Origin of the sequence: Rothia sp. HMSC065C12 (genome assembly GCF_001812085.1) — a bacterium.
Classification (GTDB): Bacteria; Actinomycetota; Actinomycetes; order Actinomycetales; family Micrococcaceae; genus Rothia; species Rothia mucilaginosa.
In genome coordinates this window covers 1-115,343 of the sequence record NZ_KV807671.1, presented here as the reverse complement: position 1 = coordinate 115,343, position 115,343 = coordinate 1, and the positions used below count along the sequence as shown (strand labels likewise).

Annotated in this window: 84 protein-coding genes, 5 tRNA genes and 1 other RNA gene (1 of these 90 running past the window's edge); 52 read left to right on the top strand and 38 right to left on the bottom strand. The window is 59.2% G+C overall.

Annotated features, from left to right (window positions below):
• Nucleotides 1–80, bottom strand: the start of a protein-coding gene (locus HMPREF2836_RS01840) for an NCS2 family permease (RefSeq protein WP_005507245.1). Its footprint begins 1,369 nt before the window's first position; 80 of the gene's 1,449 nt are visible here — the first part of the coding sequence; it begins with the start codon at nt 78–80; its stop codon lies beyond the left edge, outside the window.
• 321 nt (nt 81–401) lie between these two features.
• Nucleotides 402–1,868, bottom strand: a complete 1,467-nt coding sequence (locus HMPREF2836_RS01835; protein ID WP_070629238.1) for an NCS2 family permease — start codon at nt 1,866–1,868, stop codon at nt 402–404.
• Between the two features lie 360 nt (nt 1,869–2,228).
• Between HMPREF2836_RS01835 and HMPREF2836_RS01830 the strand changes: the two genes are divergently transcribed.
• Nucleotides 2,229–2,594, top strand: a complete 366-nt coding sequence (locus HMPREF2836_RS01830) for a DUF2218 domain-containing protein (RefSeq protein WP_012904240.1) — start codon at nt 2,229–2,231, stop codon at nt 2,592–2,594.
• 314 nt (nt 2,595–2,908) lie between these two features.
• A complete protein-coding gene (locus HMPREF2836_RS01825) occupies nt 2,909–4,312 on the top strand; it encodes an FAD-dependent oxidoreductase (protein ID WP_044150832.1) in 1,404 nt (467 codons plus the stop codon).
• A 362-nt stretch (nt 4,313–4,674) separates the two neighbouring features.
• On the opposite strand, the gene HMPREF2836_RS01820 is transcribed toward HMPREF2836_RS01825, so the two are convergent.
• Nucleotides 4,675–5,256 carry a hypothetical protein gene (locus tag HMPREF2836_RS01820; protein WP_005507238.1) on the bottom strand — a complete coding sequence of 194 codons (582 nt, stop codon included), beginning with the start codon at nt 5,254–5,256 and terminating at the stop codon, nt 4,675–4,677.
• 949 nt (nt 5,257–6,205) lie between these two features.
• On the opposite strand from HMPREF2836_RS01820, the gene HMPREF2836_RS01815 reads away from it, so the two are divergent.
• From HMPREF2836_RS01815 to HMPREF2836_RS01785, 7 genes are all read left to right on the top strand, one after another.
• A tRNA-Glu gene (locus HMPREF2836_RS01815) sits at nt 6,206–6,278 on the top strand.
• A gap of 68 nt (nt 6,279–6,346) precedes the next feature.
• Nucleotides 6,347–6,420 (top strand) — tRNA-Asp (locus tag HMPREF2836_RS01810).
• A gap of 73 nt (nt 6,421–6,493) precedes the next feature.
• A tRNA-Phe gene (locus HMPREF2836_RS01805) sits at nt 6,494–6,566 on the top strand.
• Nucleotides 6,567–6,755: 189 nt separating this feature from the next.
• The gene (locus tag HMPREF2836_RS01800; RefSeq protein ID WP_070629237.1) at nt 6,756–7,703 is read left to right on the top strand and encodes an ABC transporter ATP-binding protein; all 948 of its coding nucleotides are present in this window, start codon (nt 6,756–6,758) and stop codon (nt 7,701–7,703) included.
• Entirely contained in the window at nt 7,700–8,449 is a 750-nt protein-coding gene (locus HMPREF2836_RS01795) for an ABC transporter permease (RefSeq protein ID WP_070629236.1), read from the top strand. Before HMPREF2836_RS01800 ends, HMPREF2836_RS01795 begins: the two co-directional genes overlap by 4 nt.
• Nucleotides 8,450–8,452: 3 nt before the next feature.
• The gene (locus HMPREF2836_RS01790; RefSeq protein WP_070615523.1) at nt 8,453–9,151 is read left to right on the top strand and encodes an ABC transporter permease; all 699 of its coding nucleotides are present in this window, start codon (nt 8,453–8,455) and stop codon (nt 9,149–9,151) included.
• 5 nt (nt 9,152–9,156) lie between these two features.
• Nucleotides 9,157–10,122 carry an ABC transporter substrate-binding protein gene (locus HMPREF2836_RS01785; protein ID WP_070615678.1) on the top strand — a complete coding sequence of 322 codons (966 nt, stop codon included), beginning with the start codon at nt 9,157–9,159 and terminating at the stop codon, nt 10,120–10,122.
• Nucleotides 10,123–10,266: 144 nt separating this feature from the next.
• Here HMPREF2836_RS01785 and HMPREF2836_RS01780 read toward each other — a convergent pair whose 3' ends face one another.
• Nucleotides 10,267–12,084, bottom strand: coding sequence for an alpha,alpha-phosphotrehalase (locus HMPREF2836_RS01780; RefSeq protein WP_070629235.1), 1,818 nt, complete (start codon nt 12,082–12,084; stop codon nt 10,267–10,269).
• Nucleotides 12,085–12,487: 403 nt separating this feature from the next.
• On the opposite strand from HMPREF2836_RS01780, the gene ilvD reads away from it, so the two are divergent.
• Together ilvD and HMPREF2836_RS01770 are read left to right on the top strand one after the other, a co-directional pair.
• On the top strand, nt 12,488–14,332 hold the full coding sequence (gene ilvD, locus HMPREF2836_RS01775; protein ID WP_049340243.1) for a dihydroxy-acid dehydratase: 1,845 nt from the start codon (nt 12,488–12,490) through the stop codon (nt 14,330–14,332).
• A 240-nt stretch (nt 14,333–14,572) separates the two neighbouring features.
• The gene (locus tag HMPREF2836_RS01770) at nt 14,573–15,607 is read left to right on the top strand and encodes a 2-oxoglutarate dehydrogenase (protein ID WP_070629233.1); all 1,035 of its coding nucleotides are present in this window, start codon (nt 14,573–14,575) and stop codon (nt 15,605–15,607) included.
• 123 nt (nt 15,608–15,730) lie between these two features.
• Here HMPREF2836_RS01770 and HMPREF2836_RS01765 read toward each other — a convergent pair whose 3' ends face one another.
• Nucleotides 15,731–16,009: a putative quinol monooxygenase gene (locus HMPREF2836_RS01765; protein ID WP_044150828.1), complete on the bottom strand. Its 279-nt coding sequence runs from the start codon at nt 16,007–16,009 to the stop codon at nt 15,731–15,733.
• 293 nt (nt 16,010–16,302) lie between these two features.
• Here HMPREF2836_RS01765 and HMPREF2836_RS01760 point away from each other — a divergent pair, with 293 nt between their 5' ends.
• Both HMPREF2836_RS01760 and HMPREF2836_RS01755 read left to right on the top strand, forming a co-directional pair.
• A complete protein-coding gene (locus HMPREF2836_RS01760; protein ID WP_005509232.1) occupies nt 16,303–17,499 on the top strand; it encodes an RNase H family protein in 1,197 nt (398 codons plus the stop codon).
• Between the two features lie 220 nt (nt 17,500–17,719).
• Nucleotides 17,720–18,820: a YdcF family protein gene (locus HMPREF2836_RS01755; RefSeq protein ID WP_246822799.1), complete on the top strand. Its 1,101-nt coding sequence runs from the start codon at nt 17,720–17,722 to the stop codon at nt 18,818–18,820.
• Nucleotides 18,821–18,935: 115 nt separating this feature from the next.
• Here the strand turns inward: HMPREF2836_RS01755 and cls are convergent, their stop codons facing one another.
• Nucleotides 18,936–20,414 carry a cardiolipin synthase gene (gene cls, locus HMPREF2836_RS01750; protein ID WP_049354455.1) on the bottom strand — a complete coding sequence of 493 codons (1,479 nt, stop codon included), beginning with the start codon at nt 20,412–20,414 and terminating at the stop codon, nt 18,936–18,938.
• Nucleotides 20,415–20,602: 188 nt separating this feature from the next.
• Here cls and HMPREF2836_RS01745 point away from each other — a divergent pair, with 188 nt between their 5' ends.
• The 11 genes from HMPREF2836_RS01745 (at nt 20,603) to HMPREF2836_RS01695 (ending at nt 40,240) form a co-directional block, all read left to right on the top strand.
• On the top strand, nt 20,603–21,274 hold the full coding sequence (locus HMPREF2836_RS01745; protein ID WP_239662189.1) for a TetR/AcrR family transcriptional regulator: 672 nt from the start codon (nt 20,603–20,605) through the stop codon (nt 21,272–21,274).
• Between the two features lie 131 nt (nt 21,275–21,405).
• Nucleotides 21,406–23,142, top strand: a complete 1,737-nt coding sequence (locus HMPREF2836_RS01740; protein WP_070615535.1) for an MDR family MFS transporter — start codon at nt 21,406–21,408, stop codon at nt 23,140–23,142.
• Between the two features lie 516 nt (nt 23,143–23,658).
• Nucleotides 23,659–24,654 carry an ABC transporter permease gene (locus HMPREF2836_RS01735; RefSeq protein WP_070629231.1) on the top strand — a complete coding sequence of 332 codons (996 nt, stop codon included), beginning with the start codon at nt 23,659–23,661 and terminating at the stop codon, nt 24,652–24,654.
• The gene (locus HMPREF2836_RS01730) at nt 24,651–25,652 is read left to right on the top strand and encodes an ABC transporter permease (protein ID WP_005509239.1); all 1,002 of its coding nucleotides are present in this window, start codon (nt 24,651–24,653) and stop codon (nt 25,650–25,652) included. The genes HMPREF2836_RS01735 and HMPREF2836_RS01730 overlap by 4 nt, the downstream gene beginning before the upstream one ends.
• On the top strand, nt 25,652–27,745 hold the full coding sequence (locus HMPREF2836_RS01725; protein ID WP_070629229.1) for an ABC transporter ATP-binding protein: 2,094 nt from the start codon (nt 25,652–25,654) through the stop codon (nt 27,743–27,745). The genes HMPREF2836_RS01730 and HMPREF2836_RS01725 overlap by 1 nt, the downstream gene beginning before the upstream one ends.
• Before the next feature lie 430 nt (nt 27,746–28,175).
• Nucleotides 28,176–29,876 (top strand): ABC transporter family substrate-binding protein, encoded by a 1,701-nt coding sequence (locus HMPREF2836_RS01720; RefSeq protein ID WP_070629227.1) that lies wholly within the window; start codon nt 28,176–28,178, stop codon nt 29,874–29,876.
• A 368-nt stretch (nt 29,877–30,244) separates the two neighbouring features.
• Nucleotides 30,245–31,975 carry an ABC transporter family substrate-binding protein gene (locus HMPREF2836_RS01715; RefSeq protein ID WP_070629224.1) on the top strand — a complete coding sequence of 577 codons (1,731 nt, stop codon included), beginning with the start codon at nt 30,245–30,247 and terminating at the stop codon, nt 31,973–31,975.
• Nucleotides 31,976–32,389: 414 nt separating this feature from the next.
• Nucleotides 32,390–34,090: an ABC transporter family substrate-binding protein gene (locus HMPREF2836_RS01710; RefSeq protein ID WP_070629222.1), complete on the top strand. Its 1,701-nt coding sequence runs from the start codon at nt 32,390–32,392 to the stop codon at nt 34,088–34,090.
• Between the two features lie 443 nt (nt 34,091–34,533).
• Nucleotides 34,534–36,243, top strand: coding sequence for an ABC transporter family substrate-binding protein (locus HMPREF2836_RS01705; protein ID WP_070629220.1), 1,710 nt, complete (start codon nt 34,534–34,536; stop codon nt 36,241–36,243).
• A gap of 332 nt (nt 36,244–36,575) precedes the next feature.
• Complete coding sequence (locus HMPREF2836_RS01700) at nt 36,576–38,276, top strand: ABC transporter family substrate-binding protein (protein WP_070629218.1); 1,701 nt, start codon at nt 36,576–36,578, stop codon at nt 38,274–38,276.
• 257 nt (nt 38,277–38,533) lie between these two features.
• A complete protein-coding gene (locus HMPREF2836_RS01695) occupies nt 38,534–40,240 on the top strand; it encodes an ABC transporter family substrate-binding protein (protein ID WP_049338240.1) in 1,707 nt (568 codons plus the stop codon).
• A 175-nt stretch (nt 40,241–40,415) separates the two neighbouring features.
• Here HMPREF2836_RS01695 and HMPREF2836_RS01690 read toward each other — a convergent pair whose 3' ends face one another.
• The 7 genes from HMPREF2836_RS01690 to HMPREF2836_RS01660 all read right to left on the bottom strand — a co-directional run bounded on the left by HMPREF2836_RS01690 (nt 40,416) and on the right by HMPREF2836_RS01660 (nt 52,715).
• Nucleotides 40,416–41,354, bottom strand: a complete 939-nt coding sequence (locus HMPREF2836_RS01690) for a dihydrodipicolinate synthase (RefSeq protein ID WP_246822798.1) — start codon at nt 41,352–41,354, stop codon at nt 40,416–40,418.
• 299 nt (nt 41,355–41,653) lie between these two features.
• Nucleotides 41,654–43,726, bottom strand: coding sequence for a glucose PTS transporter subunit IIA (locus HMPREF2836_RS01685; protein ID WP_070629216.1), 2,073 nt, complete (start codon nt 43,724–43,726; stop codon nt 41,654–41,656).
• Between the two features lie 606 nt (nt 43,727–44,332).
• On the bottom strand, nt 44,333–46,891 hold the full coding sequence (locus tag HMPREF2836_RS01680) for an HAD-IC family P-type ATPase (protein ID WP_070629214.1): 2,559 nt from the start codon (nt 46,889–46,891) through the stop codon (nt 44,333–44,335).
• 258 nt (nt 46,892–47,149) lie between these two features.
• The gene (locus HMPREF2836_RS01675; RefSeq protein ID WP_012904204.1) at nt 47,150–47,920 is read right to left on the bottom strand and encodes a heme ABC transporter ATP-binding protein; all 771 of its coding nucleotides are present in this window, start codon (nt 47,918–47,920) and stop codon (nt 47,150–47,152) included.
• Nucleotides 47,917–48,996, bottom strand: coding sequence for a FecCD family ABC transporter permease (locus HMPREF2836_RS01670; RefSeq protein WP_005507200.1), 1,080 nt, complete (start codon nt 48,994–48,996; stop codon nt 47,917–47,919). Before HMPREF2836_RS01670 ends, HMPREF2836_RS01675 begins: the two co-directional genes overlap by 4 nt.
• Complete coding sequence (locus tag HMPREF2836_RS01665; protein ID WP_070615583.1) at nt 48,996–50,159, bottom strand: heme/hemin ABC transporter substrate-binding protein; 1,164 nt, start codon at nt 50,157–50,159, stop codon at nt 48,996–48,998. Before HMPREF2836_RS01665 ends, HMPREF2836_RS01670 begins: the two co-directional genes overlap by 1 nt.
• A gap of 183 nt (nt 50,160–50,342) precedes the next feature.
• The gene (locus tag HMPREF2836_RS01660; protein ID WP_070629212.1) at nt 50,343–52,715 is read right to left on the bottom strand and encodes an HtaA domain-containing protein; all 2,373 of its coding nucleotides are present in this window, start codon (nt 52,713–52,715) and stop codon (nt 50,343–50,345) included.
• Between the two features lie 237 nt (nt 52,716–52,952).
• Here HMPREF2836_RS01660 and HMPREF2836_RS01655 point away from each other — a divergent pair, with 237 nt between their 5' ends.
• Nucleotides 52,953–53,615 carry a biliverdin-producing heme oxygenase gene (locus HMPREF2836_RS01655; protein WP_070629211.1) on the top strand — a complete coding sequence of 221 codons (663 nt, stop codon included), beginning with the start codon at nt 52,953–52,955 and terminating at the stop codon, nt 53,613–53,615.
• Nucleotides 53,616–53,754: 139 nt separating this feature from the next.
• Here the strand turns inward: HMPREF2836_RS01655 and purL are convergent, their stop codons facing one another.
• The 9 genes from purL to HMPREF2836_RS01610 form a co-directional block, all read right to left on the bottom strand.
• Nucleotides 53,755–56,073, bottom strand: a complete 2,319-nt coding sequence (purL, locus tag HMPREF2836_RS01650; protein WP_070629210.1) for a phosphoribosylformylglycinamidine synthase subunit PurL — start codon at nt 56,071–56,073, stop codon at nt 53,755–53,757.
• Nucleotides 56,074–56,098: 25 nt separating this feature from the next.
• Complete coding sequence (gene purQ / locus HMPREF2836_RS01645; protein WP_070629206.1) at nt 56,099–56,911, bottom strand: phosphoribosylformylglycinamidine synthase subunit PurQ; 813 nt, start codon at nt 56,909–56,911, stop codon at nt 56,099–56,101.
• A 5-nt stretch (nt 56,912–56,916) separates the two neighbouring features.
• A complete protein-coding gene (purS, locus tag HMPREF2836_RS01640; RefSeq protein WP_005507194.1) occupies nt 56,917–57,168 on the bottom strand; it encodes a phosphoribosylformylglycinamidine synthase subunit PurS in 252 nt (83 codons plus the stop codon).
• A 239-nt stretch (nt 57,169–57,407) separates the two neighbouring features.
• On the bottom strand, nt 57,408–58,361 hold the full coding sequence (locus tag HMPREF2836_RS01635) for a 3-methyladenine DNA glycosylase (protein ID WP_070629204.1): 954 nt from the start codon (nt 58,359–58,361) through the stop codon (nt 57,408–57,410).
• A gap of 52 nt (nt 58,362–58,413) precedes the next feature.
• Complete coding sequence (locus HMPREF2836_RS01630) at nt 58,414–59,058, bottom strand: PIN domain-containing protein (protein ID WP_070629202.1); 645 nt, start codon at nt 59,056–59,058, stop codon at nt 58,414–58,416.
• Nucleotides 59,052–59,522, bottom strand: coding sequence for an excisionase family DNA-binding protein (locus HMPREF2836_RS01625; protein WP_070629199.1), 471 nt, complete (start codon nt 59,520–59,522; stop codon nt 59,052–59,054). The genes HMPREF2836_RS01630 and HMPREF2836_RS01625 overlap by 7 nt, the downstream gene beginning before the upstream one ends.
• Nucleotides 59,523–59,755: 233 nt before the next feature.
• Nucleotides 59,756–61,051, bottom strand: coding sequence for an aspartate kinase (locus HMPREF2836_RS01620; RefSeq protein WP_005509257.1), 1,296 nt, complete (start codon nt 61,049–61,051; stop codon nt 59,756–59,758).
• Between the two features lie 201 nt (nt 61,052–61,252).
• The gene (gene recR / locus HMPREF2836_RS01615; RefSeq protein ID WP_070629197.1) at nt 61,253–62,437 is read right to left on the bottom strand and encodes a recombination mediator RecR; all 1,185 of its coding nucleotides are present in this window, start codon (nt 62,435–62,437) and stop codon (nt 61,253–61,255) included.
• Nucleotides 62,438–62,615: 178 nt separating this feature from the next.
• On the bottom strand, nt 62,616–65,417 hold the full coding sequence (locus HMPREF2836_RS01610) for a DNA polymerase III subunit gamma and tau (RefSeq protein ID WP_070629195.1): 2,802 nt from the start codon (nt 65,415–65,417) through the stop codon (nt 62,616–62,618).
• A gap of 215 nt (nt 65,418–65,632) precedes the next feature.
• Here HMPREF2836_RS01610 and ffs point away from each other — a divergent pair.
• The 3 genes from ffs (at nt 65,633) to HMPREF2836_RS01595 (ending at nt 66,594) form a co-directional block, all read left to right on the top strand.
• Nucleotides 65,633–65,729, top strand: an RNA gene (gene ffs, locus HMPREF2836_RS01605) — signal recognition particle sRNA small type.
• Between the two features lie 333 nt (nt 65,730–66,062).
• A tRNA-Ser gene (locus HMPREF2836_RS01600) sits at nt 66,063–66,151 on the top strand.
• Nucleotides 66,152–66,270: 119 nt separating this feature from the next.
• Nucleotides 66,271–66,594, top strand: a complete 324-nt coding sequence (locus HMPREF2836_RS01595; RefSeq protein ID WP_005507186.1) for a type II toxin-antitoxin system VapB family antitoxin — start codon at nt 66,271–66,273, stop codon at nt 66,592–66,594.
• Between the two features lie 102 nt (nt 66,595–66,696).
• Here the strand turns inward: HMPREF2836_RS01595 and HMPREF2836_RS01590 are convergent, their stop codons facing one another.
• Both HMPREF2836_RS01590 and HMPREF2836_RS01585 read right to left on the bottom strand, forming a co-directional pair.
• On the bottom strand, nt 66,697–67,392 hold the full coding sequence (locus HMPREF2836_RS01590; protein WP_070629194.1) for a TetR/AcrR family transcriptional regulator: 696 nt from the start codon (nt 67,390–67,392) through the stop codon (nt 66,697–66,699).
• A 123-nt stretch (nt 67,393–67,515) separates the two neighbouring features.
• On the bottom strand, nt 67,516–68,604 hold the full coding sequence (locus HMPREF2836_RS01585; RefSeq protein ID WP_070629191.1) for a hypothetical protein: 1,089 nt from the start codon (nt 68,602–68,604) through the stop codon (nt 67,516–67,518).
• A 276-nt stretch (nt 68,605–68,880) separates the two neighbouring features.
• Here HMPREF2836_RS01585 and HMPREF2836_RS01580 point away from each other — a divergent pair, with 276 nt between their 5' ends.
• The 6 genes from HMPREF2836_RS01580 to HMPREF2836_RS01555 all read left to right on the top strand — a co-directional run bounded on the left by HMPREF2836_RS01580 (nt 68,881) and on the right by HMPREF2836_RS01555 (nt 75,971).
• Nucleotides 68,881–69,609 carry a queuosine precursor transporter gene (locus HMPREF2836_RS01580; RefSeq protein ID WP_070629189.1) on the top strand — a complete coding sequence of 243 codons (729 nt, stop codon included), beginning with the start codon at nt 68,881–68,883 and terminating at the stop codon, nt 69,607–69,609.
• Nucleotides 69,610–69,716: 107 nt separating this feature from the next.
• Nucleotides 69,717–71,171: an amino acid permease gene (locus HMPREF2836_RS01575; protein ID WP_049327350.1), complete on the top strand. Its 1,455-nt coding sequence runs from the start codon at nt 69,717–69,719 to the stop codon at nt 71,169–71,171.
• Between the two features lie 232 nt (nt 71,172–71,403).
• Nucleotides 71,404–72,909 (top strand): amino acid permease, encoded by a 1,506-nt coding sequence (locus HMPREF2836_RS01570; RefSeq protein WP_070629187.1) that lies wholly within the window; start codon nt 71,404–71,406, stop codon nt 72,907–72,909.
• 346 nt (nt 72,910–73,255) lie between these two features.
• On the top strand, nt 73,256–73,768 hold the full coding sequence (locus tag HMPREF2836_RS01565) for an acyl-CoA thioesterase (RefSeq protein WP_070629185.1): 513 nt from the start codon (nt 73,256–73,258) through the stop codon (nt 73,766–73,768).
• A gap of 100 nt (nt 73,769–73,868) precedes the next feature.
• Entirely contained in the window at nt 73,869–74,990 is a 1,122-nt protein-coding gene (locus HMPREF2836_RS01560) for an RAD23 family protein (RefSeq protein ID WP_070629183.1), read from the top strand.
• A 267-nt stretch (nt 74,991–75,257) separates the two neighbouring features.
• Nucleotides 75,258–75,971 carry a hypothetical protein gene (locus HMPREF2836_RS01555; RefSeq protein WP_070629179.1) on the top strand — a complete coding sequence of 238 codons (714 nt, stop codon included), beginning with the start codon at nt 75,258–75,260 and terminating at the stop codon, nt 75,969–75,971.
• A gap of 148 nt (nt 75,972–76,119) precedes the next feature.
• On the opposite strand, the gene HMPREF2836_RS01550 is transcribed toward HMPREF2836_RS01555, so the two are convergent.
• From HMPREF2836_RS01550 to HMPREF2836_RS01530, 5 genes are all read right to left on the bottom strand, one after another.
• Nucleotides 76,120–76,629 (bottom strand): SRPBCC family protein, encoded by a 510-nt coding sequence (locus HMPREF2836_RS01550; protein ID WP_070629177.1) that lies wholly within the window; start codon nt 76,627–76,629, stop codon nt 76,120–76,122.
• Between the two features lie 32 nt (nt 76,630–76,661).
• The gene (tgt, locus tag HMPREF2836_RS01545; RefSeq protein WP_070629176.1) at nt 76,662–77,972 is read right to left on the bottom strand and encodes a tRNA guanosine(34) transglycosylase Tgt; all 1,311 of its coding nucleotides are present in this window, start codon (nt 77,970–77,972) and stop codon (nt 76,662–76,664) included.
• Between the two features lie 124 nt (nt 77,973–78,096).
• Nucleotides 78,097–79,035: a Dyp-type peroxidase gene (locus HMPREF2836_RS01540; protein WP_070629174.1), complete on the bottom strand. Its 939-nt coding sequence runs from the start codon at nt 79,033–79,035 to the stop codon at nt 78,097–78,099.
• Nucleotides 79,036–79,169: 134 nt separating this feature from the next.
• Nucleotides 79,170–80,432, bottom strand: coding sequence for a glycoside hydrolase family 76 protein (locus HMPREF2836_RS01535; RefSeq protein WP_049346667.1), 1,263 nt, complete (start codon nt 80,430–80,432; stop codon nt 79,170–79,172).
• Between the two features lie 162 nt (nt 80,433–80,594).
• Nucleotides 80,595–81,701: a pseudouridine synthase gene (locus HMPREF2836_RS01530; RefSeq protein ID WP_070629172.1), complete on the bottom strand. Its 1,107-nt coding sequence runs from the start codon at nt 81,699–81,701 to the stop codon at nt 80,595–80,597.
• Between HMPREF2836_RS01530 and HMPREF2836_RS09345 the strand changes: the two genes are divergently transcribed.
• Entirely contained in the window at nt 81,700–81,909 is a 210-nt protein-coding gene (locus HMPREF2836_RS09345) for a hypothetical protein (RefSeq protein ID WP_141752089.1), read from the top strand. The genes HMPREF2836_RS01530 and HMPREF2836_RS09345 overlap by 2 nt on opposite strands.
• Before the next feature lie 351 nt (nt 81,910–82,260).
• Entirely contained in the window at nt 82,261–82,845 is a 585-nt protein-coding gene (locus tag HMPREF2836_RS01525; RefSeq protein WP_005507171.1) for a TetR/AcrR family transcriptional regulator, read from the top strand.
• A 296-nt stretch (nt 82,846–83,141) separates the two neighbouring features.
• Here HMPREF2836_RS01525 and HMPREF2836_RS01520 read toward each other — a convergent pair whose 3' ends face one another.
• Entirely contained in the window at nt 83,142–88,721 is a 5,580-nt protein-coding gene (locus HMPREF2836_RS01520; protein ID WP_070629170.1) for a DEAD/DEAH box helicase, read from the bottom strand.
• A 148-nt stretch (nt 88,722–88,869) separates the two neighbouring features.
• On the opposite strand from HMPREF2836_RS01520, the gene HMPREF2836_RS01515 reads away from it, so the two are divergent.
• Entirely contained in the window at nt 88,870–89,457 is a 588-nt protein-coding gene (locus tag HMPREF2836_RS01515; RefSeq protein ID WP_070615643.1) for a malonic semialdehyde reductase, read from the top strand.
• A gap of 142 nt (nt 89,458–89,599) precedes the next feature.
• Here HMPREF2836_RS01515 and HMPREF2836_RS01510 read toward each other — a convergent pair whose 3' ends face one another.
• The 5 genes from HMPREF2836_RS01510 to HMPREF2836_RS01490 all read right to left on the bottom strand — a co-directional run bounded on the left by HMPREF2836_RS01510 (nt 89,600) and on the right by HMPREF2836_RS01490 (nt 94,473).
• Nucleotides 89,600–90,553 carry a DUF4232 domain-containing protein gene (locus HMPREF2836_RS01510; protein WP_070615646.1) on the bottom strand — a complete coding sequence of 318 codons (954 nt, stop codon included), beginning with the start codon at nt 90,551–90,553 and terminating at the stop codon, nt 89,600–89,602.
• A gap of 2 nt (nt 90,554–90,555) precedes the next feature.
• A complete protein-coding gene (locus tag HMPREF2836_RS01505) occupies nt 90,556–90,876 on the bottom strand; it encodes a 2Fe-2S iron-sulfur cluster-binding protein (RefSeq protein ID WP_005509285.1) in 321 nt (106 codons plus the stop codon).
• A 279-nt stretch (nt 90,877–91,155) separates the two neighbouring features.
• Nucleotides 91,156–92,409, bottom strand: a complete 1,254-nt coding sequence (locus HMPREF2836_RS01500; protein WP_070615651.1) for a cell wall biosynthesis glycosyltransferase — start codon at nt 92,407–92,409, stop codon at nt 91,156–91,158.
• Nucleotides 92,409–94,055: a DNA repair protein gene (locus HMPREF2836_RS01495; protein WP_070629169.1), complete on the bottom strand. Its 1,647-nt coding sequence runs from the start codon at nt 94,053–94,055 to the stop codon at nt 92,409–92,411. Before HMPREF2836_RS01495 ends, HMPREF2836_RS01500 begins: the two co-directional genes overlap by 1 nt.
• A 342-nt stretch (nt 94,056–94,397) precedes the next feature.
• A tRNA-Arg gene (locus HMPREF2836_RS01490) sits at nt 94,398–94,473 on the bottom strand.
• 499 nt (nt 94,474–94,972) lie between these two features.
• Between HMPREF2836_RS01490 and HMPREF2836_RS01485 the strand changes: the two genes are divergently transcribed.
• From HMPREF2836_RS01485 to HMPREF2836_RS01475, 3 genes are all read left to right on the top strand, one after another.
• Entirely contained in the window at nt 94,973–96,823 is a 1,851-nt protein-coding gene (locus tag HMPREF2836_RS01485) for a phosphoenolpyruvate carboxykinase (GTP) (RefSeq protein WP_070615657.1), read from the top strand.
• Nucleotides 96,824–97,198: 375 nt separating this feature from the next.
• Nucleotides 97,199–97,669, top strand: a complete 471-nt coding sequence (locus tag HMPREF2836_RS01480) for an RrF2 family transcriptional regulator (RefSeq protein ID WP_005509289.1) — start codon at nt 97,199–97,201, stop codon at nt 97,667–97,669.
• 600 nt (nt 97,670–98,269) lie between these two features.
• The gene (locus HMPREF2836_RS01475) at nt 98,270–99,451 is read left to right on the top strand and encodes an FAD-binding oxidoreductase (RefSeq protein ID WP_070615660.1); all 1,182 of its coding nucleotides are present in this window, start codon (nt 98,270–98,272) and stop codon (nt 99,449–99,451) included.
• Nucleotides 99,452–99,607: 156 nt separating this feature from the next.
• Here HMPREF2836_RS01475 and HMPREF2836_RS01470 read toward each other — a convergent pair whose 3' ends face one another.
• A complete protein-coding gene (locus HMPREF2836_RS01470) occupies nt 99,608–101,014 on the bottom strand; it encodes a phosphomannomutase/phosphoglucomutase (RefSeq protein ID WP_049357755.1) in 1,407 nt (468 codons plus the stop codon).
• 137 nt (nt 101,015–101,151) lie between these two features.
• On the opposite strand from HMPREF2836_RS01470, the gene manA reads away from it, so the two are divergent.
• The 3 genes from manA to HMPREF2836_RS01455 all read left to right on the top strand — a co-directional run bounded on the left by manA (nt 101,152) and on the right by HMPREF2836_RS01455 (nt 104,273).
• The gene (gene manA / locus HMPREF2836_RS01465; protein WP_070629167.1) at nt 101,152–102,339 is read left to right on the top strand and encodes a mannose-6-phosphate isomerase, class I; all 1,188 of its coding nucleotides are present in this window, start codon (nt 101,152–101,154) and stop codon (nt 102,337–102,339) included.
• A 299-nt stretch (nt 102,340–102,638) separates the two neighbouring features.
• Nucleotides 102,639–102,908: an ACT domain-containing protein gene (locus HMPREF2836_RS01460; RefSeq protein ID WP_049357750.1), complete on the top strand. Its 270-nt coding sequence runs from the start codon at nt 102,639–102,641 to the stop codon at nt 102,906–102,908.
• Between the two features lie 9 nt (nt 102,909–102,917).
• Nucleotides 102,918–104,273: a PFL family protein gene (locus tag HMPREF2836_RS01455; protein ID WP_049357748.1), complete on the top strand. Its 1,356-nt coding sequence runs from the start codon at nt 102,918–102,920 to the stop codon at nt 104,271–104,273.
• A 112-nt stretch (nt 104,274–104,385) separates the two neighbouring features.
• Here HMPREF2836_RS01455 and HMPREF2836_RS01450 read toward each other — a convergent pair whose 3' ends face one another.
• Nucleotides 104,386–105,525, bottom strand: a complete 1,140-nt coding sequence (locus HMPREF2836_RS01450; RefSeq protein ID WP_070615667.1) for a DNA polymerase III subunit delta' — start codon at nt 105,523–105,525, stop codon at nt 104,386–104,388.
• The gene (gene tmk / locus HMPREF2836_RS01445; RefSeq protein WP_083309141.1) at nt 105,522–106,238 is read right to left on the bottom strand and encodes a dTMP kinase; all 717 of its coding nucleotides are present in this window, start codon (nt 106,236–106,238) and stop codon (nt 105,522–105,524) included. The genes HMPREF2836_RS01450 and tmk overlap by 4 nt, the downstream gene beginning before the upstream one ends.
• Nucleotides 106,239–106,397: 159 nt before the next feature.
• Here tmk and HMPREF2836_RS01440 point away from each other — a divergent pair, with 159 nt between their 5' ends.
• The 9 genes from HMPREF2836_RS01440 to rlmB all read left to right on the top strand — a co-directional run bounded on the left by HMPREF2836_RS01440 (nt 106,398) and on the right by rlmB (nt 114,858).
• Nucleotides 106,398–107,600, top strand: coding sequence for a trans-sulfuration enzyme family protein (locus tag HMPREF2836_RS01440; RefSeq protein WP_070615670.1), 1,203 nt, complete (start codon nt 106,398–106,400; stop codon nt 107,598–107,600).
• Nucleotides 107,601–107,648: 48 nt separating this feature from the next.
• The gene (locus tag HMPREF2836_RS01435; RefSeq protein ID WP_005509299.1) at nt 107,649–107,966 is read left to right on the top strand and encodes a DUF2516 family protein; all 318 of its coding nucleotides are present in this window, start codon (nt 107,649–107,651) and stop codon (nt 107,964–107,966) included.
• A gap of 221 nt (nt 107,967–108,187) precedes the next feature.
• Nucleotides 108,188–108,925 carry a phosphoglyceromutase gene (locus HMPREF2836_RS01430; protein ID WP_005507152.1) on the top strand — a complete coding sequence of 246 codons (738 nt, stop codon included), beginning with the start codon at nt 108,188–108,190 and terminating at the stop codon, nt 108,923–108,925.
• Between the two features lie 167 nt (nt 108,926–109,092).
• The gene (locus HMPREF2836_RS01425; RefSeq protein ID WP_246822796.1) at nt 109,093–110,235 is read left to right on the top strand and encodes a sensor histidine kinase; all 1,143 of its coding nucleotides are present in this window, start codon (nt 109,093–109,095) and stop codon (nt 110,233–110,235) included.
• A 41-nt stretch (nt 110,236–110,276) separates the two neighbouring features.
• Nucleotides 110,277–110,960 carry a response regulator transcription factor gene (locus HMPREF2836_RS01420; protein WP_005507150.1) on the top strand — a complete coding sequence of 228 codons (684 nt, stop codon included), beginning with the start codon at nt 110,277–110,279 and terminating at the stop codon, nt 110,958–110,960.
• A 15-nt stretch (nt 110,961–110,975) separates the two neighbouring features.
• Entirely contained in the window at nt 110,976–111,719 is a 744-nt protein-coding gene (gene ispD, locus HMPREF2836_RS01415) for a 2-C-methyl-D-erythritol 4-phosphate cytidylyltransferase (RefSeq protein WP_049358236.1), read from the top strand.
• A gap of 73 nt (nt 111,720–111,792) precedes the next feature.
• The gene (gene ispF / locus HMPREF2836_RS01410; protein ID WP_070629163.1) at nt 111,793–112,275 is read left to right on the top strand and encodes a 2-C-methyl-D-erythritol 2,4-cyclodiphosphate synthase; all 483 of its coding nucleotides are present in this window, start codon (nt 111,793–111,795) and stop codon (nt 112,273–112,275) included.
• An 82-nt stretch (nt 112,276–112,357) separates the two neighbouring features.
• The gene (cysS, locus tag HMPREF2836_RS01405; protein ID WP_070629161.1) at nt 112,358–113,776 is read left to right on the top strand and encodes a cysteine--tRNA ligase; all 1,419 of its coding nucleotides are present in this window, start codon (nt 112,358–112,360) and stop codon (nt 113,774–113,776) included.
• Nucleotides 113,777–113,871: 95 nt separating this feature from the next.
• Nucleotides 113,872–114,858 carry a 23S rRNA (guanosine(2251)-2'-O)-methyltransferase RlmB gene (rlmB, locus tag HMPREF2836_RS01400; protein ID WP_005507146.1) on the top strand — a complete coding sequence of 329 codons (987 nt, stop codon included), beginning with the start codon at nt 113,872–113,874 and terminating at the stop codon, nt 114,856–114,858.
• Nucleotides 114,859–115,343: the final 485 nt, after the last annotated feature.

Below are 115,343 nucleotides of genomic sequence, written 5' to 3'. Positions count from 1 at the left end.
ATGGAGGAGCCGCGTTCGGAAATCTTGAAGTAGCGGTCGAGTGCGCTGGTGGGCGCTGCCGCCTTCTGGGGTTCAGACATGTGAGGATCCGTTGATGTTGTTCGGTGTGTACTGTGTTGCGCCGCCGGTTTCACGGGTGAAGCTCGCGGGTAAGTCCCGGGTTGGGCGCCACGATGGTTCAACCATTGTAGGCGCCGCCTCCTAGCTTGTGCCGTTGAAACGCGTTGTGTGCGGCGGTTCAGTCGGTGATGTGGTGTTTCCCCGACCCCTGCAACCAGAATTGGGTAGTTGGGGTAGAGGGAAGAATAGCGCAGGGCGGGGTACCGGCAACCTGAAGGTGCCGATACCCCGCCCTGATGGTGCCCGCGCCTCCACGTGGGAGGGTGAAGCACCCGATGTATTTAGTGCATCCAGCCGGTAATCAGGCCGTTAGCGAAGAAGATGAGGAACACTGCGGAAACCACGTACATGAGCCAGTGAACTTCCTTGCCGCGACCCTGCACCAGGCGGATGAAGACGTAGGACAGGAAGCCTGCACCGATACCGTCCGCGATGGAGTATGCCAGCGGCATGAAGATGATGGTCATGAACGCGGGGATACCCAGACCCCAGTCGTTCCAGTCGATGTTCACTGCCTGGCGGATCATCAGGAAGCCAACGAACACCATTGCGGGTGCAACAGCTTCGAAGGGCACGATGGTGACCAGCGGGGACAGGAAGATCGCGACGAGGAACAGTGCGCCGGTGACGACGTTCGCGAAGCCGGTGCGTGCGCCCGCGCCGATACCGGTTGCGGACTCCACGAAGATCTGGCTTGCGGAGGAGGAGGTGCCACCGCCGGCTACGGAGCCGAGGGCGTCCACGAGCAGGACCTTGTCGACGTTCTCGATCTGGCCGTCCTTGATGGTGCCTGCTTCGGTTGCGAGACCGACGGAGGTACCCATTGCGTCGAAGAACGCGGAGATGAGGATGGTGAAGATCAGCAGAACAGCAGCCATGCCACCGAGGGTGCCGAAGGCAGCGAACAGGTCAGCGGAGCCGAACAGGGAGAAGTTGGGCAGCTTGCTGGTGTTGGAGTCCCAGACGGGGACGTTCAGGGACCAGCCGGTGGGGGACTTAACCGAGCTGCCGGAGGGCACGACCTTCTCCAGGATGATGGAGAGGGCGGTGGAGGCGAGCACGCCGTAGAGGATTGCACCCTTCACGTTGCGGATGAACAGCGCAATGGTGAGGAACAGGCCGAAGAGGAAGACGAGGGTGGGCCAGCCGAGCAGGTGACCGCTGACGCCGAAGGAGACGGGCACGGTGGTGCCTGCTGCGTCGGGCATGCGGCGGATGATACCTGCGTTGACGAGGCCGATGAAGGCAATGAAGAAGCCGATACCGACGACGATTGCGACCTTGAGCGATTCGGGGACCGCGTTGAACACTGCGGTGCGGAAGCCGGTCAGCACGAGGATGGTCATCAGCACACCAGCCCATACGACGAGGCCCATGATGGCGGGCCAGGTCAGTCCGGGGGTGGAGGCGATGGTGGTTGCCAGCAGTGCGTTCACGCCGAGGCCTGCTGCCATGGCGAAGGGCTGCTTGGCGATGACGCCCATGAGGATGGTCATAACGCCTGCGACCAGTGCGGTCATTGCTGCGACCTGCGGTACACCGAGGGCGTTGCCGGATGCGTCCTTGCCGAGGCCGATGATGAGGGGGTTCAGCACGACGATGTAGCTCATCGCGAAGAAGGTGGCGAGGCCGCCGCGGAATTCTGCGGCGATGGTGGAGCCTCGCTCAGTGATCTTGAAGTAACGGTCCAGTGCGCCCTTGGCTTCTGCCTTGGGGCTCTGGGGAGCCGCGGTGTTCTCAGAAGACATTCGTGAAAATCCGTAGATACTCATAGTCGGGGCGGGCACCGGGGTTCCGAGCCCGCATAAAAAAGTGCCACTTCCCGGTGTGTTGGGGAGGTGACACTGTTGTTACCGAAATATTCTACGGTTAAAGTTTCTCTAAGCGTTAATCCAGGAAATTCCCAGCTTTCGTTCAGAGATTTTTTGGGGGCGTAATAGCGGTAACTATCTCTCGCCTCTGCGCGAACAATGATAGTTTGTTAGGTTAGTAGACCCTAAGTTTCTGCTATATTCGAGGTGAAACATGCGTCGCCGGATGCCAGGTTCCGTGTGGTGAGCCTTTTTCGGCATAGATGAGAATTCGGCATAGATAAGAAGGAGCCCACCGTGACTGAAACCCCGCAGGAAAACACCGCTGAGAACTACCCCGCCGCGGAATCCCTGCCGGTACGCCAGCGCGCCGTCGTAGCAACCGACCGCCCCGCCCGATACATCAAGCAGCTCGGCTCGCACATGGGCCGCAAGCTTGGCACCGCAGAACTGCCCGACGGTCTGCGCCTCACCTTCAACCGCGACGGTATTTTCCGCGGCTACGGTGACCTACGCGAAATCGACGGTGCCCTCGTCATGGAGGTACGCGCCGAAAGCGACGAGTTGGCTGCTGGTCTGGCGGATGTGTTGGACCGCCATCTGGTTCGCTTCGGTGAGCGTGACGAACTGGTCGTCACCTTCGAGGCGGTACCCGCCTCCTAGTCCCTGCTTTCTAGTCTTCGTTACCCTGCCCCGCCCTCCTGCACCTCGGAGGGCGGGGCAGTTTTTATGCCCGCTGCGTGCGGAGGCTCCCGGTGCTGGATGCGCCGCGCTGCCCGGATTAGGCGACCCCTCCTGAATTAGGTGACCCCGCCCGGATTAGGTGACAGAAAATTGTCCTATTTAGTGGGCGAAGACATATAAGCCACCGAACACCCGTCAATCCCCGGTAAAATAGGCAAGAAGTGAACACTAAGCTCACCGCCTGTTCGCGCCGCACCGGGCGCCGGACGGTGAACTTCGAAAGGAAGATTTTCGTGTCTGAAGCAGCACGCCCCCTGCGCGTCGCCGTTATTGGTGCAGGTCCCGCCGGTATTTACACCGCCGACATCCTCACCAAGTCTGAAGAGGTCCGCACCGGCGCCGTCGAGGTCGCCATCGACATCTTCGACCGCTACCCCGCCCCCTTCGGCCTGATCCGCTACGGTGTGGCACCGGATCACCCCCGCATCAAGGGCATCATCACCGCGCTGCACAAGGTCCTGGACCGCGGCGACATCCGTTTCTTCGGCAACGTTGAATACGGCAAGGACCTGACCCTCGCCGACCTGCGCGAACACTACGACGCCATCATCTTCGCAACCGGCGCGATTTTTGATGCACCCCTGAACATTAAGGGCATCGACCTGGACGGCTCCTACGGCGCAGCAGACTTCGTCTCCTGGTACGACGGCCACCCCGACTACCCCCGCACCTGGCCGCTCGAAGCTGAGCAGGTTGCAGTGCTCGGTAACGGCAACGTCGCTCTGGACGTCTCCCGCATCCTCTCCAAGCACGCTGACGACCTGCTCGTCACCGAAATCCCCGACAACGTCTACGAGGGTCTGAAGGCTTCCCCCGTGACCGACGTGCACGTCTTCGGTCGCCGCGGCCCCGCACAGATGAAGTTCACCCCGCTCGAGCTGCGCGAACTCGCACACTCCCGCGACGTGGACATCGTCCTGTACGAAGAGGACTTCCAGTTCGACGCTGCTTCCGAAGAAGCAATGGAGAAGAACGCACAGACCAAGGTCATGATGAAGACCCTGCGCGGCTGGCTGGAAGACCAGAAGACCAACGAGCAGACCGCATCCCGCCGCCTGCACCTACACTTCCTGCAGTCCCCGCACGAGATTCTCGGCGAAGACGGCAAGGTCGTGGGCCTGCGCATGGAACGCAACAAGCTCGACGGCAACGGCGGCATCATCGGCACCGGCGAGTACGTGGACTACCCCGTACAGGCTGTCTACCGCGCAATCGGCTACTTCGGTTCCGAACTGCCCGAAATCGGTTACGACGACAAGCGTGGCGTCATCACCAACGTTGAGGGTCGCGTCGTGGACGAGAACGGCGAGGTCGTTCCCGGCCTGTACGCATCCGGTTGGATCAAGCGCGGCCCCGTCGGCCTGATCGGCTCCACCAAGTCTGACGCGCTCGAAACCATCACCCACCTGCTCGAGGACCGCGAGAACCTCTACACCGCACCCGAGCCGGAGGCAGAGGCATTCAGCGCCTACCTGGACTCCAAGGGCATCAAGTACACCACCTGGGAAGGCTGGCACCGCCTGGACGACCACGAGAAGGCACTGGGCGCCGCATCCAAGGATGCAGCCGGTGAGCCTCGCGCCCGCGTGAAGGTTGTGGACCGCGACGAGATGGTCAACATCTCCCGCGGCGAGTAATCCTTACCTCTAGCACGTAGAGCATAGAAATCGACCCCGTACCGTGAACCGGTGCGGGGTCGATTTTTGTCTATATATAATCTATATATAAGGAAGCGGGGGAGTAGGGGGCTCTCGGAAAGTGCTCGCCCGGAAGAGCTATCGAAAGAGCGGTTAAAGAAACCCACCCCGCACCATGAGGTCATGCGGGGTGGGTTGGGTAGGTGCCGAAGACACTCGAGGACATACCCTCCGGCTACCCGGACGCGCAACGAGCCCATGCAGTGACTCCACGTGCGGCGCATCCCTTAACGGGGTCTAGAAAGCTAAAGAAACACCAAGATTAGCTCTCTAAACAAGCGCATAGCCGTACGGCGTGTAGACTATGCACACTTTTTGAGGACGTCTTCAATGCCCAAAATGGCCTTGAGTACGGTTTCAGTTTCAGTACCCAGCTTCTTGCGGGCTTCACCAGAAATAACGGCCTTCACGATGTTCTTGAAGGTCTTCCACTGCTTGAAGGCGTTAACGAGTGCCTTAATAAGCTTGTAAATGGCGATGCCCAGCTGAATGACAAACTTTGCAATACTGACAACGCAGGCAATAACACCAACGGGGGAGAGCGCTGCGTGGGCGCGTCCATCAGACTTACGAACAGCGGCCTTAGCGCTTGCAATCTGACGGCCTGCGTCAGTGCCCTGGACGGTGGTCAGGTTGCCCAGTGCGCTCTCAATGCCGCTATTAACGCGGTTGGAGGATCCAGGCTTCGCATACTTCAAACGGGCAGGTACCTGCTCTAGGCGGCGCAGAATCAGCTTGAGCTGCTGGTCGGCAGTCATTGCCTTCTGCGGGTGCGCCATCTGCTGTGCCTGCGCTGCAGGTGCAGCTGCACAGCCGAGAGCGATGGTTGCGGTGCCTACGCCGAGTGCACGGAATGCCGTGCGGCGATTCATCGTTGCGGACACTGGATCCCCCTTTGGATCTCTATGCGGTTTATCGGTGCTGTAATGTGCGGTGACTTTACGTCTGGGGCTCCGGAAGTGGCCCCGTGCAAGGTCCGGAAGTGACCTCACGCCCTCTATAGTACGGTGCTCAAAGAGGGGGCTTCAAGCTATTTCAGGGGGTATTTTCAGCCGGCTTTCATCTCTCCTTGTCAATCGCTAGAGGTTTATCAAATCTTTATATTTCTGAGTCGTCATAATTGCGTAGATATCTGCACTGAGAGAAAAATAAGCGTCTGACAAGCCGGTTTATTGTATTCCCAAGAGTGAATATTTGCATCTACGTGCATTCTGGCCTGTAGTTGCTTTGCGCGGCACATTTTTGAGGGCTCCGGGGAGGCTGGGGTGAACCCTCTAGAGAGGTGTTGCTGTGCACTCTCTTGCAGATATTTGCACCCAGGGTAGCGTCTTGCCTGCATGTCCTATATAAGCGCGTAGAAAGTTGTCGAAAAATTTTTGGAGATATTGTGGAGTTTTTTGGCCGCTGCGATGCGCATAAGAGGGGTGTATAAGAGATGTGAAGGTGGGTTTTCGGAATTCTTGCGGGATTGATTCCGACATCTTCGAAACAAAATTTCGGAGGAGTTTCGGAGGAGTTTGTAGAAAATCTGTAGAAATCAGAGCGGGAAATAGGGCTTCTTCGAGGCCTCTGCAGGCACCCAAAAGTCGCTAAAACCCCTCCAAAAGCTCCTGATATGGGGTGTTGTGAAGAAATTTTAAAATTTTTTGAAGTTTTTCTGAATCGTCATTGACAAGCTTAAACACATATGTGCCAGGCTATAAATGGTCGAAAATGGGGGTCAAAATCGGGTAAAATCGAACAAAACGGTTTGCACGCCTCCGCAAATCTGTCATAGACTAGTGGAGGTTCGAACGACGGGATGAAGAAAACGGAACCTGTTCGATCGACTAGGCCCCCATCGTCTAGCGGCCTAGGACGCCGCCCTTTCACGGCGGTAGCACGGGTTCAAATCCCGTTGGGGGTACTTGCAAATCTCACGATTTGCAAAGCCAAGTTAGATGATATAGAGTTTACTTCTGTTGATTCCAACAAGGCCCCGTAGCGCAGTTGGTTAGCGCGCCGCCCTGTCACGGCGGAGGTCGCGGGTTCAAGTCCCGTCGGGGTCGCTCTGGCCGCGTAAGTTCAGATGATTATTCATCCGAAGACGCGGTCATTGCGTATCTAAAAGTAAATACGCAAGGCTCTGTAGCTCAGTTGGTAGAGCGTACGACTGAAAATCGTAAGGTCACCGGATCGACGCCGGTCGGAGCCACGAAATCCGCCTCCAGGCTTCTACAGTGGGGCGGGTTTTGTTTTTAAAAAACTTTGCGGTTGCAGATACTGCAAAGCCGTCGAAAAGGCGGCATCTTGGGAATAAAACCCTCAGATGCCGCCTTTTTGTATATAGATTGTATACAGAGGCACCTGCCCTATAGCCACTGCAGAAAGCACCAACGCACCCATGACTGCCCAAAATTCAGCCGCCCAAAATTCAACCCACCAACACCTAGAGGACTCACCCCAAATTCCGTGGGCAAAAAATGCTGCTGTCGATAGTGCTCAGGTGGGCGGAATCCGCTTCGAGAACATCACCAAAAGCTACCCGAGCCGAACCGGTGAACCCACCACGGTGCTACAGAACCTGAACCTGCATATTCCCGCCGGTCAGATTACCGTGTTTGTCGGCCCCTCCGGATGCGGTAAAACCACTAGTCTACGCATGATTAACCGCATGGTTGAGCCCAATAGCGGCACCATCACCATTGACGGCGTGAACGTGCACGAGAAGAACCCCTACGAGCTGCGCCGCGGCATTGGCTATGTGATGCAGCAGGGCGGGCTCATGCCGCACCGCACCGTCGCGCAGAATATCGCCACCGTGCCGCGCCTGCTTGGTGCCTCCCGCAAGGAGGCGCAGGCTCGCGCCCTCGAACTGCTCGACGTGGTTGGTCTGGATTCTTCGTACGCCAAGCGCTACCCCTCCCAGCTTTCGGGCGGTCAGGTGCAGCGCGTTGGTGTGGCGCGTGCCCTCGCCGCCGATGCGCCCGTCCTGCTGATGGATGAGCCGTTCTCCGCGGTGGATCCGGTGGTGCGTACCGACCTGCAGAAAGAGCTGTTGCGCCTGCAGAGCCGACTTGCCAAGACAATCGTGTTCGTCACCCATGACATTGATGAGGCGCTCCTGCTTGGCGATACAATCACCGTCTTCGCGGAGGGTGGTCGCCTCGCGCAGTTCGGTACTCCCGAAGAGATTCTCTACAGCCCCGCCGATGATTTTGTGCGCTCCTTCGTCAGCCGCTCCGTTGCCGGTCTGCTGGATGAGCAGACGGTGCGCCAGGCGCGCGCACGCCGACTTGCCGCCTCCAGAGAAGCGCAGAATGGTGCGGTAGAAGGCGAGAAAAGCGAATGAGTCTTCTAGAAAATATTGTGCTCGCGGCACCACCTCTCGCCGTAAGCGATATGCACTGGGAGTGGGTCGCCACCAATAGCCAGCGCATCCTCGAGCTGACCCTCAGCCACCTCTACCAGGGCGTCGTGCCCGTCGCGATTGGTGCTCTCGTCGCGCTGCCGGTCGCCTACTACGCGAGCCGTCGCCGTGACCGCGGTTCCGAACGCCGCATCGGTGCGCGAACCCTCATGCACCTCTCCTCGCTGCTGTACACCATCCCCTCGATCGCACTGTTCGTGCTGATGCCGCTCATTCTGGGAACCTCCATTATTTCCCCGCTGAACGTGCTCGTCGCCCTGAGCCTCTACTCCTTCTCGCTCATGGTGCGCTCCGGTGTGGATGCCTTCGACTCCGTACCCGATAGCGTGCACGAATCTGCACGCGCCCTCGGATACACGCCCCGACAGGCGCTGATGGAGCTCTACCTGCCCCTCGCTACGCCCGTCATTATGGCGGGAATCCGCGTGGCAACCGTGGCAAATATTGCGATGGTGTCCGTGGGTGCCCTCATCGGTGTGCCCTCGCTCGGCACGCTCTTCACCGACGGCCTCGCGCGCAATATCCCTTCGGAGATCCTGGCTGGCGTGATCCTTAGCCTGCTGCTGGCACTGGTCCTCGACCTGCTCCTTATCCTTCTGACAAGGGCACTTACGCCCTGGCAGGCGGCTACGGTTGCGAACCGCCGCAGCCCCGAAAGGAAGGCATAACCCGTGAACATCATAGAACGAACCTTCGCCTACCTCATGGACGGCGCCAACTGGCAGGGAAACGGCGGAATCCTCGTGCGCCTGCTCGAACACCTGAGCGTCACCGCCCTCGCCACTGCCTGCGCGGCACTCATCGTCGTGCCCCTCGGCCTCTGGGCTGGCCACCACCGACCCTCCGACGGCGCTAATCGCCGCCACAGCAACCTGCTCATGAGCGCTGTAGCCGCCACCCGCGCGCTACCCGCGCTCGGTCTGCTCACCATCCTGGCGCTCTGGCTGGGCGTCTCAACCCTGCCCGCCCTCATCGTGCTCATTATTATTGCGGCGGCACCCCTGCTCGCCGGAGTTCTTGAAGGCCTCGCCGCCGTGCCGGAAGACCTCGTGGACGCAGCCCGCGCCCAAGGCCTGACCGAATGGCAGATTCTGACCCGCCTCGAAATCCCGCTCGCCGCCAACATGATGCTCGGCGGGCTCCGCTCCGCACTCGTGCAGGTCATCGCAACCGCGACCATCGTCGCCTACCTGAGCGGCGGAACCCTCGGCAGGTATCTTTTCGACGGGCTCGCCGTGCGCGATTACCCGCGTATGCTCGTCGCAACCCTGCTCGTGGCGCTTCTCGCCTTCGCGGTGGATGCGCTCATGGGCCTTGTGCAGCGTGCGCTCACCCCCGCGGGGCTCACCATCAACCGGAAGAAGGCATGAACCCGATGAATCAGACGCCTCAAACCTTCGCACGCCGTACCGTATCTCGTCGCACTGCCCTCACCGCCGCCGGAGCGTTCGGCATGGCGGGTATTCTCAGCGCCTGCGGGCTCAGCGGCGACAAAGTCTTCAGCGGCGAACACGAAGGAATCATCGTCGGCTCAGCAGCCTTCGCCGAATCCCAAATCCTCGCCGAAATCTACGCCGGAGCCCTCGCCCGGGCGGGATTCAATGCCCGCACCCAGCTGAGCATCGGCGCCCGCGAGGCGTACCTGGGGGCACTCGCCTCCGGTGCGGTGGACGTTATCCCGGACTACTCCGGAAACCTACTGCTCTACCTGGACCCGAAGGCTACAGCTAACACTGCGCAGGAGATTCTGCAGGCGCTACCCGCCGCCCTCGGCACCCTCACCACGGGTGGCTCCGGGGCTGAAATCCGCGCCCTGAACGCCTCCGAGGCGGAGGATAAGGACTCGCTCGTCGTTACCGCCCAGACCGCCCAGAAGTACGGCCTGCGAAGCCTTGAAGACCTCGCCTCCCGCTGTACGAACCTGAAGCTCGGTGCCGCCCCGGAGTTCGCCGAGCGTGCCTACGGCATCCCGGGTCTGAAAGAGAAGTACGGATGCGTCCCCGCCGAGTTTGTGCCCCTCTCGGATGGTGGTGGCGCGCTGACCGTCAAGGCCCTGCTGGATGACACCGTGCAGGTGGTTGACCTCTACTCGACCACCCCTGCAATTGAGCAGAATCAGCTGGTGGTGCTGGAGGATCCAAAGAACATGATTCTGGCTCAGCAGGTGCTGCCCATTATCAATACGTCGCGAGTTCCCGACTCTGCGGCGGAGGTTCTGAACCGTGTCTCGGCGAAGCTCACTACCGCTGATTTGCGCACTCTCAATGACCGTGTTTCGGGTACCTCTAAGCAGGAGCCCGCGCAGGTGGCTGCTACCTGGCTGAACGAGCACGGCTTCTAAGAATCCGCCTGCAATTCCGTATAAATTCCTCTACAGGAATGGGTATAAACAAGACCGACCTGGGAATATTCTAGAAATAGAATATTGCCAGGTCGGTTTATATCATCCTGCCCCACAGGCTAGGGGAGAGGCGCGGAACCGCTTTTAGCCCTCAATCAGCAGCGCCAGAGCCTCGTAGGGACGCAGACTCAGCGTCACCGTCTCAGCCGAATCAGATACAGCAGAATCGACCGCAGAATTCTTGTAATTACACACCAGCACGCGACCGGAACGAACAAACTCAGCCGGAACCTCAACCTCGGTCGGCTCACCGTAGAAGTTCGTCAGCACCAGCAGGCGCTGCGCCGGGCTACCGTTCTCAGCACTAGTCTCAGCGGGCAGCTCACGCAGGTACGCAAACACCCGCTCGTGATCCAGCGCGTAGGGCGCATACGAACCCACAGAAATGACCGGGTACTGCTTACGCAGGGCAATCAGGTTGCGGTAGTAGGGCAGAATCACGCCGTCGCGTTCCTCATCCTCCACCGAAATACCGGCACCGGTCGCCGCATCACGCACCGGGGCGGGAGCCAGCCACAGCGACTCCGAACCGAAACCGGCAGTCGCCGGATCCGCGGTCCACTGCATCGGCACACGCGAATTATCGCGAGCCTTCGACGCCACAATCTCCAGCGCCTGCTGCTCGCTCAGACCGCGCTCACGCAGCATCGCGTAGGCGTTGTGCGCCTCCACATCCGCGTACTGCTCGATCGAGGAGTAGACCGGGTCAACCATGCCGATTTCCTCGCCCTGGTACACGTACGGGGTGCCGCGCAGCAGGTGAATCACGGTCGCCAGCATGGTCGCCGACTCGGCACGGTAACGCTCAACGTCACCAAAACGGTTCAGCGCGCGCGGCTGGTCGTGGTTATTCCAGAACAGCGCGTTCCAGCCGCCGCCGGCCTGCATACCCAGTGCCCAATCGTTCAGAATCTGCTTCAACTCGGCAAAACGGAAAGGCACCTTCGACCACTTCTCGCCGTTCTCGTAGTCCACCTTCAGATGGTGGAAGCTGAACACCATGTCTAGCTCGTGGTTTGCCGGGTTGGAGTAGCCCACGCAGTTTTCGATGCTGGTCGAGGACATTTCGCCCACGGTCACGGTGCCATCATACTGACCGAACGAGGCGCGGTTCAGCTGCTGAATGCGGGTGTGCACAATCGGGGTGTCGGTGTATTGTGCCTTGTCCACGGTGCCTTCGGGGGCGTCGAGCAGCTCTTCGTCCTTACCGATGACGTTAATGACGTCAAAACGGAAACCGCGCACACCCTTCTCGTACCAGAAATTCACGACCTTAAACAGTTCGTCGCGCACAGTCGGGTTGTACCAGTTCACGTCCGCCTGGGTGCGGTCGTACAGGTGCATATAGAACAGGGGAGTGCCGTGCTCATCCGTGTACTCGCCAAAGCGGGACCAGCAGGAGCCGCCGAACTTCGACTCCCAGTTGGTCGGTTCGCGCAGCTGACCGTCCTCGGTGTATTTGCCGGGGCGAATATAGAAATAATCCCAGTACTCGCGCTCACCGGCGAGCGCACGCTGGAACCACTCGTGCTCGGTCGAAACATGGTTGAGCACCATGTCGAACATGACGCCCACACCGTGCTCGGCGAGGGCGGCAATCATCTCTTCGACGTCCTTCATGGTGCCCAGGTCGGGGTTGATGGCGTAGTAGTCGGAGATGTCGTAGCCGTTGTCGTTCTGCGGGGAGGCGAAGAACGGGTTGAACCACACCATGTCCACGCCCAGGGAAGCAATGTAGGGCACCTTCTCGATGACGCCGCGCAGGTCGCCGTAGGCGCCACCCGCCGAGGAGTAGAAGGACTTGGGGTACACCTGGTAGATGACGGAGGACGCGAAATCCTTGCCGCCTGCCGGGGTGGTTGCCGGCGTGAGGGTGAGCGATGCGGTGGGTGCCTGTGTCATGGAAACCTTCTGAAACGTAAGCAGGGTTCAGCGTATATAAATCAGTGCGTTGGAAACGAACCGCACCGGTGCTACGTGTGGTGCTACGTATGCGCAGCGAGGCCCGTACGCGGCAGGCACGGCAGCCCGCCGCCTCCCGGTGCGTTCGCCGACTGAATATCGACGCCCGCAACCTGGGCTCATTCCAGATTAGGGGGCATAATGGGGTGATGTCCCCCATCTACCCCAAAGGGGGCAATTCTGCCGCAGATCCGGCACAACCCCCGTGGCCTCAACCCTCCCACCGATAGGCGGTTGCAGGCTCGTGCGCGTTTCGATGCATGAAACCAAAGTGACCCTGAGCTGAAGAGCGTTGGACGCCGCGCGTAAAATCAGTACTTGCATCACTACGGAAGGTAAAACAATGCCAGAACTGCGTTCACGTACTTCAACTCACGGCCGTAACATGGCTGGTGCCCGCGCCCTGTGGCGTGCCACCGGCATGGGCGATGACGACTTCGGCAAGCCCATTATTGCTATCGCGAACTCCTTCACCCAGTTCGTGCCCGGCCACGTGCATCTGAAGGACATGGGTGAGCTGGTCGCCGGCGCGATTCGTGAGGCTGGCGGCGTCGCCAAGGAATTTAACACTATCGCTGTTGATGACGGTATTGCGATGGGCCACGACGGTATGCTCTACTCGCTGCCTTCCCGCGATCTGATCGCTGACTCGGTCGAGTACATGGTCAACGCGCACCGTGCCGACGCGCTGGTCTGCATCTCTAACTGTGACAAGATCACCCCCGGTATGCTTCTGGCGGCTATGCGCCTGAACATCCCCACCATCTTTGTCTCTGGCGGCCCCATGGAGTCCGGCGAGGGCATTGAGGGCATTGTTGAGCACCGCCTCGACCTGATTGATGCCATGGTGATGGCTGTTGACGATAGCGTCAGTGACGCTGCGCTCGCTCAGGTTGAGAAGAATGCGTGCCCGACCTGCGGTTCGTGTGCGGGTATGTTCACCGCGAACTCCATGAACTGCCTGAATGAGGCGATTGGTCTGGCGCTGCCCGGTAACGGCACCACCCTGGCTACTCAGGTTGCTCGTAAGGAGCTGTTCCTGGATGCTGGCCGCCGCATCGTTGAGCTGGCTAAGCGCTACTACGAGCAGGATGACGAGTCGGTTCTGCCCCGCTCCATTGCGACCAAGGAGGCGTTCGAGAACGCTATGGCGCTGGATGTGGCGATGGGCGGTTCGACCAACACCGTGCTGCACACCCTGGCGATTGCGCACGAGGCGGGCGCTGACTTCACCCTGAAGGATATTGACCGCATTTCGCGTCAGGTTCCCTGCCTGGCGAAGGTTGCCCCGAACTCCACCAAGTACCACATTGAGCACGTGCACCGTGCCGGTGGTATTCCCGCACTGCTGGGTGAGCTGAACCGTGCCGGCCTGCTGCACAAGAACGTTCATTCTGTTCACGCTGATTCGCTGGACGAATGGCTGGACGAGTGGGATATCCGCGGCGGCAAGGCGAGCGAGAAGGCGAAGGATCTGTTCCTCGCAGCTCCCGGCGGCGTGCGCACCACCCACGCGTTCTCCACCGCGAACAAGTACGAGTCCCACGAGACTGACGCTGAGAACGGCTGCATCCGCGCCGTGGAGCACGCGTACACCAAGGACGGCGGCCTGGCGGTCCTGTACGGCAACATCGCCCAGGACGGCGCAATCATCAAGTCCGCTGGTATTGATGAGGAGCTGTTCCACTTCAAGGGTCGCGCTTTCGTGGTTGAGTCGCAGGACGAGGCTGTGTACGAGATCCTGTCGAAGAACGTGAAGGAAGGCGACGTTGTCGTCATCCAGTACGAGGGCCCGAAGGGCGGCCCGGGTATGCAGGAGATGCTGTACCCGACCTCTTACCTGAAGGGCCTGGGCCTGGGCAAGAAGTGCGCACTGATTACTGACGGTCGTTTCTCGGGTGGTACCTCTGGTATTTCGATTGGTCACGTCTCCCCGGAGGCGGCTGCTGGCGGCGCTATCGGCCTGGTGCAGACCGGCGACGAGATTGAGATTGACGTGAACAACCGCATCCTGCGTGTGAACGTTTCGGATGAGGAGCTGGCTGCTCGCCGCGAGGCGAAGGGCGCCGCACCGTGGCGTCCGACCAAGCCGCGTGAGCGTCACGTATCGAACGCCTTGAAGGTGTACGGCATGTTGGCTGCTTCGGCTGATAAGGGTGGCGTGCGCATCCTGCCTGAGGACGCATAAACCCCTCACGTATCGTGTGAGAATTTAATATTCTTGCCCCTAAGGGTCGGTGCTCTGTTCTGCAGTTTTTCTGCGGGGCGGGGTGCCGACCTTTTTAACGTTTTTGAGAGTCCGGTGCGGCGTATTGCCTTGTCAAGGCTATTGCAGTAGGGTGTAGGAGGGTACTTAGGTACCCGATTCACCGACTCAGCACAACCACTCAAACACAACGCAATTCGCAACCCTCACGAGGACGTATTCATGGTTACCCTGCCCGCACGCGCACAGCGTGCCTTTACTTGCCGTACCCTGGCGGCTCTTGCCTGCATCGGTGCGCTCGCTTTGAGCTCTTGCTCTGCCCAGCCGCAGGCTGATGAGTCTGAAACCGCCCCGATGAAGGTGGCGACTTCTTCCGCGCCCGTGGACGCTAAGACCCTGTTCACCGCGGCGGATGGCTCCTGGAAACCGAATACCGTGCAGATTGCTGCCGGCTTGGATTCCCCTGCAACCTACGATTCGGTGGCAACCCCCACGAATGAGCCGAGCACTGACGCCGAGTACGAGGCGGCATACGCCACGGCGAGCGGCTCCGTGAGCACTATCGATCCTGGTACTCGCTGTGGCGTGACGAGTCTGCTGGGTGGTTCCGCCGGTATTTACGTGTATGACGGTTCGGATTGCGCGAAGGCTCAGGAGGCGGTGCGCCTCTTCAACAGCCGCAAGAACCAGGACGGTTCGGCGAGCGTTGAGTGGTACCAGTGCGCTACGAAGGTGCAGGGCCGCGACTACATTACGGGTGCCTGCTTCACGCAGGGTGGTAGCGTTGAGAAGCCGCGCCTGGCGCTGATTCCGGCACAGACCCGCATGCTGTCGGGTACGCTGACTTTCGCTGAAGCGTACGGTGGCGGCACTTTCGGTCAGGGTGATTCTGCGAAGACTGTTGAGGCGCTGCGTTTCACCAGCCCGGACTCTAAGGTCGCGTGTTCGGTGACCCCGTCAGGTGTGGACTGCCAGGCGCTGGTGGGCGTGACCCTGGAGGGCTGGGATGCCGCATCCGGTAAGGCACAGCAGCGCGTGCACATGGTGCAGGGCCAGGCGCCCGAGGTGAGCCTGGTCGGTCAGACCGCCACCCCGGAGCCGGTGAATACTGAGGGTATTGTTGCCCTGTCTACCGGTCAGGTGGTGACTGCGTACGGTTACACCTGTAAGTCGGTGAATACCGGTAAGGTGCATTGCGTGAGCGCGACGAATGGTTTCACACTTGATTCGATGGAGGTCGGCCTAGAGCGCCGATAAGCCGAGAGCGCCGCTAGTAGCCGCGCTCGCCTCCAAGGCTGGTATGCCTCCATGGCTGACATACGAAGGTGCCCGGCACCCCTCACTTAGGGGGTGCCGGGCACCTTCGGTATTTAACGTTGCTTAGCGGAAGTTGACGATGCGAACGTCCAGCTCGGAGGAGAGCAGCGGCTCCCATGCGGCGACAGCCTTCTGGAAGTGTTCGGTGCCCATGTGCTTTTCGAGCAGTTCCTGGGATTCCCAACGCTCGATGAATGCGAAGTCGGTGTCGGAGACGGCACCGAAGTCGTAGCTGACGTTGCCTTCGTCCTGGCGGCTTGCGGTCACGAGCGGTTCGATGGTCTTGAGGAATTCTTCGACGTGCTCGGGCTTGACGGATACTCCGGCGTAAACACCAATCATGGGGCTCTCCTTATCGGGTGGTGCGGCGGTTGCCGCGTCGTATATGACTCTTTTACCGTACACCTTTCCCCACGCCTCGGTGAGGTATGCGCGGGGGTTTCTCGCGCTGTGTTCTGTGCTGGGTTTTGTGTTGTGCCGGTGCGTGAGAGGAGTTGCGGTTATTCCATTCGCTAACTGTAAAAAAGGTGTTTTATATTTGCGTGCCCCTTTCTTTTCGACCTATAAAAGAATGAGGACGATATACCGTATGAATGGAAGGAGACGCGGTATGGCACACATGGGGGGTGACACTCATGGGATTTTCACCGGCGCATATCAAACGATGCACCCTGACCTGGGAGGCGCCCGACTATAGCGCCTCGTACCCTGCCGGGTACACGGATCAGGGCGTTGCTGTGATTGCGGTGGCTCAGGAGCATCGTAAGGCGCAGGGTTTTTGTTATTCGGCATTGTCGACGGTGGTTTTTATTTCTAAGCAGGACGGCACCCGCACTGTGGTGAATGAGGAGCCGATGCTTTTCACTCACGTTCATTCCCTGATGGAGTGCTGTGATGAGGTGCATCCGCGTCTGCTGGGTCGTGCCGTGCTTTCTGCGTGGGATGTGGTTCCTGAGCAGTACCGTCAGAACCTGGTGACGATTGCTGCTGACCGTAAGAATTTGAAGCATCTTTTCCGTGATTGCGACCAGTTGAAGGGGATTATGGAGTACCGCGCCTTTGAGAAGGTGCTGGACCCGTACGATAACCATTCTTTGGGTGAAGTGCATGTGAAGCTTGCTGGCACGCCCGCGTATGAGCGGATGCAGGCTGAGGTGTGTGCGGCACGTACCGCCGTGGATGAGATGGTGGAGGAGGCACTGACCCCTCGACCGCTGGATCAGCTGCAGGACTATAGCGTTTTCACGGATTGTTCGTTCCGTTCGACTCACAATAAGAAGTATCAGCGTGGCGGCCGTATGGGTATCGCCGGCGTGAGTGAGGACGGCTTCTATTTTCATGCCCACTATGATGGCGTGAATATTATGACCGGTGAGCTGTCTGCGATGTTGGCGGCTTATACGGTGTTCCATAGCGGTTCGCGCCGCCTGATTATTCATACGGATTCTTTGGGTGCGTTGACGTTTGTGTTGCGTTTGGCGCATAGCCGTTGGGCTTTTGAGGCGTGGGTTTCTGAGGGTATTCAGGATGAGCGCGTGGTGGCTCAGATGCGTGCTTTGACGGAGGCTATCCGCGAGAAGCGTGTGCTGGTGAAGCATGTTCCGGGTCATACGGGCCACGGTTTGCAGGAGAGTAGCGACTCTGTGTCGAAGATGCATCGCCATTTTCCGGGGCAGATTGTGGATAAGCGTCATCAGAGCGAGTTTAATCAGCGTTGCGAGTCGATTATTACTGCTTTGTCGGGTTGTGCGAAGGCTGTTCGTTTGCTTGCGCCGGAGTGGTTGCAGATTAAACCTTCTTCAATCCACACGGGAAACCGTTTATGGCGCTAAACTAGTCCAGGGTAGAAATGAACGCGCGATACATTCGCCGCATACGAGGGTATGCGATGTCGGAGGTGTCGCGTGTTTCTTTTTGCCCTTTTCTGTGCGTGTGCTTGTGTGCGGTGGGTCTGCAGCGATAGATGCACAGTGGCGGGGATAAAATTGTGTGAAGAATTTTTCGATTCTCCCGATTTTTAGCGGGTGCACACTATTTTTTGGGACCCAATTTATGCAGTTTCTCCCTCCTCCTGATTCTCCTCTATATATTCCGCTGGTGGTGCTGTATGCGCTGACGGCGCTTTCGCTGGTGCTCTTTATCTGCCTCTACCTGCGGGAACGCCGTAGTGTGTTTGTCGGCTGGTTGCTGATTGCGACCGTGGGGTTGCTGGGTACGAGCCTGGGCGTAACGGCGATTGTGGCAGAGAACCAGATTTTGCTGGTGTTGGCGTTCCTCATTGTTATCGTTCCGGCGATCCTTTCGATTTTTACGCCTTTGGGTTTGACCGGTCTTTTCCTATATAGCGGTGTGCGTCTTATTGTTCGTGAGGGTTTTTCGCTCACTAATTCTTTGGCATTGGCTGCCGGTATTGCCCTTATTGTGGGTCCGTTCTTTATTCCCGGTCCGGCGGAGAACACTCCGTTGGGCGGCGTGTGGGGCACTATTTATTTCTATTTTTCGCTGGTGCTGACCTATTTCACCATCTACGCGGTGGGCTTTACTGTGTCGGCAGTGTTGAACCTGGTGAATTTCCGTCAGCAGGCTGACTATGTGGTGGTGCTCGGTTCGGGTCTCATTGGTGACCAGGTGACTCCGCTGCTGGCGGGTCGTATCGATCGAGGCATTGAAATTTACCGTAAGAACCCCGGCTCGAAGCTGATTATGTCTGGCGGTCAGGGCTCGGATGAAGAGGTTCCTGAGGGTGTGGCGATGACTCGCTACGCTGTATCCCGTGGTATTCCCGAGGCGGACATTATTGTGGAGGACCGCGCGGTGAACACCCGCGAGAATCTGCTCTTCTCTTACGCCCTGATGCCGGAGGTTGCCGAGGGCAAAACCCCGAAAGTTGCTGTGGCAACAACCAGCTACCACCTGTTCCGTGCGTTGCTGCTGGCGCGTTCGCTGGGCCTGAAATGCTGGGGCGCGGGGGCTCGTACGAAGGTGTATTTTGCGGTGAATGCTTTTATCCGTGAGTTTATTGGGTATTTGAGCATGACGCGCCGCCGCCACATCATCACCTTGAGCCTGTGCACGGTCCTCTACATTGCGGTGGCGCTCTTCGTGTGGTGGATGCATTCTGCCAGTTTGGTGGGCCCGGGCGAACCGATGTAGCCCCTGGTCTGCTCTAATACGTATCCGTGCTCTAGCTTGTGGCCTGGCGCATCCTGCGATAGCGCCTCATACAATAAAACTGCCCACCCGGGGTTATCCGGGTGGGCAGTTTTATTTAGAGGAGCGATGACCACAGTCGGCAGAGGTTCTCCGCCATCTTGATGCGGCGCGGGCGCTCCGCCCACTGGGTGTACAGCAGCTCGGTGCAGACCTGCTCGTATTCGGCGCATACTTCATCCAGCATCGCGACCATGCCGCGGTCAATGACGAACGTTGACACTTCCATGTTCAGTGAGAAGGAACGCGGGTCCATATTGGACGAGCCAATGAACGTAATTTCGTCGTCGACCATCATGAACTTGGAGTGCAACACGGTCGGGCTGGGGTACTGCAGAATACGCACACCCGCCTGCAGCAGCTGCTCGTAGTAGGAACGCTGCGCCATGTTCGGCAGGAACTGGTCGCCCTTCTCGCACACAATCACGGTGGTTTCAATACCGGAGTAGGCGGCGTTCGTGAGTGCCTGCAGTAGGGTCTCTTCGGGCACGAAGTAGGGCGAGCAGATGGTAATACGCCGCTCGGCGTTGTAGATCAGGTAGTTAATGAGGCGCAGGTTGTTTTCGGTTTCAAAACCGGGGCCGGAGGGCACAACCTGGGCGCGCATCCCATCCTTGTAGTAGGGGATATTGGTGTTAATTTCTGCCAGGATCAGCTGGTTCGTTTCGGAGTACCAGTCGGAGACGAAAACGGCGTTGAGCTCTTCAACGATGGGGCCGGTGCAGGAGAAGGTCAGGTCCTTCCACTCCAAGCCCTTCTTAATGTTTTCGGGCATGTCGTAGGAGCGGTGAATAGCGTTCTGCGAACCGGAGAACGCGACGCGTCCGTCCACGACGAGGACCTTGCGGTGGTTACGCAGGTCGGGTCGCTGCCACTTGAGTTTCCACGGTTTGAGCGGCAGCATGAGGCGCCACTGCATACCCGAGTCGTTGAGCATTTTCACGAGTTTCTTATAGGACGGGTATTTGCGGGAGCCGATGTGGTCGAGGAGTACGCGCACCTGTACACCGCGTTCGTGGGCTGCGAAGAGGGCGTCCCAGAGGACTGCGCTCGCCTCGTCGTAGGCGGTGATGTAGAACTCGAAGTGCACGTATTTGGTGGCGCGGTCGACTTCTTCCGCCATGGCGACCATTGCCTCGTGGTTGTCGGTGTGGAGGGTGAATTGGTTGCCGCCGACCAGGGGGAGCGAGCCCAGGGTGTAGTTGAGCTGGCTGGCTGCCTTTGCGGGGTCGGAGAGGTCGTCGGTGCGGGTGAGGAAGGGCTTGTTCTCGCTGACTTCGCGGATCAAGTCGTTCATGGCGTGTTGGCGTGCGCGGCGGTAGGCGGGCAGGCGCGAGGAGCCGAAGACGAGGAATGCGATGAACCCTACGAAGGGGATGAAGAAGATGGCCATGAGCCAGCCCAGGGCAACCACGGGTTTGCGGTTGTAGGGGAGCCAACAGAGGGCTGCGAGTCGGATGAGGATATCGGCGATGCCGAGTGCGAGGCGTAGCCAGTCGGGCAGGAAGTCGAGGTAGGCGGGGGCAAACAAGTTCATCCCTCTATTATGCCGATGTTTTGTGTGGGGCTTGGGGGAGTGGGTTTGCCGCTTCGTATGTGATGTGTCGGTATTGTGTGCGGGTGTTGTGTGCCAGTGGCGGGGCCGGAGTTTAGCCGGCTATGCTGTGAGCCTTAACGCTAAAAATGCACTTGAGCATTGTGTGCAGTGGTGAAATAATTGCAGTTATGCAGAAAAAGGAACAGAGCCTTCGCGAACGCCGCCGCGAACAAACCTGGACGGCAATCCACGAAGCAGCCCTCAAACGCGTCCGCGACCATGGGATGCGCGGAACCACCGTTGAAGAAATCGCCCAGGAGGCGGGCGTCTCCCCGCGTACCTTCTTCAACTACTTCCCCTCCAAAGAGGACGCCGTTCTGGGTCTGCGTGAACCGGTGGTCAGCGAGGAAATCCTCGAAACAGACCGCGCCCACGAGGATGACAACACCATCATTCGTGTAACCCACCTTCTCTGGGAGGTCATTTTCCAGAGCTTCCACTACGCCAATGGCAAGGACCCCCGAGCTCCCTTTCAGGAGTTCCCCGAGTCCGCGAAACGAATGAAAATGCACTACATGAAGTGCGAACAGGTGCTCACCGATTACCTGAACACTATTGACTGGGTGGCTTTTGACGCGGCCGGTCGCCGCGGCCCCTTCCCGCGCCGAACCCCCGCTGACCCGCTGACCGATCACTTCCGGGAGCGATCACGCGCAAAGGTCCAGCTTGCCTCCGCGGTGCTTCGTCAGCTGGAGTTCGCCCGCGACCTGGAAGATAAAGAGGATATTGCCCGCCATATCCGCCAGACGGTGAAGACCTTCCAGTTCCTGCTTTTTGAGCAGAACCGACCGGCAATCTAGCGGCGGTTCACTGCTACAAACTACAAAAGCCCGCCGGAAACCGAATCCGAGGCCCCGAATCGAGGCAACCGAATCCAGAGCCCGGCGGACACTCACAACAGATATATATAGAACGTAACTAAGGATTATCGATGAGTACAGAGGAAAAGAAGCTACCTCAGCCGCCAGCCGGCGAGGCTAAGCAGGAAAGTAAAAACCGCATCCGCGCCATGTTCCTGGGCCTGGTCATTGTGATGCTCATGTCCTCGCTGAACCAAACGATTCTGGCGCCGTCGCTGCCCACGATTGTGGGTGAGCTTCACGGCGTGGAGCACATGAGCTGGGTGATTACTATTTTCATCCTGCTTTCGACGATTACGATGCCGGTCTACGGCAAGCTTTCTGACCAGTTCGGACGCAAGCCCTTCCTGATTTTTGCGATTGTCGCTTTCATGGCGGGTTCGATTGTTGGTGCGCTCGCTCAGGACATGAACTGGCTGATTTTTGCTCGTGCCCTGCAGGGTCTGGGCGGCGGCGGTCTGATGATTCTTTCTCAGGCTGTGATTGCTGATGTGATTCCTCCCCGCGACCGTGGCCGCTACATGGGTATTATCGGTGGCGTTTTTGCGTTCTCGTCGGTGGCTGGTCCGCTGATTGGTGGCTGGATTACTGAGGGGCCGGGTTGGCGTTGGGCGTTCTGGCTGAACCTGCCGCTGGCTATTCTGTCGATTCTTGCGGTGATTTTCTTGCTGCCGCACCGCCCGTTCCGTGAGCGTGAGAAGCACAGCATCGACTACCTTGGCTCGCTGATTCTGATGGCGGGTACGAGTGCGCTGGTGCTTGCCACGATTTGGGGCGGTAACCAGTACGAGTGGGCTTCGCCGCAGATTATTGGTCTGCTGATTTTCTCGGTGGTTGCTGCGCTGGTGTTCATCCCGGTGGAGAACCGTGCGGCTGAGCCGGTCATGCCCATGTACCTGTTCAAGAACCGTAACTTCTTGCTGACTCTGGGCGCTTCGCTGGCGCTGGGTGTGGCAATGTTTGGTGCGGTGGAGTATATCCCGACTTATCTGCAGATGGCGCTGGGTGTGAGCGCTACGGTGGCCGGTCTGCTGATGATTCCGATGATGGGTGTCATGCTGGTGGTGTCGATTGTGACGGGCCGCGTGGTGTCGAAGAGCGGTCGCTACAAGCGTTACGTGACGAGCGGTACCGCGATTGTGGCGCTGGGCCTGTTCCTGCTGTCGACCGTGACTATTGAGACTCCGACCTGGCTGTTCTGTGTGTACCTCGCGGTGATGGGTGCCGGTCTGGGTATGTCCATGCAGTTCTTGACTCTGATTGTTCAGAATGCGTTCCCGGTGAGTGTGGTTGGTACCGCGACGGCGTCGAATAACTTCTTCCGTCAGGTGGGTGCTACTGTGGGTGCCTCGCTGGTGGGTGGTCTGTTTACCTCGCGTCTGACCTCGCTGATTTCTGAGCGTATGCCGCAGCAGGCGCTGCAGTCTTCGGGTAGCCATGCGTCTTCGTCTCTGACTCCTGAGCTGGTGGCGTCTTTGCCGGAGCCGGTGCACGGCATCATTGTGAATGCCTATAACGATGCGTTGATTCCGCTGTTCCTGTACCTGGTGCCGCTGGGTCTGGTGTCTACGCTGCTTCTGTTCTTCATTCGTGAGGATGCGTTGGCGACGACCCTGGAGACTGAGCCGGCTGTTGATATTGCTCGTGCGGCGACCGGTGCGATTCCGGTGATTACTCCGGAGATGGCTGCTAAGGATGCGCAGGCTTTGAAGAGCATGCACGGCTCTGCTCGTGCTCGTATTGCCGAGTCGTTGAGCTCGGAGGCTTCGCCGGATTCGCCGGATTCGGAGCCTAACGCTAAGAGCTAGGGTCTTAGCACTAGATGCGGAGGCGTTGCCTTCCTATATAAGTGGCGCCCCGGTGCGAGTCGTGTGCTCATGCCGGGGCGCTGTTTTTGGCTGAGTTGCCTTAAATAGCGCGCTTAAGAGGTGTGCCTTAGTGCTTGGTTTAGGGGTTGGAAGTGTTGGTTTAGTCCCCTAAACGGTGGGTTTACGTGGTGTTTTACCCTGTTAAAGCGCTTATCGAAAAGGTTATTACGTCCCTATGTCGAGAGAATTGTTTCGGATGTAAAATTTTCGTAAAAATTGTTAATCCGCCCCTTTTCCCCGGTATTCCGGGGCATTTTTTTACCCAGCTCCCTTTTAGCTTGCATACAGGCTGTTCTAAGGGGTGAAAGTGCCCAATGTGGGTTTGGTGGAAGTGTTACAGGCTATATAAGATAAAGTAAATATGCTCCTAGTGACAGTCATCACGAAGCAGTGCACTGGGACAGCATGACACACATGCCTTAACACCGACATCTACACAAGGAGGGGAACCGTCCCATGTTTAGGTACATCCTCCAGCGATCGCTGACGTACCTCGTCATGGTCTTTATTACGACCACGATGGGTTACTTTGCTGCGGTTACTGCTCTGAAGCCTGCCCTCTTGGAGCAGGAAAAGGTTCCGAAGCCTAGCCCCGAGCAGGTGAACCGTAACTTCGCGTCCCTGGGTCTCGATCCCGAAATGAACCCCTGGGACCGCTACGTTCAGTGGCTGACCAATGTGGTCACCAAGTTCGATTGGGGCCGTAGCCCCAACGGCGCGTACATTAACCAGGAATTTGGCCAGCGCGTGTGGGTTTCTACCCGCCTGCTGCTGGTGGCTACCATTCTCTCGATTGTGATTGGTATTGCCCTGGGTGTGTACTCGGCAGCTCGCCAGTACAAGTTCTCTGACCGTGTTATCACCGGTTACTCCTACCTGGTCTACATCATCCCCGCTCCCGTTGCTTACTTCGTGGTGCAGCAGGGCGCGACCACTATCAACAACATCGCCGTTGCTAATGGTGGAGAGAAGATCTTCTTCGTGACCGGTATTTCGACTCCGGGTCTGACCGGATTCTGGGAAATCACCATCGATATGGCGGCGCACTACATCGTGCCGACTTTCTGTATGACCATCTTCGGTTGGGCTGGTTACCAGATTGCACAGCGTCAGTACCTGCTCGATAACGTGAACGCTGACTTCGTGCGTACCGCTCGTGCTAAGGGCCTGACCCGCAACCAGGCGATTACTCGCCACGCACTGCGCGTCTCCTTCATCCCCGTGGCACAGTCCATCGCGTACCAGATTCCGCTGATTTTTGCGGGTGCATTCTTCGCCGAGACCGTCTTTGCATGGCCCGGTATCGGTAAGTGGTCGATTGACTCCATTTCCTCGCAGGACGTGAACGCTGCGACCGTGACCCTCGCGTACGGTTCTGCACTGTTCGCTGTCGGTGCGATCATCGCTGATATCGCTACCACCATCGTCGACCCCCGAGTGAGGATCTCATGAGCCAGGTAACTGCAACTTCCTCCGTACCGGTGGTACAGGAGAACGGTGACTTCAAGGTCATCAACAAGAGCGTTATTATTCTGCGCCGCTTCCTGCGTAACAAGGCTGCTGTCTTCGGCCTGTCCGTGTTCATCGGCATGGGTCTGTTCGGCCTGTTCGGTAAGTACCTGACCAAGTACAAGCCCAACGACATTGACTACATGGCGCTGGGTGAAGGCCCCTCGGCTGACCACTGGTTCGGTACCACCATCGCGGGTAACGACGTGTTCGCCATGATGGTTGAGGCCGTCTGGACCTCTCTCGAAATTGGTGTGATCGTTGGTTTCGTCACCGTGTTCATCTCCGCAGTCTACGGCTGTGTGATGGCGTACTTCGGCGGCTGGATTGACAAGATCATGCTGTTCATCCTCGAGACCCTGATTATGGTGCCCTCGCTGCTGATTCTGGCTATTCTGATCAACGGTCAGGTTGGTAAGCAGATTCAGAAGAGCGTCCCCACCTGGATTCTGCTCTCCGCTGTGCTGATTACCTTCGGCTGGATGGGTAGCGCCCGTGTTATTCGTGCAATGGCACAGTCCCTCATCAACCGCGACTTCGTGAAGGCTGCACGCTACATGGGTGTGCACCCCTTCAAGATTGTGATGCGCCACCTGGTTCCGAACATCGGCTCCCTGCTGGTTCTGAACTTCACCAGCGGCATCATGAGCGCTGTGCTCTCTGAGGTTGCCTACTCCTTCATCGGCATCGGTATTAAGTACCCCAACTACTCGCTGGGTTCGCTGATTTCGGATGCTTCGCAGCAGATTAACACCCTGCCGCACATGTTCTGGTTCCCGGTTCTGTTCTTCTTCCTGCTGGTTGGTCCGCTGGCCCTCATGAACGACGGTCTGCGTGACGCATTCGACCCGACCTCCATGTCTGTCGGTAAGATCAAGAAGTCCAAGAAGAACGAGAAGGCAGAGGCACCTGCTGCCGCTGCAAAGGAGGCGAAGAACTAATGAGTACCTCTCCCGTTCTGAGCGTTAAGGACCTCAACGTCCGCTTCAACACTGAGAATGGCATCGTGCATGCTGTTCGTGGTGTGAACTTTGACCTGTACCCCGGTAAGACCCTGGGTATCGTGGGTGAGTCCGGTTCCGGTAAGTCCGTTGCCTCCATGGCAATCATGGGCCTGCACCCGACTACCGCTGACATCACCGGTTCGGTCAAGTACAACGGCACCGAGCTGCTGGGCTTGAGCGATAAGGAAATGTGCGCATACCGCGGCAAGGAGATCTCTATGATCTTCCAGGATCCGCTGTCCTCGCTGACCCCCGTGTACACCATTGGTGATCAGATTGCTGAGGTGCTCAAGGTCCACAACAAGGGCATGAGCAAGCAGGCTATCAAGGACCGTTCCATCGAACTGATGCGTATGGTGGGTATTCCCTCGCCGGCTGACCGCCTGCGTTCCTTCCCGCACGAGTTCTCCGGTGGTATGCGTCAGCGCATCATGATCGCTATGGCGATTGCGAATGACCCTCGCGTGCTCATCGCCGATGAGCCCACCACCGCACTGGATGTGACCATCCAGGCGCAGGTGCTGGAGGTTATGCAGAAGGCTCAGGATGAGACCGGCGCAGCGACCATCATGATTACCCACGACCTGGGTGTTGTGGCTGGTATGGCTGACGACATTCTGGTGATGTACGCCGGTAAGCCGGTGGAGATTGCGAAGGCAGAGGACCTGTACAAGCATCCCTCCCACCCGTACACCATCGGTCTGCTGGGTGCGGTCCCGCGTGTGGACCGTTCCGAGAAGGTCTCCCTGGTTCCGATTGAGGGTACCCCTCCGAACCTGATTAACCCGGTGACCGCGTGCTCCTTCCGCCCGCGTTGCCCCATTGCTAAGAGCGGTGGCCAGTGCTGCCAGGACTCCAACGGCGAGCCCGATCTGCAGCTGCTGGAAGGCGTTGGCGAGGGCCACTACTCCTCCTGCACCATCTCTCAGGAGCTGGTCGGTAAGACCGCTGACGAGCTGTACCCGGTTCCGGAGCCCCCGGTATCGAAGTACGACGGTATTCCGCGTGAGGAGCGTGCCCCCGTCCTGGAGGTCCGCAACGTCAAGAAGCACTTCCCGCTCATGAAGGGTGCGCTGATTAAGCGCCGCGTGGGCACTGTGAAGGCTGTGAACGGCCTGTCCTTCGATATTCGTGAGGGCGAGTGCTTCTCCATCGTGGGTGAGTCCGGTTGTGGTAAGACCACCACCCTGCTGGAAATCATGGAGTTCAATAAGAACACCGACGGTGAGATTCTGATCAACGGAACCTCCACCAAGGACGGCAAGTCCGCAGGTGAGATTCTTGAGCTGCGTAAGAACCAGCAAATGGTGTTCCAGGACCCCACCGGTGCTCTGGATCCGCGCTTCACCGTTTACGAGGTGCTTGCTGAGCCGCTGGAAAACCAGGGCATGAACAAGGCAGACATCAAGAAGCGCGTCATCGAGCTGATGCACATTGTGGGTCTGCAGCCTGACCACGTGAACCGCTTCCCGAACCAGTTCTCTGGTGGTCAGCGTCAGCGTATCGGTATTGCTCGTGCGCTTGCTGTGAACCCCAAGCTTGTGGTTCTGGATGAGCCGGTGTCCGCACTGGACGTGTCCGTCCAGGCTGGTGTGATTAACCTGCTGGAGGAGCTGCGTGCAAACCTGGGCCTGAGCTACCTGATGGTTGCTCACGACCTCGCGGTGATTCGCCACGCATCCGACCGCGTTGCAGTGATGTACCTGGGTCGTATTGTTGAGATTGGTGACGTCGACCAGGTGTTCGACAACCCGATCCACCCGTACACCCGTGCACTGCTCTCGGCAATTCCGGTCCCGGATCCCGAGGTTGAGGCAAAGCGCCACCGCATTATGCTTGAGGGCGACCTGCCCACTCCGGTGAACGCGCCTAAGGGTTGTGGCTTCTCGAGCCGTTGCCCGGTCTTCAAGCTGCTGCCTGAGGACAAGAAGCGTCGTTGCCTGGAGGAGATGCCGGAGCTGACCCACGTTGAGGGTGAGGATCACGGTTATGCTTGCTACTACCCTGAGGCTGAGGCCGCTACGGTGTAGCTCTAGAGTCGGCTGAATAAGTCGCATGTGTGCCGAGGGGCGAATATTCGTTGAATATTCGCCCCTCGGGTTTTTTAATGCCCGGTACTGGTGAGGCGCGTGCAGCTTGAGATTGTCACCTGGTGAGACGGCGGGAGCCTCAGAATGTGGCGCTTGGCACTGAAACCAGCAAGAAAACAGGAAAAACTGCACTGACTAGGCGTAACCTTTCTCACCATTCAAGATATGAATATTTATAGGCGAGCTTCTATACCGCGGGTAAGCCATAATTAAGCCTGTGGGTGCGCCGCTAGGGGCGTACCTCAAGGAACACATTCATAGACCGGCACTAATTCACCGCTCACCGCAGCCTATTGCGGCGCATGAGCAGGGAACCCTTGACGCTTTCCTGCAGGATTATTGAGGGTCAAACGTATAAGAGGACACTCTCATGGAGAAGAATTTCATCCTGAACCGTCGTACCGTTCTCGGTGGCGCTGCAGCACTGGGTACCGTGGGCGTACTGGCTGCGTGCGGCTCGTCCAAGGACTCCAAGGCAACCACCAAGGGTGCAACCGTGGGCACCGATGCCAAGGAGCTTTATGACCTTGGTGAGGCTGCTGTATCTGAGCTGAAGGATGGCGGCACTCTGCGCCTGGCTGTTCCGGGTATTGGTCCGGACTTCAACCTTTTCAGCGCGGACGGCAACTCCCTGTACACCCAGACCGCTATGAGCCCCGTGGCTTACGCAGGCCTGTGGCAGGGTGACCCCCTGGGTAAGCGCACTCTGGCTCCCGAGTTTGCGAAGAGCTTCGATGTCGCCGAAGAAAACGGTCTGCCCGTCGTCTCCATTGAGCTGAACCCCCAGGCTAAGTTCAACGACGGTACCCCCATCGACTACAAGGCTCTGCAGGCTACCTGGAACATCCTCAAGAGCACCGATGGTGACTACAAGATCGGAAGCAGCGGCATCTACAGCAGCATTGCTTCCGTGGAGCGCGACGGTGATGACTTCAAGGTGAAGGTAACTTTCTCCGCACCTTACTACCCGCTGAATACCCTCTTTGCTGGCATTGTGCACCCGGCTCTGCTGGACAAGGAACTCTTCAACACTGGTTTCGTTGACAAGCCGCACCCCGAGTACTGGGTTGGCCCCTTCACCATTGCTGAAGGTGGTTGGAACTCGACCGAGAAGACCCTGACCCTGACCCGCAACGACAAGTGGTGGGGCGAGAAGCCCGTTCTGGAGCGCATTGTCTTCCGTCAGATGGATCCCGCTGCTGAGCGCGCGGCATTCAAGAACGATGAGCTTGATGCGATTGGTGCTACCACCGCTTCCGCATACAAGGAGCTCAAGGACGTTGCTAACATCGAGATCCGCCGAGGCTCTCGCCTGTTCTCCGGTGGCGTGACCATGAACCCCGCCCGCATGCAGGATGTTGCTCTGCGCCGCGCTGTGGTTACTGGTCTGAACCGTGAGGCTCTCGCCAAGGTTCGTTTCCAGGGCCTGGATTACGAAGAGAAGCTTCCCAACTCGATGATTCACATGCCCTTCAACGAGTACTACCAGGACACCTACCCGACCCCGAACAACGATGCAGCTGCAGCATCCAAGATTCTGGAAGATGCAGGCTACACCAAGAACGGTGAGTTCTACGAGAAGGACGGCAAGCAGGCTGCCTTCAAGTTCTCCATCTTCGGTGAGGATCCCACCTCCAAGGCTGTCGGTCAGACCCTGGTTCAGCAGCTGAAGTCCGTAGGTATTAATGCTGAGCTCGACTCCCGTGCTGTTAGCGAGTTTAACAAGACCATGGCCTCCAAGGATTACGACGCAACCTCCTCCGGTTTCGCTCCGAGCTCCCCGGATGCTACCGAGGCTACCGAGCAGTTCTACATGCGCCGTAAGCCTGAGGAAGCTGGTTCCGATGAGATCAATGAGATGATTGCAAAGATGAAGCTCATTGCAGACGACAAGGAACGCAACCAGGCTTGCAATGAGATCGAGAAGAAGCACCTGGCTGAGTTCGCAGTGCTGATTCCGCTCATCAACGGCCCCGAGTACAAGTTCGTGAAGAAGGGTCTGCGCAACTACGGCGTGTCCCTCTTCCAGGGCACCGGCATTCACTGGGAGAAGGTTGGTTGGGCTAAGTAAGTCCTCAACTCTTCACTTACTAGGTGAATAGCCTGGAGCTATTGAAAGTGTCCACCCGGATCATCCGGGTGGACACTTTTTGCATTTCTGGAGGGGGTGCTTTGGGTGCTTTTATGTACCGATGCAGGGGAGCGGTGGTATAGCTATCCGATAAAATTCAAAAAATTCGCGCAAAAACAGGGTATTCATAGTATGAATATTCAAAAAACACGATAAATATTAAGAAATATTGTAAAAATGCTTGGTTTTCGATCCTGAGGCGCGCTACAGTGGAATCATACAAAGTTATGCAGTGCTCTGCATAAATAATCAATACTTCGGGAATACGGGATACACTCGCCCACACAAGACAGAAGGAAACCACTCCCATGACCGCCAACACCGCATACACCGCGAGTAGCCACGAAGCGACCAAGAACAGCTTCAGCCGCCGCGCGCTCGTTGGCGGCACCGCGGCTCTGGGAGCTGTAGGTCTGCTCAGCGCCTGCGGCAACGGCAGCGCAAGCTCCGAAAAGACCAAGGCCGCCGGCGCCGGTGCCAATATCGAAGACCTCTACAACATCAACGCTCAGGACGTGAACAGCCTGAAGAAGGGCGGCACCCTGCGCCTGCCCGCCGGATCCATCGGCCCGAACTTTAACTTCTACACCCAGAGCGGTAACACCAGCGATAACGTCAACGTTATGAGCACCATCAGCCAGGCTGGCATGTGGAACCTCGACTTTGATGGCACCTACAAGCTGAACACCGACTTCGCTGTCTCCTTCGAGCACAGCAAGAAGGGCGACAAGATTCAGGTTGCCGTCAAGCTCAACCCCAAGGCTGTCTTCAACGATGGCACCCCCATCACCTACAAGGCGCTCCAGTCCACCTGGAACATCTTCAAGAGCCTGGATAACGGCTACAACATTGTCACCAGCGGCATCTACGAATTCGTCGAATCCGTAGAAAAGGGCGAAGACGACTACAGCGCAACCGTCACCTTCTCCAAGCCCTTCTACCCGCTGCAGAGCCTCTTCTCTGAGATTCTGCACCCCGCATTGGAAGACGTCGAGCTCTTCAACAACGGCTTCGTGGATGCGCCCCACCCCGAGTACTGGGCTGGCCCCTTCACCCTGGCAGATAAGGGCTGGGACTCCACCGCGAAGACCTTCAGCGTTGTACCCAACGACAAGTGGTGGGGCACCAAGCCCCTGCTGGACAAGATCGTCTTTACCCAGATGGAGTCCAGCGCTGCACGTGCCGCGTTCAAGAATGACGAAATTGACGCTATCGGTGCAAGCACCTCATCCACCTATGCCGAGGTGAAGAACATTGCGGGTACCGAACTTCGTAAGGGCACCCGCCTCTACGCTGGCGGCCTGGATATCAATCCCCGCCGCGTCAAGGATGCTGCCCTGCGTAAGGCAATCTTCGTCGGCACCAACCGTGAAGCACTCGCAAAGATTCAGTTCCAGGGTCTGCCCTACGAAGAAGCTATCCCCGGTTCGATGATTCACATGCCCTTCTCGCCCTACTACCAGGATTCTTATCCGACCCCGAATAACAACGTTTCGGAGGCGCAGAAGATTCTGGAGGCCGCCGGCTACACCAAGAACGGCGACTACTACGAGAAGGACGGCACGAAGGCTGGCTGTGCAGTGGTGGTCTTCGGTGATGACCCGACCAACAAGGGTAAGGCTCAGACCTTCACCCAGCAGATGAAGGATGTCGGCATTGAGATCCGGATCGATCAGCACGCTGATAGTGAGTTCGCCACCATCCTGGGTAACTGGGACTACGATATTTCCTTCAGTGGCTACTCGGTCTCTGCTGACGCGACCGAGAGTACCAAGCAGTTCTACTACTCCGAGAACAACGAAGGTATCGGCAGCAAGGAAATCGACGCCCTCATCGACGCCATGACCCTCATTGAGGATGACAAGGAACGTAACCTCGCCTGCAACGAGATTGAGAAGAAGCACATGGCTGAGTTTGCCTTCCTGGGTACCATTACGAACGGTCCTGACTTTGTGATGGTCAAGAAGAATCTGGCTAACTACGGTCCGCGCCTGTACAAGTCGATGGACTGGGCTGCTGTGGGCTGGATGAACTCCTAAACGGTTCTGCCCTATGAGCGGGTCGAATGTGTATGTGCACATTCGGCCCGCTTTGCTGTGCCCGTTAGCTATTTGGGAGGCGGTAAGTGGGGGAGGGGTGTTGCGTGAAGGGTGGTGGGGTTATGTCGATGTGGATTTAGACCCGTTGCATTAGGGCTGGGCGTAATAATTTAGAAATATTTATCGTGTTGCGCACCTGTAGTGATGCGTGTGGTGTACACTACTAAAAATATTAAATGTGGCTTAGAACATAGCTTTAGGTCACATTATTTTGCATGGCTTGACCTGCCCGCCCATCACCGCAGATAGCAGGCGCTCCTACAGGCGGAAACCCCGCCTCCAGAGCACGCGAGCCACCCACTCTACACTGCAAACACTGCATCAGCGCAGTCCACACCCCGCAAGGAGCCCATCATGAGCCCCCACCCCATCCCCTCCCTCTCCGGATTCAACCCGATCATGAGCCGCCGCGTACTGTTCGGCGGCGCAACCGCCGTCGCTGCTGCCGGCGTACTGAGCGCTTGTGGCTCCTCGTCCTCCAAGACCGAGCACAAGGCAAGCGAAACCCCGTTCTATGAAATCAACGAGCAAGATGCCTCGAAGCTCAAGCAGGGCGGTACCCTGAACCTGAGCACTTACTCCCTCGGTCCGGACTTCAACCGTTTCTCCCAGAACGGCTCCAGCACCTCCGTCTCCGAAACCATGGGCGTTATCGCCGGTGCCGGCATCTGGCGCAGCACCTTCAAGGGTGAAGACGAGCTCGACCCCAACTACTGCCTCGGCTTCGAAGCTAAGGAAGTAGACGGCAAGATCACCGCAGAGGTTCGCCTGAACCCCAAGGCAGTCTTCAACGACGGCACCCCCATCGACATCGATGCACTCAAGGCAACCTGGCAGATCCAGCGTGACCCCGACGGCGAATACAAGATTGCCGCAGCAGGTATCTACGAGTACATCGAAAGCGTTGAAGCTATCGATGGCGACCGCTACCACGCACGCGTTGTTTTCAAGACTGCACACAACCCCGTCAAGGGTCTGCTCTTCGGCGGAATCCTGCACCCGGCGATGCTCGACGTAAACCTCTTCAATGAAGGCTTCGTGGACAACCCCCACCCCGAGCTCGGTTGCGGCCCCTTCACCCTGGCACCCAACGGCTGGAACTCCTCCGAGAAGACCTTCACTGCTGTGCCCAACGACAAGTGGTGGGGTGAGAAGCCCAAGCTGGACCGCATCGTCGTGCGTGAAATGGCAGACGCTGCAGCTCGCGCCGCCTACAAGAACGGCGAGCTGGACGTCGTGGAATCACGTACCCTCAGCGCCTACAACGAGATGAAGGACGTTGCGAACTCTGAAATCCGCCGCGGTCGCCGCCTCTTCGCCGGCGGCATGAACCTGAACGCAGAGCACATCACTGATGTTGCTGTGCGTAAGGCAATCTTCCTGGGTATCGACCGTGGTGCTCTGGCAAAGATTCGCTTCCAGGGTCTGCCCTATGAAGAAGAAGTTCCCGGCTCGATGCTTCTGTTGGGTTCCTCCCAGTACTACCGCGACAACTACCCGGCACGTAACCCGGAGGAAGCACGCAAGGTCCTGGAGAAGGCAGGCTACACCAAGTCCGGCGACTTCTACGCGAAGGACGGCAAGACCATCACCTTGAAGCTGACCACCTTCGGTGATGACGCCACCACCAAGGGCCAGGCACAGACCTTCATCCAGAGCATGAAGGAAATCGGCATTAACTTCGAGCTCGATTCGCGTGCACAGTCTGAATTCTCGAAGGTTGTTGGTAACCGCGAGTACGACGTAAGCATTTCGGGCTTCGGCGTGACCTCCGAGCCGACCAGTGCAGCCGAGTACTTCTACCACTCCAAGAACTGGAACGGCGTCGGCACCCCCGAAATCGACGCTATGGTCGACGAGACGGTCACCATCCTCGATGACGCTAAGCGCGCCGAGAAGTGCAACGAAATTGAGAAGAAGCACATGAGCGAGGTTTGCCTCTTCATCCCCTTCCTCAATGGCCCGGACTTCAAGGCATGCCGCCCGAAGCTCGCTAACTACGGTGCGTTCCTCTTCAAGACCACCGACTGGTCTACCGTCGGCTGGATGGCATAAGCCGCAGTTTTAAGCTCCCTGCCCCCTATACGTTTTCGCAGTGTCGTATAGGGGTGGGGAGCTTTTTCTTGTGGAGGGTTCAGCGCGCTTTAGTTGCCCCGACGCTGTGCTTGTAACTTGTAACGACTCTCAAAGTACCGGGTGTGACGCGCTCGCGCGCCAATGCGACATAATATTTCATTTTTTAGTTTTCGCACGCGGCTTCCGCGTGATGATGCGGGTTCGGGCGCTGAACCCGTGATTTTTAGACGGTGTATAGTTCTTCCACGGATTGGACTGTGGTCTGCGTCGCTTCTTTTGGGGGTATACTGTGTTTCAACCACAAACAATGTGGGGGCTCTCACAAAGGTGATGGGCGGGAGCTTCGGCGCTCCCGCAAAATCGGCGCACAACACGGTGCGCTTATCGAATAGCACCTGAGCCCTCCGGCATGAGGAGAATACATGACTCATCTACGTATTAATCGCCGTACCCTGCTGACCGGCACCGTTGCCCTGGGTACCGTCGGCCTGCTCGCTGCATGCGGCGGCGGCTCTGACAAGAAGATCAGCGGTAAGGCTGCTTCGAGCACCGAGGAAATCGTCAAGAACCTCGAAATCAACAAGCAGGACCGCTCCTCCCTCAAGCAGGGTGGCGAGTTCCGCGGTAGCGTCTCTGCAGTCGGCCCGAACTTCAACATTCTGACTCAGAGCGGCTACACCACCGAGAACCTCACCGCATTCGGTGGCGCCTGCAACATCCCCTCCGCTATCGGCTTCACCTCCCTAAGCCCTGCCGGCGACTACAGCCTCAACGACGACTACGTCAGCGACTACAAGGCTGAGACTGTTGACGGCGTGCAGACCATCACCTTCAAGCTCAACTCTAAGGCTGTCTTCAACGACGGCACCCCCGTTGACATTGAGGCAATCCGCGCCGCGTGGACCGTCTACCGCAACCCCGATGACGGCTACAACGTTATCGCCGCTCCCTTCTGGCAGCAGGTAGCATCCATCGACCCCGTGGATGGCGACAAGACCCGCGTCAAGATTGTTATGTCCAAGCCCCTGTACCCCGCTGAGACCCTCGGCCTGCTCGGTCTGCACCCCGCACTGACCGACAAGGAGCTCTTCAACAACGGCTTCGTGAACAAGCCCATGGATCAGTACTGGTCCGGCCCCTTCAAGATTGGCGAGTGGAACTCTTCGGCTAAGACCCTCACCCTTGTGCCCAACGACAAGTGGTGGGGCGAGAAGCCGCTGCTGGATCGCATCATCTGGCGCGAAATGGGCGACGAAGCAGAGCGCGCAGCGTTCAAGAACGGCGAGCTGGACAGCATCGGCTTCGCTGGCCTGGCAACCTACAACGCTGTCAAGGGTCAGCCCGGTGTTCAGATTCGCTCCGGCCAGAGCGTTGGCGTGATCAACCTGCAGTTCAACCCGACCCGCGTGACCGACACCGCCCTGCGCCGTGCAGTCTTCGCCGCGGTTGACCGCTCCCAGCTGGCTAAGGTCAAGTTCGGCCAGATCAACTGGGAAGAGCCCCTGACCGGCTCCCTGATTGCTATGCCCTTCCAGAAGGGCTACCAGGACGCTATGCCCTCTAACCCCGGTGCCGAGGCTGCGGCAAAGATCCTGGAAGCAGCAGGCTACTCCAAGAATGGCGACTACTACGCCAAGGATGGCAAGACTGCAGGCTTCTCCATCACCTACTTCGGTTCGGATGCAACCTCCCTGGCTCAGTTCCAGAACCTCGAGCAGCAGCTCAAGGCGGCAGGTATTAAGCTCGAGCAGGACAACCAGCCGCAGTCCCAGTTCAACTCCGTGATGGGTGCTAAGCAGTACGACTGCGCCTTCTCCGGTTGGGGTATTGGCGCTGACCCCGCAGATAGCGTCCAGTACTTCTACACCAGCGAAATCAACGAGGGTGTGGGTGATCCTGAACTGGATAAGTTCATCGCGTCCATTTACGAGAAGGAATCCCACGATGAGCAGTTGAAGATGGCTGCTGAGGCTGAGAAGCAGCATATGGAGAAGGTCGCTATTTACTTCCCCTACGCTAACGGCCCCAGCTACGCAGCTGTGAAGGAGAAGCTGGCTAACTACGGTCCTTCCCTCTTCGCAACCAGCTACACCGACCCCAAGCGCTGGACCAATGTGGGTTGGCAGAACTAAAGCCACAGGTTAATTTTCTGGATTCCTATTCGGTGGTTTCTGAATTTTTGGAGGCGCCGGCATAAGACTCCGGAAGGGTAAAGTCCCGCGGTATTCCGCCTTAGAGGCGGGGTGCCGCGGGGCTTTTCTGTGTTTTTGATGGGTGGTTTTGTGGTGGGGTGGTTTCGGGAATTGGCTGAAATATTTTCCTTGAAACGGTGAACTGGGTCATAGTGCGTGGGAAATGTGTGTATACTATTGCCAATGCAAAATGTGCGTGCTGTCACAAAGGTGTGCGGGTTGTGTTCCCCCGCGTACAGCAAAGCAGCATCCCACCTAACTGAGGAAAACTAATGACCACTTTCACCCTCAACCGTCGTACCCTGCTCACCGGCACCGTTGCCCTGGGTACCGTCGGCCTGCTCGCAGCATGCGGCGGCAACTCCTCCAAGACCGAGAGCAACGCTCTCTCCGCTGGCGACGACCTGTCCAAGGCAGTCTCCTACAACGAGAAGGACCGCTCCGCCCTTAAGAACGGCGGCGAGCTGCGACTGAGCGCAGACGGCATTGGCCCGAACTTCAACATCCTCAACACCAACGGCTACACCGCAGGTAACCTGAACATTCAGGCGGCCATTAACTCCTCATTCACCGGTGGCTACTACGCTGATTTCCGCGGTGAAGGCCACATGAACGAGGACTACGTCACCGAATACAAGGCGCAAACCGTTGACGGCGTGCAGACCGTGACCTTCAAGATCAACCCCAAGGCAGCCTTCAACGACGGTACCCCCATCGACGTGAACGCCGTCAAGAGCTACCAGACCATCTACACCGCCGCGGCATCCGGTTCGGACTACCAGATCACCCCCTCGCCCATCTGGGAACAGGTCGCAAGCGTCGAGGCTGTGGACGGCGATACCCGCCACGTGAAGGTCACCATGTCCAAGCCCTGGTACCCCATCGAAGGCAGCTTCACCTCCTTCCTGCACCCGGCATTCGTCGACGTCGCATTCTTCAACGACGGCATGAACGGTAAGCCCCTGGATAAGTACTGGGCAGGCCCCTTCAAGGTCAGCGAGTGGGATTCCTCTGGCAAGGTCCTCACCGTTGTCCGCAACGAGAAGTGGTGGGGCACCAAGCCTCTGCTCGAGCGCATCACCTGGCGTGAAATGAGCTCCCAGGCAGAGCAGGCAGCATTCAAGAACGGCGAGATTGACTACGCTGACGCAAGCACCCTTAGCTCCTACAACGAGCTCTCCACCGTCGCTAACGTCGACATCCGCAAGGGTAGCGCACTGGCCGTGGGCAACTACGAAATCAACCCCGAAAAGATGCCCCTGCCCGTACGCCGTGCCTTCGTTGCAGCCCTGAACCGTGACCAGCTGCTCAAGCTGCGCTACGAGAAGCTCGGCTGGAAGGAAAACCTGCCCGGCTCCATGTGCATGCTGCCCATGCAGGAAGGCTACCAGGACAACTACCCGACCAAGCTCGGCAAGGACGTCGCCACCAAGATCCTCGAAGATGCAGGCTACACCAAGAACGGCGACTACTACGAGAAGGACGGCACTAAGGCTTCCTACTCGGTGACCACCTTCGGTACCGACCCGGTCGTCAGCTCCACCGCACAGTTCCTCACCCAGCAGATGAAGGAAATCGGCATCGAGCTGAGCATCGACAACCACGGTGCATCCGAAATGGCAAGCATCATCTCCGCGAAGAACTTCACCATCAAGAGCGGCGGCTACGGCATCACCACCTCCCCGGTGGATGCAGCGAACTACTTCTACATCTCCGAGACCAACAACGGTCACGGTAAGGATCTGGACTCGCTGGCAGCAACCATGATGTCCACCGAGGACCCGAAGGAACAGCTCAAGATCATGAACGAGCTGGAGAAGCGCCACCTGGACGAGGTCGCAATCTACGTCCCGACCAATAACGGCCCGAACTTCAAGGCATGCCGTAAGGGCCTGGCGAACTACGGCCCCATGCTCTTCGGTCTGCCCTACTACAACCCGAACGTATGGATCAACGTCGGTTGGGAGAAGTAAAAATCTAAGCGTTGAGCACCGCTCACACACTCCATAAGGGGTAAAAGCGCTACAGCGGCGTGTTACAAAAGGATTAAAACCTTCTGTAGCACGCCGCTTTCCCGTTCCTAAGAGAGCCACACGGATATACTTAAAACAAATGTGGGCATTCTGCCCGCAACCCCGGCAGAGACTGTCCTCCCGCCGGGTTGGAGCGTTGGTTATGCACCGTTCGCACGCCGCCTCCACAACACTGCGAATACTCTAGGAGAAATTCCATGAAGAGCATGTCTGTCTCTCGCCGTACCCTCCTGACCGGCACCGTTGCCCTCGGCACCGTTGGTCTACTGGCTGCCTGCGGCAGCTCATCGAAGGAAAAGGTTGGCGGTAGCGCTGCTAACAACGCTGAAGATATTCTGAAGAACCTTCAGGTCAACAAGCAGGACCGTTCCTCCCTCAAGCAGGGCGGTACCCTGACTCTCGCGGCTACCGCCCTGGGCCCGAACTTCAACCTGCAGACCCAGAGCGGCTACACCTCCAGCAACCTGGACGCACTGGCACCCTGCAACATTCCCGCCGTGATGGGCTTCTACACCATGAGCCCCGACGGTGAAGGCACCCTCAACCCCGAGTTCTGCACCGAGCACAAGACCGAGACCGTCGATGGCGTGCAGACCGCGACCTTCAAGATCAACCCCAAGGCTGCCTTCAACGACGGCACCCCCATGGACGTGAACGCTGTTCGCGCCGTGTGGAAGGTCTACCGCGCAACCACCGACAACCCCTACCACATCACCGACAACACCATGTGGCAGCAGGTTGAGAGCATCGAGGCTGTGGACGGCGACAACTTCCACGTCAAGGTCACCATGAAGGCTCCGTATTACCCCTCCGAGGGTCTGTGCGCCTTCGCAATCCACCCCGCACTGGAAGACGTCAACCTCTTCAACGAAGGCTTCGTTGACAAGCCCCTCGACCAGTACTGGGCTGGCCCCTTCAAGGTTGGCGAGTGGAACTCCTCCCAGAAGGTTCTCACCCTGGTCAAGAACGACAAGTGGTGGGGCGAGAAGCCGGTGCTGGACCGCATCATCTGGCGTCAGATGGACTCCGAAGCAATCCGTGCAAGCTTCAAGAACGGCGAACTGGACGCCTTTACCTTCGTGGGCGCAACCAGCTACAACGCTGTGAAGGGCCAGGCAGGCACCGAGATTCGCCAGAGCCAGAACACCAACGTCAACATCATTCAGCTGAACCCCAAGCGCATCGAGGACCTGGCACTGCGCCGCGCAATCCTCGCTTCTGTGGACCGCGAGCAGATTGCTAAGGCATACTTCTCGCAGCTCGGCTGGACCGAGCCGCTGCCCGGCTCCATCATCGCAATGCCGTTCCAGAAGGGCTACCAGAACAACTACGCTGGTGACACCGGTGCACAGGCTGCAGGCAAGATTCTGGAGGCCGCAGGCTACTCCAAGTCCGGCGACTACTACGCTAAGAACGGCAAGGTTGCTGGCTTCGCTCTGACCTCTTTCGGTTCCGAGGCGGTCTACCAGGCGGTCTACCAGATTCTGGAGCAGCAGCTGAAGTCCGCAGGTATCCGCCTGAGCGCTGACAACCAGCCGCAGTCGAACTCCAACTCCGTGCTCGGCCAGAAGAGCTACGAAGCAATCTTCACCGGTTGGGGCGTTCTGCCCGACCTGGCTTCCTCGGCACCCTACTTCTTCACCACCGAGGTGTTCGGAGTCGGTGACCCCGAAGTTGATAAGCTCATCGAGAAGCTGCAGAACACCGAGAAGGAAGACGAGCGCATCAAGATCGCTAACGAGGCGGAGAAGCTCTACTACGAGAAGGTCGCAGTGTACCTGCCCTACGCAAACGGCCCGATGTACGCCGCTGTCAAGGCTAAGGTCGCGAACTACGGTCCGTCCCTGTTCAAGCAGAGCTACACCAGCGCTGACTACTGGGTCAACGTTGGCTGGCAGGAGTAGTACCGCTTACGGTAACGCTCTAGCCGTCCTGTAGGACTCGAAATCCCGGGTACTCTCACGAGAGAGTGCCCGGGATTTTTCTGTCCCGCTTGTTCTGTGTCTTTTAGCTGGATACATTAGCGGGATATGTAATTACAAAAAACGAGGGGGAGTGGAACGCCGCCCTAACCGGTTGCTACCACTCGCCCAGGTACAGGGCACGCTCCTGCAGGTATCTCAACATCTTCGGGTTCTGCCGCAGATAGAAGATGCGGTAAATGCCGCCTCCAGCAACGATGAAAGCCAGCGGGAAACCCAAAATCACGAGCACACGGCTCATATTGGCGGACAGGTCAAAAGGATCACCGCTGGTTGCCACCAGCACAATCCAGAGAGAATAGCCCACGCAGGCGAGCAGAGTGCCCCACATGCCGCGCACGAGCCAACTCACCAGCGTCACCGCAATGACCCACGCCAGCGCCAACGTGAACTGGTGCCGCTCCGCCTGAGCCCAAGGGAGCGCCCCCACGTAAATAATTGCGGGGATGCCCAGGTACCCGGGGATATTCAGCGAGGCAAGAATATTCACGCAGAAATAGCCCAAGAAAATAGCGCTCAACGACGAGGACAGGAACAGGTGCAGGGGAATCATGCCGTCGCCGCTATAGACGGCGGTCGGGCCCGCGTACACGGTTTCAAACATGAGGGTCAGCGGAGTCATCATGTACTCGATCCAGACGACCAGCGCAAAAGCCCCGAAAATGCCCAGAGCCTGCATCAGCGCAATCAACCGTGAACGCGCATCGTGAGGAATGGTGAAGCTCTGGCCCTTCGCCTTGACGCCGCAGAGATGAACGACAGCCACCATTGCCGCGATGCACAGTACCCAGCGCACGAGGACCCCCGGCAGCTCAGGAAGACCTCCATAAGCCCCCGTAGTGGGGTCGCCCCAGGCTCCGGGGAGCAGAGTAATGGCGTGGGTACCCTCGGGGAGGTGGGTGGAGGAAGCAAGCCGGTGCGGCTCGTAGATAACCCACCACAGAAGGCAGGCTGGAATCAGCGCGGAGAGCTTACGCAACAGAACCGGGAACGGCGCGGACTCATAGATGAGCGCCTCAAGATTGAGCCGACGCATCAGCCGCCGAACAGGAGAAAGAGCGCGTAGCTTTTTTTGCTGCTCTTCCCACACTCCGGTATCCCATGTCCTAGTATCAGAAGACATCATCGTATTCCCTATCACTTGAGAACTTCCTTGTTGAGCGTATTCTTACATTAGCAGAAATACCCCAGGGTAGTGCCTAAACCCCAGCAAACCCTGCCCAGCAAACCCGGCTCAAAGAATCAGCACATCAGGAAACAGGGCATAAGGGAAAGGGAACATAAGGAAAGGGACCCCACCACAATGGTGGGGCCCCTTAGAGCCTAGAAAGCGAACTACTTAGTGGTCACCTTCAGGACAGTGCTCAGGTTCTGGTGAGCAACGCCCGGCAGACCCTTGACCTCAGCGAACTTGCGGGTGTTGGTCACGATAACCGGGGTAATCAGCGGGTAACCCGCCTCCTTGATAACCTCAGGATCGAACTCAATCAGAGCGTCGCCAGCAGCAACAACATCGCCCTTAGCAACCTTCACGCTGAAGCCCTTACCGTCCAGGTTCACGGTATCCAGACCAACGTGAATCAGCAGCTCAATACCGTTCTCCAGCTTCAGACCCACAGCGTGGCCCGAGGGGTAGGTTGCAGCAACCTTACCGGCTGCGGGAGCAACAACAGTGGTACCGGTCGGCTCAATAGCCACACCCTCGCCCAGCTTGCCAGCAGCGAAAATCGGGTCCGGAACATCAGATAGAGCAACAGCAGTACCCTCAATGGGAGCGTGCAGCTCAATGACCTCACCGGCGGAAGCAGCGGGTGCAGCAGCGGCGGTCGCAGTAGCGGCAGCAGCCGGAGCAGCCTTAGCAGCAACAGCCTCAGCCTTGGGAGCGGCCTCAGCATCCTCAGCCTTACGCTCCGCAGCGTGCCTTACAGCGTCAGCCTTCGACTCGTAACCGAACAGCAGAACACCGGTCATAGCGCCGAAGAACGCAATAGCCAGACCAATCACGTACAGGTACGAGGGCTGCATAGCCGGAATCGACAGCAGCGAAGTGAACGCGAACGCGTAGGACTTAACGCCCAGGAAGGAAATGGTAGCACCACCAATAACAGCGGGAACCAGAATAATCGGAATCACGCGCTTGTAACGGAGCACAACACCGTACAGGGACGGCTCAGAAATACCACCGAGCAGACCGGACATCGACGCACCAACAGCGGTCTGGCGCAGCTCGCGGTCGTGCTTAGCCTTAATAGCCACACCTGTCACAACACCGAACACAGCGAAGTTGTATGCACCCATCGGGGACTGAATGAAGTCAGTACCCATGGTCTGCAGGTTGTTAATCATGACAGCGTTCAGCGGCCAGTGCAGACCCAGCGGAACCATGAACAGGTACAGGCCAGCAATCAGAGCACCAACCAGAGCCGGAGCCTGGTCGTTAACCATCTTCAGGAAGTCAGAGATACCCATAGCAACACCGATACCGATGGGGCCAACCAGGAACGCGGTCACCGGAACCAGAACGATGACCGAAATCATCGGTACAAACACCATCTGCAGCATCGAAGGAATAACCTTCTTCAGGAAGCGCTCAAACGGAGCCAGCAGAGCAACAGCCAGCAGCGGGGGGAAGACCTGACCGGTGTAGCTGAATGCGTACAGCGGCAGATCCAGACCAAAGAACGGAACGTTCAGAATCTTAGTGGTCTTGTCAGCCAGAGCAGTCAGATCGGTGAAGGTACCGGTCATCAGTGCAGCGGGGATAGCCGCACCAACCCACATGTTCGCGCCCAGACGCTTAGCAGCGGTAGCACCCAGCATGATGGGCATGAAGTTCAGAACCGACAGCGAAGCAGCCTTCAGGATGTACCAGAAAGCGAACTGCTGCATCCACTGGGTGTTCAGAGCCTTAGCAGCCTCCGGGTCAGCCACACGAGCACCGTTAATGATGTCGATGTTCACGCTTTGACCGGTCAAGTCAGTGTACTGGCCGAAGAAGCCCAGCTGCTGCAGGAACACAATCAGGGTCAGAATCATCGAGGTACCCAGAAGTGCCCACAGCAGAGGACGGAAGGAGTCAGACAGAACGTCGAAGACGTTGGTAAGCCAGCCGGACTTCTTGCCCTCAGCCTCAACCTTGGTGTCACCCTCAGCGTGGCCGGACATAGAAGGCAGAGCGTTGATTTCGTTGTACACAGCCTCAACGCGATCGCCCAGAACAACCTGAGTCTGGCCGGACTGCTCAATCACAGAGAGAACGCCGGGCAGGCCCTCAATCTTCTTGTTCTGCACTGCATCGTTAGACACAGGAGTGACACGAAGGCGGGTTGCACAGTGAGTAATGTGCGCGATGTTCTCGGGGCCACCCAGGCCGTCAAGAATCTTCTCGCCAAGTTCGCGGTTATTCACGATACTTCCTTAGATATGCGGTCAATGTCTATGCGGTTGTTGCCGGAGGCTGTGCCTACCTGACGCTGCGGTAGCCGAAAAGCCCCGGAAAACACGTCCAGAAAACACAAAAGACCCGAGTCTCTCGACCACCGGAAGCACTACACTCGTGCCCACTATGGAGCTTCGGTACAGCAAATAGAGGGGATTCTCGGCAGATATATGCTGCCGTCCCATACGGTGTTGAGTAACTCAGGTCTTGCCTGCCAAACCAGTAACAACCCTGAAGAAGGTTTCTCTTCTCAAATAGTTCCCTGTAACTCTAAGGGTTTTCCCAGGTTAAGAGCAAGGTGAGAGGCAAAAGCTATCAGAAGCTGTTAAATGTTTCATCCAAGTGATAGCTGAGAATAGCTGAGACACGCTCTCGGCGCTGCCTGCGGGGAGCCTCCCGGCTGGACTCCAGCAGGGCTCAGGCAAAGCCTAGGCAGGGTCCCAGAGCCCTCCGGTACGCCCAGATACGCCCCGGACTGGGCGCTCATGAAGACGGCGCTCATGAAGACGTGGAAGGGCCCCGCATCCACAGGATACGGGGCCCACACGCTACCGAAGCAGCTACCTTCCGACTAACTACTTAGCCGGGAAGAAATTCAGCGGAGCAACCTCCAGCTCAGGGTAATTACGCTTCTGCCAACGGCGATTACGATGCGCATTCACCTCAATCAGCGCGGCACCCAGAGCACCGGCGCCCAGCGAGGTCCACAGCAGATGCGGAAGCACAGTAACGAACTGGTGGTACTCCACCAGAATCGGCACGAACAACGCCGCGAAGAACACCGCAAGCAACGCACCAAACAGCAGAACACGAGCACGGTTGAACGGGCGAGCCACCGCAGCCAAGTTCCACAGACCCATCATCACCAGGGTGATGAACGAAGCCGTCTGAATCTGACGGATATCATCAACACCCATGCCGCGAGCCGTGAACGTCACCGCCAACAGCATCGCAACCACAATAATCGAGTTCGGAACCGTGTAATTCAGCACGCGGCGCAAGAAGCCCGGCACATAACGGCGCGAATTCGGCAACAGAGTCAACGCGAAGGACGACGCACCCACAATCAAGAAGTCCGCAGTCGAGTACTGACGCGGCAAGAACGGGAAGGTCAAACCGAAGAGGCTGAACAGAACGCCCAGAAGAATCGCGAAACCAGTCTTCGTCAAGAACAGGTTCGCCACCATCTCAATGTTCGTAATGACCTGACGGCCCTGCTCCAGCGCAGCCGGCAGAGACGAGAACTTACCGTCCAGAAGAACCAGACGAGAAACAGCCTTCGTCGCCGGAGCAGCGTTACCCATCGCAATACCCAAGCTTGCATGCTTGAGCGCCAGAGCGTCGTTAATGCCGTCACCGGTCATCGCCACCACATGGCCGCGCTCCTTCAGGGCAATCACCATGTTCTTCTTCTGCTCGGGCGACACACGACCGAAAATATTGTGAGTAGCCGCAGCCTCAGCAAGCTCCGGACCGTCCTCAGGCAGAGTCGACGCATCAACCGCGCCCGCAGAAGTATCCATGCCCGCAGTCTTCGCAGCCGCAGCCACAGTGAACGGGTTATCACCCGAGAAGACCTTCAGAGTCACACCCTGACGGTGGAAATACTCCACAATTTCAGGCGCATCCGCTCGCACATTCTCACGGAAAATCACGAACAGAACCGGGGCAGCATCCGACGGAATCTTCTGGATCGGCTCATCCTTCTCATTGCGAACCACCGCAGAAGCATGCGCCAAAACCATCGTGCGCAGACCCAACGCCGCCAACTCGGCGGCACGCTCACGCTCAGCGGTGCCCTTGGCGAGAAGCGCCTCCGGAGCACCCAGAAGCCAGGCGCCCGAATCCTTAAACTCAATCGCGCTAAAACGCAGAGCCGAAGAGAACGGCACAATACCGCTCACCGACGCCGAGGAAGCATCCGGGAAACCGCCGGTCAGAGCCGCCGCAGTCGGGTTCGCGTTCTCGTCATGACCGAACCACGCCAGCGCCTCATTCCAGCCAGCGGGCAGAGAAGCACGCCAGGAAGTGTGCTCGGCAGAGTCAGCGTCGGGACCCCCAGCCTCAGCAACGGTGTCCAGCGGGCGCACCGAATCAAAAATCACGCCGCCCTCGGTGAGAGTACCGGTCTTATCGAAGCAGACCACGTCCACACGAGCCAGAACCTCAACCGCAGGCTGCTCCTGCACCAGGATATTGTGCTTACGGCCCAGCGCCACAGCTGCCGCCGCAAACGCCAGAGTAGTCATCAGCGCCAGACCCTGCGGAATCATCGAAGCAACCGAGGACACCACAGCAATAGAAACCTGCTCCCACAGGCGGTTTTGCTGCACGGTCTCTAGGCCACCAGCCGCCTGAATCTGACCCCACGACACCACAGGAATAATGACCGCAAGGCCCACCGTAATCCAGCGGACCACACGGTTCAACGCATCACGCAGCTCAGACTGAATACGCGAGAACTGACGCGCCTCATCAGAAATCTTGCTTGCACGAGAATTCGCACCCACGTGAGAGAGCAGGACGCGGCCGGTACCACCCAATACACTTGATGCCGACAGCACCATATCGCCGGGGCGCTTAGCAATCGGGTCGTTCTCACCGGTCAGCAGGGACTCGTCCAGCTCCAAAGAATCGGAGGTGAGCACAACAGCATCCGCGGGAACCTGATCGCCGCGCTTGAGGATGACAACGTCACCCTCAACCAGCTGCTCCATCGGAACCTCAACGCTCTTGCCGTCACGCACGGCAGTAGCGGGGGAGCGGTCCAGCAGGGAGATGCGGTCCAGCTCAAGCTTCGCCTTGTACTCCTGCACAAAACCAATCACCACGTTAGCGATAACAGCCGCCAGGAAGAGCAGATCAGCCCAACGCTGGTACATGATCACTACGGCACCACAGGCACCCAACACAAAGTTGAAGACCGTGAACAGGTGCGCACGCATAATGCTCCACAGCGTGCGAGAAGACTTATTGTTCTGGGTATTGACCCTACCTTCAGCAGTCAGGCGAGCAACATCATCGCTGCTCAAACCGTGCTGGGCAATATCGAAAGATCCGCTATGCGGTGTTTCAGAATATTCGGGAATGTAGCCGGCAACGGCAGGCGCTGCCGTTTTCTGCTGAGGATCCATGCGGGGGTCTCTTTCTCGAATGGATGGAATGCTGAACTGAATAGAGTTCAGTATTGCGGACACTACCTTTCAGTGTATCCGTGCAGAAGGGGATAAAGATAATCTCCGCCCTGTAATGAGCTGATAGTTACAGTCATTCCAGAACGGAGATTTAATATATACGAATACTGGCATATTTTGATGTGGAAAGTGTTTGCGGAATGGGTCGCTAACGCCCCATAAAATCAGCGCGTCAGCAAACTCAACGCTCCGGCAGAATCAGCGTTCCGGCAGAATCAACAAACGATTCGTCACCGGATGCCTCAACACCTCAATCGGATGCTGATACACCTCAGACAACAACTCCGCCGAACACACCTGCTCAGGGGCACCCGAAGCAACCACCTCACCACCACGCAACAACACCATACGGTCAGAATACGCAGCCGCCACATCCAAGTCATGAAGCACCGTCAACACCGCAGCACCCTCAGCAGCCAACTCACGGCTCACCCGCAACGTCTGCTCCTGATGCGTAATATCCAACGCCGCAGTCGGCTCATCCAAAAGAATTAGCGGAGTCTGCTGAGCAAACACACGCGCCAAATGCGCACGGCCACTCTCACCACCGGACAGAGTCGTAATATCGCGATCCGACAAATGAGTCACCGACGTACGCTCCATCATCGAAGCAACCACGGCGTCATCCTCTTCAGCGCGCTCCGTGCCCTTCCACGGGGTACGGCCCATCTGAACCACCTCATGCACCGTGTACGAAAACGCCACATTCAACTTCTGCAACAGCATCGCACGCTGACGAGCCATCTGACGGGCAGGAATCGAACCCAGAGGGGTGCCATCCAACAGAATCTCACCGCCACTGGGCGCAATATCACCAGCAATCACACCCAACAGAGTCGACTTACCGGCACCATTAGGACCAATCAGCGACACAACCTCGCCCGCAGCAACCGACAGAGACACGTCATTCAAAATCTGACGCCCACCAGCGTTAAAACACACACCGGACAGGCTCAACAACTCACTCACGAAGCACCTCCGCCCTGACCCAGGGAACGACGCAACAACACGAAGAACGTCGGGCCGCCCACCAAAGCCGTAAAAATACCAATCGGCAAATCAGCAAAAGGCACCAGCGTACGCGCACCCAAATCAGACAGCGCAATCAACAGCGCGCCACCCAACGCCGAAGCCGGCAACAACACACGATTCGACGGACCCAAAATCATGCGCAACAGGTGAGGAATAATCAGACCAATAAACGCAATAATGCCCGCATACGCCACCGCAGCACCCGTCAACAAAGCCGTCGCCGCAATAGACACCGCACGTAGGCGCTCCACGTTCACGCCCGAATGCTGCGCCGCACGCTCACCCAACGCCAGAACATCCAGCGAAGAAGCCATCACAAAACACGCTACCAAGCCGATCAGAATAACCGGCCATACGCTCGCCACAGCCTTCCACGTGGAACCGTTCAGCGAACCCATCTGCCAGAACACAATCTGATCGCGGCTCGTCGTATCAGCAATAAACATGAGGAACGCAATAATCGCATTCGCCACCGCAGTCACCGCAATACCCGTCAAAATCATCGACAGGACCTTCGCACGACCCGAAGAACGCGACAGGAAATACACCAGCGCAGTAGCCGCCAACGCACCCACAAACGCGAATGCAGGAGTCGTGAAAATACCGAAGAACTGCAGGTTCAACACAATCGACAAACACGCGCCAACCGCCGCACCCGAGGAAACACCAATCACGCCCGGCTCAGCCAACGGGTTACCAAACACCGACTGCATCACCGCACCGGAAGTACCCAAAGCGGCACCCACCAGCACGCCCAACAGCACACGCGGGAAACGGATATTCCACAGAGTGCTATCCGCCAGCTGCATCGCCGGGTTCTCCGGCGCAAGACCCAGGCGGCGGCCCACAGAAGCAACCACCTGATCAGTCGGGATATTGTACTGACCCAAACCCGCAGACAGCACCATCACAACGCACAGTGCCACCGCCAAAAACGTAAACGTCAGACCGGCACGACGCCGACGTGAAGCACGATAATCCCGCGCACCCGCCGCACTCTTCACGGCAGCCACTACTGGCCTCCCGCAGGAGTGGAGTACGCAGCCTTAGCGAGCGAGAGCAACACCGCCGGAGTATTCGGGCCATAGGACAGAATCTGGCCGTCACCCATATCGATAATGCGCTTATTCTTACCGGCAGTCGTCTCACCCACACCCGGGCGAGCCAAGAAACCATCCAAACCGCCGGTGGACTTAATGCCGCCGCTCATGGTCAGAATGACGTCCGGGTTCAGCTTCACCAGCGCTTCACTGGTCGCCGGAATAATATTCGTCGCGTTCTGCTCAGACGCCACATCTTTGCCGCCAATAGCCTGAATCAAATCGTCAGCGCCCGAACCCTTGCCGAGCACGAAGAACACGCCAGCGGTACCGCGCACGTACAGGAACGCGAACGACACCTGCTGTGCACCCTTCGGGGCGACGTCCTTGAGTACCTGCAGGGCATAATCCAGGTCCTTCTGCACGCGAGCAGCAACCTGCTCGCCCGCCTCCGGAACACCCAGCGCCTGCGCAACAGCCTTGAGCTGCGGAATGATCTTATCCATACGACGCTCATGATCGAAGACCACCACGGTCACGCCCGCTGCGCGCAGCTGATCCACAATCTCAATCGGGCCGTTGCTCTTATCCCACAGCACCAGGTCCGGGGAGGTCGCCAGAATCGCCTCAGCGTTCAGGTCGTGACCGTTCTGGGTCACCAGCGGCAGATGAGCCAGCGACTGCTCCGTCGAGGAGGTGACACGACCGACCAGGCGACTGCCCAGACCCAGCGCAATCATCTGCTGAGCCAGAGTGCCGTACAGGTCCAGCGCCAGCACACGGTCAGCGGACTTAACGGTCACCTCGGTGCCGTTGAAATCCTTGAACGTCACGGGGAAAGCCGGGGTGGGGGTATCGACCATCGGCTGAATTTCGGGGGTATCTGCGGCGCTATTGGGGCCGCGCAGAGCCTTCTGATCAGGGGCAATAGAAGAACGCAGCTGATCGGCAAGGTTCTCCAAAACGGTGCGGGTGCTCTGCTCATCCACCACAGCCTGCGAAGTGCTTGAAGAAGCGGCCGGGTTCTGAGTACCCACACCGCAAGAGCTCAGCAGAAAAGCGGAAGTGATGGAGAACGCTGCATACTTCATTGCATCGCGGCGGTTCAGGGCAGAAGAAGAAAGGGAAGAAAACATCGTCGTCTCACAGAAAAAAGGGAGTTAGAAAAACTGGGGTAGGCGCCGGGGTAAAACCTGGCACCTGAAGCGGGGGTGCAGTGAAAATCTGCACCCCCGCACGGGCCGTGTCGGCTTACCGGTGAACCTCATGGTTGAGTCTCACGGGCGAGCCGACAGTGTGGGCATCCTCGTGAGGTACCGTTATGCCTTCTTGCGGCGGCGAGTGTACACGACGGTACCCGCGCCGGCTGCAACAGCGATGAAGCCTGCAACTAGGGTGCCCTCAACACCGGAGGCGCCGGTGGAAGCCAGAGGCTTGCCGGTGACCGGGTCGCAACCCTCACCCTCGTAGACGGTCTCGGACACGGTCTTGGTGGTGGTCTTCGCGCCGTTAATCGCCGCGGAGAAGCTCAGCGGAGCCATGTCCTTACCGGCATCGTAGAAGCCAGCGAACGCCTTCGCGCCCTCAGCGGTCAGGGTGGTTGCCGCACCGTTGACGCTCACAGCGTCAGAGGAGCTCTGCAGACCCGAAAGATCCACCTTCAGCAGTGCCACCTCACCGTAGTTAGTTGCCTTGCCGGAGGGGTCATTGCTGTTCATGGTTGCGTAGAGAGTGCCGGAATTGCCGTTAATCTCAAGGCGCGGGTTCGCAATGGTGGTGTCCAGAATGCCGTGGTGACCGGTGAAACGAACCGAACCGCTGAAGGAGATGGAACCCTTACCGCCCTTGAAAGTGCCGGTACCGTTAGACCAGTTGAACGCATCCGAAGAGTAGGAGGTGCCGTTCAGCTCCCAGCTACCGTTCGCGATGCCGCCGCGCACGTAGTTGCGGAAGGAATCACGCACGCCCCAGCCAAGGTTTGCGCTCTTAATGGTGCCGTCGGACGCGCCCTGCTCCTGCACCTCGCGGGTGCGGGTGACGGGTACGCAGACCGGCTGTGCCGGGTTGTTGCTGACAGAGCCGTTCGAGGAAGAACCGCCGTTAGAGACGCTGCCGGAGGTGCCTGCCGAACCGTTAGAACCGGAGCCGTTAGCGCCGGAGTTACCGGAGGAGTTCGAGGAGCTGTTATCGGAAGAGCCGTTCTCAGAACCCTTGTTATCGGAGGACTTGCTCTCAGAGACGCGGGGAACCTCAACGGTGTTCTCCGCGGTCTGCTCGCTGAGCTTTACAGAGAAGCTCAGCGGTGCCATGGCGTTGTCGGCACCGCGGTACTGGCCCGCGAAGAGCACCTCGGAACCTTCAGCGGTGAGCGCGACTGCTGCGTTCTGTGCGGAGAAGACGCCGTCCTTCACGCTCGCGCCGGAGAGGTCTACCTCGGCGATAGCCAGGCCGGTCTTAGAAACGGACTTGCCGTCGCGGGTCAGCGCGTCCACGTCAGCGACCAGGGTGCCCTTGCCGTTGACGACGACCAGGCGCATGTTCTTGATGGTGCTCTTGAGCTGGCCGTTGTGGCCGGTGAACTCTGCGGTGCCCGCGAAGTTGATCTGACCGGTCTTGGTCTCGGGGTTGTACACACCTGATGCCTGAGTGTACTTGAAGCCGCCAGCTGCGGTCTTCTCCATGCCCTCAACGTTCACGGAGCCGTGCGCGAAGCCGGTCAGGTACTTCAGGAAGGACTCGCGGATATCCCAGCTGAGGGTGCCGGACTCGACGACGTTGCCGGTGACCTTTTCTTCACGCTTGGGCTCGGTGGTTGCGGCGGGGGAGGAGGGCGCCGCGGAGGTGGGGGCTACGCTCGGCGCTGCAGAAGTGGGCTCGGCGGGCTTGGGTGCCTCGCTGGTCGGTGCGGAGGAAGGCTCGCTGCTGGGCGCAGCAGTCGGCTCTGCGGTCGGCGCAGCAGTCGGCTCGGCGCTGGGTTCAGTGCTGGGCTCAGGGCTCGGCGCGGGTGCTTCCTTGGTCACGATGGTTGCGGAGAAGCCGAGTGCATCCAGCTCCTGACCTGCCTTGTAGAAGCCCGCGAAGGCGCCGGTTGCCTCTTCGGAAAGCTTGACGCGGGTGCCGTTTTCCTCGTCAACGCTGGGCAGGGCGATGGTGTTACCCTCAACCTTCAGACCGGAGGCGTTGAAAGTACCGATGGTCATGTTCTTGGTTTCGACCAGGTCGTTCGGGGTGGTGTTGCCGTTGTAGGGGCGCGACTGAACGTTGGCGCGCACGGTGCCCACGCCGTCCTTAATGGTGACGGAGAGATCGGAGATGATGACTTCCAGCAGACCGTGGTGAGCGGTGTAGTGAATCGAGGAGCCGGTGAAGGTGACCGAGTATTCGCCGTTGGCTACGGTGCCTTCGGCAGAGGTGAAGTGGTAGGAGCCGTCTTCGTTGGTGGTGACGCCGGTCAGTTCCTGGGAGCCCTGGGAGAAGGGACCGTTGATGTAGGAGCGGAAGGACTTCTTCAGGCCCCAGTTGACGGTGACGTCCTGCAGGCTCTGCTCTGAGGCTGCGGTTACCTCACCGGCACTGACGTGGGAGTTGGTTTCAGCTGCGAAGGCCGCGGGTACGCCGGCGACGCCGCTGAGGCCGATGGTCGCTGAAGCCAAGAACGCCCAAGTGCGCTTGGTGAGAGAGGGGGTAGACATTCGGTGTCTCCTTGAATTTTGTGATTGTGGTGTTCGTATCAAGTCTAGCCCTATTAGCCTATGTTTGTGTAACTTAATGCCTAGGGTGACTTGTTCATAAGGTTTACCTTAGCAAATTTTTTATGAGAACTATTGCCAAAACTGGTTTTTGGTGACAATATGTCATTAACAGGTTTTGGTGACATGGTGTCACTAAAACATTTATTGTTCACCCACAAGCCACCTTAGGAACTCACCATGACTATTACCGCCCCCGAAACCACCCAGGAACGCTTCTCCGCACGCCTGAAGGAAAGCACCAAGCACGTCCACGACAACGCCGAACACTCCACCTTCATGGAAGACCTCATGGGCGGCTCCCTCAACACCGAGGCATACCTGCGCCTCATCAACCAGTACGTGCACATCTACGAAGCACTCGAAGCAGTCTCCGAACACTACCGCGCAGAACCCAGCCCCATCACCGAACCCTTCACCCACCCCGGCCTCGACCGCGCAGAATACATCCGTGCAGACATCCGCGCACTCGGCCAGGAAGGCGACATCGACGCGCCCCTGCCCGCAACCGCAGAATACGTAGAGCGTATCCGCGCCACCATCAACTCCCCCGAACGCTACCTCGCACACCACTACCTGCGCTACCTCGGAGACCTCTCCGGCGGCCAGGCAGTCGCAGCGCTCGTCAACCGCCACTACGGCATCCCCGCCGAAGCGCTGAGCATGTACCGCTTCACCGAACTGCCCAAGCCCAAGGTCTTCAAGGACGGCTACCGCGAACTGCTCGACAACGCACCCCTGACCGACGAACAGCGCGAAGCCCTCATCGAAGAATGCATCGAAGGCTTCCGCATCAACGCCTCCCTGTTCGCACAGCTGGGCCGCAAGGTCGCCGAGGTATAAACCCAGAACGCGCATAAACAGAACGCCTCAACGCACAACCTCTCACCGCTCAACGCACAAGCCAGCGGGCATAACAAAAGGGGCGGATGCTTTCACAAGCATCCGCCCCTTTCGGCGTTAGTCTCAAACTAGTCGAAGACTAGCCCTTCGCAACCTCACCGAAGTAAGAAGCGAGAGTACCCTCGTGAGCTGCACGCAGCTCATCCAGGTCAATGGAAACCTCATCCTGGAAGTCCAGAGCGTTCGACGCAGCATCCACCACACCAATACGTGCGAAGGGGAACTGGCGAGCGGTGCACATATCCTTGAAGCGCACCTCCTCAGAACGCGGAACCGAAACCACAACGCGGCCCAGGGACTCCGAGAACAGCAGGGTGAACAGGTCCACGCCGTCACGCTCAGCAACCTCACCCAGACCAATGCGGGCACCGGTGTTGAAACGCAGGCAAGCCTCCGACAGGGCCGCAGCCAGACCACCAGCAGACACGTCGTGTGCGGCATCAATCATGCCGTCACGAGACATGTTCATCAGCATGTCACCCAGCTGACGCTCCAGAGCCAGATCAACCTTCGGCGGCTGACCGCCCAGGTGGCCCTTGAAACGAGCCCACTCGGAGCCGTCCAGCTCATCGCGAGTGGTACCCAGCAGATAGATAGCCTGACCGTCATGCTCAGGAGCCCAACCCGAAGGGGTGCGGCGGGTGACGTCATCCATCACGCCCATCATCGCCACCACGGGGGTCGGGTTAATGGCCTTGCCACCGGTCTGGTTGTACAGGGACACGTTACCGCCGGTCACCGGAACACCCAGCTCCATGCAGCCATCAGCCAGGCCGCGAACAGCCTCAGCGAACTGCCACATGACGTCCGGATCCTCGGGAGAACCGAAGTTCAGGCAGTCAGACACAGCCACAGGGCGTGCACCAACGGTCGCAACGTTACGGTACGCCTCAGCCAAGGACGCGCGAGCACCCTCGTACGGATCCAGGTAGGTGAAACGCGGGGAGGCGTCGGTCGCCAGAGCAACACCGAGGTTGGTGTTCTCGTCCACGCGCACCACGCCGCCGTCGTCCGGCATGGACAGGGCGGTGTTGCCCTGAACGTAGCGGTCGTACTGGTTGGTGATCCAGGACTTGGAGCACATGTTCGGGGACGCCATGAACGCCTTGATTGCCTCGCCCAGCTCCTTACCGCGCGGGCGGGAATCGTCGGCAGCCGAACCGGTGAAGTGGTTAGCCTGAACGTCATCCTGCCACTCGGGGCGTGCGTAAGGACGCTCGTAGGTCGGGCCGTCGTGCGCGACGGTGCGGGGGTCAACATCCACGATGACCTCGCCGTCCCACTCGATGACCAGGCGGCCAGAGTTGGTGACCTCACCGAGGAAGGAGTACTCCACGCCCCACTTGTTCATGATCGCTTCGAAGCGCTCCACGTTCTCGGGGGAGACAACAGCCATCATGCGTTCCTGAGACTCAGACATCAGAATCTCGCCCGGGGTCAGGGTGGGGTCACGCAGCAGAACCTTGGTCAGGTCGACGTGCATGCCGCCCTCACCGTTAGAAGCCAGCTCGCTGGTTGCGCAGGAAATACCCGCAGCACCCAGGTCCTGAATACCCTCAACCACGGAGCCCTTGAACAGCTCCAGGCAGCACTCAATCAGAACCTTCTCAGCGAAGGGGTCGCCCACCTGAACGGCAGGACGCTTCGAGGGCTTGGTGTCATCGAAAGACTCGGACGCCAGCACCGACGCACCGCCGATGCCGTCGCCACCGGTGCGTGCACCGAACAGAACAACCTTGTTGCCCACGCCCGATGCGTTCGCCAGGCGGATGTCCTCGTGACGCATAATACCCACAGCCAGTGCGTTGACCAGCGGGTTTGCCTGGTAGCAGGAATCGAACTCAACCTCGCCGCCGATGTTCGGCAGACCCAGGGAGTTACCGTAGCCACCAATACCGGCAACCACGCCGCCAATAACGCGGGCGGTGTCCGGGTGATCAATCGCGCCGAAACGTAGCGGATCCATCACAGCAATCGGGCGTGCACCCATCGAAATAATGTCACGCACAATGCCGCCCACACCGGTCGCAGCACCCTGGTAGGGCTCCACGTACGAGGGGTGGTTGTGGGACTCAATCTTGAAGGTAACAGCCCAGCCGTCACCAATATCGGTCACACCGGCGTTCTCACCGATACCGACCATCAGGTCCTTCTTCATCTCCTCGGTGACCTTCGCACCGAACTGCTTCAGATGAACCTTAGAAGACTTGTAGGAGCAGTGCTCGGACCACATGACCGAGTACATTGCCAGCTCAGCCGCGGTAGGACGGCGACCAAGAATCTCCTTAATGTCCTCGAACTCGTTCTCCTTCAGACCCAGTTCAGCCCAGGGGAGTTCGGTGTCCGGGGTTGCCGCCGCGTGCTCGACGGTGTCGAGGTTAAACTGCTTTTCGCTCATAACTTCTTAGAATCCTTGTCGTGCGTTAGCGGGCGTTAATCAGGTTGGCAAGAACCGAGGTGAACACACCGAGACCATCGGCGCCACCGCGCAGAGAAACCTCACCAAAACCAGAAGAGGAAGGACCGAAGCCGGGCTCCACAGCGTGCTCCGGGTGCGGCATCAGGCCGACCACGTTACCGCGCTCATTGCTGATACCAGCAATGTCGTTACGGGAGCCGTTCGGGTTGAAACCAACGTAGCGGAACACCACGCGGCCCTCAGCCTCCAGCGCCTCCAGGGTCTTCGGGTCAGCAACATACTGACCGTCCTGGTTCTTCAGAGGAACAACAATCTCCTGGCCTGCAGCGTAGTCGCTCGTCCAGGAGGTGGAGTTATTCTCAATGCGCAGAGTCTGGTCACGGCAAATGAACTTGCGGTGATCGTTCTTAATCATCGAACCGGGCAGCAGGTGAGACTCAGTCAGAATCTGGAAACCATTGCAAATACCCAGAACAGGCAGGGGCGAAGAACCGGAGGTACCAGCAGCGTTAGCGGCATCAATCACCGAACGCATCACGGGAGCCTTCGCAGCAATAGCGCCGGCACGCAGGTAGTCACCGTAGGAGAAACCGCCGGGAATGATGACGGCATCAACGTTCTTCAGGTCAGCGTCGTCGTGCCACAGCTCAACGACGGTACCGCCAGCCAGACGGACGGCACGTGCAGCGTCACGGTCATCCAGGGTGCCGGGGAAAGTCACCACGCCAACGCGTGCATCAGCGAAAGCGGGGTTCGGGGAGTAGCTAGAGAAGTCGCCAACCAGGGGGACTTCAGTGGGTGCGAGGGACTCTGCCATAGGTATTAGTCCTCCAGAACCGAAACGTTCACAACGTCTTCGATGACGGGGTTCGAGAGCAACTCTTCAGCAGCCTTGCGGGCAGCAGCGAGGTGCTCCTCGGTTGCCTCACCCTCGACGGTCAGCTCGAAGCGCTTACCCTGGCGAACATCGACGAAAGAATCAACGCCGATACGGGGCAGCTCGTGAGAAATAGCCTTACCCTGCGGGTCAAGAATTTCGGGCTTGAGCATAACATCAACAACAATACGGGCCATGTGTGGGCACTCCTTGGGTGCGTGGGTTCTGTATGAGCCGTATCTCATTCTACCCCAGTACAGCGGAAAGTGAGGTGACGAGACCACCAATTACCAAATAGAGAGCCCCAAGTCACCCTTTTCTCACGCGCTGGGCACCAAACCCACAGGCCACAGCGCCAAAAACGTAACTGGTCCGCGCCACCAGCCAGCTACTCACCGCATGGTCTACTCGCCGCCCAGCCTACTCACTACTCAGCCTACTCACTGCTCAGCGGCGGCAGGTAGCGCTCGCACACCTGCAACAGGCGCTCACGCAGCTCAATCGAATGCTCCGACAGCTCACGCTGAATCCGCACGTATTCGGCCTTACCCTCGGCCGTCTCCACCGGAATCGGTTCGTACCCCCAGCTGCGAATATCGTAGGGGGCTGCGCGCATATCCAGTTCGCGCGCATCCCACGCCAGATCGAAACAATCCATGACCAGGGCCGAATCAACCAGCGGCAGCAGCTTATACGCCCACTTGTACACGTCCATATTCGCGTGCAGGCACGCGGGCTGTTCCAGAAAACGCTGGGATTCGCGGGTCGGTTGCAGCTCGTTCATCGGTGCCGCCTGCGGCATGAAGAAACGGAACGCATCAAAGTGCGAGCAACGGATGCGGTGCTCCTCCACCACACGGTCCGTACCCTCCGCGCCCAGGCGCAGTTCCAAGTAGTCGTGGCGGATGTTGTTCTCCACCGACTTGTACGCCATCGCCCACTCGTGCATGCCGAAGCAACCGAACTGCCCCTTCTTCGCGGCGGTGTTGCGCAGGATCTCGTGGGTGAAGGCGAGGGCGGTAGCGCGGCGCTCCACAAAATCGGTGACGTCCACCGTGACGGCGGAGGCGGCATCCACCTGGGCACGCGCCACCTGCGGAGTGCAGCCAGCATCAAGGAGCTCCTGCTCGGTTGCAGACCGGTAGAAACGCCAGGAAGCGCGCTCGGGTGCATCCAGCAGAATGACGCCGGCGCCGGGGTGCCAGCGCTTGAACTGGCCGGGCTTGAGCGTGTAGTAGGTGAAGAGGAAGTCTTCCACGGGGTGCACTTCGTGGCGGGCGCGACGCTGCGCAAACGGGTCGGCGTATCGGCCGGCACGCGCCTCATGCGCCGCCTCTGCGGCACGCCAATGGCGGGCATCCATCACCTGGGAAAAAACAACACTACTCATGCTTCTAGCCTAAACGATGCCGCGACGAGGTAGCGGACGTAGCAATGTCTATCTATTTATTAGAAGACCGGGCTTTAAACTCACGTTCAAAATCGACAAACTGTGGGCTATTAATCACCACTGTCCGAAGATATCGGGCAAATTGACCCGCCCCTGCTCGTTCAAGTGCGCGAGGAATATCAATCTCCGTGAACCCCTTAGAGCGAGCGTAGGATTCCTGGAAAAGATAGACCTCCGCAAATAAGGAGGGATGAGCGTATTCGGTGAGCTGCATCAGAAAATCATCCGCGCTGAGCGTCTCATAATTTTGAATATTCTGAGCTTCTTCCGTGGAAGCATAATCGAGCAGTTTGCGGTCATCAGTGACTAATGCGTGCATGGCGCCATGTTGGGCAGCGGCATGTACGTGAAGATCATCCGTATCGGGGAAGGAAACAGGAGCTTCGACAGGAAACCCGGAGATGCACGAGATGCAGGACCTGATGATTTGTTGCTTCCAGTTTTCAAGGACAACATCGCTTATCGCTGGATTGGCTCGACGAACATGGTAGCCGAACTCATCCATAATTCCACTGGAGACGTGAGGCGTAAAGAACTCGTATTCACTCTTCACTGCCAACAATAAAATCCAATCCCGAAGAGTTTTGGACATCAGAATATTTGTATCCAGCAGAACAGAGTATTTGGAGGCTACCATGCGGGCCCTCCGAGGGCATCAACAAGACCGTGTTCATCCTCGAGTTCCCAGAGCTCTTTGAGAGCTTGCTCCTTCTGAGCAACGGTCTTCTTGAGAAGTCCCTTACGGAAAGCATCAGCATCCTCGGTGCGGATACGGAAGTGGCTACCCACCTTATGCGCCGGGAGGTCACCAGAGCGAATAGCCTTCATGAGTGTCGGGCGTGAAATACCGATACGCTGCGCCGCAACCGTCGTCGTCAAATCGTGAGGGACAACCTGAACATCGATACTTTGCCCGTTAGCCAGGGCATGCAGGACGTGCTGAATGACCTGGTTGAGGGCATCGCCAAGCTGCTGGCTTTCTCGGCCCGAAACGGTCAGCTCAATGGTGGTTTCTTCAGAGTTCTTAAGGATTTCCCGTGCCTCTGCGCGAGCCTGACTGAGGGTATCTTCCTCCAGAGGGTTGGTTAGGGTGGTGGTCATTATCTTCTCCTTGGTGCTGTTGCCGGCAGAGTCAACGTCCGAAGATGCCACGTCGGTGGGGTGCATATTATTCGGTTGGAGGCTCATTGCGGTTGATACAACCCTACCCCTATCTGAAATAACTGTAAAGTGTTTCAGTTATTTCACCTGTGCATCGATAAAAGGGAGGGGCGGCGCCGGATCAAACCAGCACCGTCCCTCCCGAAGCGTACAGCTCACAAACGAGCTAAACCCTAGCGGCCAGTACCACCGTAAACAGTAGCCTCACCCTCAGCGTCCAGACCGAACGCAGTGTGCACCGCGCGAACAGCCTCATCCAGCTTGCTCAGCTCAGTAATCACCGAAATACGAATCTCAGAGGTCGAAATCATGTCAATGTTCACGCCAGCGTTAGACAGCGCCTCAAAGAAAGTGAACGAAACACCCGTGTTAGTCTTCATGCCCGCGCCAACCAGCGACAGCTTACCAACCGACTCGTTGTAAATAACCTCCTGGAAACCCAACTCAGCCTGCGCAGCCTTCAGCGCCTTCAGTGCAGCATCGCCCTGAGCCTGATCCAGAGTGAAGGAAATATCGGTCACGCCGGGGCGGTCGGTGGGAACGTTCTGAACGATCATGTCCAGGTTCACCTTCGCCTCGTTAATCAGGCCGAACACCTTAGCGGCCGAACCGGGAACGTCCGGAACGCCAACAACGGTAATCTTTGCGCGGGTGCGATCGTGCGCGACACCGGAAATCAGGGGCTGCTCCAAGGGAATCTCCTTCAGATGAATGGGGGTCAGTTCCGCGGACTCCTCCGGAACCACGATAGTGCCTTCAAGGTCCGAGAACGAAGAACGCACGTGAAGCTTCAAGTTAAAACGACGAGCATACTCGACGCTACGCAGGTGCAGAATCTTTGCACCGTTCGCCGCCATCTCCAGCATTTCCTCGCTGGTGATGGTATCCAGCTTGTGCGCGGTCGGCACGATGCGCGGGTCGGCGGTGAACACGCCGTCCACGTCCGAGTAAATCTCGCACACATCGGCGTTCAGCGCGGCGGCCAGCGCAACGGCGGTTGTATCGGAACCGCCGCGGCCCAGGGTCGTAATGTCGCCACTCTGACGGTTCATGCCCTGGAAACCGGCCACAATCGCGATATTTCCGGCCTCGACGGACTCACGGATGCGATCGGGGCGAACCTCCACGAGGCGCGCCGAACCGTGCACGCCGTCGGTAATCATGCCAGCCTGCGAACCGGTGAAGGACTGCGCCTTAGCGCCCAGGTCGTTAATGGCCATCGACAGGACGGCGGTCGAAATGCGTTCACCGGCGGTCAGCAGCATGTCCAGCTCACGCGAGGGAACGACATTGCTGGTGACCTCTGCGGCAAGGTCGAGCAACTCATCGGTGGTGTCGCCCATAGCGGACACCACGACGACCACATCGTTACCTGCCTTCTGAGTGTCCACGACGCGGCGGGCAACGCGCTTTACGCCCTCCGCATCAGCTACGGAGGAACCGCCGAACTTTTGGACGATCAGGCTCATAGAATTCTCCAGGTCAGTTACTTGTGTGCCACCGGCAGACGCCGGCTCCTCATTTATAGTAGACGGCGTTCAGTACAAGCGGCGAACTGTGCACCCGTATGTATTGCCCCGTGAAATATTACGTAGTGTTACACGGTGGCGATGCAGGGTATGGAGGCGAAGGCGCGGAGGCGGGCACAGCAAGCCTGAGAGGGCTGGTTTCTAGGTCCACGGGTTCACATAAGTGACACCCGGCAGTGGCGGAACATCCGGCTTCGGGGTGCGCAACGGGGCGTTCTGAATCGAGCGGATCTTCTCCTCATAGTCGGGGGTGCGGAACACTTCCGGAGCATCCTCCGCCTGCTCGGTTGCGGGTGCCTCAGTGGGTTCGGAAGCGGGTTCGGAGGCGGCGCTCGCCGGAGCCGTCTCGCCGGAGTCTTCGCCCAGGTCAGGGGCGGATTCTGCTTCTGTGGCTTCAGACGTAGAGACCGCACCAGAATTGGCAGGGGAGCCCTCAGGGCGGGATTCCTCGTCACCGGATTCTTCCTCGCCGGATTCCTTGTTGCCGGATTCCTCAGCTTCCTGCAGAACCTGCTCAATCAGCTGCTCATCCACGGTGCCCTGCACGCCGGCGGGCGCCTCCGGGGCAGAAACGGCAGAATCCAGGTCATCAAACATGCTCGAATTCCAGCGGCGACGACTCTGCTTTGCCTCCTGAGCCTGAACCTGAGCCGCCTGCTCACGCTCCTGCTCCTCCTCGCGGTTCACGCGCTCAAAATCCTCGGCGGCAGTATGAGCCACCGCCGTGCCCTCGCTAATGACGCGGCGGCCCTCCAACGCACGGCCCAGGGTAATCTCGTCCGCGTACTCCAGGTCGCCACCGACCGGAAGACCCGACGCCAGGCGCGACAGACGCACACCCAGCGGCACGAGCATACGCGAGAGGTAGGTTGCGGTTGCCTCGCCCTCAAGGTTCGGGTCCATCGCCAGAATAATCTCCTGGATACGCTCATCCGCCAGGCGGGACACCAGCTCACGAATACGCAGCTGCTCCGGGCCCACACCCGCCAGCGGGTTAATGGCACCGCCAAGCACGTGGTAGCGGCCGGTAAAGGAACGGGTGCGCTCAATCGCCACCACGTCCTTCGACTCCTCGACCACACAAAGCACAGACGGGTCGCGGCGCTCATCACGACAGATTGTGCACAGCTTCGTCTCGGAGACGTTACCGCACTCCTCACAGAAACTTACACTGGTCTTCACCGTGGAAATGGCGTTGGCTAGGCGCGCCATATCGGCAGCATCCGCATTCAGAATGTGAAAAGCGATGCGCTGAGCCGACTTGGGGCCCACACCCGGCAGGCGGCCGAGCTCGTCAATGAGGTTTTGAACTGCTCCCTCGTACATGGCTTCTCCTTCAGGTGCGGTGTGTTGTGCTGGTGCGTTGGTGCGCTGTTCTTGGGCGACGTTATGAGTATGCACCCAACCCCTGACAGTTTAGGGGCGTTTCGCGTAGCGAGTATGCGGCTGGAATGAGTACGCCCGCCATCGGTGCGATGGCGGGCGCGGCACCTACAACCCCGGACTAGGGCTGGTGCAGGGGGCGTTCGTCAATGACGGTGCCACCAATAATTTTTTCGATAGCGCGCAGACCGATGAAGGTGCTGTTTTCGACCTTCTCATCATCCTCAGAGACGTAGTCCTCATCGGATGCGGCGCGTGCCGGGTGAGCCGGTGCCGCCGGCGCGCTAGGAATCGGTGTGGCAGGTGCGTTAGAAGTCTGCGCTGCGGGCTTCTCATCGCTTGCCGGAGCAGTATCAGCCGCAGCCGCCTGCGGTGCCTCTGCCAACGGACCAGCCGGCGCAATCGGAGCGGCGAGCGGGCCCGCCGGTGCTACAGGCTCAGCGGGGATTGCGGCCGCAGCGGGTGCCTCAACCGGTTCAGCGTAGGCAGGCTCATCCTCAAAAGGGGGCTCCTCCTCATACGGAGGTTCCTCCGCGTGAGGGGGCTCCTGCGCGAACGGGGTCTCCTGTGCATACTGGGAATCTGGGGCGTGCTGGGGCTCCTGCGCGTACTGGGGTTCAGCAGCGCTCTCCTGCTGCGGAACTCCACTACCGGAGGCAGCAAAGGAATCACGCTCACCAAAACCGCCCGCCGGAGCAACCGGAACCTGCTGACCTGCCGGAACCTGCGGAGCAACCGGGGGCTCAGGCGCAAGCGGACCCGCCGGTGCCTGCGGTGCAGCCGGGGCAACCTGCTGAGGTGCCTCCTCGGGGGCGCTCTGCGGAATCGGGGCAACCTCCCACGCACCCAGGGGCGCATCCACGCTCGTGGACTCGGGGGTGTTCGCGCCGGTCAGCGGCTGACCATGGCGACGCCACGCATCCTCACCGCCGCGCGGACCATCAGCCAGTGGTGCCGGCTGAACGGGCTGCTGAGGCGCCTGCGGGGCAACAGCCGCCGGAACTGCAGGCTGAGCTGCGGGCTGAGCAGCAGGGGTAGGCTGAGCTGCGGGCTTGACCTGCTCACCGGGCTTCGCCACCTGAGCGTGAATGGTCACCTGACGGCGCAGGAACTCACTCACGCGGGCAGTCAGCTCGGGCACAAAACCCTTGACCGCGCGCAGAGTCGCAATGTCGGCGCTCACGTACAGGGTTGCGCCGTCCATGCGGGCGGGGCGAACCTTCATCAGCTGCTCCGCCGCACCCGGAACGCTCATTCGGTTAAGAATGGCGCGCCAATTACCCTGAACCGCAGCCAGCGGATCGTTCGGGTCAAGCTTCAGAGGCGCGGAGGGGGCACCCGCCGGAGTTGCTGCAGGAGAAGCCGAGGCATTCGGCGCCGCCGGAGCATGAGGTGCCGCCGGGGCGTTGCCCACCAGGGGAGCACCGGTCGGAGCAACAGGTGCCGGAGTTGCAGGGGCCTGTGCCGCGGGTGCTAGGGGCGCAGCGCTAAGCGGGGCGCCAGAAGACTGCGGGGCAGCCGCAGCAAGAGGTGCACCAGCCAGCGGGGGAGCACCCGCGCTAGCCTGCTGGGCGGGCTGAGCCGCCTCCTGAACAGACTCGCTAGGAGCCTGCGCATTAGGCGCCTGAGCTTCAGCAACCGGGCTCTTAGGCGCCTGAGTCTTAGGCGTCAGACCAGCAGCCGCCATACCCGCCGCACGAGCCGCAGACATGCCGCCCTGCGCCGGGGCAGAACCGGCAGAACCAGCAGCCACGCGGCGCTCCAGTACCTGCAGGCGCGAAGCCAACGCCGAAACCTCCGCACCACCGGCAGAACCCTCCACCGCAGGCAGAAGCAGACGCGCACACAGCAACTCCAGCTGAAGCTGCGGATTCGCCGCACCCGTCATACCATTCAGAGTCTCATTCGCTGTGCCCGCAGCAACCGTTAGCTCACGCTCACCCAGAGCCTGCGCCTGCTGGCTCAGACGCTCCAATTGATCCTGCGGAACACCCTGCAAAATCTGGCCGGCAGCCTGAGGAACAGCCTTCACCACAATCAAATCACGCAGACGCTCCAGCAGATCCTCCACAAAACGGCGAGGATCCTGACCGGTCGCCACCACACGCGACACCGCGCCAAAGAGAGTCGGCGCATCCTTCGCACCCAACGCCTCAATAACCTCATCCAGAAGCTGCGCGTGGGTATAACCCAGCAGCGCCACCGCACGGTCATACTCAATACCGTTCTGCGACGACGCACCAGCCATCAGCTGGTCAAGAATCGACAGCGAATCACGCACCGAACCGCCGCCAGCACGAATCACCAGCTGCAGCACACCCGGCTCAACCGGCACCTGCTCCTGATCGCACAGGCCCTGCAGGAACGGTAGAAGCACCTCCGGCGGAACTAGGCGGAACGGGTAATGGTGAGTACGCGAACGAATCGTACCCAGCACCTTATTCGGCTCAGTCGTCGCGAAGATAAACTTCACGTGTTCCGGCGGCTCCTCTACAATCTTCAGCAGCGCATTGAAACCCTCACGGGTCACCATATGCGCCTCATCAATAATGAAGATCTTGTAACGGTCACGCACCGGCGCCAGGGTCGCGCGCTCACGCAGGTCACGGGCATGATCCACACCGCCGTGGCTCGCCGCGTCCATCTCAATCACGTCAAGGGAACCGCCACCATCACGCGACAGCTCACGGCACGAATCGCACACACCACACGGAGTCGGAGTCGGACCCTGCGCACAGTTCAAGCAACGCGCCAAAATACGCGCCGACGTGGTCTTACCGCAACCACGCGGACCCGAGAACAGGTACGCGTGATTCACACGGTTCTTCTCCAGAGCGACCATAAGAGGTTCGGTCACGTGCTCCTGCCCGATAACCTCAGCAAAGGTCTCGGGACGATAACGACGATAAAGGGCAGTGCTCACGGCAACCTCTTCAACTCGGGGTGCGGATAGGACAATCCCTACCATTTTAGACGCTCCACCCCCGGCACGAGTGGTCACCAGTCACCGGCGAACACGCCCCACCACGACACCCACCCCAACACCCTCTACGGATGCCCACCCAGGTAGCCTGTACGCCCACAGAAATACCGCGGACGCACCGAATTCCCAAGAACCCAAAAATCCGGTACACTGGTTCTTGCCTCTTACGTGGCGTTATCTTGGAAAACTCCCCCAGGACCGGAAGGTAGCAAGGGTATTCGAGCTATGACGGGTGCGTAGGAGGTCTTTTTTACCCAAAATTAGGTACATGGGTAGTTCGCACCCGTCATGTCCGTCTCACTATCGTTCGACGGCTTCAACCCAGGATTCCGCCTCTCTAGAGCTCGGCGGCTTCGACGCAGGATTTATTGCCTCGCGCGCTCGGAATCCTGCGCCTCAGTTCGCTCGCTCGGAATCCTGGGTTTCAGCGGTTGCGTAGGAGGTTTTTTCGTGTCTGCCCAAAAACAGGGGCACAAGCATCCACAAATGTGCTTTCTGTTACTTTTCCCGTCCAGGGCTTGCATGCTTAGCGAAAGCGTAGTAAAGTTTTATTCGTTGCCTACGCAATGCGTAGAAAACATAGCTGGAGGATTCGCCTAGCGGCCTATGGCGCACGCCTGGAACGCGTGTTGGGTTAACAGCCCTCGGGGGTTCAAATCCCCCATCCTCCGCCACCGATCCCCGGTCTTAGATTCTAAGACCGGGGATTTTTTATACCCTTGGTACTATTTCTTCAGAACCCCCACGGTTCCACGCGCCGCCGAGGCGCCCCATACCTGCAGAAAGCACCACCATGATTTTCAAAAAAGTAGGCGACAGCCGCCCCTACCCGCAGCACGGCATGACCCACGCCGACTGGGGAGGAATCCCGCCGCAGCAGGTGCGCCTCGACACCCTCATCACCACCCAGAAGACCCTCAACCTCGAGACCCTGCTCGCGGAAGACTCCACCTTCTACGGCGACCTCTTCCCGCACGTCGTCAAATGGGGTGGCGAACTCTACCTCGAAGACGGCGTGCACCGCGCGCTCCGAAACGCCCTGCACCGCCGCGCCGTCATGTACGCCCGCGTGCTGGACCTGGACTCCATCTCCCCGGCGCTACTGCCCGGCGCATAAACGCCTACTCGAATACAAAAATGCCGCAGACCGACGCACTGAAGCATCGGGTCTGCGGCATTTTACGTATAACTGCTCAGTCCGCCGTGACGAGGGGGCGGATTAGGAAGCTGCCTTCAAGGTCGCATCCTGCACCGGGGACTGCTCCGGCAGAGATTCCTGCGAATCTAGGCGCACCGGGTTACCCTCGGCATCAAAACGCGCGCCCAAGCCCATCTGAATAAAACGGATGGTATTCAGGATCTGGCGCTCGCGGGTCTCCTCATCCGGTGCGTCCTCGGCGCGGCCAGCGCTCGAAGAGAGCGAACCGTGCACGAGCATCGCCAGTTCGCGAATGTCGTTCTTAGGAATGTAGTTCTCGGCAATGGCGGCAGAGAGAATATGCGCCAGCACCATCTGCAGCTCGTGCACGTGCTTGCCGAGCTTTGCGTAGGACTCGGGGGAGAGCATGGAGCGCATCGCCGGGCCCGGGGGCAGGTGGCGGCGCGCCAAGTCGTTGATCTGCAGGCGAATGTACACGGCGAGCTGGTCAATCGGGTTTTCGATGCCCTCCAGGCCGACGCGCAGTTCGTTGAGGAAGCGTTCGGTCTCGTCCAGGGCGTAGGCGACCAGCAGTTCGCCCATGTCGGCGAAGTAGTTGTAGACCGCGGTGCGGCCGATGCCGGCGTTCTTGGCGACGTCGGTCATGGTCAGGCCGGAGAGGCCGCGGTTGTAGAGGATCTCGCCGAAGGAGTTGAGGATGGCGCGCTTGGTGTTTTCGCGCTGGGCGGCGTTGGTTGCTGCAGAAATACGAGGCATAGTGACACTCTACCCCAAATCGTCATCAAATGACGAATTTATCGAATGTGTCACCAAGAAATTTGCGCAATCCATGCGAATTTTCACGTTTATGACAAAACAACCTGTGACAAAACACAGCCCCTACAGGAACCCCAAACGCGTAGCTGCCGCCAAATCAGCACCCACCAACGACGCAATCGGATACCCCGTATGGCCACGCCCCGGAGTCACCTGCAGCAGAGTCCGCGCACCCAAACTCTCGTAGAAGGCGCTACCCTCCTGCGCTGCAATACGCGCAGACCAGCTACCCTCCGCACTCGTCGCCATCCGCCGACGAGCCGACGGCGAACGGCCATCCAGCACACCCACATGCCAGCTCATCAGCAGATGCTCATGCGAGGAAGGGTGCAACGCAGCCTGTTCACGCACCCGCACGGGCACGCCGTCAGCGCCGCCGCCGCCGATAAAGGTAGCGCCACCTCCACGGATCCAGTCAATATCGTGTGACAGCAGCTCGTAGCTGAGGAACTCGGCACCACCCGAATAGCCCGCAAGCCAGATACGGCTCGTATCCACCCCGTACGCCAGGGCAATCTCCTCAATGAGGGCGCGAACCATCCTGCCGTTTGAGCGGGCGCGAACCCACCAGTTATAGGTCAGCGGAGGCGCATAAGAGCCGGCACCGGTCAGACGCGGCTCCCGCAGGCTACCCGGCGACAGTACCGGCACGGACAGCATATTGAACTCAGCCGCCACCTTCGCCAACTCGGCACGCAGAGGAGAAGTACGGCGCAGCAGGCGGCTACCGGCGCGGGAGAGATGATCACCATCAAAATAGAACAGCACACCGGGCGCGGAATCAGACTCGGTCAGAAGATGCAGATTATCGACCCGGTAATAGATATTGCGTCCGCGATGCGTAAACGACCGGTAGCCGAGAAGCTCAGAGGACGCCAGCAGCATCGGCTCAAGAAGGGAAATGCCGGTACGAACCGCATGCGCCGCATAGGTCAGCAGCGGATGCAACCGCGGGATATGTGCGCTGAGCCTACGCTGATTGCGGTGCCGCCTCTTCTGCGCTCGCCGTATAGAGCCACGAACCGAGCGGCGCACCGAGGCACGCAGCGCACGCCCCGTACCCGCTTCCAGCAGGGATGCCACCTGCTCAGTACGGTGAGCGCCGCTGCGGTAAACTCCGCTGCGGTGAACTCTGCGGCTCAGTCTCTTCATATTTCCATTGTAGGTGCGGGGGTTCTGCCGCCGCCGGGATGAAGTGAGGCCGGGCGCACCCCACACCGGGTAGCCGGGCGCATAGATAGAGCGTCCACACTCTTGAACGAAGCCCGTAAACCTGCCGCCGCCACGGCATATAGGTACTATTAGATAGGCTCGGGTGGCAGACGAGCCGGTGAACCCTGCCCTGCATTGCAGGCTCACCCACCACGCGTGAGGGCTCGTACCTCGCGTGAAGAAACACATCGCATGAAGAAAGACTTGGGGAAAGTAATGGCTAAACCCGTTAGCGAATCTAAGGCTCAGACGAGCACCGTCAAGGTGCCCTGGGCTGGTCGCCGCGGCTACTTTGATCTGCTGCTGGGCGCGTCCTGCGTCATCCTGATCATTTCGAATATTGGTGCAACCAAGGGTGTGGAGTTCGGTCCGCTGCCCTTCGAACTGCCCCTTATCGGTAACACCATCGTCACCGATGGTGGTTTCTTCCTTTTCCCTCTCGCCTACGTTATTGGTGACCTTCTCTCTGAGGTGTACGGCTTCAAGCGTGCCCGCCGCGCGATTGTAGCCTCCTTCGCCTCGGCTGCTTTTGCCGCCCTGTGCTTCCTGCTGATTGTGCACCTGCCGCCGGCAAGCTTCTACACCGGCCAGGATTCGTTCGCACAGGTTCTCGGCCCGGTCTGGCAGATTTTTGCGGGCTCCCTGCTCGGCTACCTCTTCGGTCAGACCCTGAACGCCTGGGTCATGGTGGCGATGAAGAAGGCAAGCAAGGGCCGTTTCCTGTGGCTGCGCATGATTGTCTCCACCCTGGTTGGCGAGCTGCTCGACACCCTCATCTTCTGCTCAATCGCCGCACCGGTGCTCGGTATCGACACCCCGGAAGCGTTCATCAACTACGTACTGATTGGCTATATCTACAAGTGCCTGGTCGAGGTGCTCCTCATGCCGATCAGCTACCCGATTATTGGTTGGTTCAAGCGTCACGAACTGGAGTACGTGGCATAAGCTAACCTCCTTACAGCTGATGTGCAGAGCCGCCCGGCCTAATGCCTGGGCGGCATTGCCTTTTCAGATTTGTTCAATACACAGCATGTCTAAGAAAGAGATACGTTATGTCTAAACTGCAGGGGAACACCCCCGAGCAGTCGGAGAAGAACGACTCGTTGAATCGTTCCCTCTCCCACGGCCAGTTGACCATGATCGCGATGGGCTTGGCGCTGGGTACGGGCCTGTTCCTGGGCTCCTCCTCCGCCATTAAAATTGCAGGCCCCGGCGCAATCCTCTCTTACGCTATTGGTTCGATGATTGCGGCAACCATTGCTGCGTGCGCGGGTGAAATGTCCGTGCGTCACCCCGTCCAGGGCGGTTTCGGCACCATTGCCAGCCGATACCTGAACCCCTTTAGCGGCTACCTGACTCGCTGGGCGTATTGGGCGTGCACCGTGCCGCTGGCCGGTGCTGAGCTGGTGGCGGTTGGCCACTACATGGCGTACTGGTTCCCGGACGTTCCCCTGGCTGTGTTCGTTGCTCTCTTTGGCGCGATTATTCTGGTGCTGAACCTGGTGAGTGTGAAGTCCTTCGGCGCCCTGGAGTTCCTGCTCTCTTCGATTAAGGTTTCTGCCGTCATCGTGTTCATGGTGATCGGTGTGCTGCTGGTGTTCGTGGGCCTGCCCGGTCACGCTGCGGCGGGTACCGCAAACCTCGTGAACGACGGCGGCTTCCTGCCGAACGGCCCGGCATCCATCTGGATTTCGATGGCTGTTGTCATGTTCTCCTTTGGCGGTGTGGAAATGATTTCTCTCTCCGCAGCGGAGGCGAAGGACCCGGCACGCTCGGTGGCAACCAGCGTGAAGGCAATGATCTGGCGCCTGTCCACCTTCTACGTGGTGTCCATGGCAATTATTCTGTGCCTGGTGCCCTGGCAGACCGCCGCACAGAACTCGGAGCTGACCGAGTCGCCGTTCGTGCTGGTCTTCTCTGAACTGGGTATCCCCTTCGCGGCGGACATCATGAACTTCGTGGTGCTCGTTGCTGCGCTCTCTGGCGCTAATGCCTCCCTGTACGCGGCAACCCGCCTGCTGCACGCCCTGGGCTCTGACCGCATGGCTCCCGCAGTGGCTGCCCGCACCTCCTCGCGCGGCGTGCCGGTCGTGGCTCTGCTCATCTCCTTCACCGGCGTGGTCGTGGCAACCGTGATGGCTGTTGCCAAGATTGGCGACATCTTTGCCCTGCTCATGGCGCTGGTGACCCTGTGCATCCTGATCGTGTGGATCATGATTCTGCTGACCTACCAGGCGTACAAGAAGGACCAGAAGGACGCCTCCTCCTTCACCGTGCTGGGTGGCCGCGTCACCGCTGGTCTTGCCCTGGCGGGTGTTCTGGCGACCCTGGCGGCAATGTTCATGCTGCCCGGCTCAGGTGTTCAGGAATCCATCATGGTCGGCATCGTCTTCTTCGTGCTGATTTCTATTGGCTACGCCATCTCATCAAAGGTTCAGGGCGGTTATGAGCGCCCCGACCTGGACGCTATGCACGCCGACGAGAACACCAGCGCGGCACAGCACTAAATAGCGTGAAAGCCTCGCGAGGCTAAAACATAAAAGGCACCGGATGGGGGAGCACCCTCGTTCGGTGCCTTTTGCTTTTCGTGCACGGTGAGACGCTGTTCTGAACGGCTCAGGCGTGCCCGTAGAATAGTTAACTATTCGTACCCGTCAACGAGGCTAGAAGCCGCAGAAGCCGGGTGCGAGCACACATTGCACATCACGCCCCTAAGGCGTACTGACGGAAGGTACCTTCGTGTCCCACAACGACGATACCCGCAGCCACGCTGCAGCGGGGACCGCCGGATCGCGCACCCTGAAGCGTTCTCTGTCCCACGGACAGATGACCATGATTGTGATGGGTTCCGCGCTCGGTACGGGCCTCTTCTTGGGTTCGGGCACCGCCATTGCGATGGCTGGTCCCGCGGTCATTCTCACCTACGCTATTGGTTCTGCGCTCGCTTCGGTGATTGGCGCGGCAACCGGTGAAATGGCGGTTCGCTACCCTGTCCGCGGCGGTTTCGGTACTATTGCTACCCGCTACCTGGGCCCCTTCGCGGGCTTTTTGACTCGCATCGCATACTGGACGGCAACTGTTCTGATTGCTGGCGTTGAGCTGGTGTCGGTGGCGACTTACCTGAATTATTGGTGGCCGCAGCTTCCGCTGTGGGCGGGTATTGCCGTGTTTGGTGTGGCGCTGATTGTGCTGAACCTGACCAGTGTGAAGTCTTTCGGCATGCTGGAGTTCTTCCTGTCTTCGATTAAGGTCATTTCGATTATTGCCTTCCTGCTGGTGGGCCTGTGCCTGATTTTCTTCGGTCTGCCCGGTCACGCTGCGGTGGGTACCGCGAACCTCTTCAACGACGGCGGATTCATGCCGAACGGCCTCCAGTCGGTGTGGCTGTCGCTGGCTGTGGTGATGTTCTCCTTCGGCGGTATTGAGATGATCTCGATCTCTGCTGCGGAGGCGAAGGACCCCTCCCGTTCGGTGCGTTCCTCGGCGAAGGCGATGATGGTTCGTTTGGCGACCTTCTACGTGCTGGCGGTTCTAATTGTTGTGGCTGTTATTCCATGGCGTTCGGCATCGGGTCTGGGCGACGCTGTGGAGGCATCCCCGTTCGTTCTGGTCTTTGAACAGCTTGGCATTCACGGTGTGGCACACTTCGTGAACTTTGTGGTGCTGATTGCGGCACTGTCGAGTGCGAACGCGAACTTGTACGCGGGTGCGCGTCTGCTGCACTCGTTGGCGGCTGACGGTATGGCGCCTCGCCAGCTGGCTCAGGTGAACAGTGCCGGCGTTCCGGCTCGTGCGGTGTGGCTGTCGACCAGCGGCATGGTCATTGCTATTCTGCTGGCGCTGTACAGCCCGAAGGAAGCGTTCCTCTCCATGATTTTTGTGATTATGGTGTGCGCGCTGACCGTGTGGGTTCTGATTCTGTTCGCCTACATCGTGTACAAGCGTGTTGAGCCTGCAGCCAATGGTTTCCGCCTGTGGGGTGGCCAGTTCACCGCGGCGGTTGGCGTTCTGCTGCTCTTCGCGGTGTGGGTTGCGCTCTTCATGGTGCGCGGTTCCATGGTTCCGGCAATTGTGGGTGTGGGCTACTTTGTGGTGCTGAGCCTGCTGTACTTTGCTCGTATCCGCCACACTCACGTGATTGATGAGCAGACCTTCGTGGAGGCTCAGCAGGCAACTGCCGAGTACGATGCCATGAAGTACGACGCTGATCATGCCCTGGAGACTGCAGCAAAGCTGGGCCGTTAAGGTTCTGCAGCTGCCGGGGGAGCCTGTGTTGGGGTCTGCTGAGACTCCAAGAAGGTAATAAACGAAAAATACGGAAAATTTCTGGAATTCCTCGTAATAAAACCGTAAAAATGCAGTTGGTCCTCAGGGCGGGTCTATCATGGACAGTGAACCGTATGATCTTGTATGCGTTCAAATGTCTGTGTGTTGGATGAGGCTCGAAAGCATCGTAGCTTTCGAGCCTCATCGCTTTAACTACCAAATATATTTCTAGCACCCGAATCATCATCAGCTGATTCATTTGCTGTACCTTGCGGATTCGTACGAATGGCCGCCTCACAGTGGTGGGGCGAGTAGAGTTAAAACCATGCAAAGCCACGAAAAGAACCGCGAAAACACCCCCGCCTCTGAGGCCGGTACCACCGACGAACTGTTGGTACACGTCCCCGCACGCTGGGGCGATATGGACGCCTACGGGCACGTTAACAACGTTGCTATCCTCTCGGTCATGGAAGAAGCCCGCGTGGCGCTCTTCGGCCCGCCGCCGTCTTCCGGTCAGAAGCCTGCTGTGGCACCGCAGCCTCCGATTCCGCTTTTCGACCTGGTTGCCGAGGGCGTGCAGGCGCTTATTGCCGAGCACGGCATCCGCTACCTGGCTCAGCTACCCTACACCGGTGAGCCCGTGCCGGTGCGCCTGAGCGTGGAGAAGGTCAGCGCCGCATCCGTGCGTATTGGCTACTCGATTCTCTCCCCGGTGGACGGCCGCGAATGCGTGCGTGCCTTCACCGTGCTGGCGTTCTGGGATTCCGTGGCGGGGCGTTTGACCCGTCTGAGCCCCGAGCAGCGTGAACTGCTGAGCTCCTACCTGCCGCAGAATTAGGGGGCGCTCCGCTGTAATAAAACGGCATTGAACGGGGATAAGCGTATGCTTTAACTACCTTCTGCAAAGGGTGCAAAAGGTTCATCTCCAGGAGATAACAATGTCGTTTCACCACACTCAGGTAGGCTCCGCCGATTGGGGTCGCCGCACGATGCGCGCCACTGGATGCGCCGCCGCCCTGCTCCTCGCTCTGACCGGCTGCTTCGGCGGTTCTCAGAGCGAAAACTCCTCGTCGACCCCCAGCCCCTCCAGCACGGCTAACCACTCGAAGTACCCGCTTCCTTCCTCCACGGCGTCCCCGACGCCGACGAAGAAGACCGAGCCGACCGTCACCGAGACTCAGGCACCCGCCCCCAGCGAGAGCGCCGAGGCGAAGGCGTCCGAATCCTCCGCACTCGCTGATGCAAAGGCAACCCCCGTCGCGGCAGCAACCCCCACCGGTGACACTCCCCGTGCGCCCGAGAAGGTGGAGGCTGAGCGCGCCTCCGCCGGCGAGCGCTGCGGACACATCGGACGCAAGGGCTACCTGAAGACCGGCGCGGAAATCATGGTGCTGCGCGGTACCGTGGACTGCGCCCACGCCCTGGACGTGCTGACCGAATACGTCACCACCCCGCGTGCCGACGACAACCTGACCCAGCACCAGGTGGCGAAGGTTCAGGATGCCACCTGCTACTGGAACCCGCAGTACGCGATGGCTGAGAACCGTCGCGAGGATCGCGGCGCCCCCGAATGTACCATCGGTGAGGATGTCGCCTTTGTGGCTCGTCTGGAAAACCCGGATGCTCCCCCGATTCCCTTCCTCATGGAGCCCTCCTACTACGATTCCGGTGCCGGCTACTACCGTTTCAAGAGCGATGACGAGCGCACCCTCTGCGAGCTGAACCCCGCGGATGGAACCCTGGTGTGCGAGCGCCGCACCGGCGAGCAGACCGGTGACGGTAACGGTGCGGTCGGTCGTACTTTTGCCGGTCCGGTGGAGGTGACTCGCATGAACTTCCTGACCGGCGCCAGCGAGGTGAATACCGTGAATGAGTCCTCGGTTCTGCACGGGGAGACCACCACCGCAAACACAAAGATGATGCACACCTGGGATGTGGTGACTGTACCCGCTGCTGATGGTAATCAGCTGACCTGTTTCGGCGAGATTGAGAATAGCTCGATAAGCTGCCATGACGGAAACGGGCACACTATTCTGGTGCGTGGCAGGCACGAAGGCTAAGCGCCCGCGTCAGAATTATTGAGTTGTTAACGAGCTATCAATGAGTTGTGAATAGCTAAGGAGGGGCTCCCCGCACTGCCGGGGAGCCCCCTCTTACTCTGCCCCTCTTATTGCGTTCCTCGTCTTGCGTTCTTCCCGCTGCGCCCCCTACCCGCTGTGCCCTAGCGGGGGCACCCTGCGGGTTCCTAAGATGCCGTATAGCTAGCTCACAGGTAGCGTCTTTAGAATACTGATAGGAACCCGAACCGATGACGCAGAAAGGTCACCATGCATCCGGCACAGAAGCACCAGACTTCTATCCAGGCTCGTTCTACTACCCTCCGCACCGCTAAGCGCTACAGCCCCGTAGCACTCGGTGCCACGCTGCTGCTGGCGCTGTCGGCATGCTCCGGAGGCGCAACCACCGCCTCCCCGAGCGCTACCGTAGTCCCTAGCCCCAGCGCTACGAGCGCGAAAGCAACCGCCAGCCCCACCCGCACCGCAACGGTCACTGAAAGCACCCCGACTGCCGGTACCGTGCACACCCCCACCGTAGCGGCTACCGTGAGCCCCGGAACCATCACCACCGCAAGCCCCACGGCGACCGCACAGGCGAGCGCGGCGTCGAGCCCTTCCGCATCGGCTAAGGCGAATACTTCGGCGAGTGCAGTGGCGAAGGCGTCGAGCACCGCAAGCCTGTCCAGCTCGGATGTTCAGTCTGCGGGCGGTAGCTGCGGCAGCATGGACGCTACCGGCTACCTGAAGCACAACGCTACGGTTCAGGTGGCTTCCGGCGCGGTGGATTGCCTGTTTGCGCGTGAGTTGATCCGCCAGTTTGTGGTGCAGAACCCCGCCGAGGTGACCGATAAGGCGAATGGTGAGCGTACCGTCATGTCGGCGCGTTGCTACTGGAAGCCGGGCGACGGTGCGAATCGTGCGACCCCCGAGTGCGTGTCCCTGGATGGTGGCAGCACCGTCATTACCGTGAAGCTGACCAACTAGTTTACGACTCCCACCCGGCAGGGCACACCCCAGAAGGAACACCCCCGCAAGGCACGGGTGTTAAACACAAGCGCCGCGTTGACGAATGATTCGTCAACGCGGCGCTTTCTGTCTCGAAGCTATCTCAAGCAGCTGGCGCGGCGGGTTTTTAGAGCTCTCCGCGGGCACGGGCGGCGAGCACGTCATCCAGGCGGGCGAAGGTCGAACGCCAGGTGGGGCGCACCTCCTCGTGGACCGAGGCGGGCATGGGACCGATCTCAATGACGATGCGGGTACCGGAACCCACGCCGTCGGCGGTAATCACGGTTTCGGGGAAGAAACGGTGACGCTGGTACACCAGCACGCTACCGGGGTTGCCCAGGTGGTCGGGCAGCTGCTCGGCGTACTCAAGCTCCTTGAACGGTTCAATGCTCAAAAAGCGGCTCTGCAGAATACAGGACACCGAGGGGTCAACCTCGTTGATCATGGACAGGCGCTGCATGCCGCCGACGACGGGCTCCACGACAACGTCGGTGGGGCGCACGTGCCAGCCGGCGGGGCCGTACCAGCGGACCAGCAGTTCGGGGTCCAGGTAGGCGCCGAAGACGTCCTCGACCGGGGCTGCGATCTCGTGGTCGAAGACGAGAAGCTCCTCATCGGGAACATGAGTGATGCTCATAGGGTTCTCCTTAAATAGGTTGAAGAGCGGGTTTAGGGCTTCTTGCCGGAGTAGTAGTTGCCGAGGAACTCGTCACGGTACTCGAAGTAGGTGCCGTCCTTGATGGCTTCGCGGGCGTCGTCCACCATGCGCACGATGAAACGCTCATTGTGGATGGAGGCGAGGGTCGCCGCCAGACGCTCGTCCGCCTTGAAGAGGTGACGCAGGTAGGCGCGGGTGTAGTGGGTGCAGGTGTAGCAATCGCAGCCCTCGTAGATGGGCGAGAAGTCCGCCTTGAAGCGCGCGTTGGTGATGTTGTAGCGGCCGGTGGGGGAGTAGACGGCGGCGTTGCGTGCCACGCGGGTGGGGGAGACGCAGTCGAAGGTGTCTACACCGTTCTCGATGCCGACGAAGATGTCGTCGGGTTCGGAGATGCCGAGCAGGTGGCGGGGCTTGGATTCGGGCAGCTCTTCGGCGCACCAGCGCACGATGGTACCGAGGTTTTCCTTCTCGAGTGCACCACCGATGCCGAAGCCGTCGAAGGGCATGGAGCCGAGATCCTGGCATGCCTTGCGGCGCAGGTCTTCGTACTGGGCGCCCTGAATCACGCCGAACAGTGCCTGGTAGGGCTTGCCCACGCGCTCTGCGGTGAGACGCTGGTGCTCAGCGATGCAGCGCAGCGCCCACAGACGGGTGCGTTCGAGCGCCTCCTCCTGGTAGCCGCGGGAGTTGTAGAGGGTGGTCAGCTCGTCGAAGGCGAACATGACGTCGGCACCAATCTGGTGCTGAACCTGCATGGACACCTCGGGAGTGAAGCGGTGAATCGAGCCGTCAATATGCGACTTGAAGTTCACGCCGTCGTCGTCAATGTGGGCGAGGCGTTCCTTGCCCTTCGCCACGTCGTCGTCGCCGAGGGGGCGGCCGTCGGCGCCCTTAGCGTCCGCGACGGTACCCATATCGATAACCTTCTTGAAGCCGGAGCCCAGGCTCATGACCTGGAAACCGCCGGAGTCGGTGAAGGTGGGACCGTCCCAGTTCATGAATGCGCCCAGGCCGCCTGCCGCATCCAGGATTTCGGGGCCGGGCTGCAGGTACAGGTGGTAGGCGTTGGAGAGCAGAGCCTGAGCGCCGAGCTCCTTCATGGATTCGGGCAGGACCGCCTTGACGGTTGCCTTGGTGCCCACGGGGGTGAAGGCGGGGGTCTCGATCTGTCCGTGCGGGGTGGTGATGACACCGGCGCGTCCGCGGAACTGTCCGCCGTTGGCTTCTACACGTTCAGCGCTGGGGGATGCGGTGTCCGCCAGGCGGCTGGTGATGGTGAAGCCAAAGTCCTCGGTGGGGAAAGAATTATCTAGAACGCTCATTCTTCTCTCGATTGTTTGCTTTCCGTCTGAATGTCTACACCCTAGCCTACCGGAAAACCCCGCCTCTCTTGCCGGAGGCGGGGTCCACGAGAATTTAGCTGAGGGTAGCTGGGTTTAGCTCGCCTTAGCCGGCGAAGTCGCCGAGCATATCCACGGTCGGCACGAAGAAGAGGGTGCCGGTCACCGCAGTGCTGAAATCCAGCAGACGGTCGTAGTTGGCGCCATCCACTCCCATGAACATGTTCTTCAGCATCTTCCGGACGGTCGAGAAGGTGCTGGCGTAGCAGATGAAGTAGGTGCCCAGCTCGTTGTTACCCACGGTGCCGAAGGGCATGTTGTCGCGAATAACCTTGAAGTCGTCACCGATATTGGCGATAGCGGAGTGCGAGTTGGCGGGCTTCTCGTCCTCGCTCATCTCGATGTCGTCGTGCTTGGAGCGGCCGATGACCTTCTCCTGCTCGGCAACGGGCAGGGCGTTCCACGCGGTCATGTCGTGGATGTACTTCTGCACGAACTGGTAGCTGCCGCCCCTGTACATGGGGTCGCTGTCACCGATGATGCCGAAGTATTCGCGTGCCGCGGGGGTCTGCGGGTTTTCGGTGCCGTCGACAAAACCGATGATGGAGCGGCCGTCCCAGTAGCGGAAGCCGTGTACCTCATCCAGTACCTCGGCAATATCGCGCAGAGCCGCGGTAATAGCGGACGCCATATCGTAGGCGACGGACGGCTGGGTCGCACGGATGTGGAAGTGCAGATCGCCGGGAGTGGACACCGCGGTGTGCTTATGGCCCCTAATCTCCTCGAACTCCACGAGCTCCTGAGGCAGTGGCTTGGGCAAATCCAGGGTCAGCCACGCGCTGTGGCTGATACCCAGCACAATGCTGGCGTTCTCGGGTGAGTAGCGGTTCGCGGCGGTGTGGTTGAGGTTAATGACGAGCCCGCAGAGGTTCTGGAACCCCTCAATGAGCGCGTCCTGGGAGACGCCGTCCTTGAACTTCCACACCATGAAAATGGTGTTAGCGTTCGGGCTGGCAGTGACCTGTTGTGATTCTGAAGCAAGCATAAAATTCACCGTACGCCTGTGCGCACACCCCTGCAATGAATCCAGCCCTAACCTTCTGCGCTGCTGGGAGAACGCACCGCTGGGAGAAGATTAGGGCTGGGGATAAAGAACAGCAGGGTTTTAGAAGCCGTACTTTAGAAACTGTGGGAGGCGAGGTACCGCGCATGCGCCAGACGCGCCGCCGTCTCAAAAATAGTCCACGCCTGCACCTGAGCGGACAGCTCCACCGGCGCGCCGGGCTTCACAACCTTGCTCATCGGCTCGGTGAACCGCGGGGAGAACTGCACGAGCGCCTTACCGCGAATCTCATTCGGGTCAATGCCGTACTCATTCATCGGCAGGTCGGGGTCAAACTCGCGGCGACCCTCCCACAGGGCGCGTGCGGTCGAGTACACCAGGGTCGAGGCGAGCGCTCGCGCCTCATCACTGAGCAACGGCGAGGACGCCGCCATGCCCAGGTAGCGCACGAGAATGCCGGTGAACAGGCCGCCGTCGCCGTCACCGTGAGAGATGAGGATGCGGCGGCGAGCACCGGAGAGGAACTCCACCTCTTCGGTCATGTGCTTGACGATGCCGACGATGAGGCGCTCGGCGCGTTCTGCGGGGTCCACCTCGCAGGGCACACCGGATGCGGCGAGGCTCAGCAGGGCGCCCAGGGCGGTTCCCTGGTTGTAGGTGAATTCGCCGCGCTCGTACTCGTACTCGTCGCCGCGCACGTTCACGCCATCAATATAGAGCGAACGTTCTGCATCCCAGAGGGTTTCGTTCATCCAATCCATGAGCGCGGCGGCAGTCTTCGGGTCGCCCGCACGCACATACGCCAGAGCAGTCGGCGCGGTCGCCGCAGCATTCACAAAATCACGCTTGGACTTGCGCCAACTCATGCCACCCACCGGGGAGAAACCCTTCGCCAACTGCTCAAAGAGGGCCGCGCCAGCATCCTGGGCGGCAACATCATTCGCGCCGGTCAGCTCAATGCAGAAGGAGTTCATGCGGCCCACCGCGAGGGTCAGCCACGCCATATCGTCAAAGTAGTCGTTCGCGAAGCGGCCATAGTTGCGCACGTTAATGCCGCGCAACAGCGCGCGGGCACGGTGCAGCTCCTCCTGGGCGGCAGTAATATCGCCTTCGCGCAGGTGACGCTGACCGGCATCAATCACACAGTCCAGCAGGTGCGCCTGCCACCAGTAGTGCCAAGCGTTCAGGCGCTGGCTCAGCGGGCGCGGGTCGGGCACTTGCACCGAACCAATGAGGGCGCCGGGAACGCCAAGAATACGGTGCATGAAGGTGTCGGTGACGCTGGCGGCTGCGGCAGCGGCATGCGAGGAGGTGCGCTCGGCGTACTCGCTAATCGACTCCAGAGACTGCGCGTTGTGGGAAGACGGCTGGGAATTCATGGGCCCTCTGTAGTTGCGGTGAAGTATTACGTCTGAATTATCCCACTTTTTGCCCTCTGAGCGCCCGGATGCTGTGGGCGGGCTCTCGGGTGTGATTCCTTTTCGAGAGACCGCCGAGAAGATGCACTGCAGGGAACGGGGTGAACGCCATTCAAAAACCGGTTATGAGGCGGCAGTGAGTGAGCGGCCACTGTACAAATCCACTCGCTCGCCGGTGATGGGATGCTCAAAATGCAGACTGTACGCCAGCAACTGCAGCGGGTACTCCGGGCGGTCTGGCGCGTCGGGTAGCACCTGCGGGTAGAGCACATCGCCCAGAATGGGGGCGCTGAGCATATTCAGGTGCGCCCGCAGCTGGTGCGTTTTGCCGGTGTGAGGCGCCAAATCATAGAGCGCCCATTCTCTATTCGGTTCCGCGCGCCAACCAGCAACCGCCTGCGCGCTCGGAGTGAAAGTCCGCAGAATCTTCGCGGTCGTCAGCGTATTCGGCTCCACACCCTGCGCCGCGCACTCTTGCTCAGAAAGCTGCTGAACCTGCAGCTGATCGCGAATCTTCTGAATATGCGAACGCACCTGCAGTCCCTCCGCACTCAACGCCTGCTCGGCGGCGGCAGCATCGGCGGGAACCGGCGCCACGGCACGGTAAGTCTTCGACACCTGACGGTGCTGAAACATCATCTGGAAGGGGCGGCGCGCCTCCACGGTCTTGGCAAAAAGCAGCACGCCCGCGGTTGGGCGATCCAGGCGGTGAATCGGAATCAGCAACGGGTTCTGCTCGCGCACCCGCAGCTTGGTCAGCGCGGTCTGCGCAATATAGGAACCGCGCGGGGTGGTCGGCAGAAAATGCGGCTTATCAATCGCCAGCACGTGCTCATCCTCGTAGAGCACCGGCATGTCGGAGGGTAGCTGCGGCTCATCCACAAGCTCGCGGAAATACCAGATGCGCTCACCCGGCATATAGGGGCTATCGCCGGTCAGGATCGTGCCGTCGTCCAGGCGCACCTCACCGGTATTAAAGCGGGCGTAAATAATCTGCGGGTCGTTCGGGTAGAAGCGCGCAATCAGATAGTCCGCAATGGTTGCCGGAGCCGTGCCATTCGGGGTGAGTTCAGCCGGGAGCTCCTTGGGCAGTGGCAGGATCAGCTGAATCGGGTCAATGCCGTTCTTCTGAGCTAGCGGAGGGGTCAGCAGACGGCGATGCATGCGGCGTGCCGGTTTCGACTGATAGGCGGTGCCGGGCTGCGTGTGGGCGGTGTTCTGTGCGGGCATGGCTCTACTCTACCGCCTGCGCGGGATTGGCTCGGCGGCGGTACGGATGAGTCAGACTGAGCTGCATGCAGGCGGAAATATTACCGTGGGTTTGGGTGTGGGGTTGCGGAAATCAGATTTGTCTGACACTCATGAATGTTTGTGTGAACGTGTGGTTGAGAAAACGAAAACTTCACAAATTTTTGAAATTATTGGATATTTAATTTAAAAAAACTGCATTAATTTTACAAAAAACAGCGTTTAAGTGCGATATTTTCGAAAATGCTGTCAAATCAGAAACTAATAACCCTCAATTTAGACCCTGTAGTTTTTCTAATTATAAAAGATGTAAAGCAAATAAAGACCTGCTAACCTGGGCATCCTACGTCATAAAGGCCGTAATAAAGGCTGGAAACCGCCTTAAAGCGGTACGATTAAGACACAGAAGTTCGATATTTCGAACGAAGGGGTCGAAATGGGACAGAAACAGCGCAAGGATGCAGAGGTTAAAGGAACACCCCCAAATACAGCGGTGCAATCGGACAATTCCAAAGCACCGGAAAATGCGATAGGAGAGGTTATGGAACATTCACAAAAGAATGCGGAGCCTCGCACCGGTGCCCTGCGTATGGAGCCGCACGAACGCGAAGAGCAAATTCTGAAAATCGCTGCAGAACATTTCGCTCGCCGCGGCGTGCTCGGTGCCTCCATGAGCGCTATCGCCCGCGACGCAGGCATCACCCGCGCCCTGCTCTACCACTACTTCCCCGGCAAGGACTCCCTGGCGGCAGCCGTCACCCGACGCGAAGCCAATGCAGTCCTTGAGGCTCTCGGCGAGCACCACGAAAACCCCGAAGAGGCGTTACGCAATGCGCTACGCACGTACTTTCTCGTTGTAGCCGGCGTTCCCACCCCCGGTGGGGAGGACTTCCCGAACAACCCTACCGACTACCTCGAATGGATGCTTGAACGCACCGGCATGCCGATTAATGACCGCACTCGCGTCATCCTCGGAGGCTGGTTGCAGCTCGTCGACTACTTCGCCATGCACGTCGTGCAGCTCAACCCCCGCGATCAGCGCACCGTTCGCTCCCGCGGGCTCGGGCTCGAAGAAGCTATCGACCTGTGCCTGGGTGCCGTTGACACCCTCACCGGCGGTTACTAGCCACCTGTCACCCTAAGAGGTAACAGGTCAGCGTAGGACTTCCCGCTCCGATGTTTGGTTATGTGCTCCACGGCAAAGGCGACGTGGACATCCGGGCGGTTACTCCTCCGCTACGCCGCTTGCGACGTGGCGGAATCCGGGAACACCACCCGGTTCGTGAGTAGGGAAACATAATGCCCCGCACCCCCTTCCGTGAGGGTGCGGGGCATTATGATGCTCAGGTTGAGGTTGAAGAAAATAGTTTTACCCTGAGGCTAAGCTTGAGGTTCTGCCCAGTCTAAATGGAACGGCGCAGCCTAAATGGAACGGCGCAGCGACAGGCCACGAACCGTCGAGTAGAACCCCTGCGCCTGCAGCGCCGCACGCAGCGCCTCCACCGGATGCTCCATAACCTCGCCGTCGGATGCGCCCAATGTGGATGTGCTCACCGTGTGGGTGCCCAAAAGCTCCACATCGTTGACCTTCTCCACCGAAATCTTCTCCGCGCCACCGGCGGAAACCAGGCGCGCCAGGGCGGGGGCCGCCGCCTCCAGAAGTACCGGGTCGGTAGTGAAAGCCAGCAGGGTCTTCGCGCCACGCTCCACGTACAGCACCGGTGCGCCGTCCACCAGCACCACGCAGGCGCCCGCCTTGCGTGCCGGACGGTGCTTCACAGTCCCCTCGCCTTCGTGCGCAAGGGAGGGAATCGCGGGCCAGCTCAGCGCCGCACCGTACGGGTTCGCCGGGTCGGTCGCCGCCAGCAGGGTCACCGTGAATGTGCCGTACACCCGCTCCGTATCGGTGCGCTGCGGGGTGTAGGCGCTCGCACCAAAACCCTGTGTCGCACCAAAACCCTGTGGACTTGCGGGAACACTGAGGCTATCGGCGGTAGAACGCAGCAGGTCCACCGTCGCGGGGGCGGCGAACTGCGCCGCACCCAAACCCTCAATAAAGTAGCCGCGACGCACCAGTGCACGATCCTCAGCCGCCGAATAAATCCGGTACAGTTGCGAGAACCCGCCAGCAGAATCCTCCACCTGCAGGCACCCTCGAGTCAGCACACCGTAGCGGTCCAGTAGCAGGTCGGCGCGTGCGAGCGCCGCAACCGTCGCCTCCACCGGCTCCTGTAGTAGTGTGTCTACGCGCGAGAAGCGGCCGCTATCCTGCGGGGCAACGGCGGGAGCGACGGCATGGAGCCCGCCGCGGAGGGAACGTAGACCGCGCCCGGCGGCAGGCACAGAGTAGCCGCTGGAGCTATAGCTATCAGCGCCGTAACCGCCCGCCAAGCCGTTACCCATGGAGGCTCGCGCCGCCGCAATACGACCCGCACCGCGGCGACCCACCCGCGTCAGACGCGCAGGGGCTGCCGGAGTCGGATGTGCACTGCGCATGCCCGCAAGCATCGCCCGAACCGGCGCGAAACTATCGTTCGTCACCGCACCAGCCCACACCAGACGCCACAGAGCCGCCGAAATCTCCGCCGCATCCGGGAAAGTCACCACCTGACCGGCAGGTACCGCAGCGCTCATCAGCTGCGCCACCCGCTCACGCAGCGCCGGCACGAACAGGCCGCCGTGAGCCAGCGCCTCATAGATGGCGTGCTCCAGCGTGCCCGGAGCCTGCAGTGCCTCCCAAAGCTCAGGGTTCTCCGCGCGCAACAGCTGCTCCGGGTAGTCCTCACCCAGGGTCAGCGAGGAACTCTCGCTCAAGTGCAGGCGAATCCAGCCGTCAGACTTCTGCGCGCTACCGCCGCCGAGCTGCCCGGCGCCGGTGAAGAACACCCTGCCGCTTGCCATAAGCTCGTCCAGCATGTGCGGCTGGTAGCCGGGCACGCGCGCCGGAAGAATCAGCGTCTCCAGCGCGGAAGCCGGTACGCGCACACCCGCCAGCTGGTCGATGGCGGTGAGCAGATCCTCCGTGGCGGAGGCGGAATCTTGTCCCGTATGTTCTGCGCCATTCTCTGCCGCCGAGCCGAGGGGTGCCACCCTCTCGCCCACCACCGTGGCGGCGCGGCGGGAGGGCATGAACGCACCGTAGGCGCTCGCCTCCGGCAGGGTCTGAGCAACCCGCACGGATAAAGAACGAACGTTCTGCCAGGAAGGTAGGAAAACGCCATAGACCTGTGCCGATACCGGCTCAATCTCCTCACGCAACGCCGCCAGAGAGCGGGCACGAATCGTACGCAAAACCTGAGCATCCACCCACTCAACACCGGCAGACCCCAAAGCACGCAGCACCTCGGGCAGGAACTCGCCGGAGCTCAGGCGGCGCTGCTGCTGAAGACGCTGCAACACCGGAGTCAGCACGCCCACACCCACCGGGGTCAGGCGCGAAAAATACTCCGCCGCCTGCTGCGCCGTGAAGGGAATGTGGGTGCGCGCATAGCGAGAAACCAGATCCTCTAAAGGCTCCGCGACCGGCTCCAGAAGGGCTACAGGAAGCGCCGCGGCAGGCATAATGCCCAGCCCATCGCGCAGACGCGCGGCATCCTCAACCACCGCATAGTACAGCTGCGGCTCGGCGGAACCGTCGGCAGCTCCCATATCGGCAGCTCCCATGAACGAGAATGCGCGGCGCGAGCGCACCAGCTCCTCCGCCAGGGTGCGCGCCTGATCCGTGCTGGCGTGCGCGCCGTACTCCTCGCCGTACTCTTCGCCGTAGTTTTCAGAGTCCTCGGACTCGCCGAAATCTTGAGAACCGTGTGCCGCAGATTGAGCCCGCGGGTTGTCAGCCTGCAAGCGCAGACTCAACTCCCGCGCGCTCAACGGACCCAGCTGACGCAAAAGATCCGCCACACCCTCCACGCCGCAGGCGCGGTAACGCTCACCCGTGCGCTGCAGACGCTGCTGAGTCTGCACCAGCACCGCCGGGTCCAGCAGGTCGCGCAGACCGCTCGAACCCAGCAACTCAGCCAGCAGAGCCGGGTCCAGCGACAGCGCGGCGGCGCGACGTTCGGCGGCGGGCGCATCGCCGTCGTAGAGGTGCTCGGCAACGTACTCAAAGAGCAGAGTGCGCGCAAAAGGCGAAGGGTCGTTCGTCTCAACCTCCAGCATGGACACCGCCCGAGACTGCAACGAACGGTGCACTTGAACCAGTGCCGGAACATCGTACACATCCTGCAGACACTCGCGCGCCGTCTCCAAAAGCACCGGAAAATCAGGGTACTTACGCGCCACATCCAGCAGCTGCGCCGCACGCTGACGCTGCTGCCACAGAGGGGTGCGCTTACCCGGATCACGGCGCGGCAACAGCAGGGCACGCGCCGCATTCTCACGGAACCGAGACGCAAAAAGCGCCGAATCACCCACGCGTTCGGTGACAATCGCCTCCAGCTCGTCCGGGTCGAAAAGGAACAGGTCAGCGCCGGGCGGCACATCCTCCATAGCGGGCAGACGCAGAATCAAGCCGTCATCACTCGCCATGACGGAGGCATCCACCCCGTACCGCTCCTCAATGCGGGCGCGCACCGCCAGCGCCCAGGGCGCGTGCACCCCGTAGCCGAGCGGCGAGTGCAGGACCACGCGCCAATCACCCAGCTCGTCGCGGTGCCGCTCCACAATCATGCGGGTGTCGGAGGGGACCGCCCCGGTGGATTCGCGCTGCTCACGCAGGTAGGCGAGCAGGTTGTCGACCGCCCAGGTGTCCAGTCCGAGCTGTTCGAGTTGCTGGCGGGCGGCGGCGCTATCGGTGGCGTCCAGGCTGGAGAGGGCACGCGTGAACGCCCCCGTCTGCACGCCCAGGGCGTAGGGGCGGCCCATACGGTCGCCGTGCCAGAAGGGCAGGCGCGCGGGCTGACCGGGTGCGGGGGAGACCCGCACCGCGTCGTGCGTAATCTCCTCAATGCGCCAACTGCTCGCGCCGAGGGTGATGACCTCGCCGGCACGGGATTCGTACACCATTTCCTCATCGAGCTCGCCCACACGTTTGGGGCCGCGTTCCTCATCGCCGGTGACCAGGTAGACGGGGAAGAGCCCGCGGTCGGGAATCGTGCCGCCACTGGTGACGGCGAGGCGTTGCGCACCCGGGCGGCCCTCAATACTGCCGGAGGGTGCCTGTTCGGTGGGGGTGCGATCCCAGATGATGCGCGGGCGCAGTTCGGCGAATTCGTCGGAGGGGTAGCGTCCGGTGAGCATTTCGAGTACGGAGTCGAAGAGGGCGCGCGGCAGCTCGGCGTAGGGTGCGCTGCGGCGTAGCGCCTCGTACCAGGAGTCCACGCTGATGGGGCCTAACGCGCAGGCGGCGACGGTCTGCTGCGCGAGTACGTCCAGGGGGTTGGTGGGGATGGCAAGCGGCTCGAGGGTTCCGCTGCGCATGCCGGCGAGGGTGACGGTTGCGCCGAGCAGGTCGCCGCGGTGCTTGGGGTAGAAGAATCCGCGCGAAATTTCGCCCACGCGGTGTCCTGCGCGGCCCACGCGCTGAAGTGCGGAAGCAACCGAGGGAGGGGCAGCCACCTGGATTACGAGGTCCACGTGGCCCATGTCGATGCCCAGCTCCAGGGAGCTGGTGGCGACCACGCAGCGCAGGGTTCCGCCCTTGAGTGCCTCCTCGATGAGGGTGCGCTGTTCCTTGGATACGGAGCCGTGGTGCGCGCGGGCGAGCGGTGGCACCTCGGCGATGTCGCAGATGCCTGCCGCATAGTCTTCGGGGCTGATGCCCTGCTTTGCGAGCACGCGGCGTAGGTGAATATCGTTGAGTGCCGCGGTGAGCTTTTCTGCTAGTCCGCGCGAGTTAACGAAAACAATCGTAGAACGGTTGTTCTCGATATGGTCTACGATGCGCTCCTGCACGCGCGGCCAGATGGAGGTCTCGGGGCGCTCGCTATCGGGGGTGTCTCGCAGCGCCTTTTCGTGCAGTGCCCCTTCTCGCAATGCCTCTTCCGAGATGGTGAGCGTATTTTTGGGCGCGGCGGTATCGCCCTGTCGCGCCGGGTTTGTCTGCCCGGTTTCTTGCGCGGGTTCCTGCACTGGGTTTGCTTGCTCGATTTCCTGCCCGGGGAACACGCCAATGGCGTCTTCGAGCGTGTAGGGAGCGCTCGCCGGGGTGCTTGCTGCACTAGAGATAGGTTGCGCCGCACTTACCGGCGAGCTCGTAGAAGCTGAGCCTCCGCCTCCCTGCATCTCTGAGGGCGCGTAGAGCCCCTGCCCGTAGTCGTTGGCGCCTCCGAGTGCCGCCATATCGGGTACGGGCACGCTCAGGCGCAGGTCCAATTCTTTGGCGACCGGGCGGCTCATGATGGTTACCGGCTGAATGCCGCCGAGGAACCGGGCGACCGCCTCCGGGTTTTCGACGGTTGCCGAGAGCCCAATGCGCTGCGCGGGCTTTTCGAGGAGCGCGTCGAGGCGTTCTAGGGAGACCGCCAGGTGTGCGCCGCGTTTGGTGGCGGCGAGGTTGTGGATCTCGTCCACGATCACGGTGGTGACGCCCGCGAGGGTGTTGCGGGCGGCGCTGGTGAGCATGAGGTAGAGGGATTCGGGGGTGGTGATGAGAATGTCGGGCGGGTTGCTGATGAGTTGGCGGCGTTCGCGTGCGGGGGTGTCGCCGCTGCGCACACCCACGCTGATGTTCGGTTCGCCCGTGTTGTTTCCGCTCAGGCGCGTGATTCCAGTCAGTGGTGCGCGTAGGTTGCGTTCGACGTCGGCGCCGAGTGCTTTGAGGGGTGAGATGTAGAGGATGCGCGTGCCGCCTGCGGTTCCGGCTTCGTGTTCGCGGTGCAGGGCGTCGAGTGCCCAGAGGAAGGCGGCGAGGGTTTTGCCGGAGCCGGTGGGGGCGATGATGAGGGTGTTGTTGCCGTTGCGGATGCTCTCCCAGGCGCCTTCTTGGGCGGCGGTGGGTGCGCTGAAGGTAGCGCGGAACCAGTCGCGTACGGGGGTGGAGAAGTGGGAGAGTGCGTCGGTCATGTATCTATTATGGCGGGGTTTATGGTGTGCGCCTCTTGAATTGTTGGGGGTTGGGGGAGGAAGATGTGCTTGACAGTGTCTCTACAGAGTATGTAATGTTTTACCCGTAAAGTAATCGACTGAGAGAACAACACAAAGGAGCACCACCATGACCCGCCTGACTGAAGAACAGCTCATCAGCCTCTTCCACGAGCCGCGCACCGTCTCCTCCTTCACCGAGGAACCCGTCACCGACGAGCAGCTGCGCCGCATCCAGGAACTGACCTACTACGGCCCCACCGCCTTCAACAGCCAGCCCCTGCGCATCACCTGGGTCAAGAGCCCTGAGGCACGCGAGCGCCTCGTCGCACACCTGGCAGACGGCAACAAGGCAAAGACCCAGGCGGCACCGGTGACCGCAATCCTCTCCGCAGACGCAAACTGGGTAGAGCACGCCGACACCTTCAACCCCAACGCTGCCGGCTTCATCAAGGGCTTCTACACCACCGAGGAGCTCGCCACCCCCGCCGCTGAGCTGAGCGCTCACCTGCAGGCAGGCTACTTCATTACCGCAATCCGCGCCCTCGGCCTGGATGCCGGCCCCATGACCGGCGCAGACTTCGCCGGCATCAAAAAGGAATTCTTCGCGGACAACGCAGAGATCCCCTTCCTGATCGTCAACCTCGGCCACGGCGAGGCTCCCGCATACCCGCGCGGTGCACGCTTCAGCCACGATGAGGTTACTCGCTCCCTCTAAGAGCGCGCAGCTATGGTATGACTAAAGCTAAACCCTAGATTCAGACTTATAGACAGCTCAAGGGCGGTTCCCCATCACGGGGAACCGCCCTTGAACTATATGTGCGTTATACGCGCCGGTTTCTTAACCCTGAAATGCCGCGTTAGCGGGCACCAAACTGACCCACCGACAGCTGCGGAACAGACGAGGAACACGCGGTCGTATCCAGCGGAACAATCACGCCACCGGAACCGGAGGGAAGACCCACCAGGAAGCCCTGAACCGGGCGGCTACCACATGCGTCACCGAAGCGTGCCGGGTACACCGAACGCAACACCGCGGTGGTGCTATCGCCGGGGTTGAGGGTCACGCCCGCAGAGTTCATGTACTCATCAGAGGTGGAAGCCTCACGACCGATCCAGGTGCCCGAAGGACCCGCATGCACCACGCGCGGGTAGCCGCGCAGGGTGCAGGAAGAATCCGAAGAATTCTGGAAGTACAGGGTGTAGTTTCGGGCGCCGGGGGAGCCATCTCCAATGGACACCGAAATGTTCAGGTCGTCCAGATCGCACTGGCCGGGGCCTTCAGCAGTGTTGTTGGAGGAGTTCGAAGAACGATCCGAGGAATTCGACGAGTTTGACGAATTCGATGAGCTCGACGAACGTGAAGACTCCGAAGAATGGGAGGATCCGTTCGACGAATGAGAACCCGACTGTGAAGACGAGTTTGAGCTCTTCTGGGAATCCTGCTGAGAATCTGCAGAGTCGTCTGACTTGTTCTGCTCGGAACCCTCGTGGGAGGACCCAGAAGAGTGAGAGTCCGAGTTCTGCTTCGACTCGTGAGTCTCAGCATGGGAAGAAGACTCGGAGTGCTCAGAGGAAGAGCCGTGGTTCTCCGCATCGGGAGAGTTCACCACGGTAATAGAGCCCGGGGTCACCGAAGAGGTAGCCCCGTCAGAAGCTACTCGAATCGTGCCGGGCTTGACCGAAGCCGAAGCACTCGGCTGCGCCGAGGTGCCTTCAGCTTCCTGACCGGCCTGGGACGCGCCGCATCCGCTGAGCGCTAGCACGCCGCAGAGGAGGGTGGTTGATGCGAGTACCTGAGCCGATTTAAACATGATTACATCGCCGCCTGCATTTGGATTTCTGCTCCGTCCATACCGGGGGCGTACTCGACCTGGCAGCACAGGCGGGAGTACTCGTTGGCGACGTCATCGACCATGTCGAGCAGGTCCTGCTCAGCTTCGGTGCGCTCACCGGAAGCTTCGAAGTGCTCGGGGTCGATGAAGCCGTGGCAGGTAGCGCAGGATGCGTTACCACCGCAGGTTGCGAGGACCGGCACACCGTTAGCCTGGAGGGTTTCCAGGAGGGTGTGGTGGTCTTCCCACTGAATGTCGTAGTTTACGCCTGCTTCGTCAGTGACCTTAATCGTTACGCCCATGCGTTCTCCTTCTTCTGTAGTGATGCGTTTCTATTGTAGAGGTAGGGGCTGTTAATCACCGTACTTTGTGGCGCATCCCCAACCCTACCGTCACGCATATCACGGGAACGCATATTAATTTTTATGCTGAATAGCATGTATGTATTGCCCCCAGTCTACCGCGTATTGCCCTGACAATGCGGGATATCAGCGCCAACGAATACTGCCCCCAGATGCAAAGACATGCTGGGGGCAGTATAAAGAACCGGCACGCAGGGGCGCTTTAACGGTGACGAAGACCTACTTTGATTCCTTCTCCGCAGTCTTCTCGGTGTCCTGCTTTTCTGCGCTGTGGTTATCGGCGTTCTGGACGCTTCCTCCGGGGCCGCGCACAATACCGCGTACACTATCGCGCGGATCGGCGTAGCGCAGGTCGATACCGAAGGTATTGCGGATTTGGCGTGCCGAGTTCAGGTGCCAACGCTGCGAATCCGACGGAGTCACCGAGGTGACCGCCTTCTGACCCGGAGCCAGCTTCTCGTGGCGAATATCGTAGTGCTTACCGCCCATGGTGATGGTGAAGCCGTGCTCCTGCAACAGCTGCACGAACGCATCCACATCGTGCGGGATCTTGCGGCCGCGCTGCCTCTTTGTGCCGCTCATCCTCGGCTGCGACTCGAAGGGGTTGCGGCTGGGCGCGGTGCCGCGGCTAATACGGATTACCTGCTGGTCGGAGTGCGAGAACTCCACCTGGTAGCCGTTGAGCGAGTACACGGTGCGGCTACTGCCGGGAATCGGGCGGCGGTCCTCGGCCTCATCCAGGATGCGGGCAATGTACTCGCCGGTCAGGCCGAGCGCCTTCAGCTGTGCCTGAGCATCGGGGGAGAGCTGGTAGCCTCCAGCGAGAGCCTGCAGCGGGCGTAGCGCGAGAACTTCGGCGGTCAGGGGGTTGAGCACCACCTGGTAGCCTTCCTCTTCATGCGTGTAGAGGGTGACTTCGCGGCCGTAACGGTTCTCCTGCGCGCTTTCTTGAACCACCGTGCTTACAGGGGATTCGATGATGTCCAGCAGCAGCTCGTAGGTGAGCCCGTGGCGCATCATGTAATCCATGACGCCGGGGAGCACGCCGTAGATGCGGCGGCGCGGCGGCACGTCACCGTAGAATTCCTTCTCGATGCGCGCGGCAATACGCTGGTTCTCCAGCGGCACCTCGGTCAGCGGAATGAGGCGCTGATTGGAGGGGCGAATCTTGGCGCGTGCGGCGGCGGGCTTGGGCGCCTGACGGTATGCGTCCACGAGTGCCTGCTGCTGCTCCATGAATTCCTGGGCAATGAGCGGTAGGAGGGTGAAGTAGAGCTCTGCCGCTTCGGGCTTGAGCGCGCCGTTCTCATCGAGTAGGGAGGCGCCATCCTTGGAGAGCAAATCCCACGGCTTATCGCTTGCAGTGTTCTCTTCGGAGCCCTGCTCATCGCGGTAGCTATAGGCGGCGAGGGAGGCAAGCTCCTGCAGACGAACGTACACCTCGAGAGGAATAGTGATCTGCTTAGCGGACATTATTTCTCCTCCTCGGTGGTGTTTTCTGCCTGGGCTGCCTTATCTTCTGCCTGTTTCGCCAGGGTGTTGCTGAGCTCTTCGAGCTGTGCCTTGCGCAGGTTCTCCGCGTGCAGAACATGGAAATCCGGGGTCTTCGCCAGGGCAAGAACGGTCCGCTCATCGGGCGAAACCGCAATTTCCAGACCCTGCGCCGCGTAGATGCGGGTCCAGCCTTCAGCCATGCGCACGCTCTCGGGGCTGCTCAGTGCCTGAAGCATCAGGTCGAAAACGAACGGCGGGTTCTTCTTCAGGAAGGTCCGGGCGCGCTCGCTGAATTCGAGCTCCAAGGCGTTGAGCGAGGTGTATTCGCCCTGAGCCAGGGATGCCTGTACCGCTTCGTTGTATTCGGCGTCGTATTCGTCAATGACGGTGATAACTTCGGCGGAGGCGGTGTTTACGTCCACTCGGTAGTCGTCGTGGGTGAAGCGAATCGTCCAGTCGTTGAGGCGTTCTGCCGCGCCTTCACGCAGGATGGTGCGCACGAGCTCTTCGCTGATATTTTCTCGTTCGAGGCGGGCGCGTAGGCTCGGGCGCAGACGGTAGCTGCGTTCGCGGTCCTCGGCGGTAATGGCGCGAGGTACGGCGGCTACCGGTTCTGCTGCCGGAGTGCTCGGGGTGGGTGCGGCAGGCATCGGTGCACCCGGTTCCGGTGCAACGGGTTTCAGCGCAGCGGGCTTCGGCGCGCTCGGCTTGGGAGTTGCGGGTGCGCCCGGTAGGGACTGGCTGAGTACGGGCGACTCTTCAACAGGTGCCTGCTCGCTAGATACTGCCGTATGGGTAGCTTCTGCGGCTTCGGCAGCTTGTTGGCGGGCACGCAGACCCTCCAGGTACTCTTCGATGCGCGGCGGTCGGTAGGTTAGCGTGGACTTGCGGAACATACCGGGGGAGGGAGCACCGGGAGTCGGGGCCGCAGGCTTCGGCACAGCGGGCTTGGGTGCTGCAGGTTTCGGCACAGCGGGCTTGGGCGCTACGGGAGCAACCGTGGTGGGCGTCGGAACCGTCTCTTCTGTAGTCGCCTCTGCGGGTGCCTCCACGGGCGCTTCTTCCGGCACGCTGGGAGCCGATGCGGGAGCCGATGCGGGAGCCGGGGCGGGAGCCGGGGCGGGTGCCTGTGCCGCGCGGGCGGCAAAGAGCGCGGGGGAAGGCGCGGGCTTCGGGGCTGCAGGCTTGGGCGCAACAGAAGCACTCACTTCCGTACCCTCAACTACTGCAGGTTTGGCGGGGCTAGTTTCAACATCAGCCGTAGGCTCTACAGTATTTTCAGCTGACTGCTCTTGCAACTCGCCCTGTTCCTCATCAACAGGCTCTTCCTCACCGCGGCGTAGGGCGGCAACGAGTTCCTGACGGGAAGTATAAGGAATGATTTCCTCGGGAGAGTCGATATATCGGGGGAAATTCTCGTAGAGAATCTTCGCCGCGGCCTCAAAGAGCTTCTCCGCGGTGGTGTTGGTGGCGGGTGCGCAGGGGCAGAGGATCTCCTGGCGCTGCGCGTCGTAGAGGGACCAGTGGGCGCATCGTTCGGTGGGCGGGAAGTAGTCGAGTGTTCCCAGGTCGGCTATATCGATGAGCGCACCTATCAGGGACTGCGGAATGGATAGCTGTGCCATAGTGCTCCTTCGCGTTGTATGCTCTCCAGCCTATGTGTGGAGGGTCTTCTTTCCATCCTAGGCGTTTTTTTGGCGGGTGTGCCCCGGAGCACGTCATCTGGGAGCGTAAATCTGTGGATTCACAGGTTGAGGCGCACTTTTGGGCGCGGCGTTAGTCGGTGGAGCGTCCTTGCTCCACCTTTATACAGGTATCACTGCGTGCTGTAGCTTCTATACGTCGTAGTTTCTAGATAACGTCTGCCGTGTGCGTGGTCGCCTGTGCTGGGTCCGGCGCTTTCGGCGGGGCATTTTCTGATTTATGGGGATACAAAAAATCCCCGGTTCCGAAGAACCGGGGATTGTTGGTGCGCCCGAAGGGATTCGAACCCCCAACCTTCTGATCCGTAGTCAGATGCTCTATCCGTTGAGCTACAGGCGCATGTTCCTCGCTTCGGATTTCTTCAACCCGTCGCGGCAACAGGTACTACTATACGGATGTCCTTGGATGTGTGCAAGCCGAAAAACTCGAAATTTACCCAAAATCCCCTCCGCAGGGATCGAAAGCACCCCGTTTTACCGCATGATTCCGGGGTTTTTGTGCTCGCAAAATTTTTTCAAAATATTTTTGTTCCGACCCAAAACTGGCGCTGCAGGTCCCTGAAATCCCCGAAGGATTCCGCCGTGCGCCCTAAAAATCCTTTACAGAAATCCTCTCGTACTCTAAGAATGTGATGCGCAGAACGTAAGAAATGGCGTCATAGAAAGCTCTGCAGACCATTAATGCGTTATTCTGTAAGCATCACGAGGAAGTGGAGACTGTCCAAGCGTGCATATTTACCATTATTTGCACGCTTGTAGTGTTTAACTGCTTCTTTGTTACCGCAGACCTATCCGGATCAACGTAGTATCCGGGCCACCAATCGAAGGGGAAAACGTCAATGGCTGACACCTCAACTCGTACTCTCTCTGCTGAGCTCGAAAAGGAGCTGCAGAGCGCACCCACTACCCACCAGGGCCTTCTGGACTGGGTTCGCGAAGTTGCGGCCCTGACCCAGCCCGCACACATCTACTGGGTCGATGGCACCCAGGAAGAATACGACCGCCTCGCTCAGGAACTGGTCGACGCTGGCACCTTTGTTCGCCTGAGCGATCACGAATTCCCGAACTCTTACGCAGCTTTCTCCGATCCTGACGACGTTGCACGTGTCGAGGAGCGCACCTTCATCTGCTCCGAGACTGAAGAAGGCGCAGGCCCGACCAACAACTGGCGCGACCCCGTCGAAATGAAGCAGACCCTGACCGGTCTGTTCGAGGGCTCCATGCGCGGTCGTACCATGTACGTCATTCCCTTCGTCATGGGCTCCCTGAAGGCTAAGAACCCCAAGATTGCTGTTGAGCTCAGCGACTCCGCATACGTTGTCTGCTCCATGCGCATCATGGCAACCATCGGTAAGGACGTTCTTGCCAAGCTGAACGAGACCAACGGCTTCTTCGTCAAGGCTCTGCACTCTGTCGGTGCACCCCTGGAGCCCGGTCAGGAAGATGTTCCCTGGCCTTGCAACCCCGAGAAGTACATCGTCCAGTTCCCCGAGACCCGCGAAATCTGGTCCTTCGGCTCCGGTTACGGCGGTAACGCACTGCTCGGTAAGAAGTGCTACGCACTGCGTATCGCATCCGTCATCGGCCGCGACGAGGGCTGGATGGCAGAGCACATGCTCATCCTGAAGGTCACCAACCCCGAGGGCAAGGTTCGCTACATCTCCGCAGCGTTCCCCTCCGCATGTGGCAAGACCAACTTCGCAATGATGGAGCCCACCATCGACGGCTGGAAGGCTGAGATGGTCGGCGACGACATCGCATGGATTGAGTTCGACGAGAACCACCAGGCACGCGTGGTCAACCCCGAGGCTGGCCTGTTCGGTGTGGCACCGGGTACCGGTTACTCCACCAACCCGAATGCTATGAAGGCTATTGCTAAGGGCAACACCATCTTCACCAACGTTGCACTGACTGACGACGGCTCCGTCTGGTGGGAGGGCAAGACCGACGAGGCTCCCGCTCACCTGATTGACTGGACCGGTAAGGACTGGACCCCCGAGTCTGGCCGCCCGGCAGCTCACCCGAACTCCCGCTTCTGCACCCCCGCATCCCAGGTCGACATGCTCGCTCCCGAGTACTACGACCCCGAGGGTGTGCCGTTGAGCGCTATCGTTCTGGGTGGTCGCCGCAAGACCACCATCCCGCTGGTTTCTGAGTCTGAGAGCTGGGAGCAGGGCGTGTTCCGCGCTGTCACTCTGTCCTCTGAGACCACTGCGGCTGCTAAGGGTGCCGTCGGCGTGATTCGCCGCGACCCGATGGCTATGCTGCCCTTCATCGGTTACAACGCTGGTGACTACTTCAAGCACTGGATTGACCTGGGCAAGAAGCACGGCGCTGAGAACATGCCGAAGGTCTACTACGTCAACTGGTTCCGCCGCACCCCCGACGGTGGCTTCGCATGGCCCGGCTTCGGCGAGAACTCTCGCGTTGTGAAGTGGATCTTCGACCGCCTGGACGGCAAGGCTGGCGGCGAGGAGACCTTCCTGGGCACCGTTCCCGCCAAGGAAGACCTGGACCTGACCGGTCTGGAGATCTCCGAGGAGGAGCTGAAGGCTGCTCTGGCTGTCTCGAAGGACGAGTGGGCTGCTGAGCTGCCCGGCATCGACGAGTGGCTGGCTAAGTTCGGCGACAAGCTTCCCGCCGAGGTTCGCGAGCAGCGCGATGCTCTGGCAAAGGCCCTGGAGGACTAATCCTTCGAAGGAACTAAAACTCTTCGCTGAGCCGTATGGTTGAGCGTTTGGAAGGGGTGGAATCTCACTGTGAGGTTCCGCTCCTTCCTTCCTTTTATGGGAAGGTTTTGAATCCCCGTCAGATGGGAACCGCCGAGTTTCTCTTGGAGCTATGAGTGTAAGGCTATGCAGTCTACTTGTTCTTGAGAAATACTCTAAAGACATTGGGAGGGTGGCGAGAATACGATAGTGGGTAATCCTGATTTCTTGCACTCTCACTGCACCGATACAATGCCAATGTAAGATTTTGAGCGCTCTGTGCCTTGGCTGGTTCGGAGCATTTGTTGCCGTTGATGTAGAAGCGGCGGTATCACGAGAAAGATAGAAGGAGTATCCATGCGTTTGACAGCATTCTCGGATGTCTCGCTCCGCGTTCTGATGCTCCTGTCTGCCCTGGAGCCCGGTCAGAAGCTTTCTACCCAGAAGATTGCTGAGGGAGTGGATACCCCCTACAACCATGTGGCGAAGGCTGTGGCCTTCCTCGTGAACATGGGTTATTTGGATTCGACCCGCGGTCGTTCCGGCGGCGTTATGCTCTCGGATGCGGGCCGCTCTGCGACCGTCGGCACTGTTCTTCGTGCTACTGAGGGCGATATCCCCATGATTGAGTGCGAGGATGAGAACGGTCACTGTCCCCTCGATAAGTTCTGCCGCCTGCGCAATGTTTTGGCGAAGGCTCGTGAGGCGTTCTACGCATCGGTTGATTCGGTCATCATTAGCGAGTTGACCGCTGGTGCGCGCCCTGTTGGTCCGGTATTTGTGGAGCTAGGCTTCGCGCCTCCGGAGAATGCGCTGACTGTGCGCTAAATCGTTGACCCGATAACTTTTTAGTATGTGTGGAGCTTTCTAATAGGAGGCTCCACCCTATTTTTTATGGCGCTTTATCTGCCGGTATGGGGGTGGATTGCTGTGTGCGGTGTGCTTGCGGGGTCCTTTTGGGAGGGTCTTTTTACCTCTTGACGTACAGCGAGCAGTGTTCGGTTGAATCTAAAATTTGTGCAGTAAATGCAGAATATTGCAAATTTGCTTTTCAAATGCAGAAAATGTGACCATATTCATTTTTGCACCACACTGCATACTTTCCTGGGTAAATATATTTTCACTCCGGTATTTTTATACATGTTTCCAGGCTGGTCACTCGCCGATTGTAGAAGTGCGGCTGAAAATATATAGTGTGACGCGCAACTCTATCTTTGAGTCAGGGTGAACCATAAGTCGCATCCACAGTGCCAAATAACCCTCAGAGCATGACCTGCACACAGCGCAAGCACCCCGCAAAATGCTACGGTAAGGGTGCTTTATAAACACTTCGTCACCAACTGAGCTGTCCGAGTGAACGCCCCAGCATCACACATATCAAGGGCATCATCACAACGACCAGGTGACCACACAGGAAGAAGGCAAGACATGCTCTCCGAGAAGTCCCGCCCCATTATTGAGGCAACGCTGCCCATCATTGCTGAGCGCATCAACGACATCACCCCCGACTTCTACCGTCGAATGTTCGCCGCTCGCCCCGACCTGATGGACGGCATGTTCTCCCGCTCCTCCCAGCTCGAAGGCACCCAGCCCCGCGCACTTGCAGGCTCCATCGCTGTGTTCGCTTCCTACATCGTTGAGCACCCGGACTCCTACCCCGACGAAGTCCTCTCCCGCGTTGCTCACAAGCACGCCTCCCTGGGCCTGAAGGAAGAAGAGTACCCCACCGTCTACAAGTACCTCTTCGAGGCAATCGCCGCTAACCTCGGCGATCTGGCAACCCCCGAAATCGTTGAGGCATGGACCGAGGTCTACTGGCTCATGGGCAACGCCCTCATCAAGCTGGAGAAGGGCCTGTACGCTTCCCAGGCAAACGACGTCATGTTCGCGCCCTTCAAGCTCGTTGACCGCAAGGAGACCGGCGAGAACGTCGTCGTGCTGACCTTCGAGCCCGCCGACGAAACCCCCATGACCGAGTCCAAGGGCGGCCAGTACATCTCCATCGTAGTTCCCGCACGTGACGGTCTGCGCCAGGCACGCCAGTACACCCTGCTGCCCAGCGAAAAGAACCAGCGCCGCATCGGTGTGAAGCTCGACCCCAACGGCGAGATGACCTCCATCCTGCACGAACTGAAGATCGGCGACGTCGTCGAGATCTCCAACCCCTACGGTGACCTGACCCTGGAAGGCTTCGGCAACCCCGAGGCACCCCTGTACCTCTTCTCCGCAGGTATCGGCACCACCCCCATGCTCAGCTTCCTCTCCGAGCTGATTGAGAAGGGCTCCCAGCGCCCCGTAACCGTAGTTCACGCGGACCGTAGCCTGGACACCTGGCCCCTGCGCGAAGAGCTCACCGAGCTCGTCAACAAGCTGCCCAACGCACGCCTCATCTCGTTCATCGAGGGTGAGGGCGGCGACTTCGCCGGCCGTGTTGACGTGTCCAAGCTGGACGTGCCCTCCGACGCTAACGTTTACCTCTGCGGCCCGCTGCCCTTCATGCAGGGCGTACGCTCCGCACTGGTGGAGGCAGGCGTCCCCGGCAAGAACATCAACTACGAGATCTTCGGCCCCGACCAGTGGATGCTCCACGACCAGGCTCGCGAAGCGTAAAAACCCCGTAAGCCGGCTCGTCCGCTAGGTTCCTTAAACCCGGCTAGGTTCTCCTCTTAGACAGAAGAACCTAGCCGGGTTTTTAGAACTCAAACTAAAAAGTCCCGCCCCGCAGACGAATCTGCGGGGCGGGACTTTTTAGTAGCTAGCTAGCGCTTAGCCCTGGCGAACCAGAGCCAGAACCTCGTCACGGACGCGCTCCATAGTCGCAACATCCGGTGCCTCAAGGTTCAGGCGCAGGAAAGGCTCGGTGTTCGAAGGACGCAGGTTAACCCACCAACCCTCTTCGGTGTTGGTGAAGGTGGTGCCGTCAGAGTCCTCAACAACCACGGGAGCGTTAGCGTAGTGTGCACGAACGCGGTCCACAGCTGCAGCCTTGTCTTCCAGCTCGGAGTTAATCTCACCGGAAGCAACGTACGGGGAGTACTTCGCGCTGATCTCGGAGAGGGGCTTGTCGCCGCCACCCAGAGCAGCCAGCACGTGCATTGCAGCGAGCATGCCGGTGTCTGCGTTGAAGAAGTCCTTGAAGTAGTAGTGAGCGGAGTGCTCGCCACCGAAAACGCCGTTCTCCTCAGCCATGACAGCCTTGATGAAGGAGTGGCCCACGCGGGTCTTCACTGCGCGGCCGCCCAGCTTCTCAACCAGCTCAGGAACAGCCTTCGAAGTAATCAGGTTGTAAATGATGACGGGCTCTTCATTGCCCTCAGCCTTCGCACGAGCAATCTCGCGCTCAGCAACCAGAGCGGTCACAGCCGAAGGAGTAACGGGCTCGCCCTTCTCGTCGATGACGAAGCAGCGGTCAGCGTCGCCGTCGAATGCCAGACCAATGTCGGCACCGTGCTCAACAACAGCCTTCTGCAGGTCAACCAGGTTAGCCGGCTCCAGCGGGTTAGCCGGGTGGTTCGGGAAGGTACCGTCCAGCTCGAAGTACAGGGGAACAATTTCCAGGGGCAGGCCCGGCAGGATGGTGTCGCCCAGAACAGCGGGAGTGGTCATACCACCCATGCCGTTACCAGCGTCAACAACAACCTTCAGGGGGCGGATGGAAGACAGATCAACCAGCTTGCGCAGGTACTCTGCGTAAGGCTTGAGAATGTCCTTCTCAGAAACGGTGCCGACCTTCTCCACCGAAGGAATCTCGCCCGAATCCAGGTACTTCTGAGCCAGATCGCGAATATCGAACAGACCGGACTCGGAAGACAGGGGAACAGCGCCAGCCTTAGCCATCTTCATGCCGTTGTACTCTGCGGGGTTGTGGCTAGCGGTGAAGGTAACACCGGCAGCGTTCTCAACGCCACATGCGAAGTACAGAACGTCAGTGGAGATCAGGCCGATCTTCTCAACATTTGCACCGCGAGCGGTTGCACCCTGGGCGAATGCATCCATGAATTCGGGGGAGGAGGGGCGCATGTCGCCACCGACCAGGATGGTCTGGCCCTCCAGGCCCAGAATATCTACGAAAGCCGCGCCAGTGGCACGAACAGTCTCTGCGGTAATGGTCTCGCCGACAATGCCACGCACGTCGTACGCTTTGAATGAGTCATGTAGATTAATAGTAGTCACGCCTTTTATTTTAGCGGTAAAGAAGTGTAATTAGCCTCTATAATGGGCAGGTAAAACCTTATAAATTCTGCTGAATGTATGGGTTTTTTATCACGTCACTTGCTTCAAACAACTCACGTCGAGAGGTATTTTCCCCCATGGGTGAGATTTTTTCCCTAAAAAACCAGATTCAGAATTATGCGTGGGGCTCCCGCGAAATTCTCGGACGCATGCGTGGCGTGCCTGTCCCCACCGAACAGCCTGAGGCTGAGGTGTGGGTTGGCGCGCATCCGGCTGCACCTTCCCGTGCCACCGTTGATGGCACTGAATCCCCGCTCAACGAGCTGATTGTGGAGAACCCCTCCCGTTTCCTGCGCCCGGACCGTACCTCCGACTGGTTCCCCTTCCTCTTTAAGATTCTTGCGATTGATGCGCCGCTGTCCATTCAGGTGCACCCCACCCCCGAGCAGGCTATCGCTGGTTTCGAGGACGAGCAGGCACGCGGCATCGCGATTGACGCGCCGCACCGCAACTACAAGGACCGCTACTCCAAGCCCGAAACCGTCATCGCGTTGACCCAGATGCGCGTGCTCACCGGTGTGCGGACCTCCGAACAGCTGGCAGAACTGGCGAAGGCATTCAAGGCTGACTGGCTGGCAGAGCGCGTGGAGCTTACCCCCAAGCAGCTGTTGACCGAGATTATTCGCATGCCCGAAGACGCTGCCGCAACCGCTGTTGAACAGCTCGTCGAGGTGGCAGCACAGCTGACCGGCTCCGAAAACGCGCTCATTGCTGACGCCGCCGAGCTCGTACAGATTGTTGCCGGCAAGTACCCCGGCGACCGCGGCCTGCTCGTCGCATTCGTCATGAACCTGGTGCACCTGGCACCCGGCGAATCCGCATTCACCCCCGACGGCCAGGTGCACGCCTACGTCTCCGGTACCGCCATTGAGCTGATGAACCCCTCCGATAACGTGATGCGCGCGGGTCTGACCGCAAAGCACATCGACACCGAGGAGCTCATCAAGGTTCTCGGCGAAAGCCAGGACGCCCCCGTGATTCAGCGACCCACCCCCGATAACGCACCCGTGGGCACCTATGCCATGTGGGATGAGCGCATGAGCGTAACCCGCATCCGCGTTGAAGAGGGCAAGCCGCAGGAATACACCTTCGAGGGTATTAGTGCCGCACTGAGCGTATCCGGTGAAATCACCATTCACGCGGCAGACGGCAACGGCACCGAAGAGTTCGTGCTGGGCGCCACCGAGTCGGTACTGCACGTGGGTGAGCCCTCCGAGGCAACCCTGAGCGGTAATGGCGAGCTGTACATTGCTTCTTATGTTTAGGAAATAATCCTCGATAACTAAAACTTCTAGACAGTTATAATCTAGCCAGATATAAGGAGTGTCGAAAGATACTTCAAGACTGGCACATAATAAAGAATCCACGTTCTTCCCTGTATTTATTCAGACCGGGAAGGCGTGGATTTTTTATGCCCCGAATATGGGATGCAGGGGATATTTTTGTGTCTACCTTACACAGTGTGTTCTGGGTAACCTATAATTGCTCTTATAAATATGCGTATACCTGTGCCTTTATGCACCTCTTCATTGGGTACGCAGCCCCAAACCACTAGGAGAACACCGTGAAGATTATCCTCACTGTCACAGGCATCGACCACGAAGGCATCATCGCCGCCGTGACCGCAACCCTCGCCGAGCGCAAGGTCAACGTCCTTGACGTCTCCCAGACCATCATGGGCGAATACTTCACCATGATCATGCACTGCTCCTTCGACGAAACCCAGCAGAACCTCATCGACCTGCAGGAAGCCATGACCGGTGTCGAACACGAACAGAAGGTCCAGATTCGCATCCAGGCAGAATCCATCTTCAAGGCAATGCACACCATCTAGGCAGCCACCATGATGAATGACAATATTCTTGAAACCATCCGAATGATCGAGGAGCAGAAGCTCGACATTCGCACCGTCACCATGGGCATCTCCCTGCTCGACTGCGCCGACTCCGACGGCGAAGTAGCCCGCCGCAAGATTTACGACAAGATCACCAGCCGCGCGGCAAACCTCGTCAGCGTTTGCGAAGGTATCGAAGCCGAACTCGGCATCCCGATTGTCAACAAGCGCATCGCCGTCACCCCCATCGCACTGGTGGCAGGCGCCTCCAACGATGAGGACTACGTGGAGTTCGCCCGCACCCTCGACGCAGCTGCTAAGGCAGTCGGCGTGAACTTCGTTGGTGGCTTCAGCGCTCTCGTCGATAAGGGCATGACCCCCGCTGATGAAAAGCTGATTCGCTCCATCCCGCGAGCGCTCGCAGAAACCGATGTGGTCTGCTCCTCCGTAGACATTGGATCTTCCCGCGCCGGCATTAACATGAGCGCCGTCAAGCTCATGGGTGAAACCATCCGCGCCACCGCAGACCTGACCGCGGACGCACACGGCTTCGGCTGCGCCAAGCTCGTCGTCTTCGCGAACGCCGTCAGCGACAACCCCTTCATGGCGGGCGCATTCCACGGCGTGCAGGAGGCAGACACCACCATCTCCGTAGGTGTCTCTGGCCCCGGCGTGGTACACCGCGCCCTGCTGAAGGTCCGCGGCGAATCCTTTGACACCTGCGCCGAAGAAATCAAGAAGGCAGCCTTCAAGATTACCCGCGTCGGTCAACTGGTCGGTACCCTCGCCGCTGAACGCCTTGGCGTGCAGTTCAACATTATCGACCTCTCTCTGGCACCCACCGCAGAGATTGGCGACTCGGTCGCACACATCCTCGAAGAGATGGGTCTGGAAACCGTCGGTACCCACGGCACTGTTGCGGCCCTCGCGTTGCTCAACGACGCGGTGAAGAAGGGCGGCCTCATGGCGTGCTCGAACGTCGGTGGCCTCTCCGGGTCCTTCATCCCGATCTCTGAGGACATCGGCATGATTGAATCCGCAGCCGCCGGACACATCAGCCTCGACAAGCTTGAAGCGATGACCGCCATCTGCTCGGTGGGTCTGGACATGGTCGCGGTTCCCGGCGATACCCCCGCCGCCACCCTCGCAGCAATGATTGCCGACGAAGCAGCAATCGGTGTGATGAACCACAAGACCACCGCGGTCCGCGTCATCCCGGCGGTTGGTCTGGGCGTAGGCGACATGGTTGAGTTCGGCGGCCTGCTCGGTCGAGCACCCGTCATGCCCACCCACACCCCCAGCGCGGAGGCGTTCATCGCCCGCTGCGGTCGTATTCCGTCGCCGGTTCACGGTTTCCGCAACTAACCTCTAAGGGCACTGCGAACCAATAGAAATGGGGAGGAACCGAAGATCATCTCTTCGGTGCCTCCCCATTTTGTGTTGTATTGAAGATCCAAAGACGCTTGTTCGAGCGTTTCTAGTACACGAAGCGGCTCATCAACGCCTCAAGCGCCAGACGCGCATTCGCATTTGTCTTCAGGCGACGCAGAGTCAGCTCGACCGCCTGCACATCCTCCAGCAGTTGCTGGGCGGAACGGCGGGTGCAGAACGCCTCCAGAGGCTCTCGCAAATGCTCATTGACCAGCGGAGCCTGCGCAGACAGAGCCACCGTCAACGCATCACGCAGAACCGTCTGAACCTGAGCCACAGAACGCAACAGCGTATCGGAGGAAACACGCTTAGCGCGGCGCTTCTGTTGCTCCTCCAGGCGGCGAACCTGCGCTCGCAAGGACGGAGAAACACGCTCACCCTCGCGAATACCCAGCAGAGCCAGAAGCTCCTGGCGTTCCTGCTCATCCTTGAGAGCAGAGACAGCCTGTGCGTCCTGGTCGGCAAGGTCGGTGAGCTTCTCTGCTGCGTTGAAAGCCGAAGAAATAGAACGAACATTCAGAATCAGGGAGGTAATCAATTCCCGACGAGCCATCGCCTGCTCATCGGTCGCCAAACGGTACCCCTCCTGCGCATCACCCAGAGCCAGACGCGCCGCACGCTGCGCCAAAGGATCCACCACACCGTGCGCCAACAAATACTCGTGCACCTGCGCATCGGTAGGAACCGGCAACTGCACCGGACGGCACCGCGAACGAATCGTCACCAGCACATCGGTGGGGGAGGGCGCCGTCAACAACCAAATCGTATGCGGCGGCGGCTCCTCAATCGCCTTCAACAACACATTGGAGGTACGCTCCGGCATGCGCTCGGTGTCCTCCACCAGAATCACGCGCCAGCGACCCACGGTCGGGCGGTCCTGAGCCTTCATGACCAGCTCGCGCGCCTCATCAATGCTGATGTACGTCGCCTCGGTACTAAAGTGCGTAAAATCTGCGTGCGAACCGTTCATGACGGTCACGCAGCCCTTGCACTGGCCGCATCCGCGGTTCTGCGGGTCGGGCTGCTCGCACAGTAGCGCGGCAGCGAAAATTTTTGCAGCCTCACGGTGAGGCGCACCGGTCGCGCCCGTGAAAAGCCAAGCGTGCGTGGGGCGGGCGGCGGCGGCATCCGTGTGTAGTTGCTGGAGCTTATCGGCGGGAATCAGCAGGGTATCCCAGAGGCTCATGAGTCCTCCTTACCGGTGCGGACCAGCTCGCGAGCGGCAAGTAGAGGCTCAATCACCTCGAGCACGCGCGCGTGTACCTGCTCAATCGTTCCCACACCATCAATAAGGCGGTGTGAACCGTTAGCGTCCTCGCGGGCAATCTGCTCGAAGGCACCGTGGATACGTGCCTTGAACGCGGCGCCTTCAGCCTCAATACGGTCGACGGTGCCGCGCTGGTCCATGCGTTCCTGCTCGGCGCTCAGCGGCACGCTCAGCAATAGGGTTGCATCGGGTACCAGATCGGCGGTAGCCCAGCGGCTCAAATCGACGATGGTTTCAATACCCAGATCACGGCCAACACCCTGGTACGCGGCGGAAGAATCAATATAGCGGTCACTGAGCACGATGGCGCCCTCAGCGAGCGCCGGGCGAATCAGCTGGGAGGCGTGAGCCGCGCGGGATGCCGCAAAGATTAGCGCCTCGGTGCGGTCGTCAATGGTGCCCTGACCTGCTTCCAGGACGAGGGCTCGCAGCTTCTCGCCGATCTCGGTGCCGCCGGGTTCGCGGGTGGTGATGACACGGTATCCGCGGGCGCTGAGTGCTTCATTCAGCAGGGCGAGCTGGGTGGTTTTGCCGGCGCCGTCGCCTCCTTCGACCACGATAAAAAGCCCGCGGCGACCGGTCGGGTCGTCGGGAAGATTCTGTGCATCGGGGGTGTAGCTGAGAGTATCCATCACCTTTAAGGGTACCGGGTCTCTTAGCAGCACCGGTGCGGTTTTGGTGATACCTCCGCGTGGGATTGAGCGCGTATCAAGGTAAAAAACATGTAAATCCTGCGTACCGTCACCCGTGCGGGCGTGCGTTCTGGGCGCGGGTGTGCCAGGCTTAAAGACATGAGTGCAGATAACCACGACATGAATTACTCCGCAGAGACTTTCGTCGTCTCTGGCGGCCGCCCGGCACACGAGCATGACGCGCCGGTGAACCCTCCGATTGTTCTTTCTTCCACCTACCGCGGCGTGGACGCCGTGAACATTGAGCAGGACCGCGTGTACGCCCGCTTCTCGAACCCCACTTGGGAGGGCATGGAAGAGGTTGTTGCCAAGCTGGAGAACGCTACCCAGCCGGGTCTGCTGTTCCCCTCCGGCATGGCTGCCGTTGCTGCCGTCATCGACCTGGTGCCGGTTGGTTCCATTGTGCTGATTCCGAAGCACGCATACATGGCATCGGTGACCCTGTGCAAGGATTTGGAACGCCGCGGCATCATTGAGCTCGTTCGTGTGGACATTGAAGACACCGAGAGCGTTATCGTCGCTATGGAGGATGCCGCATCCCGCGCCGGCGTGACTCCCGAGAACGTGAACTACTCGGCACCGAAGGTCCTGGCGTGGCTGGAAAGCCCCACGAACCCGATGCTTGAGGTCGCTGACCTGCCTGCCCTGCTTTCTGCTGCTCGCCGCCTGGGCATTGTGACCGCGGTGGACAACACCTTCGCGACCCCGATTCTGCAGCGTCCCCTGGATTTGGGTGCTGACGTTGTGGTTCACTCTGCAACGAAGTTCCTGGCGGGTCACTCTGATGTTCTGCTGGGCATGACCCTCACCTCGAATGAGGAACTGTACAAGGCGATGCTGCACCACCGCATCACCAACGGCGCAATCCCCGGCCCCGTGGAGGCATGGCTTGGTCTGCGCGGCCTGCGCACCCTGGCACTGCGCGTGGAACGTGCTGTGCAGAACGCACAGGTGCTGGCGGAGCGTCTGAGCGAGCACCCCTTCGTGACTGAGGTGCGTTACCCGGGTCTGGAGAGCGACCGCGGCCACGAGGTTGCGAAGAAGCAGATGGACGGTTTCGGTGCGATTTTGTGCGTCACCCTGGATACCGATGCGGCTGGTGCCCGTAACGTCGTGGAGGCGTTGAAGCTGTGGACCCCGGCAACCTCTCTGGGCGGCGTGGAGTCTCTCGTGGAGCGTCGTCGTCGCCACGGTAACGAGCCGGATTCGATTCCCGAATCCCTGCTGCGCCTGTCGGTAGGTATTGAGAACGTGGATGACCTTTACAATGACTTGGTTGAGGCCTTTAAGGTTGTCCGCTAGGCACTTTGCTAGGGTTGTCTAGAGAAGCTGCTGATTCTAAGGAATACTATGTCTCCTATTCTGTTGGTCATCTATGTGACCACTCTTATCGATGTGCTACTGGCTGTTGCCGGCGCTGTGGTTGGTGTGCTGGCTTTTGTGCGTGCGTGGATGTCTCCGGCGAACGCGTACGATTTTGCCGGTAAGCGCCCGAAGAACACGTGGCTGGCTTTGACCGGTGGTTCTGCTGCGGTGTCGCTGTTTAGCGTTTTTGCTGCGGTGACTGGCGGCGGTAATACTGTACTGATTCTTCAGCTGATTGCTGCTGTGATTAGCTGTGTGTTCTTGGCTGGTGTGTGGCCTTCGGTGGGTCGCCGCCGTTTCTAGCGTTAGCTTGTGCGCTCGCTTTGTGCGATAGATGGTGAAGCCTCGTGCGCTGTCTGACGGGTTTGTCCCGGTCGGATGGTGTGCGGGGCTTTTCCCTATTTCTGGCGGGGTTTTTGAGCCTTTCGTTCTGGTAGAAAAGACCCTTATAAATTTTTGGGAGAATGCATATTTTCTAGGCTCTAAGGCATGACAAACCGGCGGGTAAATGAAAAAATAGAGGTATGACTTACAAACTAGTACTCCTGCGCCACGGCCAGTCCGAGTGGAACGAGAAGAACCTGTTCACCGGCTGGGTGGACGTTAACCTGACCGATAAGGGCCGCGCTGAGGCTAAGCGCGGCGGCGAGCTGCTGGCAGAGCGCAACATCCTCCCCGATGTTGTTCACACCTCCCTGCAGCGTCGCGCAATCAACACCGCAAACCTTGCACTGGATGCAGCAGACCGTCTGTGGATTCCTGTCAAGCGCACCTGGCGCCTGAACGAGCGTCACTACGGCGCTCTGCAGGGTAAGAACAAGTCCGAGATTCGCGAGGAATACGGCGACGAGAAGTTCATGACTTGGCGTCGTTCCTACGACGTTCCGCCGCCCCCGCTGGATGACAACGACCCCTACTCGCAGGCACACGACCCCCGCTACGCGGATGTCGAGAACGCTCCTCGCACCGAGTGCCTGAAGGACGTTCTGGGCCGTATGCTTCCCTACTGGGAGTCGGACATCAAGCCCGACCTCGCAGCAGGCAAGACCGTTCTGGTTGCTGCACACGGTAACTCCCTGCGTTCGCTGGTCAAGCACCTCGAGGGCATTTCCGACGAGGACATTGCTGGCCTGAACATCCCCACCGGTATTCCGCTGTACTACGAACTGGATGAGAACTTCCAGCCCGTCAAGCCCGGCGAGTACCTGGACCCCGAGGCTGCTAAGGACGCTATTGCTGCCGTAGCAAACCAGGGTAAGTAATACCTCCGGCAGGGTTTCACCCCTGTCATTGTGATGAGCCGTTCACCGGTAAGGTGGGCGGCTCATTGCGTTGTCTGCAAGGTTTCTGTACGGGGAGCGTGCCTGAGAAGAAGAGCATTCGCCTGAGTGCTGGGTATCGGCCACATTTATACTTATGGGGTACCCGAATGGAAGGGAAGTACATGGATGCCGGTCTGATCGCCTTTATTGCGGGCATGATAGGTCTGCTGGTGGGCGTCCTGAGCATGAATGCGGTGGCGCGTAGTGAGCGGGAGCAGGAGCGTAGTTTGGTGTCGGCGCCGGCGCTGCGTGATGGTGCCGCTCAGGTACTTGCTGTGATTGGTCGCGCCTACCTGGTGATTGATGAGGTGGGCGGCGTGGTTCAGGCTTCTCCGGGTGCGTACGCGATGGGTCTGGTGCGTGGTCATACGGTGGCGTCTGATGAGTTGGCGGATATGATTCGCACGGTGCGTCATCGCGGTATTTTTGCGGAGCGTACTTTTGAGATTGACCGCGGTGAGGGTGAGGCGCTGGTCTTGGATGTGCGTGTTGCTTCGCTGGGGGACGAGTACATTTTGGTGCTCGCGGATGACCGCACTGAGATTTCTCGTGTGCAGCGTATGCGTAATGATTTTGTGGCGAATGTGTCGCATGAGTTGAAGACTCCGGTGGGTGCGGTGAGTCTGTTGGCTGAGGCTATTGAGCAGGCGAGTGATGACCCGGAGGCGATTGAGTATTTTGTGGGGCGTCTTCATAAGGAGACGCGCCGCCTGTCTGCGCTGGTGCGTGACATTATTGAGCTTTCGCGTCTGCAGTCGACCGATGTGATTGCGCGTGGTGGTCCGGTGTCGGTGCCTTCTTTGGTTACTGATGCGGTGGACCGTTCGCATATTGTGGCGGAGGAGAAGGACATTCAGATTTCTACCCGCATCGAGGAGGTGCCCGAGGTGTACGGTGACGCCGAGCTGCTCGGTATTGCTGTGCAGAACCTGGTGGAGAACGCGGTGCGTTATTCGCCGGAGCATACGAAGGTGGATATTTGGGTGCATCGTGTGGCTGATCAGCTGCTGGTTGAGGTTGCTGATCAGGGCGTGGGTATCCCGGAGGACGAGCAGAAGCGTATTTTTGAGCGTTTTTACCGGGTTGATCCGGCTCGTTCGCGTCAGACGGGCGGCACTGGTTTGGGCTTGAGCATTGTGAAGCATGTGATGACTCAGCACGGTGGTAGCGTGACGGTTCGTTCGATGCCGCAGGAGGGCTCGACGTTTACGTTGGCGTTGCCGCTGAATGAGGCTCCGGTCGCAGTGTAGTGTTAGCGGTATAGGTTTTATGGAATCGAAGGAAATTATTGATGTCTAAAATTCTGATTGTTGAGGACGAAGAGGCCCTCTCGGATCCTCTGGCGTTTTTGCTGGGCCGTGAGGGTTTCCAGACGATTGTTGTGGATAACGGTCTGGATGCTCTGCCGGTGTTTGACCGCGAGGGCGCGGATTTGGTGCTGCTGGATGTGATGCTTCCGGGCATGTCCGGTATGGAGGTGTGCCGTAAGCTGCGTGAGGTGTCTTCGGTCCCGATTATCATGTTGACCGCTAAGGACTCTGAGCTGGATAAGGTGCTGGGTCTGGAGCTGGGCGCTGATGACTATGTGACGAAGCCGTATTCTGCGCGTGAGCTGATTGCTCGTATCCGCGCGGTGTTGCGTCGTCGTTCGGCGGAGACTGATTCTGCTACTGAGTCGGTGCTGCAGGGCGGCCCGGTGCGTATGGATATTGACCGCCATGTGGTGACGGTTAATGGTGAAGAGATTTCTATGCCGCTGAAGGAGTTTGAGCTCCTGGAGATTCTGCTGCGCAATGTGGGTCGTGTGATGACTCGTGGCCAGCTGATTGAGCGTGTGTGGGGCGCCGACTATGTGGGTGATACGAAGACCCTGGATGTGCATATTAAGCGTCTGCGTTCGAAGATTGAGCCGGATTCTTCTGCCCCGCAGTATGTGGTGACGGTTCGCGGCTTGGGCTATAAGTTCGAGGCGTAGGCGGGCTTGAGACTGATGAGTTCTGCTTCTGCGGCGAATACTGCTGTGATTGTTTTGGCGGCTGGTTCGGGTACTCGCCTGGGTGAGCCGATCCCGAAGGCCGCTGTGCGTGTGCATGGTCGTACCCTGCTGGATTATGCGTTGGAGGGTGCGCTCGCTTCGGGTGTTGCTGAGCATGTGGTGGTGACTGTTCCTGCTGATTGTTCGGCGAGTTGCCCGGAGCTTTTGGAGGATGCCCGCCGTGCCGGTGCGTTGATTACTGCCGGTGGTGATACGCGTACTGCTTCGGTGGTTGCGGCGTTGGATGCTTTGAAGGATGCGCAGGTTCCGGTGGATTATGTGCTGATTCATGATTGCGCTCGTGCTTTTACTCCGCCGCAGGTGTATCACCGCGTGCTTGAGGGTTTGGGTTCTGCGAGCCCGCAGGGTGTTGTGCGTGCGGTGATTCCTGTGTTGCCGGTGGTGGATACGGTGAAGACTGTGGATTCTGCTGGTTTGGTGACGGGTACTCCTTCGCGTGCGCAGATGCGTGCGGTGCAGACTCCTCAGGGTTTTGAGGTGGCTGCCCTGTTGGCGGCACATGAGCGTAGCCGTTCCCTGCCTGCTGAGGAGGCTGAGCTGTTGACTGATGATGCGATGGCGATGGAGGCGGCGGGTGAGCCGGTGTTGACGGTTGCCGGTGATGCGGATGCGTTTAAGGTGACGACTCCGATGGATTTGCGGGTTGCTCGCGCGCTGTTTGGTGATTCTGCTGCCTAAGCCTGCCTCCTAACGCCTCTTTTGCGGAGGCACTGCTGCTGAGAAGATTTTTGATCGGTTGAAGGGTCCTGTGATGACTGTTATTCCTCGTGTTGGTACCGGTGTTGATGTCCACGCTTTTGGTGAGGAGGGCACTCCTCTGTATATTGCTGGTCTGCATTGGCCGGGTGAGCGTGGTTTGAGCGGCCATTCTGATGGTGATGTGGTGGCTCATGCTGCCGCTGATGCTCTTTTTGCTGCCTCCGGCACGGGGGATTTGGGCTCTAATTTTGGTGTGGACCGCCCGGATATGAAGGACGCTTCTGGTGTTCGTATTCTTTCTGAGGCTGCGGCGATTGTGCGTGCTGCTGGTTTTGAGATTGGTAATGTGAGCGTTCAGCTGGTGGGTAACCGCCCGAAGTTCTCTCCGCGCCGTGATGAGGCGAACCGTGTGCTGAGCGAGGCGGCGGGTGCTCCGGTGACGGTGATTGCGACGACTACTGACGGTCTGGGTTTGACGGGCCGCGGCGAGGGTGTGGCTGCTATTGCGACGGCGCTGGTGTACCCGCGTTCGTAGGTGTTTGGTTGCTTCGAGCCATTCTGTAACCTATCGCTGATTTACCGCCCCGGCGTCTGAGCCGACCCCGTAGAATGAGAGTGTGACTATGCGTTTTTATGATTCAGCTTCCGCGACTATTCGCGAGTTTGAGCCCGTCGTGCCCGGTGAGGCGCGTATCTATTATTGTGGTGCTACGGTGCAGGGTGAACCGCATCTGGGCCATATCCGTTCGGCGTTGGTTTTTGACCAGTTGAGCCGTTGGATGCGTTACCGCGGTTTGAAGGTGACGACGGTCCGCAATGTCACTGATATTGATGACAAGATTTTGGCGAAGTCTGCTGATTCTATGGAGCCCGGTTTTGAGGGTGAATTCCCGAATGAGCAGTGGTGGGCGCTCGCGTACCGTTTTGAGAAGGTTTTTGCTCAGGCGTATGCGGCGCTGGGTATTGATCCGCCGACCTATGAGCCGCGTGCGACCGGTCATATTCCGGAGATGTTTGCTCTGATTCAGCGTCTGATTGATCGTGGCCACGCGTATCCTGCGCTGGATGATTCTGGTGATGTGTATTTTGATGTGCGTTCGTGGGATAAGTATGGTGCGCTGACGAATCAGAGCGTTGAGGATATGCAGGATTCTGTGGATGCTGATCCGCGCGGTAAGCGTGACCCTCGCGATTTTGCCCTGTGGAAGGGTTATAAGGAGGGTGAGCCGCTGACTGCTTCGTGGGAGTCTCCGTGGGGTCGCGGTCGTCCTGGCTGGCATCTGGAGTGCTCGGCGATGGCTGGTAAGTACCTGGGTTCGCGTTTCGATATTCACGGTGGCGGTTTGGATTTGCGTTTCCCTCACCATGAGAATGAGCTGGCGCAGTCGACTGCTGCTGGCGATGATTTCGCGAACTTCTGGATGCATAACGGCATGGTCACCTATGAGGGCGAGAAGATGTCGAAGTCTATCGGTAATACGATTTCGCCGGCGCAGATGCTGCAGATGGCCCGTCCGCTGGTGGTTCGTTATTACCTGGGTAGTGCGCATTACCGTTCGGTTCTTGATTACCGTCCGTCCTCTCTGCAGGAGGCGGCAACCGCTATTGAGCGCGTTGAGGCGTTCCTTGCTGCAACTCAGGAAGTGCTGAAGCCGGGTCGTGAGGTTCCGGAGGCTTTCGCTGAGGCTATGGATGATGACGTGAATATTCCGCGTGCTTTGGCGGTTCTGCATGAGCAGACTCGTGCGGGTAATGCGGCGCTTGCTGCTGGTGAGGATGCTTCGGAGGCGGCGAATGCTGTGATGGCTATGGCTGAGGTTCTGGGTCTGGCGCAGCTGATGAGCTTTAATGCTGAGGGCACTTCGGGTGCTGAGCATGAGGCTTTGGATGCGCTGATTCAGGCTGTGTTGGCGGAGCGCGCTGATGCTCGTGCTCAGAAGGATTGGGCGAAGGCTGATGCGATGCGTGATCTGTTGGCGTCTGCTGGTGTGCAGGTGAAGGATGGCGCGAATGGTTCGAGCTGGAGCGTTGGCTAGAGGGTGATGTGCCCCGCGTTTGTGCGTAAGGCTTAGGTCGTGCGGGTTTCTCTCGCGTAGACTCGTATTCATTACTTTGACGAAGGAAGAGAAGAATGGCTAAGGCAGGTTCGCGCCCGGGCGCTACCAGCAAGAAGAAGGGTGCTACTAAGGGCACTGGTGGTCACGGTCGTAAGGCGCTTGAGGGTAAGGGCCCTACTCCGAAGGCTGAGGACCGCGTTTATCACAAGGCGTATAAGATGAAGCGCGCGGCGGAGCGTCGTGCTGCTACCGGTACGAACCGTAAGTTCCAGACTCGTCTGGGCGGTAAGCGTGCTAGCGATGAGCTGGTGACTGGTCGTAATGCGGTGCTTGAGGCTCTGCGTACTGAGATTCCCTCGAAGCACTTGTACATCATGAGCCGTGTTGAGGTTGATGACCGCGTTCGCGAGATCATGACTATTGCGAATAAGCGCAATATTCCGATGCTGGAGATTCCGCGTAGCGAGCTGGATCGTTTGACTGATGGTTCTGTGCATCAGGGTGTTGCGATGCAGATTCCGCCGTACAAGTACCCGGATGCGACTGACCTGGTGCTGGATACTATGGAGCGTTGGCACTCGGGTAAGCTGTCGACTCCGCCGCTGTTTGTTGCTTTGGACGGTATTACTGATCCGCGTAACTTGGGTGCGATTATTCGTAGCGTGTCCGCGTTTAGCGGTGATGGCGTGATTATTCCTGAGCGTCGTTCGGCTGCTGTGACTGCTGGTGCGTGGAAGACTAGTGCTGGTGCGGCTGCTCGTATTCCTGTTGCGATGGCGACTAATCTGACTCGCGTGATTCAGCAGGCTAAGGAGCAGGGTATTTTCGTGATTGGTCTGGATGGCGGCGGCGATATTGAGTTGCCGGCTCTGGAGCTTGCGAATGAGCCGCTGTGCGTGGTGGTTGGTTCTGAGGGTAAGGGTCTGTCCCGCCTGGTGACTGAGAACTGCGATCAGATTGTGTCGATTCCGATTGATTCTGCGATGGAGTCTTTGAACGCGGCGATGGCTGTGGGTATTACTCTGTACGATGTTTCTCGTCGTCGCGCTTCCGCGAACTAAAGTTTTGAAGCTAGCGAGCTACAGCCTGTAGCTCTGTAGCTTGAACCCCATAGCTTGAATAAGGAGGGCGCCCCCGTGAGGGGGTGCCCTCCTTTTCTGTGCTCTTCTGCGCTCTCCCCATATGTAGGTGCTCATATATAGGGAGGTGCAGAACGGGGGAGTGCAGCGGTACAGAAATACGGCGGTATGAAATACAGAGATGGGGGAGGGGCGGAGCCCCTCTTCCCATCTTTTCTTCCCGTCTTCTCTTCCTATCTTCTTGATGCTGAGGGGCTCTTCTGCCCTTCTATATGGGCTCTATAGGGAGCTTCTGCAGGTTTTCGAGGTCTTTTGAAGGTTTTTAAACTTTTTTTGAAGAACTTTCGGGAGGCTTATCCTGCGTTGACTAGGCATTTTAGTACTCTGTTCAAGTCAGAATGAACCTAAACCCCCATATTTGTGTCCCACTTCACCCTATTTCGGGTTGCAGACCTATTTCGGCATCT

Excerpts from the sequence above, each read along its gene's own strand:
- HMPREF2836_RS01435 (WP_005509299.1), top strand. The coding sequence starts at position 107,649 with ATGTCTCCTATTCTGTTGGTCATCTATGTGACCACTCTTATCGATGTG.
- HMPREF2836_RS01835 (WP_070629238.1), bottom strand. The coding sequence starts at position 1,868 with ATGTCTTCTGAGAACACCGCGGCTCCCCAGAGCCCCAAGGCAGAAGCC.
- HMPREF2836_RS01560 (WP_070629183.1), top strand. The coding sequence starts at position 73,869 with ATGTCGTTTCACCACACTCAGGTAGGCTCCGCCGATTGGGGTCGCCGC.
- HMPREF2836_RS01660 (WP_070629212.1), bottom strand. The coding sequence starts at position 52,715 with ATGTCTACCCCCTCTCTCACCAAGCGCACTTGGGCGTTCTTGGCTTCA.
- HMPREF2836_RS01485 (WP_070615657.1), top strand. The coding sequence starts at position 94,973 with ATGGCTGACACCTCAACTCGTACTCTCTCTGCTGAGCTCGAAAAGGAG.
- HMPREF2836_RS01665 (WP_070615583.1), bottom strand. The coding sequence starts at position 50,159 with ATGTTTTCTTCCCTTTCTTCTTCTGCCCTGAACCGCCGCGATGCAATG.
- HMPREF2836_RS01630 (WP_070629202.1), bottom strand. The coding sequence starts at position 59,058 with ATGGTAGCCTCCAAATACTCTGTTCTGCTGGATACAAATATTCTGATG.
- HMPREF2836_RS01550 (WP_070629177.1), bottom strand. The coding sequence starts at position 76,629 with ATGAGCATCACTCATGTTCCCGATGAGGAGCTTCTCGTCTTCGACCAC.
- HMPREF2836_RS01725 (WP_070629229.1), top strand. The coding sequence starts at position 25,652 with ATGAGTACCTCTCCCGTTCTGAGCGTTAAGGACCTCAACGTCCGCTTC.
- HMPREF2836_RS01705 (WP_070629220.1), top strand. The coding sequence starts at position 34,534 with ATGACTCATCTACGTATTAATCGCCGTACCCTGCTGACCGGCACCGTT.
- HMPREF2836_RS01505 (WP_005509285.1), bottom strand. The coding sequence starts at position 90,876 with ATGGGCGTAACGATTAAGGTCACTGACGAAGCAGGCGTAAACTACGAC.
- tmk (WP_083309141.1), bottom strand. The coding sequence starts at position 106,238 with ATGGATACTCTCAGCTACACCCCCGATGCACAGAATCTTCCCGACGAC.
- HMPREF2836_RS01655 (WP_070629211.1), top strand. The coding sequence starts at position 52,953 with ATGACTATTACCGCCCCCGAAACCACCCAGGAACGCTTCTCCGCACGC.
- recR (WP_070629197.1), bottom strand. The coding sequence starts at position 62,437 with ATGTACGAGGGAGCAGTTCAAAACCTCATTGACGAGCTCGGCCGCCTG.
- HMPREF2836_RS01540 (WP_070629174.1), bottom strand. The coding sequence starts at position 79,035 with ATGCTTGCTTCAGAATCACAACAGGTCACTGCCAGCCCGAACGCTAAC.
- HMPREF2836_RS01755 (WP_246822799.1), top strand. The coding sequence starts at position 17,720 with ATGCAGTTTCTCCCTCCTCCTGATTCTCCTCTATATATTCCGCTGGTG.
- HMPREF2836_RS09345 (WP_141752089.1), top strand. The coding sequence starts at position 81,700 with ATGGCTCTACTCTACCGCCTGCGCGGGATTGGCTCGGCGGCGGTACGG.
- HMPREF2836_RS01740 (WP_070615535.1), top strand. The coding sequence starts at position 21,406 with ATGAGTACAGAGGAAAAGAAGCTACCTCAGCCGCCAGCCGGCGAGGCT.
- HMPREF2836_RS01710 (WP_070629222.1), top strand. The coding sequence starts at position 32,390 with ATGAGCCCCCACCCCATCCCCTCCCTCTCCGGATTCAACCCGATCATG.
- purQ (WP_070629206.1), bottom strand. The coding sequence starts at position 56,911 with ATGGCAGAGTCCCTCGCACCCACTGAAGTCCCCCTGGTTGGCGACTTC.
- HMPREF2836_RS01690 (WP_246822798.1), bottom strand. The coding sequence starts at position 41,354 with ATGCGTCGGCTCAATCTTGAGGCGCTCATCTATGAGTCCGCGCCGTTC.
- HMPREF2836_RS01510 (WP_070615646.1), bottom strand. The coding sequence starts at position 90,553 with ATGTTTAAATCGGCTCAGGTACTCGCATCAACCACCCTCCTCTGCGGC.
- HMPREF2836_RS01500 (WP_070615651.1), bottom strand. The coding sequence starts at position 92,409 with ATGTCCGCTAAGCAGATCACTATTCCTCTCGAGGTGTACGTTCGTCTG.
- HMPREF2836_RS01475 (WP_070615660.1), top strand. The coding sequence starts at position 98,270 with ATGCTCTCCGAGAAGTCCCGCCCCATTATTGAGGCAACGCTGCCCATC.
- HMPREF2836_RS01480 (WP_005509289.1), top strand. The coding sequence starts at position 97,199 with ATGCGTTTGACAGCATTCTCGGATGTCTCGCTCCGCGTTCTGATGCTC.
- HMPREF2836_RS01455 (WP_049357748.1), top strand. The coding sequence starts at position 102,918 with ATGATGAATGACAATATTCTTGAAACCATCCGAATGATCGAGGAGCAG.
- ispD (WP_049358236.1), top strand. The coding sequence starts at position 110,976 with ATGAGTTCTGCTTCTGCGGCGAATACTGCTGTGATTGTTTTGGCGGCT.
- HMPREF2836_RS01430 (WP_005507152.1), top strand. The coding sequence starts at position 108,188 with ATGACTTACAAACTAGTACTCCTGCGCCACGGCCAGTCCGAGTGGAAC.
- purS (WP_005507194.1), bottom strand. The coding sequence starts at position 57,168 with ATGGCCCGTATTGTTGTTGATGTTATGCTCAAGCCCGAAATTCTTGAC.
- HMPREF2836_RS01715 (WP_070629224.1), top strand. The coding sequence starts at position 30,245 with ATGACCGCCAACACCGCATACACCGCGAGTAGCCACGAAGCGACCAAG.
- ispF (WP_070629163.1), top strand. The coding sequence starts at position 111,793 with ATGACTGTTATTCCTCGTGTTGGTACCGGTGTTGATGTCCACGCTTTT.
- HMPREF2836_RS01780 (WP_070629235.1), bottom strand. The coding sequence starts at position 12,084 with ATGACACAGGCACCCACCGCATCGCTCACCCTCACGCCGGCAACCACC.
- HMPREF2836_RS01730 (WP_005509239.1), top strand. The coding sequence starts at position 24,651 with ATGAGCCAGGTAACTGCAACTTCCTCCGTACCGGTGGTACAGGAGAAC.
- HMPREF2836_RS01800 (WP_070629237.1), top strand. The coding sequence starts at position 6,756 with ATGACTGCCCAAAATTCAGCCGCCCAAAATTCAACCCACCAACACCTA.
- HMPREF2836_RS01680 (WP_070629214.1), bottom strand. The coding sequence starts at position 46,891 with ATGGATCCTCAGCAGAAAACGGCAGCGCCTGCCGTTGCCGGCTACATT.
- HMPREF2836_RS01735 (WP_070629231.1), top strand. The coding sequence starts at position 23,659 with ATGTTTAGGTACATCCTCCAGCGATCGCTGACGTACCTCGTCATGGTC.
- HMPREF2836_RS01515 (WP_070615643.1), top strand. The coding sequence starts at position 88,870 with ATGACCCGCCTGACTGAAGAACAGCTCATCAGCCTCTTCCACGAGCCG.
- HMPREF2836_RS01440 (WP_070615670.1), top strand. The coding sequence starts at position 106,398 with ATGAGTGCAGATAACCACGACATGAATTACTCCGCAGAGACTTTCGTC.
- HMPREF2836_RS01495 (WP_070629169.1), bottom strand. The coding sequence starts at position 94,055 with ATGGCACAGCTATCCATTCCGCAGTCCCTGATAGGTGCGCTCATCGAT.
- HMPREF2836_RS01590 (WP_070629194.1), bottom strand. The coding sequence starts at position 67,392 with ATGCCTCGTATTTCTGCAGCAACCAACGCCGCCCAGCGCGAAAACACC.
- manA (WP_070629167.1), top strand. The coding sequence starts at position 101,152 with ATGGGTGAGATTTTTTCCCTAAAAAACCAGATTCAGAATTATGCGTGG.
- HMPREF2836_RS01625 (WP_070629199.1), bottom strand. The coding sequence starts at position 59,522 with ATGACCACCACCCTAACCAACCCTCTGGAGGAAGATACCCTCAGTCAG.
- HMPREF2836_RS01770 (WP_070629233.1), top strand. The coding sequence starts at position 14,573 with ATGGTTACCCTGCCCGCACGCGCACAGCGTGCCTTTACTTGCCGTACC.
- ilvD (WP_049340243.1), top strand. The coding sequence starts at position 12,488 with ATGCCAGAACTGCGTTCACGTACTTCAACTCACGGCCGTAACATGGCT.
- HMPREF2836_RS01760 (WP_005509232.1), top strand. The coding sequence starts at position 16,303 with ATGGGATTTTCACCGGCGCATATCAAACGATGCACCCTGACCTGGGAG.
- HMPREF2836_RS01525 (WP_005507171.1), top strand. The coding sequence starts at position 82,261 with ATGGAACATTCACAAAAGAATGCGGAGCCTCGCACCGGTGCCCTGCGT.
- HMPREF2836_RS01635 (WP_070629204.1), bottom strand. The coding sequence starts at position 58,361 with ATGAGTAGTGTTGTTTTTTCCCAGGTGATGGATGCCCGCCATTGGCGT.
- HMPREF2836_RS01420 (WP_005507150.1), top strand. The coding sequence starts at position 110,277 with ATGTCTAAAATTCTGATTGTTGAGGACGAAGAGGCCCTCTCGGATCCT.
- HMPREF2836_RS01425 (WP_246822796.1), top strand. The coding sequence starts at position 109,093 with ATGGAAGGGAAGTACATGGATGCCGGTCTGATCGCCTTTATTGCGGGC.
- HMPREF2836_RS01520 (WP_070629170.1), bottom strand. The coding sequence starts at position 88,721 with ATGACCGACGCACTCTCCCACTTCTCCACCCCCGTACGCGACTGGTTC.
- HMPREF2836_RS01785 (WP_070615678.1), top strand. The coding sequence starts at position 9,157 with ATGAATCAGACGCCTCAAACCTTCGCACGCCGTACCGTATCTCGTCGC.
- HMPREF2836_RS01695 (WP_049338240.1), top strand. The coding sequence starts at position 38,534 with ATGAAGAGCATGTCTGTCTCTCGCCGTACCCTCCTGACCGGCACCGTT.
- HMPREF2836_RS01745 (WP_239662189.1), top strand. The coding sequence starts at position 20,603 with ATGCAGAAAAAGGAACAGAGCCTTCGCGAACGCCGCCGCGAACAAACC.
- HMPREF2836_RS01585 (WP_070629191.1), bottom strand. The coding sequence starts at position 68,604 with ATGAAGAGACTGAGCCGCAGAGTTCACCGCAGCGGAGTTTACCGCAGC.
- HMPREF2836_RS01535 (WP_049346667.1), bottom strand. The coding sequence starts at position 80,432 with ATGAATTCCCAGCCGTCTTCCCACAACGCGCAGTCTCTGGAGTCGATT.
- HMPREF2836_RS01795 (WP_070629236.1), top strand. The coding sequence starts at position 7,700 with ATGAGTCTTCTAGAAAATATTGTGCTCGCGGCACCACCTCTCGCCGTA.
- HMPREF2836_RS01595 (WP_005507186.1), top strand. The coding sequence starts at position 66,271 with ATGATTTTCAAAAAAGTAGGCGACAGCCGCCCCTACCCGCAGCACGGC.
- HMPREF2836_RS01620 (WP_005509257.1), bottom strand. The coding sequence starts at position 61,051 with ATGAGCCTGATCGTCCAAAAGTTCGGCGGTTCCTCCGTAGCTGATGCG.
- HMPREF2836_RS01555 (WP_070629179.1), top strand. The coding sequence starts at position 75,258 with ATGCATCCGGCACAGAAGCACCAGACTTCTATCCAGGCTCGTTCTACT.
- HMPREF2836_RS01580 (WP_070629189.1), top strand. The coding sequence starts at position 68,881 with ATGGCTAAACCCGTTAGCGAATCTAAGGCTCAGACGAGCACCGTCAAG.
- HMPREF2836_RS01450 (WP_070615667.1), bottom strand. The coding sequence starts at position 105,525 with ATGAGCCTCTGGGATACCCTGCTGATTCCCGCCGATAAGCTCCAGCAA.
- HMPREF2836_RS01720 (WP_070629227.1), top strand. The coding sequence starts at position 28,176 with ATGGAGAAGAATTTCATCCTGAACCGTCGTACCGTTCTCGGTGGCGCT.
- HMPREF2836_RS01565 (WP_070629185.1), top strand. The coding sequence starts at position 73,256 with ATGCAAAGCCACGAAAAGAACCGCGAAAACACCCCCGCCTCTGAGGCC.
- rlmB (WP_005507146.1), top strand. The coding sequence starts at position 113,872 with ATGGCTAAGGCAGGTTCGCGCCCGGGCGCTACCAGCAAGAAGAAGGGT.
- HMPREF2836_RS01700 (WP_070629218.1), top strand. The coding sequence starts at position 36,576 with ATGACCACTTTCACCCTCAACCGTCGTACCCTGCTCACCGGCACCGTT.
- HMPREF2836_RS01575 (WP_049327350.1), top strand. The coding sequence starts at position 69,717 with ATGTCTAAACTGCAGGGGAACACCCCCGAGCAGTCGGAGAAGAACGAC.
- HMPREF2836_RS01530 (WP_070629172.1), bottom strand. The coding sequence starts at position 81,701 with ATGCCCGCACAGAACACCGCCCACACGCAGCCCGGCACCGCCTATCAG.
- HMPREF2836_RS01765 (WP_044150828.1), bottom strand. The coding sequence starts at position 16,009 with ATGATTGGTGTTTACGCCGGAGTATCCGTCAAGCCCGAGCACGTCGAA.
- tgt (WP_070629176.1), bottom strand. The coding sequence starts at position 77,972 with ATGAGCGTTCTAGATAATTCTTTCCCCACCGAGGACTTTGGCTTCACC.
- purL (WP_070629210.1), bottom strand. The coding sequence starts at position 56,073 with ATGAGCGAAAAGCAGTTTAACCTCGACACCGTCGAGCACGCGGCGGCA.
- cls (WP_049354455.1), bottom strand. The coding sequence starts at position 20,414 with ATGAACTTGTTTGCCCCCGCCTACCTCGACTTCCTGCCCGACTGGCTA.